Origin of the sequence: Bacillus sp. FS02 (genome assembly GCF_024398395.1) — a bacterium.
Lineage (GTDB): Bacteria > Bacillota > Bacilli > Bacillales > Bacillaceae > Bacillus > Bacillus altitudinis.
The window spans coordinates 1,782,404-1,890,000 of record NZ_CP074101.1 but is presented as its reverse complement, the minus strand read 5'-3'; the positions used below and the strand labels follow the sequence as shown (position 1 = coordinate 1,890,000).

Here is a 107,597-nt window from a genome sequence, read left to right as displayed (position 1 = left end):
TCATACTGAGGTTATACATTAACAAGTAATGGCTGATGATCTCAGGAATCCCTAAAAAGGCATCTCGTGTTGATGGAATGAACCATTGATTCATTTCTAAATCATAATGAAGGTGAGTAGCAAGAGCAGGGTTTTCTTCTGAAAATACATCAAATGTTAGTTTTTTAGCTTCTCGTTGCTTAAGCTTCCAAGTTGTATGGAACTCAAAATATTCAATAAAACGTTCGGCAGACATGTTATAGAGCAAGGGAATATGATCTTGAATCAACATGCCATTTGCTTGTTCTACTTTCACTAAAGTAGAGGGTTGTTTTTGAAACTCCAGAATGTGACCCATTTCAGGTATTTTTGAAAGGAGATTGATCATCGTAAATCGCTCATCTTCAAGACCATTTAAATGAAATAAGTGCTTTAATACATGCATACATAATCCGTTTCGCTGAATCTTTACTTCATCCTCACTAAAACGATAATGTTGCTTCTTTCTTTTTCTTGAGGTGACGCCGTGAGCTAAGACAGAGGTTTGAGATGGATAGTCGGGATCTACTGTCAGTAAACATGCCTTTAACAGCTGTGCCATTCCATAAAATAATAAAATCGGTTTTAGTTCAAGTGGAGCTGATGCGGCTTGGTCATAAAATGTATGGCCATGCTTTAAAAAGTAAATAAATCGTTCACAGTTTTTATAGGCTTGTTGATTTGCATCCTGAATGTTCCGTTTCTCGTACTGTTGAAATAGAAACTTTTGGGAAGTTTCAAGTGAGTAAAAACGTTTTAAATCCTTCCATCCTGAACTTTTCATCTTCTTCCTCAACTCTCTTTATATTTTCTAAAAATTGCAACTGTTTGTTGCTTCCTTGACATGCTGTTTCCTAGTTGATAATCTACATATAATATTTTGCCGAAAAGAGGGGGATTTACTAATGTGGGAAAGTAAATTTTCAAAAGAAGGTTTGACGTTTGACGATGTGTTGCTTGTTCCAGCAAAGTCTGAGGTGCTTCCGCGTGATGTCAATTTATCAGTTGAGTTAACAAGCACTTTAAAGCTGAACATTCCAATTATTAGTGCAGGAATGGATACTGTGACGGAATCACAAATGGCGATTGCAATGGCACGTCAAGGTGGTCTTGGAATCATCCATAAGAACATGTCTATTGAGCAGCAAGCTGAACAAGTGGACAAAGTAAAACGTTCAGAGCGTGGTGTTATTACAAATCCATTTTTCTTAACACCGGATCATCAAGTATTCGATGCAGAACATTTAATGGGTAAATATCGTATTTCTGGTGTACCGATTGTTAATAACGAACAAGATCAAAAGCTTGTTGGGATTATTACGAACCGTGACCTTCGTTTTATTTCGGATTATTCAATGAAGATTAGCGACGTGATGACAAAAGAGGAACTTGTGACAGCTTCTGTTGGAACAACATTAGAAGAAGCTGAAAAAATCCTTCAGCAATATAAAATTGAAAAATTACCTCTTTTAGATGACGAAGGAACATTAAAAGGTCTCATCACCATCAAAGATATTGAAAAAGTGATTGAATTCCCTAACTCCTCTAAAGATGCACATGGCCGTTTAATTGTTGGTGCCGCTGTAGGTGTCACTGGCGATACAATGACTCGTGTGAAAAAATTAGTAGAAGCCAATGTTGATGTGATCGTCATTGATACAGCACACGGTCATTCTCAAGGTGTTCTAGACACTGTATCGAAAATCCGTGAAACGTATCCTTCTCTTAACATCATTGCTGGTAACGTTGCAACAGCTGAAGCAACAAAAGCATTGTTTGAAGCTGGAGCAGATATTGTAAAAGTGGGTATTGGACCAGGATCGATTTGTACAACACGTGTTGTTGCAGGGGTCGGTGTACCACAAATCACAGCGATTTATGACTGTGCAACAGAAGCAAGAAAGCATGGTAAATCTATTATTGCAGATGGTGGAATTAAATATTCAGGTGATATCGTGAAAGCATTAGCTTCTGGTGGACATGCTGTTATGCTGGGAAGCCTTCTTGCTGGTACATCTGAAAGCCCAGGAGAAACAGAAATTTTCCAAGGCAGACGTTTCAAAGTATATCGTGGTATGGGTTCTGTTGCTGCAATGGAAAAAGGAAGTAAAGATCGTTACTTCCAAGAAGATAACAAAAAATTCGTTCCAGAAGGTATCGAAGGACGTACACCGTATAAAGGACCAGTTGTTGACACTGTTTACCAACTTGTTGGCGGTATTCGCTCTGGTATGGGCTATTGTGGAACACAGGACTTACGTACTCTTAGAGAAGAAGCACAATTCATTCGCATGACAGGTGCAGGTCTTCGTGAGAGCCATCCACATGATGTACAAATTACAAAAGAATCACCAAACTACACAATTTCTTGATAAATTGTGACAATCAAATTACATTTGACAGGGTCTATGACTCTGTCTATTTTTTTTGTCTTTATTGTGATAAAATTTATACTGTTGTGTCGAAATAAGCCCTTGTGGATTAAATATATATGAAAAACGTCGAAAAAAGATGAATACGGAGGTATGACGATTGAACAGCAAGATGTTGAAACAGCTTATGGTCTCTATCCTTGCATTGGCATTGATTGTTACTGCATTTACCCCAATGTCCAAAGCAAAAGCAGCTGAAGATCCATTCAATGTGAATGCGAAAGCAGCCATCCTTATTGAAGCTTCTACAGGTAAAATTCTTTATAGTAAAAACGCAGAACAAAGACTGCCTATTGCAAGTATGGCAAAGATGATGACAGAGTATCTATTACTAGAGGCAATTGCTGAAGGCAAAGTGAAATGGGATCAAACATATACGCCAGATGATTACGTGTACGAAATTTCTCAGGACCGCAGTTTATCCAATGTTCCATTGAGAAAAGATGGTTCGTATACTGTCAAAGAACTTTATCAAGCAACGGCTATTTATTCAGCAAATGCAGCAGCAATTGGTCTAGCAGAGGTAATCGCTGGATCAGAATCAAAGTTTGTTGAAAAAATGAATGCAAAAGCAAAAGAACTTGGCTTAACCAATTACAAATTCGTGAATGCAACTGGATTAGAAAATAAAGACTTACATGGCAAACAGCCAAAAGGTACGGGACCTGATGAAGAAAGCGAAGTTTCCGCAAAGGATATGGCTTTGCTTGCACAGCATCTCATCAAAGATCATCCAGAAATTCTTGAAACAGCAAGCATCGCGAAAACAAAGTTCAGAGAAGGCACAGATGACGAAATGGACATGCCAAACTGGAACTTTATGCTTAAAGGACTTGTGAAAGAATATGAAGGCGTAGACGGTCTGAAAACGGGCTCTACTGATTCAGCTGGTTCTAGCTTCACAGGTACAGCAAAACGTGGTGACATGCGTGTGATCGCAGTTGTCCTGAATGCTAAAGGGAATCTTCATACAGCTCGTTTTGATGTGGCGAAAAAATTGTTCGATTATGCCTTTAAAAACTTTACGATGAAAGAAATGTACAAAAAAGGCCAACAAATCAAGGGACATGAAAACATCGAAGTCGATAAAGGGAAAGATAAAGAAGTACCCGTCGTGACGAAAGAAGCTTTCTCTGTACCGGTTAAAAATGGTGACGAGAAGAGCTATAAAGCGAAAGTAAATATTGATAAAAAGAACCTAGAAGCTCCTATTAAAAAAGGAACAAAGGTTGGCATGTTGACGACTTCTTATTCTGGTGATGAGAAGGACTACGGCTATTTGAGTAAAGACCAATCAGGTGTTGAGCTTGTGACGAAAACAGGTGATGAAAAAGCAAACTGGTTCATCCTTGCAATGCGTGGTGTAGGTGGATTCTTCGCTGGCATTTGGGGCGGAATCGTTGACACAGTAAAAGGTTGGTTCTAATAAAAAACTGCTCTCTATATGTGAGAGCAGTTTTTTTATCGTTAAAAGAAAAGAGATTGTTTGTGGTTTTGAGGTGTAGACAAGGCCTGCTGAAAAATACCACATAACTTTTCCATACCTTCTGTCAGTGCCTTTTCGTTCACATAAGAAAAACTGAGACGTATATAATTCTGCTTCGGCTCCCCAGGATAGCAGACAGAGCCAGGCAGGAAGGTGATTTGCTGCTTCCGTGCCTCATGTAATAGGGCACGTGTATCGACCCAGGAAGGAAAGCTAAGCCACAAATTGAGCCCGCCCTGTGGGATTTGCCACGTGACGTCCTTTGGCGCATGCTTTGTCAACACATCCATCATCAAATCGCGTCTCACCTTCAAGGCAGTTCTTAATTTTTTCGTATGATCGATCATTTTCTTGGATGTGAGAAACGGTAAAATAGCCTTTTGGGTGAGAAGTGGGCTCCCTAAATCATTATTGGCCTTTGCTGCTAATAAACGGTTAAATATAGAGCCTGACGCAGTAATAATTCCAATTCTGCATCCTGGAGCCAGTGTCTTGCTTAATCCTCGTAAATAAATGACGTGTCCATCGTGATCCAGGCTTTTAATAGGTGCCGGCGGTTTCTTTTCAAAATAAAGCTCACGATAAGGATCATCTTCTACAATGAGACAATCAATGCTTTGTGCCAGTAAAAGCAGCTGTTTTCTTCGTTTCAACGACATACTGGCGCCTGTAGGACTGTGAAAAGTAGGAATGGTATAGATGAGCTTTGGTTTATATTTATCACAAATGCTTTGAAGCTGTTTCATGTTCATTCCTTCATGATCGACAGGAACCGTAATAATTCGTGCCCCTCTCCCCATAAAGACATCAATTGCGCCTGGATAGGTGGGCGCCTCCATGACAACTACATCATCCGGCCCGATAAATGTACGTGCTACTAAATCAAGCCCTTGCTGAGAACCGCTAGTGACAAGGATATTTTCAGGAGTAGAAGGGACATCTAATTTTTCTAGAAATGATTGAATGACCTGACGAAGCTGAAGGTCACCTTGTATTTCTCCGTATTTTGACATGATTTGAGGATGCCGGGCTAGGACATGCTGCATTTCTTTTTCTAAATACCGGTTAGGTAAAAGACCAGGATCAATCATAGAGGAAGAAAGATTAATGGCTTCTTCGACATAGTGATACTGAGCAAATTGAGACCTTGGTAAATAATCAGGGATCGATAACTGCCAATCGAAAGAAGTAGATGACTGAACCGGGATGTCAGTGTGCTCATGCTGCTCATTCACAAACGTACCTTTTCCTTGTACAGTCGTTAAAAATCCGTCGTCCTTAAGCCGTGTATAGGCTTTTGCTGCTGTGACAAGACTTACATTCAGCTGTTTCGCTAGATCACGTACAGTCGGCAGCTTATCGCCTTGCTGAAGCAGACCTGATTGAATGTGATCAACGATGGAAAAGTAAATCTGATTCGAAAGAGATGTATCTGAATGTCGATGGATATCAATATGCATGAAAATCCTCCAATGGGTGTGGAATTGTTATAGATGTTTTCGAATTGTTATAGATGCATTATAACATGTTAATAACACTTAAAAGAGGGAATGATGCCTTTTTAACTATGAAACCTTGATATATAAGGGTTTCTTCTTTTTTGTGAGCTGATTGAATTGTTATACTATTCTCTTTATTGTTATACTCTATCGCTTGTATGATAAAGGTGTTGAATCAATCGAATAGACAAATGGGAGGAAACAATTGTGAGCAATAAGGGAACTGAACGAGTTAAACGTGGAATGGCAGAAATGCAAAAAGGTGGCGTCATTATGGATGTCGTCAATGCTGAGCAGGCAAAAATCGCAGAAGAAGCAGGCGCAGTGGCAGTAATGGCACTAGAACGAGTTCCAGCTGATATCCGTGCAGCAGGCGGTGTTGCCCGTATGGCAGATCCAAGAATCGTAGAAGAAGTACAAAATGCAGTAACGATTCCAGTCATGGCAAAAGCACGTATCGGCCACATCGTGGAAGCTCGTGTTCTTGAAGCACTTGGTGTTGATTATATTGATGAGAGTGAAGTGCTGACGCCCGCAGATGAGGAATTCCATTTAAATAAAAATGAATACACGGTTCCTTTCGTATGTGGCTGCCGTGATCTAGGTGAAGCGACTCGTCGTATTGCAGAAGGTGCATCTATGTTGCGTACAAAAGGTGAGCCTGGTACAGGAAATATTGTAGAAGCTGTTCGTCATATGAGAAAGGTCAATGCTCAAATTCGTAAAGTGGCGGCAATGAGTGAAGATGAATTGATGACAGAAGCCAAAAATTTAGGCGCACCTTATGAATTATTGCTTCAAATTAAAAAAGAAGGCAAATTACCGGTTGTAAACTTTGCTGCTGGAGGTGTTGCGACACCAGCAGATGCAGCATTAATGATGCAGCTCGGAGCAGATGGTGTATTTGTCGGCTCTGGTATCTTCAAATCAGACAATCCAGCTAAGTTTGCAAAAGCGATTGTAGAAGCAACGACTCATTTCACAGATTACCGTCTGATTGCAGAGCTTTCTAAAGAGCTTGGAACAGCGATGAAAGGAATTGAAATTTCAAATCTATTGCCAGAAGAGCGTATGCAAGAGCGTGGCTGGTAATTAAGGGAGCGCGACGAACATGCTAACAATTGGTGTACTAGGGCTTCAAGGAGCGGTGAGAGAGCATATTCAATCGATTGAAGCTTGTGGCGCAGCGGGAAAGATCATCAAGCGGGTAGAGGAGTTAGAAACGATTGACGGTCTGATTATTCCTGGTGGTGAAAGTACGACGATGAGAAGACTCATGGATACGTACCAATTCATTGAACCGATTAAAGCGTTCGCTGCTCAAGGTAAACCGATATTTGGGACTTGTGCCGGTTTGATTATGCTGGCAAAGCATATAGAAGATCGAGAAGATGCTCATCTTGGCCTGTTAAATGTATCTGTTGCACGTAATTCGTTTGGCAGACAGGTAGACAGCTTTGAAGCAGATGTAGAAGTGAAAGGACTGGATGCGCCGTTTACAGGAGTGTTCATCCGTGCGCCTCATATCATCAGCGCAGATGAGAGCGTAGAGGTCATGGCTGAGTATGACGGCAGGATTGTGATGGCGAAAGAAAACAATATCTTAGGTTGTTCTTTTCATCCAGAGCTGACAGACGACCATAGGTTAACACAGCTGTTTGTTGAGATGGTGGAGTCCTATAAAACGAAGCTTGCTGTATAAAACGGTTGAAAAGAGATAAAACTTATAGTACATTAAAATCACAATCAAAGATCGAAAAAGCGTTGACGGGAAATAGTAAGAAGCCCCTCTTTCTCAGAGAGCCGATGGTTGGTGAGAATCGGTGAAAGATGCATTCTGAATCCATCCTTGAGCGAAATGCTGAAACACGAAGTAAGCATTTACGGTGATGCCGTTACAGAGGAAAGAGGAAAGCATGCTTTTGGCGTGTTTTCAATCAGGGTGGCAACGCGAGAGCTCTCGTCCCTTTCAGGGATGAGGGCTCTTTTTATTTTTCGATAAAAAAGGAGTGTTACACATGCTGGATATTAAACAACTGCGCACGGATTTTGATCAAATCAAAGAAAAATTAGCCCATCGAGGCGAAGATTTAGCGGATTTTGATAAGTTTGGTGAGCTGGATCAAAAAAGAAGAGAATTAATCGGCAAAACAGAAGTATTAAAGAGCCGAAGAAATGAAGTATCACAGCAAGTGGCTGTTCTAAAAAGAGAAAAGAAAGACGCCGATCACATTATTCAAGAAATGCGTGAGGTAGGCGATGAGATTAAGAAGTTGGATGATGAATTAAGAACAGTAGAGGAAAGCCTGCAAACCATCCTGTTCTCAATTCCAAACATCCCTCATGATTCTGTACCAGTCGGTGAAACAGAAGATGACAACATTGAAGTGAGAAAATGGGGCGAACAGCCAGCCTTCTCATTTGAACCAAAGCCGCATTGGGATGTAGCTGATGAGCTGAAAATTTTGGATTTTGAACGTGCAGGAAAAGTGACAGGAAGCCGTTTCGTTTTTTATAAAGGGCTAGGCGCACGGTTAGAGCGTGCACTTTATAACTTTATGCTAGATTTACACGTAGATGAATTTGGTTTTACTGAAGTACTACCACCTTATATGGTCAACAGAGCAAGCATGACAGGAACTGGACAGCTTCCAAAGTTTGAAGAGGATGCTTTTAAAATTCGAGAAGAAGATTATTTCCTCATTCCAACGGCTGAAGTGCCAATTACGAACATGCACCGTGACGAAATTCTTGAAGGAGAGCAGCTGCCAATCAATTATGCAGCATTTAGTGCTTGCTTTAGATCAGAAGCTGGTTCTGCTGGCAGAGATACGCGCGGACTCATCCGTCAGCACCAATTTAACAAAGTAGAGCTTGTGAAATTTGTCAGACCAGAAGATTCTTATGAAGAATTAGAAAAACTAACAAACCAAGCAGAAAAAGTTCTTCAATTATTGAACCTGCCATACCGTGTCATGAGCATGTGTACAGGAGATTTAGGCTTTACGGCTGCGAAGAAATACGATATCGAAGTATGGATTCCAAGCCAAAATACGTATCGTGAAATTTCTTCTTGCAGTAACTTTGAAGCGTTCCAAGCGAGACGAGCAAACATTCGTTTCCGCCCTGAGCCTAAAGCAAAGCCAGAACACGTCCACACATTAAATGGATCTGGTTTAGCAGTAGGAAGAACTGTTGCAGCCATTTTAGAAAACTATCAACAAGAAGATGGAACAGTGATCATTCCTGAGGTGTTACGTCCTTATATGGGAAATAAAGAAGTGATAAAATAAGATGCCGTCATGGCATCTTATTCTTTTTACCTAAACTTCTACAGCTTTTCTAAAATAAGCCGATAAAAGAACTAAAAGCATCTAGGAAAGAAGGAATAACCTTGAATAGGCTTGACTATTATGTTGAAATGGCTCAATTACTCAGAAAAGTTCTAGATGAAAGTGTTCTTTTCGGCATCACTGATACAGAAAAGGTACTTTGCTATTATCCATCGACCACAGTAGATTTTGGCATTAAAGTAGGGGACGCTTTAAACCCAGAGGACCAAAACGTGGCGACGACATTAAGAGGACAAGAATATGATGGGCATTTGCCAGAGTCTTTATATGGTTATGAAATTGCTGTAAAAGGTTATCCGATTTTTGATGAAGATAGAAAAGTGATTGGCTCTTTTTTAGTGGCTTTTTCACATCATCGTGAGAAGAAATTAAGCGGCTATATGGAACATATCAATAAAGTAGCGAAAGAGTTACAAGGTGGAATTGAGCAAATTGCTGCTCATTCTCAAGAACTGGCTGCGACAAGCTTAGAAATTAGTGAGCAGGCCGGAAGAGCAGAAGAGAAATCCGCAAACATTGAAGAAGTCGTCAAAACCATTGGCGGTATTGCGAGACAAACAAACCTGTTAGGACTCAATGCTGCAATTGAAGCGGCAAGAGCAGGTGAAAATGGAAAAGGCTTTGCTGTTGTTGCAGACGAGGTACGTAAGTTATCAGATGGATCAAAGGAAGCAGCTGAAACCATTAATGCATTTTTAAAAGAAATCCAAGACAGCATTGGCACTTTATCTGAAAATATCTCACAAATCAGCAGTTCAACAAACGAACAAGCTAAACAAGTGACAGACTTTACAAAGATTATTGAGTCATTAAATGATTTTAAAGAAGAGATGAATCATTTTATTGAAGACATTAGACAGGATACGTAATAGATGAAGAGCAGCCGATAATCGGCTGCTTCAGCGTGTAGACAAACCCTCGCATTCTTTGTCAGTCCTGCGTGCTGGTGCTCACGAATGCCAAATTCGCTCCGCGCCAGTACTCGTCCTTCCTAGACTGCAAAGGTTTTCTATCACGCTGAAAAGAAGACAAAAGGCTAAAATAAAGTTCATTTTAGCTTTTTATAGGCTAAACATCATACCAAAATCAAATGTTGAAATTTTTTTCGAAAAGATGTTGACTTAAAATAAGATGATATGATATATTAATTCTTGTCGATACGGAGGAATACCCAAGTCCGGCTGAAGGGATCGGTCTTGAAAACCGACAGGGGTGTCAAAGCCCGCGGGGGTTCGAATCCCTCTTCCTCCGCCATATTGATTTTACCTTAGTTGAATTGAAACGCATAAAAATTGGAAATTGTCAAACCGCTGCATTCGAGAAATGCAGCGGTTTTTTTTATTTTGTGTTAGAGCGATTTTTTTGAATAACAGAAGCAATTTCATGAAGAATAGGATCAAGTGAGCTTTCATCATGAAGTAAGTCATAATCTTCAATATTAATTTTAATCACAGGGCACAGATCAAATTGTTCAATCCATTCTGTATATCGAGTGTACATTTCTTCCCAATATGCTCGATCGGTTTGAGTTTCCATCTCTCTCCCGCGCTCTTCAATACGGTGTAATATATGATCTAAATCCCCATGCAAGTAAATGAGGACATCTGGGTGAGGGAAGTAAGGTGTCATCACCATCGCCTCAAATAGACTCGTATACGTTTCATAGTCTACCTCTGACATGGTACCTTTGTCTGCGTGCATTTTAGCGAAAATACCAGTGTCCTCATAAATGGACCGATCTTGTACATAACCTCCACCAGACTCGAAGATTCGTTTCTGCTCCTTAAAACGTTCAGCTAGGAAATAGACCTGTAAATGAAAGCTCCATCTTTGGAAATCTGAATAAAAAGGCTCTAAGTATGGATTATCATCTACTTTTTCGAGAGAAGTTTGAAATCCTAGCTTGTCCGCTATTGTTTTCGTCATGGTCGATTTTCCGACACCAACTGTCCCTGCAATTGTGATGACAGCATCCTTTGGTATTTCAATATTTTTCATAGTACTTGCTCCTTTATGTTCTGTACAATTTGCTGGTAATCTTGCTGTGAGGAAACGAAGTCTGTATGATCGCCTTCAATTGTAATGATAGGAAGCCCTGGGTCAGTTTGTTTTAAATGCTCGATGGCCAACTCATAATCTTCAATCAGGGTTTTTAAATAAGCTGGATCAATGTCTTCTTCAAAAGATCGGCCTCTCATCTTTATTCTATCAAGTAAGGTGGGAAGGCTGGCTTTTATATAGATCATGGCATTTGGTTTAGGAAGATCATCTGTCAGCAAGTGATAGATCTTTCTGTATTTATCCATGTGCTTTTTGGATAAGGTTCTTTCTGCAAATATCATATTTTTATAGACATGATAATCAGTGACAATCGGCTGCTGTTTTTTGACATAGTTCTCTTCAATAGATTCTAACTGTTTAAACCGATTGCATAGAAAGAACATCTCAAGCTGAAAGCTCCATTGTTCCATATCTTCATAAAATTTATCTAAGAATGGATTTTCTTCTACAATTTCTTTTACTAAAGGAAATTGAAATTCCTTTGAAAGCATTGTAGCCAAGGTTGTTTTTCCGGCTCCAATTGGGCCTTCCACTGCAATAAAAGGGGCAGGATACATAGGCGTTCTCCTCTATCTATAAAGTTGTCAAACCAATGTATATTGTACCATACCCCTTCTGAGAGATAGAGCGTATGAATTACGATGTCGTTCTTTTTTCAATATTAAATTGATCTGATAACAACAACCAGTTTTGTGGGAAGGATAGACCTAATTTCCAGTAAGCAATTCCATTTAGGTTTAACTCTTTAATGAGATTAAATTTGGCTTGAATGGATCTTGCATCTTCAAACCAAACCTCGTGTTCTTTGTTGTTAGCATCTGTATAACGGAAATAAGGTGCTTGTGCTGTTTTGTCATATAAAATAGATACATTATTCTCTCTAGCAATGGCAATCGCTTGTTGAGGGCTGACGGCTTTGGCGATAGGGCCTCCTTGAACATAAGGAAGCGTCCAATCATAACCATATAAATTCTGCCCCATCACAATTTTATTGGCAGGTATGACAGTCAGTGCATATTCAATGACTTGGCGGACAGGGCCGATCGGAGAGACGGCTTGTGCAGGCCCGCCGCTGTAGCCCCACTCATAAGTCATTAGCACAACATGATCAACGATCTTACCGATTGCTTCATAGTCATGCGCCTCATACCACTTTCCTTTCTGTTCACTGCTTGTTTTAGGAGCAAGTGCCACAGAAATAGTCCAACCCTGTTGATGAAAACGAGTTGTTGCTTCTCTTAAAAATTGAAGGTAGGCTTCTTTATCAACAGGGCGTAAATATTCAAAGTCAAAATGGATTTCTTTTAATTGATACTTTTGAGCAACGCGGACGATTTCATTTAATAATGTCGTTTTGACAGCTTGATTTGTTAAAAGGATTCGCCCGAGTTCATCACTAAATTTATCATTCTCTAGATTTGTGACTACCATGGATAAAACCGTTCTGCTTTGAGCGGCAATTTGAGGCAATTGATCTAATGGTGGCTCGCGAAGTGTGCCGTCTCTTTGCGCTTGAAAACTAAAAGCGCCGAGATGTGTTAAGTATGGAGATGCCTCTCTGGCTGCTTGCTTTAAATTTTCGCTGACTTGGTTTCCGCGAGGTTCTATATAAGCGTTAGAATTAATATTTCTTTTCGGCCTTTGTGGAATATAAAGCAAAAAACGAATAGGCAATATGGCTTCAGGCCGTATCCGATTCACACGTGCCAATTCTTCTACCGAAATTTGAAATCTTCTTCCAATTTGATAAAGTGTATCATTTTGTTTGACCTCATAAAATTGACCTCTAATAGGGATGACAATTGTTTGTCCAACGACTAGTTGATTTGGTGTTTCGATGTCGTTGGTCCGAATGATTTCATTTACCGTTGTTTTAAAACGCATGGCAATTTCATTTAACGTATCTCCTCTTTTGACAACATAAATTTGAATGGTCAACGCCCCCTTTGTTATTGCTAACAATTTATGAGGGTGATGGATAAATCATGTTTGATTTTCATCCGTGATCTCTTTAGTTGTTGTGATTTTGGCAAGAAGAACGTTCTCCATCATCGTTAAAGCGTACTCGTTGTCTCTATCATCATTTGAAGCAATACAATCTTTAGGTACAGTGAGGTTGTACTCTCGCATGTAAGCGTCATTTGCAGTGAACAGGACACAGATGTTTCCGGCAATTCCAGTTAAAATAAGATCTTGCACACCTAATTCATTTAGGAGTGTCTCTAGTGCTGTTCCGTAAAAGGCAGAGTGCTTAGGTTTAATTAAGAAGTAATCATCTTTAGATGGTGCCATTTGTTCTAAAATAGGGGCACTTCTTTCGTTTTTGCATGTTTCCATAACAGCTTTGATATCAGCCTTCCAGAGTCCATAGTGGTCGTTGATATAGATAATTGGCCAATTTTTCTTGAAAGCGTGTTGTTTAAGGGCTAAAATTTTATTGGTCATTTGCTCTGTTTTTTCAGCGAGCACATGTCCCATTTTGAAATCAAAATTATTGATCATGTCAATAATAAGTAGTGCCTTTTGTTGTTTTGGCAAATCAAGACCCCCTTTAAAAGATTGTGATAATATGTTAACCTCAATATCCTTTAAAAAAACATGAAAAGAGAGCCGTGCTATGACGAAAGATGAACAGTTTATGCAAGAAGCTATTTCTGAAGCTTTGAAAGCAAAACAAATAGGAGAAGTTCCAATCGGTGCCGTCATCGTTGTTGATGATCAAATTGTAAGCCGTGCTCACAATTTAAGGGAAAGTGAACAGCGATCAATTGCTCATGCGGAATTACTTGCTATTGATGAAGCGTGTAAAATGACTGGTAGCTGGCGTTTAGAAGATGCTGTACTTTATGTTACACTTGAACCGTGCCCAATGTGTGCAGGCGCTATTGTACTTTCAAGAGTGAAAAAGGTCGTTTTTGGTGCCTATGATCCTAAAGGTGGATGTGCTGGTACTTTAATGAATTTATTGGACGATGAGCGGTTCAATCATCAGTCTGAAGTTATTGGCGGTGTGCTTGAAAATGAGTGTGGTGAGCTGTTAAGTCAGTTCTTTCGAGACCTCCGTCAGCGGAAGAAGCAAGCGAAAAGTAAATGAATGGATGTCGTTTGCAATTTTATCACTTAGAAGGTATACTTATGTCTGCGTCACCAACAATTTAATATTCATTTTGCCGTGCTAAGCGGGGAGGTAGCGGTGCCCTGTACTCGCAATCCGCTCTAGCGAGGCCGAATCCCTTCTCAAGGTTCGTTTACTTCAAGGTCTGCCTTAAATAAGTGGTGTTGACGTCTGGGTCCTGCGCAATGGGAATTCATGAACCATGTCAGGTCCGGAAGGAAGCAGCATTAAGTGAAACCTCTCATGTGCCGCAGGGTTGCCTGGGCCGAGCTAACTGTTTAAGTAACGCTTGGGGTAGCGAATCGACAGAAGGTGCACGGTAAATCAATATTAAATGTAACTCATCTAGTTTATCTAGGTGAGTTTTTTGTTGCTATTGAAAGAATATATCGGTTGCTTTATTTATACAAATAGCAAAAAAGCCATTTTCGGGTGAGGTATTTTTGAAGCAATTCACAAAGGGAACGAATGTTCTTGTTTATCTGGCAGGCATTTTCAGAGAGTAGGAAAACACGTTTTTTAATCACGAAAAGTAATAAGTCTTTAAAGGAAATGCTCTTTTTCGTTTATTAGAAAATAAAGGTGTACTTTTGAATTGATCGTTGCATCATGTATAATGAACATGATGATAAATGGAGGAGGGCGTATTTGTGAGTTATCAAGCTTTATACCGAGTGTTCAGACCTCAAGTTTTTGAGGATGTTGTTGGACAAGAACACATCACAAAAACGTTGCAAAATGCCCTTTTGCAGAAAAAGTTTTCTCATGCTTACTTATTTTCAGGTCCTAGAGGAACAGGTAAAACAAGTGCTGCCAAGATTTTTGCGAAAGCAGTGAACTGTGAAAAGTCACCTGTTAGTGAACCGTGTAATGAGTGTGATGCCTGTAGAGGGATTACGACCGGTTCGATTTCAGACGTGATTGAAATAGATGCTGCCTCAAATAACGGGGTAGATGAAATTCGGGATATACGTGATAAAGTGAAATTTGCTCCTTCAGCGGTTACATATAAGGTTTATATTATAGATGAGGTACATATGCTCTCTATCGGGGCATTTAATGCACTTCTTAAAACGCTAGAGGAACCACCTGCTCATTGTATCTTTATTTTGGCTACCACAGAGCCTCATAAAATTCCTCTTACCATCATATCAAGATGTCAGAGATTTGATTTTAAACGGATCACGACAAAAGATATTGTTGGACGAATGGAGAAAATTGTAGATGCAGAAAGCCTAAATATACAAGAGGGTTCACTCGAGATTATTGCTAGTGCGGCAGATGGAGGCATGCGTGACGCACTTAGTCTCCTTGACCAAGCGATCTCATTTAGTGGTGAACAGCTCACAATTGATGATGCACTTCTCATTACAGGTGCTGTATCTCAGCATTTCATTAGTCAGCTTGCTGAAGCCATTTTTGAGCAAAATATTGCGATAGCGCTGGATACGTTAAATGAATTGCTTCAACAGGGGAAAGATGCGGCGAAATTAATAGAGGATATGATCTTCTACTTTAGAGATATGCTTCTTTATAAAACAGCACCGGATCTTGAAGGTGTCCTTGAAAAAGTCAAAGTTGACGATAAGTTTGTAGCTCTTTCAGAACGTGTGGCACCTCAGTTTCTTTATGAAACGATTGAAGTGCTGAATAAAAGCCATCAGGAAATGAAATGGACAAATCACCCTAGAATTTTCTTTGAAGTAGCTGTGGTTAAGCTCTGTCAGTCAACGGCTGGTGCTGTATCATCTCCGGCTGATTCCGACCTAACAGCGTTAACGAATAAAATAGACAGGCTGGAACAGGAGCTATCTAGGCTAAAAGCTGAGGGTGTTCCAATGACTCAGTCTCAGAGTCCTCAAGCAAAAACGGAAGCACCTCGACCTCAAACGAGTAATAAAAATGGCTATCGTGCACCTGTCGGTCGAATTCATGAGATTTTAAAAGAAGCGAAGCGACCGGAACTAGAAAAAATAAAAGGCAAATGGGGAGAGCTTCTTGCCCAATTAAAACAGCAAAATAAGGTATCTCACGCTGCGCTATTAACAGATAGTGAACCAGTTGCGGCGGCAACTCATGCCTTTGTTTTAAAATTCAAATTTGAAATACATTGTAAGATGGTGGCCGAAGATAAAAGTGGTGTTCGAACCAATCTTGAGCAACTGCTAGAATCTATGCTAGGAAAAAGAGTGGAATTAGTTGGCGTTCCAGACGCTCAATGGGGTAAAATAAGAGAAGAATTTTTAAGAGATCATCAGCCTGAAGAACAAGCAGATGGTCAGGCAGCTTCTGCTGAAGAAGATCCATTAATTGCAGAAGCAAAGAAGTTAGTAGGAACCGATTTAATTGAAATTAAAGATTAACAATTTGAAAGAGAGTGGTGTTCATATGCGCGGTGGAATGGGAAATATGCAAAAAATGATGAAACAAATGCAAAAAATGCAGAAGGATATGGCTAAGGCTCAAGAAGAGCTTGCAGAAAAAGTCCTTGAAGGTACGGCAGGTGGCGGTATGGTCACTGTAAAAGTAAATGGACAAAAAGAAGTCGTTGATGTGGCAATTAATGAAGAAGTTGTTGACCCTGAAGACATCGATATGCTTCAAGACCTTGTACTTGCAGCAACAAATGATGCATTGAAAAAAGTGGATGAATTAACGAATGAAACAATGGGTCAATTCACAAAAGGAATGAACATGCCAGGTTTATTCTAGGAGGAATAACTGAAGATGCAATATCCTGAACCAATATCAAAGCTGATTGATAGCTTTATGAAATTGCCAGGAATCGGACCTAAAACTGCGGTCCGTCTGGCTTTTTTTGTTCTTAGTATGCAAGAAGATGTCGTGCTGGATTTTGCGAAGGCACTTGTTAATGCAAAGCGTAATTTAACTTATTGTTCTGTTTGCGGACATATCACCGATCAGGATCCTTGCTATATTTGTGAAGATACAAGAAGAGATCAATCTGTGATCTGTGTCGTGCAGGATCCAAAAGATGTGATCGCAATGGAAAAAATGAAAGAATACAACGGCTTATATCATGTGCTTCATGGTGCTATTTCACCAATGGACGGAATTGGGCCAGAGGATATTAAAATTCCTGACCTATTAAAAAGATTGCAAGACGATCAAGTCACAGAGGTCATTCTTGCAACCAATCCAAACATTGAGGGAGAAGCAACGGCCATGTATATCTCTAGATTGTTGAAACCATCAGGAATTAAACTCTCTCGCATTGCTCACGGACTCCCAGTAGGTGGAGACTTAGAGTATGCGGATGAAGTCACACTTTCTAAGGCTCTAGAAGGCAGACGTGAGATGTAGGAAGGAGAAGTACGGTACATGGGTTTTCTTCGCAGAAAATCAATTCGAAAAGAATTCGATGAGATATTAATTCAACAGCTTTTTAAGCAAAAGGAAGAATGGAACAGACAAAAAAAGCTTGTCGCAAACAGCGTTGAGCCTTCACCGGACATTCTATTCGAATTAAAGCTTGCTCAAGCGAAGTACTTTTTCTATCTGAGAGAAGCGAAAAAGAGAAATTTACGTTTAAACAACTGGAGATAGCAGGTCTATTTTCCATAATGCTCTCATATGCTTGTACTATTCATATGAAGAGGAGATGAGAGGATTATGGAACCTGTTATTGTGATTGGTTCAATTTTGTTAGCTGTTTTATTGTTGTTTATGTCAGGTGTTCAAGCGAATCCATTCAAATGGTTAGGGCTTATTGGAGTTAAGTTTGTCGCAGGTGCTCTTTTTTTATTTTGTCTCAATTTATTCGGTGAGAGTTTAGGGCTTCATGTTTCCATTAACCCTGTAACGAGTGGAATTAGTGGTTTGTTGGGCATTCCAGGTGTAGCAGCTTTAGTCGTAATTGAAAAGTTTATTATTTAATGCAAAATATTGTTGACTTTGATTATATATGGTGGTAAATTAATATACGTCGCTGATGACGAAGAAACGAAAAAACATAATAACAAAAAAGTTGTTGACACTAACAACTTGGACGTGATAAGATGTTCTAGTCGCTTCTGAAGCGGTAAACAAGTTCTTTGAAAACTAAACAAGACAAAACGTACCTGTTAATTCGAGTTTTTATAAAAAAATCCTATGATACATCATAGGTAGTCAGTCAAACTGGCGAAAAGCAAAACTTCGGTTTTGTACTTTTTCGGAGAGTTTGATCCTGGCTCAGGACGAACGCTGGCGGCGTGCCTAATACATGCAAGTCGAGCGGACAGAAGGGAGCTTGCTCCCGGATGTTAGCGGCGGACGGGTGAGTAACACGTGGGTAACCTGCCTGTAAGACTGGGATAACTCCGGGAAACCGGAGCTAATACCGGATAGTTCCTTGAACCGCATGGTTCAAGGATGAAAGACGGTTTCGGCTGTCACTTACAGATGGACCCGCGGCGCATTAGCTAGTTGGTGAGGTAACGGCTCACCAAGGCGACGATGCGTAGCCGACCTGAGAGGGTGATCGGCCACACTGGGACTGAGACACGGCCCAGACTCCTACGGGAGGCAGCAGTAGGGAATCTTCCGCAATGGACGAAAGTCTGACGGAGCAACGCCGCGTGAGTGATGAAGGTTTTCGGATCGTAAAGCTCTGTTGTTAGGGAAGAACAAGTGCAAGAGTAACTGCTTGCACCTTGACGGTACCTAACCAGAAAGCCACGGCTAACTACGTGCCAGCAGCCGCGGTAATACGTAGGTGGCAAGCGTTGTCCGGAATTATTGGGCGTAAAGGGCTCGCAGGCGGTTTCTTAAGTCTGATGTGAAAGCCCCCGGCTCAACCGGGGAGGGTCATTGGAAACTGGGAAACTTGAGTGCAGAAGAGGAGAGTGGAATTCCACGTGTAGCGGTGAAATGCGTAGAGATGTGGAGGAACACCAGTGGCGAAGGCGACTCTCTGGTCTGTAACTGACGCTGAGGAGCGAAAGCGTGGGGAGCGAACAGGATTAGATACCCTGGTAGTCCACGCCGTAAACGATGAGTGCTAAGTGTTAGGGGGTTTCCGCCCCTTAGTGCTGCAGCTAACGCATTAAGCACTCCGCCTGGGGAGTACGGTCGCAAGACTGAAACTCAAAGGAATTGACGGGGGCCCGCACAAGCGGTGGAGCATGTGGTTTAATTCGAAGCAACGCGAAGAACCTTACCAGGTCTTGACATCCTCTGACAACCCTAGAGATAGGGCTTTCCCTTCGGGGACAGAGTGACAGGTGGTGCATGGTTGTCGTCAGCTCGTGTCGTGAGATGTTGGGTTAAGTCCCGCAACGAGCGCAACCCTTGATCTTAGTTGCCAGCATTCAGTTGGGCACTCTAAGGTGACTGCCGGTGACAAACCGGAGGAAGGTGGGGATGACGTCAAATCATCATGCCCCTTATGACCTGGGCTACACACGTGCTACAATGGACAGAACAAAGGGCTGCGAGACCGCAAGGTTTAGCCAATCCCACAAATCTGTTCTCAGTTCGGATCGCAGTCTGCAACTCGACTGCGTGAAGCTGGAATCGCTAGTAATCGCGGATCAGCATGCCGCGGTGAATACGTTCCCGGGCCTTGTACACACCGCCCGTCACACCACGAGAGTTTGCAACACCCGAAGTCGGTGAGGTAACCTTTATGGAGCCAGCCGCCGAAGGTGGGGCAGATGATTGGGGTGAAGTCGTAACAAGGTAGCCGTATCGGAAGGTGCGGCTGGATCACCTCCTTTCTAAGGATATATGGAGCAGCGTACGTTTTTCGTCTTGTTTAGTTTTGAAGGAACTTGCAAAAGATCCTACAACATCATATCTTCGATATGAAAGATGGGCCTGTAGCTCAGCTGGTTAGAGCGCACGCCTGATAAGCGTGAGGTCGGTGGTTCGAGTCCACTCAGGCCCACCATCTTCTATTAAATCGGGGCCTTAGCTCAGCTGGGAGAGCGCCTGCCTTGCACGCAGGAGGTCAGCGGTTCGATCCCGCTAGGCTCCACCAACGTGTTCTTTGAAAACTAGATAACAATAAGTAATACATTCACATTGAATGCAATGCAAAGTTCATCACACATAGTGATTCTTTCTAAAGTAAGAAATGGTTAAGTTAGAAAGGGCGCACGGTGGATGCCTTGGCACTAGGAGCCGATGAAGGACGGGACGAACACCGATATGCTTCGGGGAGCTGTAAGCAAGCTTTGATCCGGAGATTTCCGAATGGGGAAACCCACTGCTCGTAATGGAGTAGTATCCATACTTGAATACATAGAGTATGAGAAGGCATACCCGGGGAACTGAAACATCTAAGTACCCGGAGGAAGAGAAAGCAAATGCGATTCCCTGAGTAGCGGCGAGCGAAACGGGAACAGCCCAAACCAAGAGGCTTGCCTCTTGGGGTTGTAGGACACTCTATACGGAGTTACAAAGGAACGATATAAGCGAAGAGGTCTGGAAAGGCCCGCCAAAGAAGGTAACAGCCCTGTAACTGAAATGTTGTTCTCTCCAGAGTGGATCCTGAGTACGGCGGAACACGTGAAATTCCGTCGGAATCCGGGAGGACCATCTCCCAAGGCTAAATACTCCCTAGTGACCGATAGTGAACCAGTACCGTGAGGGAAAGGTGAAAAGCACCCCGGAAGGGGAGTGAAATAGATCCTGAAACCGTGTGCCTACAAGTAGTCAGAGCCCGTTAACGGGTGATGGCGTGCCTTTTGTAGAATGAACCGGCGAGTTACGATCCCGTGCAAGGTTAAGCAGAAGATGCGGAGCCGCAGCGAAAGCGAGTCTGAATAGGGCGCATGAGTACGTGGTCGTAGACCCGAAACCAGGTGATCTACCCATGTCCAGGGTGAAGTTCAGGTAACACTGAATGGAGGCCCGAACCCACGCACGTTGAAAAGTGCGGGGATGAGGTGTGGGTAGGGGTGAAATGCCAATCGAACCTGGAGATAGCTGGTTCTCTCCGAAATAGCTTTAGGGCTAGCCTCAAGGTAAGAGTCTCGGAGGTAGAGCACTGATTGGACTAGGGGCCCCTACCGGGTTACCGAATTCAGTCAAACTCCGAATGCCGATGACTTATCCTTGGGAGTCAGACTGCGAGTGATAAGATCCGTAGTCGAAAGGGAAACAGCCCAGACCGCCAGCTAAGGTCCCAAAGTATACGTTAAGTGGAAAAGGATGTGGAGTTGCTTAGACAACCAGGATGTTGGCTTAGAAGCAGCCACCATTTAAAGAGTGCGTAATAGCTCACTGGTCGAGTGACTCTGCGCCGAAAATGTACCGGGGCTAAACGTATCACCGAAGCTGCGGACTGTTCTTACGAACAGTGGTAGGAGAGCGTTCTAAGTGCAGTGAAGTCAGACCGGAAGGACTGGTGGAGCGCTTAGAAGTGAGAATGCCGGTATGAGTAGCGAAAGACGGGTGAGAATCCCGTCCACCGAATGCCTAAGGTTTCCTGAGGAAGGCTCGTCCGCTCAGGGTTAGTCGGGACCTAAGCCGAGGCCGAAAGGCGTAGGCGATGGACAACAGGTTGATATTCCTGTACCACCTCCTCACCATTTGAGCAATGGGGGGACGCAGGAGGATAGGGTAAGCGCGGTATTGGATATCCGCGTCCAAGCAGTTAGGCTGGGAAATAGGCAAATCCGTTTCCCGTGAAGGCTGAGCTGTGATGGCGAGCGAAATTTAGTAGCGAAGTTCCTGATTCCACACTGCCAAGAAAAGCCTCTAGCGAGGTGAGAGGTGCCCGTACCGCAAACCGACACAGGTAGGCGAGGAGAGAATCCTAAGGTGATCGAGAGAACTCTCGTTAAGGAACTCGGCAAAATGACCCCGTAACTTCGGGAGAAGGGGTGCTTCTTAGGGTGTTAAAGCCCCGAGAAGCCGCAGTGAATAGGCCCAGGCGACTGTTTAGCAAAAACACAGGTCTCTGCGAAGCCGTAAGGCGAAGTATAGGGGCTGACGCCTGCCCGGTGCTGGAAGGTTAAGAGGAGCGCTTAGCGTAAGCGAAGGTGCGAATTGAAGCCCCAGTAAACGGCGGCCGTAACTATAACGGTCCTAAGGTAGCGAAATTCCTTGTCGGGTAAGTTCCGACCCGCACGAAAGGCGCAACGATCTGGGCACTGTCTCAACGAGAGACTCGGTGAAATTATAGTACCTGTGAAGATGCAGGTTACCCGCGACAGGACGGAAAGACCCCGTGGAGCTTTACTGCAGCCTGATATTGAATGTTGGTACAGCTTGTACAGGATAGGTAGGAGCCTTGGAAACCGGAGCGCTAGCTTCGGTGGAGGCATCGGTGGGATACTACCCTGGCTGTATTGACCTTCTAACCCGCTGCCCTTATCGGGCAGGGAGACAGTGTCAGGTGGGCAGTTTGACTGGGGCGGTCGCCTCCTAAAATGTAACGGAGGCGCCCAAAGGTTCCCTCAGAATGGTTGGAAATCATTCGCAGAGTGTAAAGGCACAAGGGAGCTTGACTGCGAGACCTACAAGTCGAGCAGGGACGAAAGTCGGGCTTAGTGATCCGGTGGTTCCGCATGGAAGGGCCATCGCTCAACGGATAAAAGCTACCCCGGGGATAACAGGCTTATCTCCCCCAAGAGTCCACATCGACGGGGAGGTTTGGCACCTCGATGTCGGCTCATCGCATCCTGGGGCTGTAGTCGGTCCCAAGGGTTGGGCTGTTCGCCCATTAAAGCGGTACGCGAGCTGGGTTCAGAACGTCGTGAGACAGTTCGGTCCCTATCCGTCGCGGGCGCAGGAAATTTGAGAGGAGCTGTCCTTAGTACGAGAGGACCGGGATGGACGCACCGCTGGTGTACCAGTTGTTCTGCCAAGGGCATCGCTGGGTAGCTATGTGCGGACGGGATAAGTGCTGAAAGCATCTAAGCATGAAGCCCCCCTCAAGATGAGATTTCCCATTCCGCAAGGAAGTAAGATCCCTGAAAGATGATCAGGTTGATAGGTCTGAGGTGGAAGCGTGGTGACACGTGGAGCTGACAGATACTAATAGATCGAGGACTTAACCTATATTCTAATGTGAAAAATGAACGTTGTTATCTAGTTTTGAGAGAACATTCTCTCCATCAGGTTTGGTGGCGATAGCGAAGAGGTCACACCCGTTCCCATACCGAACACGGAAGTTAAGCTCTTCAGCGCCGATGGTAGTTGGGGGTTTCCCCCTGTGAGAGTAGGACGCCGCCAAGCTTTTCAAAGGATCAGTTCCAATCGGAACTGGTCTTTTTTGTATTTTAAAAAAGGAACAAACACTCGATCTGGCATGGATACATATACTAAACTATCATCTGAAACATTCTTAATTTTGTATACAATTGAAAGCGCTAGGGCATACTGAAGCTATAAGTGGAGGTGTCACAATGAGCAAAAAAGAGCGAGAAGCAATTTGTTTGATTTGTGAAGAGAAAAAAACAAAGGGAATTTATTTATATCATCAGTTTTTATGTCGAGATTGTGAACAGAAGTTAATTTCTACATCAACCTCGGATCCTAGTTATGCTGATTATGTAAGAAAGCTTAAAAATCTTCATACGCCGCCTTTGTATTCATAGACCATTAGATGGTCTTTTTTTATGGGCAATCGGGGATTGGACCTGTTTTTTGGAACTTAGTTTGGACATCAACCGTAATAAATAATAAGATAAACAGAGAGCCTGATTATTCATAGGAGTCGATGAACATGAAATCAATTTTTTACACATTTGTATGGGCCGTTCTTTCTACTCTTTTTTCGCTGGTGATTTTAACTGTCAGTATTGGTGTTTTCCATCATCATGTTGGATTGTCGATACTGTATGCGATGATTGGGTGGGGTGTGATGTTTGCAGGAAGCCGATGGGCTGCCTTCCAGTTGTTTTTGAAGAAACACGGACTGTCTCGCAGTGATTATGTATATATTAAACAGCACTTAAAAGAAGCCGCGCAAAAGCTGGTTCGTTTGAAGAAAGCTTTATTTGCTGTGAAGAACGTACAGACGATCAAGCATAATTATGAAATTCTCCGGCTTGCACGACGCATCTATACGATAACAAAAAAGGAACCGAACCGGTTTTATGATGCACAGCGGTTTTATTTTGAGAGTTTGGATTCTGTTGTTGAATTAACTGAGAAATATGCACTGCTGTATAATCAGCCGAATCGTAGCCATGAGCTTGAAATGACATTAAGCCAAACTCGAGTCACGCTGACTGAACTGCAAAAGCAATTAACGAATGATTTACAGCAAGTTTTAGGAAGAGATATAGAAGCACTTCATATTGAACTTGAAGTGGCCGATAAAATGATTAAAAAATAGATATGAAAGGAGTCAAACTCGATGAAACCAGAAGATCCAGTCATACCACCAGCCCCATCTACTACAGATCTTCCGTTTCGGGTGTTTGATACCTTATCTGATGAGGAAAAGCAGGAGGCGCTACAGCGAGCTGAGAAGATCCCTGACCATCCACAAAAACTGCTTTTCTATGGCACGCGTGTGCAGGAACGATTGTTAGAACAATCAAAACAAATGATGCAATATGTGGAGAAAAAAGATATTGACCAAATCGGAGACGTTCTAGAAGCTTTTTTACAGCAACTGCATTTAGTGGAGCCAGAGGATTTATTGCCAAAGAAGCGAGGCTTTTTTTTAAGGTTGTTTCAGCGAGAAAAGCGTTCAACTCAGGAGATCATATCTCGTTTTAAACAAGCAGAAGCACAGATAGAGAGATTGTCAGCAAGGCTTCGTTACGCCAGAGGCGTGCTAATTTCGGACCATAAGTTATTGGAGCGTTTATTTGAAGAAAATCAATCATACTTTCAAGAGATGACGTTACAGGTTGCAGCAGTTGAAGCAAAATTGTCGCTGTTAGAGCAACATGCCCTAACAGAATCACAGTCACATGATCGGACATTAGAGGAACAATTGATGAGTCGGGAAGTCGATGAAGAAGAATATATGGAGAGATTAAAAGAACGGAAGTATGATTTGTTGTTGAGCCGTCAAATCGCACTGCAATGTAATGCCCAAATTCGAATGATTCAGCATACAAACCATACATTAGCCAATCATATTCAATCAACTGTTTCCGCATCAATTCCTTTATGGATCAACCAAATGTCGATTGCGTTCACTCATATTCAGCAGCGAGCCAATTCAGCGCTTGAGCAGCGTATCCAGCAAACATATGAACAGGTATCGAAGCAGCAAGGACAGCTGCTTGAAGATGCATCCTTAACGCCTATAGATACGTTGAAAAAGGTTCAGCGCCAATTGGCCGAAACATTGCAGGAAACGTTGCAGGTAAAAGAACATGGGAGCCAAGAACGAGCTCAATTAAAAAGTAGCATGCATGAGGCAGAGCAGAAGCTGGTGAATCATAAACCAATAAAGGAATGAGAATCCATCTTTCAGTTCACTTGTTTGAACGTTATAATAGATATAAGATATCGTTTAAGTGAAAAGGGTCGATTTGTTTGAAAACACCTTTATATACAGCATTATCACAACATGCGGAAAAGAAGCCCTATTCTTTTCACGTTCCGGGACATCACAATGGAGATGTCTTTTTTGATGAGGCACGGTCCTATTATGCATCCATTCTTCAGCTGGATGTGACAGAACTTGAAGGTCTAGATGATCTTCACCATCCGACTGGGGTGATTCAAGAGGCAGAGGATTTATTGGCAAAGCTATATGGAGCTAAACAAAGTTTTTTCCTTGTGAATGGCACAACCGTTGGCAATTTGGCAATGGTGATGTCTGCGTGTCAGGCTGGGGAGGGCATTTTCGTTCAGCGAAATTGTCATAAGTCTGTGTTCCATGCGATTGAGCTTGCGGGAGCGACGCCTATTATGTTAGAAACTGAGAGTGATCCGTACTTGCACGTCCCAACTCATGTGACGGAGGAAACAGTCAAACAAGCTATGGCGACACATCCTAACTGCCGGGCAATCGTTTTGACATATCCGAACTACTACGGACATGCAGCGGATTTATCAGGGCTCATTCAAATGTGTCATGAAGCTGGCATCATTGTATTAGTTGATGAGGCACATGGTGCTCATTTTGTATTAGGCGGTGCCTTTCCTCCATCTGCCCTTTCCTATGGAGCAGACGTGGTGGTACAATCAGCACATAAAACCCTTCCGGCAATGACGATGGGGTCTTATCTTCATCTTCAAGGAGACCGAATTGATGTGAAGCGGATAAAGACGTTATTAACGATGCTTCAAAGCAGTTCACCTTCCTATCCAATTATGGCTTCGTTAGATGTGGCGAGAGCTTATGTGGAGGAGTTGAAGGGAAAAGGGTTAATGGACGAAATCATGAGAGACTTGGCAAATCTGAAAGCACAGTTCAATATGATCTCCAATCTCGAAGTGGTTGAGTCTGACTCTTTACCTATGGATCCATTAAAATGTGTCATTCGTTCAACAAAAGGGCTGACAGGCTATGAACTAAAAAAGGTGCTTGAGTCGGTGGAGGTTCACCCAGAACTTGCGGATGAACATCAAGTCTTACTCGTTTTTGGTCTAGGACAGACAAAGGACGTTCCTTTTACAGCTATAGAGCAAGCTCTTCAGCAAAGTGATTCATTGCTTATAAAAAAAGAGCCTCAAACGGGATCGCTCTTCTTAGAGCACGATCAGCAAAAGCGAGATGTAGAAGCTGTTCCATTCGAAAAAGCAGCTGGCCGGATTAGTGCAGAATCGGTCATTCCCTATCCGCCTGGCATTCCTTTGATGATCAAAGGAGAACCTATTGAATCAGATCAAGTTGAGACGTTAAGCCGTTTGCTTGGGCATCAAGTTCATGTGCAAGCAAGTCAGGTGATTCACCAGAGAAAATTATATGTTTATATAGAAGAGGAGACACTATGAGCGGTATGTTTATTACGTTTGAAGGGCCAGAGGGTGCTGGAAAAACGACAGTGATTCGAAAAGTGTACGAAGAAATGGAACGTCAAGGCTATGCAGTGATGGCGACACGTGAGCCCGGAGGCATTGATATTGCAGAGCAAATTCGTGAAGTCATTTTAAATGAAAAAAATACAAAAATGGACGCAAAAACAGAGGCATTGCTTTATGCAGCAGCTAGAAGGCAGCATTTGGCTGAGAAAGTAGAACCGGCATTGAAGCGGGGGGAAACTGTTTTATGTGATCGTTTTGTCGACAGCTCCCTTGCTTATCAGGGCTATGCGAGAGGGCTTGGGATTGAAGAAGTCAAATCCATTAATGATTTTGCCATTAATGGCACGATGCCGCAAATGACCATTTACTTTTCCATTACACCAGAGGAAGGTCTAAAGCGAATTGATGCCAATCAAGGAAGAGAAAAAAATCGATTAGACATGGAAACACTGAATTTTCATCAAATGGTCAGAGAAGGATATGAGCAGCTTATTGCGCAATCACCAGAACGATTCCGTGTAGTAGATGCGTCTCAGCCTGTTCAGGATGTCTTTAATGAAGTGTTTCAGCTGATTCAGGACACATTAAAGAAAAATCAAATATGACCTCATTCCCAATCGTTGTTATAATATAGAGGAAGACATCGGCATGTCACCTGTGCCTAAAATGAAGGAGGCCAATCAAATGAAATTAATTGTTGCCGTTGTACAGGATCAAGATAGCAGCAAGTTATTGAAAATATTGACCGAACATCAATTCGGCGTGACAAAATTAGCTTCGACTGGTGGATTTCTAAAGTCTGGGAATACGACTTTTATCATTGGTTGTGATGATGTCCGAGTGGATAAAGCGTTACAGCTAATCAAGGAAAATTGCCGTAAACGTGATCAAATGATCGCGCCTGTATCACCAATGGGTGGAAATGCAGATTCATATGTACCATACCCTGTTGAGGTTGAAGTTGGTGGAGCTACCGTCTTTATTCTGCCAGTTGAACAATTTCATCAATTTTAAGGATGGGTTGCTGTGAAAATTAATCAAGATATGCGGCTGCTTTTAGAAAAGCGCGAACTTCAAGCGATGAAAGGAAGCCAAACTTCAGCATCGTTTAAATCATCGATGGAGACACAAAGTGGTAAAATGCGTTTAGAGCAGCTGACAGTCATGCTGAGCGATATCGAAGTCTTCGGCAAGAAACTGACAAAGTCACGAAACCTTAAAGATTTGGCTAGGTTTAAAGGACTTGTGAAACGCTTTGTAAAAGAAACAGTCGATAATGGATTAAATATAGAGACATCAAGGAGCTTTGACATTTATGGCAACACGAGAACACTCGCTTTAGTCAAAGCATTAGATGAAAAGCTGATTGAGTTAACAGAGGATATGATGAATCAAGAGAAACCCTCGATTGATTTGCTTGAACGTATTGGAGAAATAAAAGGTTTATTGATTAACCTTTACACATAGAGAGTGATAACATGGCAATTAGCTGGGATGACATGAATGATTTACAGCCGCGCGTCATGCGGCTGATTTTTAATAGTATTGATAAAGACCGACTGGCTCATGCTTACTTATTTGAAGGAAAAAAAGGGACCGGAAAGCTAGATGCTGCGATGCTTTTAGCGAAGAGCTTTTTTTGTTTGGAAGCAGGAGTGAAACCATGTGAGTCCTGTCAAAACTGCAAAAGAATTCAGTCTGGCAACCATCCAGATTTACATCTAGTGCAGCCTGACGGTCAATCCATTAAGAAGGCGCAAGTGCAGGCTTTGCAGGAGGAATTTACAAAAGCAGGCGTAGAATCGCATCGGAAAATGTATATCATTCTCCATGCGGACAAAATGACGGTCAATGCTGCGAACAGTTTATTAAAGTTCCTAGAGGAGCCCAACCGGGAAACGATGGCAGTTTTAATCACTGAACAATCGCATAAAATGCTGGATACGATTATTTCAAGATGTCAGATGCTTAGCTTTAAGCCGCTGCAGCCGCAATCTTTGGAGCAGCAGCTTTTACAAGAAGGCGTGTCTCAGGATCTTGCAAGGCTTTTGTCGAATTTAACCAATAATTTAGCAGAAGCACTCGAATTAAGTCGAAATGATCAGTTTGCAGAGTCTAGAGCGAAAGTGATAAAATTGTATGAAGTCTTACACCAGCGAAAAGAACATGCATTTTTTTATATACAAGATCAATGGATGCCTTTTTTCAAAGAGAAAGACCTTCAAGAAACTGGTCTTGATATGCTTTTATTTATATATCGTGATGTATTGTCGATTCAAATAGGAAATGAAGATAAAGTCATTTATCAAGACTTATTCCAGACAATGAAGCAGCACGCGCTGCATTCCACACAGCAGATGGTGACGAATCAGATCCTTGCTGTATTAGAAGCGAAAAAGAGACTTCAATCCAACGTGAATGCCCAAGGGCTAATGGAGCAATTGGTGTTGATGTTGCAGGAGGGATAAGCTTGTACAACGTAATTGGTGTTCGCTTTAAAAAAGCGGGCAAAATCTATTATTTCGATCCTAATGGATTTCATATAGAAAATGATAGTTGTGTCATTGTAGAAACAGTCAGAGGTGTTGAGTACGGGCAAGTGGTCATCGCCAATAAAAAAGTAGATGAACACGATGTGGTTCTCCCTTTGCGTAAGGTGATTCGCGTCGCAGACGAACGAGACCGGCTCATCGTTGAGGAGAACAAAGAAGCAGCGATGGCAGCCTTTGACACATGTCTTCAGAAAGTAAGTGAACACGGCCTAGAAATGAAGCTGGTTGATGTCGAATTTACATTCGACCGCAACAAGGTCATCTTCTATTTTACAGCGGATGGCAGAGTAGATTTCCGTGAGCTGGTCAAGGATCTTGCATCTATTTTTAAGACGAGAATTGAACTTCGTCAAATCGGTGTAAGAGACGAGGCAAAAATGCTAGGCGGCATTGGTCCGTGTGGACGTATGCTTTGCTGTTCAACTTTCTTAGGAGATTTTGAACCTGTGTCCATTAAAATGGCAAAAGATCAAAACCTCTCGTTAAACCCTACCAAAATTTCAGGGCTTTGCGGCCGTTTAATGTGCTGCTTGAAATATGAGAATGATGAGTACGAAACAGCAAAAGAACAATTACCGGACATCGGTGAAACGATTCAGACGTCTAATGGCTCTGCAAAGGTAGTAGGGCTTAATATTTTAGAACGAATTTTGCAAGTTGAATTAACCGGGCAAGAAAAAGTGATAGAATATACTTGGGAAGAATTATTACAAGAAGGCGTTGTATCTGCACAAACAACTGAGTAACGAGGTGTGCCACCTTGGATAAAAAGGAACTATTTGATACGGTGATTAATTTAGAAGAACAAATCGGTTCTCTTTATCGCCAGCTAGGTGATTTGAAAAATCATATCGGTGAAGTGATTGAAGAAAATCATCAGCTGCAGATGGAGAATCAGCACTTGCGTGAACGTCTGGATCAATCCGATCGAGATAAATCGTCTGAGGCAGAGCATGATTCTGCCCAGAAGCCAAGTCATTCTGATATAGGAGAAGGTCATGATAACCTAGCTCGTTTATATCAGGAGGGCTTCCATATTTGTAATGTACATTATGGGAGCATTCGGAAAGAGGGAGACTGTTTGTTCTGTCTGTCATTTTTAAATAAAAAATGAGAAAAGGCTTCCGCTGAATCGGGAGCCTTTTTCACAGGAAAAGAAAGGATACATCATGGTTTCGTTAAGAGAAGATGAACGTTTAGACTACTTGCTTGCAGAAGATATGAAAATTATTCAAAGTAAAACGGTGTTCGCCTTTTCATTGGATGCAGTGTTATTAGCAAAATTTGCGTATGTGCCGATTCAAAAAGGGGAGATTATTGATCTTTGTACGGGAAATGGCATCGTTCCATTGCTGCTTTCGACGAGATCTAAAGCCTCTATTACAGGGGTTGAAATTCAAGAACGCCTATATGATATGGCAAAGAGAAGTGTGGCGCATAATCAACTGGAGCAGCAGATTGAGTTGATCCATGGTGATTTAAATGATATGCCTAAACGGTACGGAAACCACAAAGTAGACGTGATTACTTGTAATCCGCCATATTTTAAGACTCCTTCTAAGGATGAAATCAATGAAAATGAGTATTTGGCGATCGCACGTCATGAGATTCATTGTACATTAGAAGATGTCATTCGTGTTTCTTCCACTTTGCTAAAGCAAGGAGGCAAACTGGCAATGGTTCACCGTCCTGGACGGCTGCTTGAGATTGTTGAAATGATGAAGAAATACCGAATTGAGCCAAAACGAATTCAATTTGTATATCCGAAACAAGGAAAAGAAGCGAATACCATTTTAGTGGAAGGCATGAAAGATGGAAAGCCGGATTTGAAAATTCTCCCGCCGCTTTTTGTTTATGGAGAAGACCAAGAGTATACAAAAGAAATCAGGACGATACTGTATGGAGAAGCATAGTCATTATTTCTATGTATTGAAATGTGCAGATGGTAGTTTGTACGCTGGGTATACAAATGATTTACAAAAAAGGCTGACTGCCCATAATAGTGGGAAGGGTGCAAAGTATACGAGAGCCAGACGACCGGTGGAACTTTATTATCACGAATGTTTTTCAACCAAAAGAGAAGCCATGCAACAGGAATATCGTTTCAAAACGTGGACACGTCGAAAAAAGGACATGTATATAGAAGAAAAGCGAATCAAAAAGGAGGCGGCACATGAAAAAGACACAGAAAAGCTTTGATGGTCAATCAGAAATGGGTATTCTTTATCTCGTACCAACCCCGATTGGAAACTTAGAAGATATGACGTTTCGAGCGATACAAACGTTAAAGGATGTAGACTATATTGCCGCAGAAGATACGAGACAAACGAAAAAGCTTTGTCATGTCTATGAAATTGATACCCCATTAACGAGTTATCATGAACATAACAAAGATAGCAGTGGTCACAAGTTAATCGAATGGTTAAAAGAAGGAAAGAATATTGCACTCGTGAGCGATGCCGGTTTACCGACGATCTCTGATCCAGGAGCCGAAGTGGTTCGAGACTTTACGAACATCGGAGGCTATGTCATTCCGTTACCTGGTGCAAACGCAGCACTTACGGCGCTCATTGCGTCAGGAATCGCACCACAGCCATTTTTCTTTTACGGTTTTCTTGATCGTCAAAAAAAGGAAAAGAAAAAACAGCTGGAAGCATTGAAGAAACGCCAAGAAACAATTATTTTCTATGAAGCGCCCCATCGGTTAAAAGAAACGCTGACTGTGATGAAAGAAGTGTGGGGGAACCGGAATATTGCCATTACGAGAGAACTGACAAAGAAATTTGAAGAGTTTATTCGTGGAGATTTAGAATACGCGCTGACTTGGGTGACAGAACAACAAATCCGTGGTGAGTTCTGTCTCGTCGTACAAGGAAATGATCAGGATGAAGAAGAACTGAATGAAGAAGCTTGGTGGAATTCTTTATCTGAAAAAGAGCACGTGATCCATTACATAGAGGAAGGGTTAACGTCAAAAGAGGCTATTAAACGTACTGCGGTCGAACGTGGTGTGCCAAAGCGGACGATCTATGATGCGTATCATATTGAACAATAAAGAAAGGTTCTTGCAAACGGTGCAAGAACCTTTTTATATAAAACTTATTTTTGTGATTGAAGTTGGTTTTGGATTTCGTTAATGATTTGCTCTGCACCTTCACGGCTAAGAACTAATTTACCATTAGCAAGTTTAAGGTTATCGTCTGATACTTCACCTGTTACTTGGCAAGTCATGTTTGGTTTATATTTTTTTAGGATAATTTTTTCATCGTCAACATAAATTTCCAAAGCGTCTTTTTCTGCGATTCCTAACGTACGGCGAAGCTCGATTGGAATCACCACGCGTCCTAATTCGTCAACTTTACGTACAATACCTGTAGATTTCATCTTCATTCTCCTCCCAAAAAGTTCTTATTCTTAATATAATATTATCTTCGTCATTATTCGACAAATTCCTTACATTCCTAGCATAACAAGGTTTCCATAAATCGTCAATCATTTTGTTTACTATTGTTTGTAAAATATGACTCTTAAAGTCAAAGGACCTTGAAACTACCGGTGTATAAGGATTTTTCAGAATTTATCTATAAAAATATGAAAAATGACGATAACAGATTAACAAGACTTTTGCCCTAATTTAGCCAAATGTAAATCTGGAAATAGATTTCATACGACAATATTCGACAAAATGTCGAGTGGTTTGTCGTTTTTTTCGAAAAACTCATCTTTTTCGTTCATTTCAATCTGTTCTATGTATATATGCTTGATCTTAAAGGCTAAGATGGTATCATAGAGAAAGCACAAGTGCAAAACATAATGAAATGATCTGACACATTTTAATGAAGTATGATGACCGCTCTCGTCCATTGGGCGGGAGTTTTTGACATTTACACACAAGCAGGAGGTTCCGACATGCCGGAAAAGAAAAAAACGTTTTATCTGACTACACCAATTTACTATCCGAGCGGAAAATTACATATTGGACATGCTTATACGACAGTGGCAGGGGATGCCATGGCTCGTTATAAACGTCTGCAAGGCTATGATGTGATGTATTTAACGGGTACTGATGAGCACGGACAAAAAATTCAGCAAAAAGCTGAAGAACAAAATATTACACCGATTGAGTATTTAGATCCGGTCGTTGCTGACATTAAATCATTATGGAAGAAACTCGACATTTCAAACGATGATTTCATTCGTACAACGGAAAAAAGACATACGAAAATCATTGAGCAAGTCTTTCAAAAGCTGCTTGATCAAGGAGATATTTATTTAGATCAATATGAGGGCTGGTACAGTATTCCTGATGAAACATTCTATACGGAAACACAGCTTGTTGATGTTGAGCGAAATGAGAAAGGGGAAGTCATTGGAGGGAAAAGCCCAGACAGTGGACACCCTGTTGAATTGATTAAAGAGGAATCATATTTCTTCCGTATGAGTAAGTATGCTGATCGCTTACTAGACTATTACGAAAAGAACCCGTCGTTCATTCAGCCTGAATCAAGAAAGAATGAAATGATTAATAACTTCATTAAACCGGGGTTAGAGGATTTAGCTGTATCAAGAACAACCTTTGATTGGGGCATTAAAGTACCTAATAATCCGAAGCACGTCATCTATGTATGGATTGATGCGTTATTCAACTACTTAACAGCGATTGGCTACGGAACCGATCAAGATGAAAAATATAAAAAATATTGGCCTGCCAACGTACACCTAGTCGGGAAAGAAATTGTACGATTCCATACAATTTACTGGCCAATTATGCTGATGGCACTTGATCTGCCGTTGCCAAAACAAATTTTTGCACATGGCTGGCTGCTCATGAAAGATGGCAAAATGTCTAAATCAAAAGGGAACGTAGTAGATCCTGTTACGTTAATTGATCGCTATGGTCTTGATGCTCTTCGTTATTATCTGCTACGCGAAGTACCATTTGGTGCAGACGGTGTGTTTACACCAGAAGGATTCGTGGAACGTGTAAACTATGATCTTGCCAATGATTTAGGAAACTTGCTTAATCGTACAGTGGCGATGGTGCAAAAATACTTCGACGGTACATTAAGCAGCTATAAGGGACCAGTCAATGAGTTTGATGAGGAACTAAAAGCTGTAGCTGAACAAACGGTGAAAGCCTATGAAGAAGCGATGGAAAACCTCGAATTCTCAGTGGCTCTTTCAAATGTTTGGACATTAATCAGCAGAACAAATAAATATATTGATCAAACAGCTCCATGGGTGTTAGCAAAGGATGAAACAAAACGAAAAGAACTGCATTCGGTGATGTACCATTTAGCAGAATCACTCCGAATCACAGCTGTGTTGTTAACGCCATTCTTAACAAAAACACCTGAGAAAATCTTCTTCCAGCTTGGAATTGAAGAAGAGAAACTCAAAAGCTGGGAAAGCATTCTTTCTTTCGGTGCGATCCAAAAAGCGACGGTACAAAAAGGTGAGCCATTGTTCCCTCGTTTAGAGGTTGAAGAAGAAGTGGCATACATTAAAGAGAAGATGCAGGGAAGTGCGCCTAAGGTAGAAGAAGAGACAGTTGAAATAGAAGAAACTGAATTACCTGAGCTGGGTGCCGAAATCGCCTTCGATGATTTTTCGAAAGTTGATCTTCGTGTAGCACAAGTATTAGAAGCAGCACCAGTGAAAAAAGCTGATCGTCTCTTAAAGCTTCAGCTTGATTTTGGATTTGAAAAGAGACAAATTGTCTCAGGGATTGCCAAGCATTATCAACCAGAAGAATTGGTAGGGAAGAAGCTCGTCTGCGTAGCGAATCTCACACCAGTTAAACTAAGAGGAGAAATTTCCCAGGGAATGATTTTAACTGGAGAAACTAGTGGTAAATTGCAGGTTCTTGAAGTAGATCAATCTCTAGCAAATGGAACGAAAATTTTATAATTTAACAAAGGTGTTCCACGTGTAACATTTCGTCGAACACCTTTTGTTTTTCAGAAGAATTGTCGAAAGGAGCAATCAACCATGTTATTTGATACACATGCCCACTTAAATGCTGAACAATATAATGAAGACTTAGAGCAGGTGATTGAAAGAGCCAAAAGTGAAAAGGTAGAGAAGATTGTGGTGGTCGGGTTTGATCGTCCAACCATTACGAGAGCGATGGAGCTAATTGAAGCATATGATTTTATGTATGCAGCCATCGGCTGGCATCCTGTTGATGCCATTGATATGACAGATGAAGATTTGGCTTGGATCAAAGAATTATCTCAGCATGAAAAAGTTGTTGCCATTGGAGAAATGGGTCTGGATTACTATTGGGACAAGTCGCCAAAAGATGTGCAAAAAGAAGTCTTTAGACGTCAAATTGCTCTTGCAAAAGAAGTGAATCTGCCAATTATCATTCATAACCGTGACGCTACGGAAGATGTAGTGACGATCTTAAAAGAAGAAGGGGCGGCAGAAGTCGGAGGAATTATGCACTGCTTTACTGGCAGCCTCGAAATTGCAAAAGCGTGTATGGAAATGAACTTTTATATCTCATTCGGTGGACCTGTGACATTTAAAAATGCGAAAAAACCGAAAGAAGTTGTAAAGGATATTCCAAGTGATCGTCTTCTGATTGAGACAGACTGCCCGTATTTAACTCCAGCGCCATTTAGAGGGAAACGAAATGAGCCGAGCTATGTGAAATATATCGCAGAACAAATTGCTGAATTGCGAGAAATAAGCTTTGAAGAGCTTGCTGCATTGACAACAGAAAATGCGAAAAAAGTTTTCCGTATAAACTGACAGTATATGATGTCAATCCTTGTTTAAGCTTGTCCAATTGTGAAACATAACGAAAAAGTTCTACACGTTTGCGCCTCCTCATAGGATAAGTTGTCGATAAGTCTTTCTTCCCTTCCTTCCAAAAATCTCCCATAATAGGTTTACAATCGAGCATTTTTGTACAGTGGGTGGAAGGGTTGACAGGTTTTGAGATACTCTATATAATCTCTCCGAGGAGAAGGAGGCGTTTTTCATCGTACAAAAAATGAAAAATCTGTTTTCTGTCAAGCTAGGAAAAGGCAAGGTTTTATTTCTAGTCACTTGCTTGCTTTTAGCTGGAACTGGGACGGCTTACGGTGCGCATGAGCTCACTAAGCAGTCTATTACCATTTCAATCAATGGCAAAGAGAAGACAATTCGTACACATGAAGAGACAGTAGCACAGCTGCTTTCAGATCTTGGAATAAGGACCAGGGCGGAGGATCATATCTCTCCAAGTCTAAATACAAAGATTCAAGACAACATGAACATTGTGTATGATGCGGCTATACCGGTTCATCTCACCCTAGATGGGAAAGAGAAAACGATATGGACAACAGATCAGACGGTTGGAGCATTATTGAAGAATGAGAAGATAGATATTGGGAAGCACGATCAAGTAACTCCAGGAAAGAATGACAAGATTAAAAAGAATATGGATCTTGTGGTTCAGCAGGCCTTCCAGGTCAGCTTAAACGATGGAGGAAAGGATAAGAAAGTGTGGACCACTTCGACTACGGTCGCTGACTTTTTAAAGCAACAAGAGCTGAAGCTCAAGAAGCACGATAAGATCAAACCTGCGTTACATAGTCACCTTTCTAAAAAAAGCGCAGATGTGAAGATCACTCGGGTGGAAAAAGTCACCGATGTAGTGGAAGAGAAAATTGCTTTTGATACCAAACATAAAAAGGATCGATCTCTTGAAAAAGGAAAAGAGAAGGTGCTTGAAAAAGGTGAAGAAGGTAAATTAAAGAAGCACTATGCCATTGTGAAAGAAAACGGCAAAGTGGTGTCTAAAGAATTAATTAAAGAGGTTACTGCAAAAGACAGTAAGGATCGTTTAGTGGCCGTTGGTACACAAGTGTCCAAGAAGGAACCTAAAGCGTCACCTGCGGTTTCAAGAAGTAATGAATCTTCAGGAAAAGAGTTCTATGTGACGTCTACAGCCTATACAGCGAGCTGTGCTGGATGTACGGGCAGAACGTCTACAGGCTTTAATTTAAAAGCAAATCCAGGTGCAAAGGTCATAGCAGTTGACCCGAGTGTCATTCCGCTGGGCTCTAAAGTGTATGTGGAAGGCTATGGGTATGCCGTTGCATCAGACACTGGATCTGCTATAAAAGGGAATAAAATTGATGTGTTCGTCCCAAGTAAGTCGGCAGCTTATCAATGGGGAAATAAACGAGTGAAAATTAGAGTGCTCAAATAAACACATCAAATCATTTATATGAACAGAGGGCTTTGCGCACCCTCTGTTTTTTTGGTTATAATAGAAGCACTGTTTTCTAATTAATTAGACGCAAAAACAGCATGGAAGGTTTCATTTTTTGACAAAAAAATGTAGATTGTTTTTGCAAGCGGAGGAATACATGAAAATCAAAGAAATCATTGTGGTGGAGGGTCGTGACGACACTGCTAGAGTAAAGATGGCAGTTGATGCAGATACGATTGAAACGAATGGATCTGCCATTGGCGATACAGTCATTCAACAAGTGCGTCTTGCTCAGGAGACGAGGGGGGTTATCATTTTAACTGATCCTGATTTCCCTGGGGAAAAGATCCGTAAAACCATCGCAGAGGCTGTCCCTGGCTGTAAGCACGCCTTTTTACCAAAACACCTTGCGAAAGCGAAGCGGGACAAAGGAATTGGTGTTGAGCATGCTTCCTTGGATAGTATTCGAGAATGCCTTGCTCATGTCCATGAGGAAATGGAAGAATCAGAAAGCGAGATTACGTTAGACGATTTATTTGACGCAGGCCTTATCGGAGGCGAAGCATCAAAACGCCGCCGCGAACGATTAGGTGTGCTTTTAAATATAGGATATACAAATGCGAAGCAGCTGCAAAAGCGTCTTCACATGTTCCAAATAACGAAAGAGGATTTTATTGCGGCCTTAAAGACCGTCATGCAGGAGGAAGCCGATGAATAAAGATATTGCGACGCCCATCAGAACGAAGGAAATACTGAAGAAGTACGGTTTCTCTTTTAAAAAGAGCTTAGGGCAAAACTTTTTAATTGATACGAATATTTTAGATCGCATTGTCGATCATGCAGAGATTACGGATGAGACAGGTGTGATTGAAATTGGCCCTGGTATCGGTGCGTTGACTGAACAGCTCGCTAAACGGGCAAAGAAAGTCACGGCTTTTGAAATCGACCAGCGCCTATTGCCGATTTTAAACGATACGCTTTCTCCATACGATAATGTCACCATTATACATCAAGACGTATTGAAGGCAGATGTAAGAAAGGTGATTGAAGAACAGTTTGCTGACTGTAAAGAAGTAATGGTCGTAGCAAACCTTCCTTACTATGTGACGACACCAATTATTATGAAATTGCTTGAAGAAAACCTTCCATTGAAAGGAATCGTTGTCATGCTGCAAAAAGAAGTAGCAGATCGCATGGCTGCTGTTCCTTCATCAAAAGAATACAACTCTTTGTCGATTGCGGTGCAATTTTATACAGAAGCGAAGACGGTAATGGTTGTGCCGAAAACGGTTTTCGTCCCACAGCCAAATGTGGATTCAGCCGTGATCAAACTAACTGTTCGTGAAACACCTGCGGTCTCAGTAGACAATGATACGTTTTTCTTTCAACTGATTCGTGCGAGTTTTGGCCAGCGCCGGAAGACATTGATGAATAACTTGATGAACAATCTGCCAGATGGCAAGAAACATAAAGCCATCATTGAAGAAGCCCTTGTAACAGCTGAGGTTGATGGGAAACGCCGCGGTGAATCATTGTCAATCGATGAATTTGCCCGTTTGTCCAATGTTTTACACAAAGCCCTTTCATAAGGGCTTTTCAGCGTGTAGACAAACCCTCGCATTCTTTGTCAGTCCTGCGCTCTGGTGCTCACGAATGCCAAATTCGCTCCGCTCCAGTGCTCGTCCTTCCTAGACTGCAAAGGTTTTCTATCACGCTGAAAAGAAGACAAAGCCCTTTCATAAGGGCTTTTTTCTTTTGGTTTTCACCACTTCACCTGTTCAGGCATAGGCTAGAAAGAACAACACACCTGAAAGAAGAACAAGTGTAGCGTAAGACGATACCAACAGGATAAGAGCCTGATTGTGGAGTGAAAAGCATGCAATTTCAAATAGGAGATATGGTGACGAGGGCATCCTATCAGATGGATATTATGTTTCGTATCATTCGAATTGATGAGACAGACCAGCACGAAGCCACCGCCATTTTGCATGGGAATGAAGTGAGGCTGATCGCCGATGCGAAGATGTCAGATTTGGTCTTGATTCAAAAAGAGGAGCAACTGACAAGAGAGAAGGACGATGAACGGAAAATTAACGAATCGCTCGACTTACTCAGGCAAGATTATCAGCTGCTTCGTGAAAAACAAGAGTATTATACGTCTGGACAATATCAGCATCAGGAGCAGTATTTTCATATGCCCGGAAAGGTTCTGCATTTAGATGGAGATGCTTCATACTTAAAGAAATGCTTAGATGTATATGAAAGAATTGGTGTACCTGTGTATGGTGTGCATTGCCACGAGAAGAAAATGCCAAGCATGATTGATTCATTAATTGATCAATACCGGCCTGATATTTTGGTCATCACAGGACATGATGCGTATTCTAAACAAAAGGGCGGTGTACACGATATCGGTGCATATCGTCATTCTCGTCATTTCGTTGAAACGGTTCAAAAGGCAAGAAGGAAGGTTCCGCATTTAGATCAGCTCGTGATCTTTGCAGGTGCCTGCCAATCTCATTTTGAATCATTAATTCAAGCAGGTGCTAATTTTGCAAGCTCACCCTCACGTGTCAACATTCATGCACTTGACCCCGTCTATATTGTTGCCAAGATCAGCTTCACTCCATTTGTAGATCGAATCAACGTGTGGGATGTGCTCCGAAATACACTGACGAGAGAAAAAGGTCTCGGAGGGATTGAAACAAGGGGTGTTTTAAGGGTAGGTATGCCATATAAAAGAGACCATGAATCGACATAACCCGACTGATTTCAGTCTGGTTTTTTTTATGCTCAAAAAGAAATTTCATATGAATACATAATTCACCGGAATTTGAGAAAAATAGGGAGGAGAAAAGGTAGAAGTTTGTCAAAATTATTTTGTTGACAATGGCTCGTGTTGGTTGATATAATTTAATTTTTATTTGACAAAAATGGGCCGTTGTTGTATAATTATCTCAGTGAGGTGGATGCAATGGCGAAGACTTTGTCCGACATCAAAAGATCGCTTGATGGTAACTTAGGTAAACGTTTGACGTTAAAGGCTAACGGAGGCCGCCGAAAAACAATTGAGCGTTCGGGCATTTTAGCTGAAACGTACCCTTCTGTTTTTGTGATTCAATTAGATCAAGATGAGAATTCGTTTGAAAGAGTTTCTTACAGTTATGCAGATATACTGACTGAGACGGTCGAATTAACGTTCGATGATACCGCTAGCTCAGTCGCCTATTAATGGGCAGTGAACTTTTTGTTTACTGCTTTTTGTTTTGCCTTTTTTTCTGTATGGGAGGCTGTCCATTATTTGAAAGGGGTAAAAGGCAGGAATCGATGCAAAATAAGAAAGCCACAAATGAGTGGCGATGATTCGAATTCTCGACCAAAGGGGCTGTTTCGTTTGGGTAGACGCCGAGGCATTATGTCAGATGAGTTCAAATACGAGCTGGCGAAGGATCTTGGATTTTATGATACCGTCAAAAATGGAGGCTGGGGAGAGATTCGTGCGCGTGACGCAGGAAATATGGTCAAACGTGCCATTGAATTAGCTCAACAGCACATGGCTCAAGAAGAGAATCAATGATAAAGAAATGATCAGGGATACCTCGGGTGTCTCTGGTCTTTTTTGCTTGAAAAAGTGAGTGTGCTGGGGGCAAAAGCCAATATTCATCAGATCCATCAAATGTGATACAATATTGATACTTATGTTTAGATGGAGAAGTAGGTGAAATGTTTGCGTATTTTAGAAAAAGCACCGGCAAAAATTAATCTCTCACTTGATGTTCATGGAAAAAGACCGGATGGATATCACGAAGTGGAGATGGTGATGACAACAATAGATCTTGCAGATCGACTAGAGCTGACGGAGCTGGACAAAGACGAAATCCGTGTATCATCTCATAATCGTTTTGTGCCAGATGATCAACGGAATTTGGCTTATCAGGCAGCTAAATTATTAAAAACAAGATTCGGTATTCAAAAAGGCGTATCGATTGTCATCACAAAAGCAATTCCCGTCGCAGCAGGTTTAGCTGGAGGTAGCAGTGATGCCGCAGCAGCGCTTCGCGGCTTAAACCGTTTGTGGAAGTTAAATCTCACGTTAGATGAACTAGCTGAGCTTGGAGCGGAGATCGGCTCAGATGTCTCTTTTTGTGTGCACGGAGGGACAGCGCTAGCGACAGGACGTGGAGAGAAACTAAAGCATATTGCGACACCGCCGCATTGCTGGGTGATTTTAGCGAAGCCGGTGATTGGGGTATCTACAGCTGAGGTCTACAGACAATATGACGCAAGCAAAGTAGAACACCCAAATGTACAGCGTATGATTGAAGCAATTGAAGCGAAAGATTATAAAGAGATGTGCGGCTCACTCGGTAACGTGTTGGAATCTGTGACATTAAAGATGTATCCAGAAGTCGATATGATTAAGAGACAGATGAAGCGTTTCGGAGCAGATGCTGTATTAATGAGCGGCAGCGGGCCAACTGTATTTGGCTTGATTCAATATGAATCGAAGGTACAAAGAATATATAACGGACTGAGAGGATTTTGTGATCAGGTTTACGCTGTCCGCATGATCGGCGAACAAAATACCCTTGATTAAATCCGTATATTAAGTTATATTATTCATAAATTATTCGGGTTCTGGGGGTAAGTTCATGAAGTTTCGTCGAAGCGGCAGATTGGTGGACTTAACAAATTATTTGTTAACCCACCCGCACGTACTAGTACCTTTAACTTTTTTTGCAGAGCGATATCAATCTGCGAAGTCCTCTATTAGTGAAGACTTAACGATTATCAAACAGACCTTCGAACAGCAGGGAATAGGGACTTTACTTACTGTACCTGGTGCTGCTGGCGGAGTGAAATATATTCCAAAGATTCATCTAAAAGAAGCAGACGAAGTCGTCAACGATATCGGAGAAGCATTATCAACTCCTGAACGTGTGCTTCCTGGCGGTTATTTATATTTAACTGATGTTTTAGGCAATCCATCGATTCTTGCGAAAATCGGTAAGCTTTTTGCGACCATTTTTTCGGATCGACCGATTGATGTTGTCATGACTGTTGCGACGAAAGGTATTCCGATTGCCTATTCTGTTGCAGGTTATTTAAATGTGCCTGTTGTGATCGTTAGAAAAGATAATAAGGTAACTGAAGGATCAACTGTGAGTATTAATTATGCATCAGGTTCTTCTAACCGAATTCAAACCATGTCACTTGCAAAGCGGAGCTTAGATAAAGGATCCAATGTGTTGATTATTGATGACTTTATGAAAGCAGGCGGAACCATTAATGGCATGATGAATCTTCTAGAGGAATTTAATGCAAATGTTGCAGGGATCGGTGTTTTATTAGAAGATGAAGGCGTAGATGAACGCCTTGTCGATGAATATGTATCACTTTTAAAGCTTTCAACCATTGATATGAAGCAGAAAATCATTGAGATTAATGAAGGTAATTTCCACGAGTTTTTTCATTCGAAAGCTTAAGCTTTGATCAAACATGTATTTGAATGGGAGAGATTGATATGACAAAAGTTGTTCAAACCAAAAACGCGCCAGCAGCCATTGGACCTTACTCTCAAGGGATTATCGTCAATAACATGTTTTACAGCTCAGGGCAGATTCCGTTAACGCCAGCTGGAGATTTTGTGAATGGAGATATTAAAGAACAAACACATCAAGTGTTTCATAATCTTAAAGCCGTCCTTGAAGCAGCGGGTGCTTCCTTTGAAACAGTCGTGAAAGCAACGGTTTTCATTAAAGATATGGAACAATTCGCTGAAGTGAATGAAGTGTACGGTGAATACTTCCATACACATAAGCCAGCTCGTTCATGTGTAGAAGTAGCCAGACTTCCAAAAGATGCACTTGTAGAAATTGAAGTTGTGGCATTAGTGAAATAAACAGGCCATCTCTTTGGAGGCCGTTTGGTTTCATTATATGTATGAAAAGACATCATCATGATGTCTTTTTTTCACGAAGAGAATGTAAGCGCCGTCACGAAGATGACAAAAAATGTATAAATATCCCGATATTTCAAAAAAAGTTTAAAAAAAGAGCAGGAGAATCACCACAATCGTTGAATACCTAATTAATGCTTTTATATTGGGAAAAGGTGGTGAACTACTGTGGAAGTTACTGACGTAAGATTACGCCGCGTGAATACCGATGGTCGCATGAGGGCGATTGCATCCATCACGCTGGACCACGAATTTGTTGTTCATGATATTCGTGTGATTGATGGAAACAATGGCTTGTTTGTTGCAATGCCTAGCAAACGTACGCCTGATGGAGAGTTTCGCGACATTGCACATCCAATTAATTCAAGCACTCGGGGTAAAATCCAAGATGCTGTTTTAAATGAGTATCATCGCTTAGGCGAAGAGGAAGAGACAATTGAATATGAAGAAGCTGGAGCTTCTTAAAGATATGTGAACCTAAAAAGACAGCTTTAAGAGAAAATGAATGTTTTCTTTTAAATGCTGTCTTTTTTGCGTTTTTTCTCTTGTTCCTTATGTCTCCCGTTCATTAGAAAATTAATGCACTTCCTCTTGTATCCTTGAAATCAGTCCTTATTTAGGATATATTTTTCTATGGATAATAGGGATATTGGAGGCCAATCAATGGATAAGCGGTTCGCAGTGATTTTAGCAGCGGGAAAAGGAACAAGAATGAAGTCAAAGTTATACAAAGTACTTCATCCAGTTTGCGGAAAGCCAATGGTCGAGCATGTGGCAGATCAAGCGTTAAAGCTATCTTTAGCCAAGCTTGTGACGATTGTCGGTCATGGAGCAGAGGACGTCAAGAATCAGCTTGGGGACAGAAGTGAATATGCACTTCAAGAAGAACAGCTGGGAACAGCACATGCCGTCAAACAAGCTAAATCGTTCCTCGCGCAGGAAAAGGGAACAACCATTGTCATTTGTGGAGATACACCATTATTGACAGCGGAAACAATGGAAGCCATGTTAAGCGAGCATCAAAAACAAGAAGCGAAAGTGACGATTTTGACAGCACACGCGGATGATCCAACAGGTTATGGACGTATTCTTCGTGATGAAACAGGTGCTGTAGTAAAAATCGTCGAGCATAAAGATGCAAATGATGCTGAACGTCAAGTGAATGAAATTAATACTGGAACCTATTGCTTTTCAAATGAAGATCTCTTCCGTGTGATTGAGCAAGTGTCAAATGAAAATGCACAAGGTGAATACTATTTGCCGGATGTCATTGAAATTCTAAAGAATGAAGGACAGACGGTTGCAGCGTATCAAACACCACATTTTGAAGAAACACTTGGAGTCAATGATCGTATCGCTCTATCACAAGCAGAGCAATTCATGAAGCGACGTATTAATCATCAGCATATGAAGAATGGTGTAACCTTGATTGATCCTGAGAACACGTATATCTCGCCCGATGCAGTCATCGGTGAAGATACAATGATTTATCCTGGGACGGTCATCAAAGGGAATGTAAAGATTGGTGCAGATGCCACAATCGGTCCGAACACTGAAATTGTTGATAGCGTAATTGGAGATCGGACAGTCATTAAGCAGTCTGTTGTCTGCGATAGTGAAGTTGGGGTAGATGTGACAATTGGACCGTTTGCTCATATTCGCCCATTGTCGAAAATTGGCGATGAAGTGAAGATCGGAAATTTTGTCGAAATCAAGAAAACAGTTTTCGGTGACCGAAGCAAAGCGTCTCATCTCAGCTATATTGGAGATGCAGAGGTCGGAACGGATGTAAACCTTGGTTGTGGATCTATTACAGTTAATTATGATGGGAAGAAGAAATTCTTAACGAAGATTGAAGATGGCGCATTTATTGGCTGTAATTCAAATCTCGTTGCACCAGTCACTGTCGGAAAAGGGGCATATGTTGCAGCCGGTTCAACGGTTACAGAAGATGTACCGCAGGATGCATTGTCTATTGCTAGAGCAAGACAAGTCAATAAAGAAGATTATGTGAAAAATATTCATAAAAAATAATCCAAATACCCGGAGGTTTACCATGTCTAATCGTTATGCTGATGCGAATTTAAAGATATTCTCTTTGAATTCAAACCCTGAACTTGCCAAAGAAATTGCCGATCGTATCGGAGTTGATGTAGGAAAGAGCTCTGTTAAACGTTTTAGTGACGGTGAAGTCCAAATCAATATTGAAGAAAGTATCCGTGGCTGTGATTGTTATGTTATTCAATCTACTAGTGCGCCAGTAAATGAGCACATTATGGAGCTACTCATTATGGTAGATGCACTAAAACGCGCTTCTGCGAAAACGGTCAATATTGTCATCCCTTATTACGGATATGCACGTCAAGATCGTAAGGCGAAACCTCGTGAGCCAATCACGGCGAAGCTTTTTGCGAACTTACTTGAAACAGCAGGTGCTACACGTGTCATCGCACTTGACCTTCATGCGCCGCAAATCCAAGGTTTCTTTGATATTCCAATCGATAACTTAATGGCTGTGCCAATCTTAACAAACTATTTTGAACAGAAAAACTTGAATGATATCGTTGTTGTGTCTCCTGACCACGGTGGTGTTACGCGTGCGCGCAAAATGGCGGACCGCCTGAAAGCACCAATCGCAATTATCGACAAACGTCGTCCGAAGCCGAACGTGGCTGAAGTGATGAACATCATTGGGAACATTGAAGGCAAAACGGCGATTCTCATCGATGATATCATTGATACAGCTGGTACGATTACACTTGCTGCAAATGCACTTGTGGAAAATGGAGCGGCTGAAGTCTATGCTTGTTGTACTCACCCAGTATTGTCTGGACCAGCAGTAGAACGTATTACAAACTCTAAAATTAAAGAATTAGTTGTGACAAACAGTATTCACTTAACAGATGACAAGAAAGTTGGAAAATTCATTCCGCTTTCAGTTGGGCCTTTGCTTGCAGAAGCCATCATCCGTGTACATGAAGAAGAATCTGTGAGCTACCTTTTCAGCTAATTTTCTGATTGGAAAAGGCCCTAGGCATCAGCTTGGGGTCTTTTTGCTGTGATAAATGAAAGACAAACATGTTTAAAATGATTCAGTTATGGGTATTTATGAAAGTAGTGACAAAAAAGAAATAGGATGGTGCTGAATATGGCAACTTTAAAAGCAAATAAAAGAACTGATTTCAAACGTTCCACACTGCAAAAAATCCGTCATTCAGGACACGTTCCTGGTGTCATATACGGAAAAAATACAGACAATCTGGCTGTTTCATTAGACAGTATTGATTTATTAAAGACATTACGTGATGAAGGAAAAAACACAATCATCACATTAGACGTTGGCGGTGAAACAAAATCTGTGATGGTAACAGAACTGCAAACAGATCCGTTGAAAAATGAGCTTGTCCACGCTGATTTCCAAGTGGTCGACTTACAGCGAGAAATTGACGCAGATGTACCTGTACAACTCATTGGCGAATCCAAAGGTGTAAAGGATGGCGGTGTGCTTCAGCAGCCACTATTTGAGCTATCCATTACAGCGAAACCAAAGGATATCCCGCAAAATATTGAAGCTGATATTACAAACTTAGAAGTAAATGACGTACTAACAGTTGGTGATCTGTCTGTTCAGTCTACGTATCAAATTAATAATGATCCAGAAGAAGTTGTTGCTTCGATCTTACCGCCTCAGCAATCAGAGGTTCCTGAGCCAGATAGTGAAGAGGAAACGCAAGAGCCTGAGGCCATTAAAGAAAAAGATGACAGCGAAGAATAACTGGTCAATTAGAGACGTAACCCTCCCGCGGTTACGTCTTTTGTGCTAGAATGAAAAGAATTCATACGTTTTGCATGAGGCAATCACATTGGCTCATTTTTTAGGCGTGTGCATGTGCGACAAAGGAGGTTATTGGTTTCATGATTGCGTTCGTTGGATTGGGTAATCCAGGAAAAGAATATGAAAAAACAAGACATAACGTCGGGTTTATGACAATAGATGAACTATCAAAAAAATGGGACATCCCATTAAATCAATCAAAATTCCATGGACAATATGGAACTGGGTTTGTTTCGGGGCAAAAGGTTCTACTTGTGAAGCCTCTTACATATATGAACTTATCAGGGGAATGTGTGCGTCCGCTGATGGATTACTATGATATTCCCCTTGAACATTTGAAGGTCATCTATGATGATCTTGATTTGCCAACGGGCCGGATTCGTTTGCGTACTAAAGGAAGTGCAGGCGGACATAACGGAATCAAATCGTTGATTCAGCATTTAGGTTCACCAGAGTTTGACCGATTCCGTATCGGCATCGGCCGTCCACAAAACGGCATGAAGGTCGTCGATTACGTACTAGGACGCTTCTCAGAGGAAGAACAGCCTGATATCTCATTTGCTATTCAAGCATCTGTTGAAGCTTGTGAAGCCGCTTTAACAAAGCCATTTTTAGAAGTGATGAATGATTTTAACAAGAAGGTATAAGAATGATAAGCAAGGCACATACTGATCATAAAATCTCAGCATGGGAGGATCACGTATGGCTTTGCACTATTACTGCCGGCACTGTGGTGTAAAGGTTGGCAGTCTAGATGAATCCGCTGTCCAAAGTGAAGCACTTGGATTTCATCACTTAACAAATGAGGAAAGAAACGATATGATTTCTTATAGGGAAAATGGTGATTTACATGTACAAACCATTTGTGAGGATTGCCAAGAGGCGCTCGAAAGAAATCCTGATTACCATCAGTATCATACCTTTATTCAATAAAAAGCTTTGGTGTAGATAATAGACCAAAGCGTTTTTCTGTTTTAAACAAGCAGGGAGGAGGAGCCAAATGAAAAATATACAATCATTTATCAAACAAAGTGATGATTTTCAGTCCATTTTTAATGGGCTAAAGGAAGGTTTAAAAGAACAACTGCTCGCCGGACTATCAGGCTCCGTCAGATCTTTATTTACAGCCGCCATATCAGACGAATTAAAGCGGCCGATGTTTATTGTGACACACAACTTATATCAAGCACAGAAGGTCACAGATGATCTAGCAAGTGTGATGCCAGATCGCTCGGTCCTTCTTTATCCTGTCAATGAACTCATTGCATCTGAAATTGCTGTGGCAAGCCCGGAGCTTAGAGCGCAGCGTCTTGATGTATTGAATCGTCTTGCGAATGGAGAAAATCCGATTGTCGTGACCCCAGCAGCTGCAGTGCGTAGAATGCTTCCTCCTGTTGAGCTCTGGAAGGAGAGTCAGATCCATTTAAAGGTTGGTGAAGAAATTGATTTGGAGGCGTTTTCAAAACAACTCGTGCAAATCGGTTATGACCGGACGTCCATGGTCGCTGCGCCCGGAGACTTTAGTGTGCGCGGAGGCATCATTGACATTTATGCGTTAACGGAAGACCACCCGATCCGTATTGAGCTGTTTGATACAGAAGTGGATTCTATTCGGTCCTTCCACTCTGACACGCAGCGTTCATTGGAAACACTTCAAGAAATCAAGATTGGCCCGGCGAAAGAGCTGATTGTAAGAGGGCCTGAACGAGTGAGAGCGATTGAACAGCTTGACGAAGGTCTTGCCAGCAGCTTAAAGAAATTCAACTCGGATAAACAAAAAGAACTGCTCCATCAGAATATTTCTGCTGATCGTGAGAAGCTGCTAGAAGGTATTGTGACACAAGAAATGACGAAGTATCTGTCCTATTTCTATGAAAAGCCTGCTAGTTTGCTAGATTATACATCGCAGGATACGGTAATCATTCTAGATGAAATCAGCAGAATTCAGGAGATGGAAGAACAGCTTGAACAGGAAGAAGCAGATTGGACAATTAGTCTGCTGGAAGAAGGGAATATCCTGCATGATCTAGCCCTTTCCTTCCCATTTCAAGAGCTATTCAATCAGCAATCGAGATCGATTCTGTACTATTCCTTATTTTTGAGACATGTTCAGCAGACCAATCCGCAAAATATCGTCAATGTATCTAGTAAGCAAATGCAGAATTTCCATGGGCAGATGAATGTGCTTGCAAGTGAAATTGAACGCTACAAAAAGCAGAATTATACGGTTGTCTTTTTAGGTGCGGATGAAGAGCGGACAGAGAAGCTGTCATCTGTCTTGCATGATTATGACATTGAAGCAGCTCTTGCTAAACCTGATGCTGAGCTTGTCAGCGGGCAAGTATATATTTTACAAGGTGAGCTGCAAACCGGTTTTGAACTGCCTTTATCCAAAATTGCTGTCATTACAGAGGGTGAACTTTTCAAGAAACGTGTGAAGAAGCAGGCACGTAAGCAAAAGCTGACGAACGCAGAGCGAATCAAAAGCTATTCAGAGCTGCAAGTGGGCGATTACGTGGTACACATTAACCACGGGATCGGTAAGTATTTAGGAATTGAAACGCTTGAAATTGGCGGCATTCATAAAGATTATTTAAATATTCATTATCAAGGAAGCGACAAGCTTTATGTCCCTGTTGAACAAATTGATCAGGTGCAGAAGTATGTTGGGTCAGAAGGAAAAGAACCAAAGCTATACAAACTAGGCGGTAGCGACTGGAAGCGCGTGAAGAAAAAAGTAGAATCATCTGTGCAGGACATTGCAGATGATCTAATTAAGCTGTACGCAGAACGTGAAGCAAGCAAAGGGTATGCCTTCTCGCCTGACCATGAGATGCAGCGCCAGTTTGAATCTGCATTCCCTTACCAAGAAACAGACGATCAAATTCGCTCGATTCATGAAATCAAGCAAGACATGGAGCGGGAGCGCCCGATGGATCGTCTGCTTTGTGGAGATGTGGGCTATGGAAAAACAGAGGTGGCGATTCGAGCGGCCTTCAAAGCCATTGCTGACGGGAAGCAGGTGGCACTGCTTGTACCAACAACGATCTTAGCGCAGCAGCATTTTGACACGATTATGGACAGATTCCAAGACTATCCTGTTAAAATCGCTCAGCTTAGCCGCTTCCGTACACGAAAAGAAACAACAGAAACATTAAAAGGGCTGAAAAACGGAACGATTGATATGGTCATTGGGACGCATCGTCTTCTTTCAAAAGACATTGTGTACAAGGATTTAGGACTGTTAATTATTGATGAAGAGCAGCGCTTCGGTGTGACGCATAAAGAGAAAATTAAACAAATGAAAGCCAATATTGATGTGCTGACGTTAACGGCAACGCCAATTCCTCGTACGCTTCATATGTCGATGCTTGGCGTACGTGACTTATCTGTTATTGAAACACCACCTGAGAACCGTTTCCCAGTTCAAACCTATGTTGTCGAGTACAATGGTGCGTTAGTTAGAGAAGCCATTGAGCGAGAACTGGCAAGAGGCGGTCAAGTGTACTTCCTTTATAACCGAGTGGAGGATATTGAACGAAAAGCAGATGAAATCTCGATGCTTGTTCCAGACGCAAAAGTGAGCTATGCACACGGGAAAATGAGTGAGAATGAGCTGGAATCCGTGATGATTAATTTCCTAGAAGGTGAATCGGATGTACTCGTCAGTACAACCATTATCGAAACGGGCGTAGACATACCAAATGTGAACACGCTCATTGTTCACGATGCTGATAAAATGGGGCTTTCGCAACTGTACCAGTTAAGAGGACGAGTTGGGCGCTCGAATCGTGTGGCCTATGCTTATTTCACTTATCGAAAAGATAAAGTGCTTTCTGAAGTAGCAGAGAAAAGACTTCAAGCTATTAAAGAATTCACTGAGCTCGGATCAGGCTTTAAGATTGCGATGCGTGACTTAACGATTCGAGGAGCAGGAAATTTACTTGGTGCACAGCAACATGGATTTATTGATTCTGTTGGATTCGACCTTTACTCTCAAATGCTGAAAGAAGCCATTGAAGAAAGAAGAGGCGATACGACTGCTCAAGAAAAATTTGAGCCGGAAATTGATCTCCAAATTGATGCCTACATTCCAGATAGCTATATTTCTGATGGCAAACAAAAGATCGAGATGTATAAACAGTTTAGAGCGATTGGATCAATAGAAGAGCGGAAAGAGCTTCAAGATGAAATGATTGACCGATTTGGAGAATATCCGCAAGAAGTGGCTGATTTGTTCACGATTGCGACGATGAAGGTGTACGCTGTGCAGGAACGTGTCGAGTTGATCAAGATGGAGAAAGGCATTGTCAGACTCACTCTCGATGAAAAAGCAAGCAGCGACATCGATGGTCAAAAATTATTTGAGCTTGGCAGTCAATATGGACGTGATATCGGTCTTGGCATGGAAGGCAGCAAGCTGATTATTTCTGTCCAAACAAAAGGCAAGAAAACGGAGGAGTGGCTTGAAGTCGTTCTTCGTATGCTTCGAGGTCTTCAAGATGTGAAAAAAGAAACCATTCCATCTTCATAAAATTTTGTTGGTCTCTCGTGTATATTACGTTTGATGTGACGGATACTAATCTCAGGGTCAAGTGGTGAATGTTGCATAAAGTGGACGCTTTTGTTCCATTCACCCAACACATCATCAAACGAAAGAGAGGCAGCAGTGAATGAAAGCAACTGGAATTGTACGCCGCATCGATGATCTAGGTAGAGTGGTTATACCGAAGGAGATTCGCAGAACATTGCGCATCCGGGAAGGAGATCCACTTGAGATTTTTGTCGACCGCGATGGAGAAGTCATTTTGAAGAAGTATTCACCGATTAGTGAGCTAGGAGACTTTGCGAAGGAATATGCTGATGCATTATTCGACAGTTTGGGTCATTCTATCCTCATCTGTGATCGTGATACGTATATTGCTGTATCCGGTAGTTCAAAAAAAGAGTATTTAAACAAATCCATTAGTGATTTACTTGAACGAACAATGGATCAGCGTAATTCTGTATTAGAGGACAGCAAGAAAGAAATTCAGCTTGTGGATGGTATTGATGATGATGTATCAGCTTATACCATTGCACCTATTGTTGCAAACGGAGATCCAATTGGCGCCGTCGTCTTATTTTCTAAAGAGCGTTCAATGGGAGAAGTGGAGCATAAAGCGGCAGAAACGGCAGCTGGCTTCTTAGCCCGTCAAATGGAACATTAGGTCTAATAAATCTATATCATTTTGATAAAACGAAAGAATGCCGATGAAATCATCTGATTTTGTCGGCGTTTTTTATATGGGATGAAACAAAACAATGAATGTATCGTCTACTCCTTAGAAAGAAACGGCTTGCCAGTCACGTATGATATAATGAGTGCGTTTAAATGCAGGTATATTTTTTGATTGAACATAAAGGAGTCATCCATGAAAAATGCTGTAAATCAGCCGCATTGGCTTTTCCAAGGTGCGGTGATTTTAACCATCGCAGGCTTGTTATCAAAGGTACTGAGTGCCGTATATCGTGTCCCTTTTCAAAATATCGTAGGAGACACAGGTTTTTATATTTATCAGCAGGTCTATCCCTTTCTTGGCATTGCGATCATGCTCGGCACCACTGGTTTTCCTGTGATGGTGTCCAAGCTCCTGAGCGAGCATGGTGAGGAGAATCGCCGAATCATTACAAAGGTATCCTTGGTGTATATCACTTTGCTGAGCTCGGTCTTATTTCTTTGTTTATACATAGGAGCAGGCACAATTGCGAATCTCATGGCGGACAGTCAATTAATGTTGCTCATCCAGATGAGTTCGTTTGTGTTTTTGTTTCTGCCGCTTACCGTGATGCTGAGGGGTGTTTTTCAGAGTGATGGGCTGATGCTCCCCACTGCGGTCTCTCAATTGGCTGAGCAGCTCATCAGAGTAGGCGTCCTGCTTGTTTTATCTTTCTATTTTGTGAGACATGGCTATTCGCTTTATGAAACAGGAGCGGGTGCGGTGTTCTCTTCTATAGCTGGAAGTGCGGCTTCACTCATTTTGCTTCTTTTCCTTTGGCTGACCTATCGGAAGCGGTCGTCAGCGAGCAAGACATTAAAACAGGCTACACTGCGGAAAAAAGATGTGCTGAAGAGTTTGGTGCTGTATACATTGACGATTTGTGTGAGTGGATTGCTGATCCTATGGATGCAAATGATCGATGCTTTTCACTTGTATGCGCTACTGCGCAGTGAGGGACTGAGTGAAGCAGCTGCAAAGGCGGCAAAAGGCGTGTATGACCGAGGTCAGCCGTTCTTGCAGCTCGGGACGGTGTTTGCAATTAGTATCGGGACGTCTCTTGTTCCGTTTTTGTCGTCGGCCTTAAGAAAAGGGCAGCATAAAGCAATTCGTGAAAAAGTACGTACATCGTTTAAGGCAACATCGGTGCTGGGGATTGGTTCAGCTGTCGGTCTTATATGTATTTTATCGTCTGTGAACATCATGCTTTTTCGTAATGACTTAGGGACAGATGCGCTGCAAATATTTTGCATATCCATTGCCTTTACATCAATGGCGATTACGCAAACCGCTTTACTTCAGGGTCTAGGACATACCGTGTACCCAGCTGTTGTGGTCCTGATCAGTGTACTGGTGAAATGGGGGCTGACGCTGGCTCTTGTCCCGTTATTCGGCATTTATGGAGCCGCATGGTCGACTGTTTGTGGGTTTCTCGCCGCCGCTACGCTCAATGCGGTGTATTTGAAGAATAAAGGGTGGATTTCAATAAGAGAGCTATTCCCAGTGAAAATTCTTTTATCAGCAGCATTCATGGCCGTCGTTTTAATTGGATATCAGGCAGTGTTTTCTTGGGTCATTCCCTTTGAGAAACGTCCGTTTTCTGTTTTAGAGAGCCTGACTTCAGTTTTTATTGGTGGTTTCGCCTTTTTATATAGTATTCTTAAGCTAGACGTATTTACGGAAGAGGAATGGAGACTCATTCCATTAGGAGAAAAGATTTTATATTTTAAACAGATGAGAGGGAATCGAAATGGCAGGTAAGATTACAGTCGTTGGTCTTGGGGCAGGCGACATGGATCAGCTAACGCTCGGTGTATATAAGCAGCTGAAGCAGGCGAAAGAAGTATACATGAGAACGCAGGATCATCCACTCACCGCAGAATTGATGCAGGAGGTCCCGTCTCTGACCTTTTTTGATGAGATATATGAAAAGCATGATCAGTTTAATGCAGTGTATGAGGAAATCACAGACATTCTCTTCCGAGAGGCTGAGGAGAAAGATATTGTGTATGCAGTACCAGGTCACCCGTTTGTAGCGGAAAAGACAGTGCAGCTTCTTGTTTCACAACAGAAGGAGCGCGGGATTGAGGTGTACGTGGCTGGTGGACAAAGCTTTTTGGATGCGACGTTTAATTCCTTACAGATTGACCCAATCGAAGGGCTTCAATTCGTTGACGCAGGGGATATGAGAGCGGATGATCTGAAGTTGACCCAGCATGTGCTGATCTGTCAGGTATATGATCAGATGACAGCCTCGAATGTGAAGCTGACCCTCATGGAAAAGCTACCTGACGATTATGAAGTCTTTATCGTAACGGCAGCTGGAAGCAGTCAGGAACAGATTACAGGTGTTCCTTTATTTGAACTTGATCGAGATGTGTCGATAAATAACTTAACGAGTGTTTATGTGCCTCCAATTCAAGATGAAAAGCTACTCTATCAGCAATTTGACACTTTCCGTGAAGTCATTCGTACATTAAGAGGTCCTGGCGGCTGTCCTTGGGATCAAAAACAAACGAATGAGTCGCTCAAACCATATTTAATTGAAGAATGTTATGAGCTGCTGGAAGCCATAGATGAAGACGATCCAGATCATATGGTTGAAGAACTCGGAGATGTACTGCTGCAAGTTTTACTCCATGCCCAAATTGGTGAAGATGATGGTTACTTCTCAATGGATGACGTCATCCAGCATGTCACAGAAAAAATGATTCGACGACATCCACATGTGTTTGGTGATACGGATGTGTCTGAAGCATCAGATGTAGTCGCCAACTGGGAAAAAATCAAGCAGCAGGAAAAACCGGAGCGTGCAGCTTCTATTTTGCAATCCATTCCAACGACTCTTCCAGCTTTAACAAAAGCCTATAAGCTCCAAAAGAAAGCAGCAAAAGTGGGCTTCGACTGGACAGAAGTAGAGGATATTTGGAACAAATACGAAGAAGAAAAGCAGGAATTCCTTGTGGAAGTGGCAGATAAGACGGATGAAGGTGCAACAAAGCAGATGAAGGATGAATTTGGGGATCTTTTGTTTGTTCTCGTCAACATTGGCAGATTTTATCATCTAGAGCCTGAAACCGCCCTCTCTTCTGCAAACACAAAATTCATGCGGCGCTTTCAGCATATTGAACAAAAAGCAAAGGACATAGGGCGTTCACTAGAGGACTTGACCCTAGAAGAAATGGACGATCTGTGGAACGATGCCAAACGCATAGAAAGAGGTGAACTTACATGAGACTAGATAAATTCTTAAAAGTGTCTCGTTTAATCAAAAGAAGAACATTGGCAAAAGAAGTAGCCGATCAAGGGAGAATTTCCATTAATGGCACGCAGGCGAAAGCCAGCTCTGACGTGAAAGAAGGGGACGAGCTTCAAATTCGTTTTGGCCAAAAGCTTGTGACTGTTCAAGTCAACGAGTTAAAAGACACAACGAAAAAAGAAGAAGCTGCTGGCATGTATACCGTGCTAAAAGAAGAAAAAACAGCAGAATAGGGCTTGTTCTAAATGTCCCGCCTGTCACATACAATGCAGTAACAATGCAAGTATGAGATATGGGGGATGTATAAATGAATCAATATTATAATCAACTTCAAGGCACAAAGTTGTCATCAGAAGCCGAGCATCATGTCACAATGCGCAACAGAAAGCATTTAGATATTACTGGGGTCAAACAAGTCGAGAGCTTTGATAATGAAGAATTTCTGCTTGAGACTGTCATGGGAGTCCTCGCCATTCGCGGAGAAAATTTGCAAATGAAAAACTTAGATGTAGAAAAGGGCGTTGTGTCCATTAAAGGGCGTGTCTTTGACTTAATCTATGTAGATGAGCAGCACGGGGAGAAAGCTAAAGGATTTTTTAGCAAGCTGTTTAAATGACACTGACGGTCCAGTTTTATACGATGCTTTCGATGGCGGCGATGGGCATCTGGCTGGGCGCATCGCTGGATACGTACAAGCTGTTTGTGAACCGGGAAAAAACAGCAAAATGGCTGCTGGTCATTCACGACCTCCTTTTTTGGGTGGTGCAGGGTCTCTTATTCTTTTATGTCCTGCTGCTGACCAATGAGGGAGAATTCAGGTTTTATATTTTTCTAGCTGTTGCTCTAGGTTTCTCGATGTACCAGGCATTGATGAAACAGCTGTATATGAACATCCTCAAGTTTGTGATGAGGTGTATTTATCAGACTGTTCTCTTCCTGAAAAGGCTGATCATGTCGATGGTTTTCCAGCCCATTCGCTGGATCGTCGGTTTGATCATAAGTGCTCTTCTGTTCTTGTTCCACTCGCTCTTACGCCTTGTTCGTTTTGCGTTTCGACTCGTGTGGAAGGTGCTGTATATTGTTTGTTATCCGCTTATTTGGTTACTCAATGTGACCAATATTCATCGAATTCCCGAAAAATGGCGAACATCAATGAGGTTGTTTTTCTCAAAAGGAGCAGGAATTTTACAAGGGATCAAGAAATTATCTCGTACCATGAAAACGAAATGGAAACAATTCTGGACAAAGTAAGAGAGGAGGCCTTCATCCTTGAACGAGAGAAAAAGAAATATCGCACAAATTCAAAATGATTATCAAAAACAAATGGAACAGCAAGCGCAGCGCCTAAAACGCAAACGCCGGGGACTCCTTAGAAGGCTTACCGTGTTTGGAGTCATTGTGCTCATGTTTGCTGTTTTGGTAACAAGTGCCCTCTGGTCGCAATCGTCTGCATTGAAAGAAAAAGAAGAGAAGAAGGTTGCGCTTGAAAAAGAATTGAAGCAATTACAAACAAAGCAGGAAGATATTTCTGATGAAATCAAAAAGCTGAAAAGCAAAGAATACGTACTCGAACTGGCACGACGGGACTATTATATGTCTAAAAAAGGCGAAAAAATCTTTGATGTGGGCAATAAGAGCGATTAGCCTTGTTGACACTTAAAATTCAGTTTATGTATAATTGAACAAATGAGATTTTTTTATAAGTCTAAGGAGGAGCACTTTTTTTATGTCGATTGAAGTTGGCAGCAAGTTACAAGGGAAAGTTACGGGCATTACAAATTTTGGAGCTTTTGTGGAGTTGCCAGGCGGTTCAACTGGTCTCGTTCATATCAGTGAGGTAGCCGATAACTATGTAAAAGATATTAATGAGCATTTAAAAGTCGGTGAACAAGTTGAAGTGAAAGTGATTAACGTTGAAAAAGACGGTAAAATCGGCTTGTCCATTAAAAAAGCAAAAGATCGTCCTCAACAACAACAATCAAGACCGAGCAGAAATGATTTCCGTCCGAAGGAATCGTTTGAGCAAAAAATGAACAAATTCTTAAAAGATAGCGAAGATCGCTTAACATCTTTAAAACGTAACACGGAATCAAAACGTGGGGGGCGCGGAGCAAGAAGAGGTTAACTTGTTGCTGCTTTCTATATATTTTTCACAACAAAGCATCTGCTGTTTAGCGGGTGCTTTTTTTTTAATACAAATTCAACGTTTTTTGTGCATTTGCCATTTAATTTAAAACTTTCTATTGACGGACAAGCGAATCCTTTGTATTATAGTTCTTGTGCTTCTTAGCGCATTTTACATTATGGCGGTGTAGCTCAGCTGGCTAGAGCGTACGGTTCATACCCGTGAGGTCGGGGGTTCGATCCCCTCCGCCGCTATCCTTTTAAAAAGAACAATAAGCAAGGCCCGTTGGTCAAGCGGTTAAGACACCGCCCTTTCACGGCGGTAACACGGGTTCGAATCCCGTACGGGTCATCTTCAAAACAGCTTTCTATAGGAAAGCTGTTTTTTTGTGCTTTCGTAAAATTCTGATGAAAGACATCGACTTTCAAGAAAGTATGCCTCTTTGGCAAATAAAGCGTCGAACGTTTTATGGAAACGACAACTTCTTTTGACAAAATTTCTTTTTCACCTTCGCTATAATGACAAGCAACGAATATCAGGTGGGGGATGAAAAGATGGAAAAACTAGAAAGAAGAACTGATTTAACGGGAGCCGGGTTTGAAAGAATCAGTGCAGGGTTAAAAAAGATGAAAAACCTGTTTCTTCATCATACGCATTCTCTTTTTTTCTATAAAGGGTTTATTTATGTTGTTCTAGGCTTTTTATTGGGACGAGCCTTTATCTTATCTGAAATTATGCCGTTTGCATTGCCTTTCTTTGGGTCCATGCTGCTCATTAAAAGGGATAAAGCGATGCTTGCTTGTCTTGCTTTACTCGCTGGAGCGATGACGATATCACCTCAAAATGCATTATTCGTGTTTGCGTCATTGATCGTGTTCCTCCTCATGTCAAAGGTCGTTTCTTTTATCATCAAAGACCCGGTGAAAACATTACCGGTTGTGATTGTGCTCTCAATGCTGATGACCAGGGGAGCTTTTGTATACCTCGAGCAGGGTGCGGTTCAAAGTTATGACTATGTGATGGCGGGGGTTGAAGCTGGACTTGCCTTCATTCTGACACTGATATTTCTTCAAAGTTTGCCGATTTTTACAGTCAGGAAAATCAAACACTCTTTAAAGGTTGAAGAAATTATTTGCTTTATGATATTAATCGCTTCAGTTTTAACAGGTCTGGCTGGGATCACATTTCAAGGAATGCAGGCAGAGCATATTTTGTCACGATATGTAGTGCTGAGCTTTGCCTTTATTGGAGGAGCGAGTATTGGTTGTACAGTGGGTGTTGTAACTGGATTAATTCTTGGTCTCGCCAACATCGGCAACCTTTATCAGATGAGTCTGCTTGCCTTCTCGGGCTTATTAGGCGGATTACTAAAAGAGGGGAAAAAAGCAGGAGCCGCCATCGGCTTGATTGTGGGTTCTTTACTAATCTCCCTCTACGGTGAAGGGTCAGCAGGGCTAATGACCACGCTATATGAATCACTCATCGCAGTTGCACTGTTTTTGCTCACGCCACAGTCAGTAACGTCTAAGGTGGCAAAATATATTCCTGGTACGGTAGAGCATGTACAGGAACAGCAGCAATATGCCAGAAAAGTACGAGACGTGACAGCAAAAAAGGTAGATCAATTCTCTAATGTATTTCATGCGCTGTCTGAGAGTTTTGCGACATTTTACGAATCCATTCCTGAGGAAAAGAAGCAGGAAGAGGATGTAGATCTTTTTTTAAGTACGATCACAGAACGTTCCTGTCAAACGTGCTATAAGAAAAATAAATGCTGGGTGCAGAACTTTGATACAACCTATGAACTCATGAAACAAGTTATGCATGAATCTGATGAAAAAACGTACGAGCATAACCGGAAGTTGAAAAAGAAATTCAGTCAGCACTGCTCAAAATCAAAGCATGTAGAAGAATTGATTGAAGAGGAGATAGCTTACTATAAAGCAAATCAGACCTTAAAGAAAAAGGTCCAAGACAGCAGGCGCCTTGTGGCCGAACAACTTATGGGTGTCTCACAAGTCATGGAGGATTTTTCCCGGGAAATAAAACGAGAAAGAGAGCAGCATTTTATTCAGGAAGAGCAGATGATAGAAGCACTTCAGAACTTTGGAATTGAAATTCAGCAAGTTGAAATTTATAGCTTAGAACAGGGAAATGTTGATATAGAGATGAGAATTCCCTATTGCCAAGGTCATGGGGAATGCGAAAAAATCATCGCTCCAATGCTCTCGGATATTTTAGAAGAACAAGTTTTAGTCAAAGCAGAGCAGTGTGCGGAACATCCAACAGGTTATTGTCATGTTGTATTCGGTTCTGCAAAATCGTATCGAGTGTCTACAGGTGTAGCACATGCAGCGAAAGGCGGAGGATTAGTATCTGGAGACAGCTACAGCATGATGGAGCTGGGTGCAGGTAAATATGCCGCAGCTATTAGTGATGGGATGGGAAATGGAGCAAGAGCCCATTTTGAAAGCAATGAAACGATCAAGCTGTTAGAAAAAATCTTGGCGTCTGGTATTGATGAAAAAGTAGCGATTAAAACGATTAATAGCATTTTATCTTTACGGACAACAGATGAAGTCTATTCCACATTAGACTTATCCATTATTGATTTACAGGATGCGAGCTGTAAGTTCCTCAAGATTGGCTCCACCCCAAGTTTTATTAAACGTGGTGATCAAGTGATGAAGGTACAGGCCAGCAACTTGCCTATTGGCATTATTGATGAATTTGAAGTAGAAGTGGTGAGTGAACAGATGAAGGCAGGAGATCTCCTTATCATGATGAGCGACGGGATCTTTGAAGGACCAAAGCATATCGAAAATCATGATTTGTGGGTCAAACGAAAAATGAAGAGCTTTAAAACAGAAGATCCGCAAGAGATTGCTGATTTATTAATGGAGGAGGTCATTCGCACAAGAGCAGGTCAAATCGATGACGATATGACGGTTGTCGTCATTAGGCTCGACCACAATACACCAAAATGGGCATCCATTCCGACAGGTACATTCTACCTTCAGAAACAAGAGATTTCTTGAAATATCGTATAATATGAATTTCTTCTGGCGATGATGGGGATATAAGCATTCAGTTACAATCCCAGGAGGAATGAAGATGCGAAAAGGTCACGTAAACCAAATCTTACTGATTACAGATGGCTGCTCAAATCATGGGGAAGACCCACTTGCGATTGCCGCATTGGCAAAGGAGCAAGGGATCACAGTCAATGTCATTGGCATTATGGAAGAGAACAGACACGATCATGAAGCGATGAAAGAAGTAGAGGGGATTGCTCTAGCAGGCGGAGGCATTCATCAGGTTGTCTACGTTCAGCAATTGTCTCAAACCGTACAAATGGTGACAAAAAAGGCGATGACGCAAACGTTACAAGGTGTTGTGAATAAAGAATTGCAGCAAATTCTTGGCAAAGATACTGAAATTGAAGAACTTCCCCCAGATAAGCGTGGAGAAGTGATGGAGGTTGTGGACGAGCTCGGTGAGACGGTTCATCTTCAAGTGCTTGTGCTTGTGGATACGAGTGCAAGTATGAAACCGAAGCTGCCAACGGTAAAAGAAGCACTCATCGATCTCTCTATTAGTCTAAATTCGAGAATTGGTGAAAATCAGTTTGGGATGTGTGTATTTCCCGGGAAAAACTCAGATGCAGAAATTGTGTTGAACTGGACGCCTCGGTTCGATTCGTTATCATCGATTTTCCCGAAGCTGACAACAGGAGGAATTACACCGACTGGACCAGCAATTCGAGAAGCACTCCAGCATTTCAAATCAGTTCGTTCACGAAAAGGGCTGCTTGAAGCGAAGGAAGAACATGATGAATTCGGCTTCTAACATCCCATTAGGTACAATGATAAAAGGAAAGTGGCATCATCAACATTACCGCATTGTAAAAGAGCTGGGAAAAGGGGCGAACGGTGTGGTTTATCTGGCCGAATCGTCAAAGGGGCAAGTGGCCCTTAAAGTGAGTGATGACAGTATGCTCATTGCATCTGAAGTCAATGTATTAAAATCCTTTTCAAAGGCTCCTGTGAAAACCATGGGGCCTTCTTTTTATGATATGGATGATGCTCTTTATCCTGGTATGTCAGAGAAACGGTCGTTTTATGTCATGGAGTATGTCAGAGGACCATTGCTACTTGAATTTGTCAAACAAAAAGGCGATGAATGGATCGTCGTTCTCATGATTCAACTGTTGTCTAACCTTGCTCACTTACATAAGGAAGGCTGGATATTCGGTGACTTGAAGCCTGATAATCTCATCGTTTCAGGCCCCCCAGCTACGATTCGATGTATTGATGTTGGAGGAACAACGAAGGCGGGAAGGGCGATTAAGGAATACACCGAGTTTTTTGACCGCGGCTACTGGGGCTTCGGTACAAGAAAAGCAGAACCTTCTTATGATCTATTTGCCTTAAGTATGGTCATGGTGAACTGTGCCTATAAAAAAGAATTTAAAAAAGGGGCAGAACCAGAAAAGCAGCTTTATCGAGCGATTGAAGGACATCCTTTATTAAAGCGATATGAGAGGGTGTTAAAAGCGGCTCTCCAAGGCAAATATCAATCAGCGGCAGACATGAAAAGCGCGATGTTGAAAGAAGGACAATTGCTTGCTTCAAGAAAATCACGACAAAAGAAGCCATCACAGCAAAATAGGCAAAAGTCAGCTGTTCCTCAACATCAACAGACCGTACCTTCACGATCAAGAGCTGCTGCTGCGAAAAGAACATCAGTACGCAAAAAATCAGGCGGTCTTTTTGAAACCATTCTCATCTTATGCAGTGTGCTCGCTCTTTACTGTGCCTATGTGGTTTTATTCCTATTATAGAGCTGTAAAAAAGCAGGCTTCTTCTTTGCTTGGAGCTAATGAAAGTGATAGGATATGTATATCTTTAAATTACCTGCTCTTTGTGAGGAGGAAGTTGTGAATAGAATTGAATCTTTTTTGAAAAAACATGATGTTTTCCTTGAAAATACGACAGTCATTGTCGGGGTTTCTGGCGGACCAGATTCTATGCTCTTGCTGCATGAACTAAACAAACGTCGAAAATGTTCCTTTCAGCTGATTGCAGCCCATGTAGATCACATGTTCAGAGGAGAAGAATCCTTTGCTGATTTGGCATTTGTTGAAGCGTACTGTAAAGAGCATGAGATCCTTTTTGAATCGGCTCGTATACAGGTCACCCAATATGCAAAAGAAAACCGCTTAAACAAACAGGCAGCTGCAAGAGAGTGCAGATATGCTTTCTTTCGTCAATTGATGGAACAGTACAACGCTCAATTTATAGCGCTTGCACATCATGGAGACGATCAAGTAGAAACAATGGTGATGAGGCTGACAAGAGGGACTGTTGGAATAGGACTCGCAGGTATGCAAGCAAAGCGCCCTTTTCAAGAAGGGTGGCTGATTCGTCCGCTGATTGGATATTCTAAGGATGATGTACTCACTTCTTGCGAAAAAGAACAAGTTCCTTATGTCATTGATCAAAGCAATCACACCGATGACTACTTGAGAAACCGGATCAGAAGACACGTTCTTCCCGTGTTAAAAGAAGAGGCACCTCATGTGCATGAAAGCTTTCAGTTTGTAAGTGACATGCTGACTGAGGATGAGCAGTACTTGCAGGCATTAACAAAGGATCAAATGCATCAAGTCATTACGAATCAAACGCCTAAGCAAATTGAGATCAAAACGAAGCCTTTGCTTGACCTGCCTTTGCCTTTACAAAGAAGAGGCATTCAACTAATATTAAACTATCTTTATGAAAACACTCAATCAGCGTTTTCAAACCAGCATATTCTAGGGACTTTGGACTGGTTATCTCATACTGATCAACCGTCTGGATCATTAGATTTGCCAAAAGGTTTACAAGCTGTCAAATCTTATGATCACTGTATGTTTACCTTTGAACGATCGCTTGTCATAGATCAGTCATATACTCATCATTTAAAAGGTGAGCTTGGCGAGGAACTTTTTCTCCCGAATGGACAGTCTATCTTGGTATCAAATCATGTTCCGAAGGATGCACGGAACGGAAACCATTTTTTCTTGCTTCAAAAAGATCATGTTCGTCTTCCTTTGATCATTCGCTCACGAAAAAACGGTGATCGAATCAAACTTAAAGGGATGAATGGATCAAAAAAGGTGAAAGATATATTTATTGATAAAAAAGTGCCTCTTGCAGAAAGAGACAGCTGGCCGATCGTCACTGACTCGGATCATCAAATCATCTGGATCCCAGGTCTGAAAAAATCCATTTTTGAAGAAATTGATATGACAAACAGCGATCTCATTGTATTACAATATAGACAGCACGAAAATTTGTAGGGGGCAAGCAAAAGCATGAAACAAGATATTGAAAAGATTTTGATCTCAGAAGAAGAGATCCAGCTAAAAGTGAAGGAACTGGGTGCAACATTAACCAGCGATTATGATGGTAAATTTCCCCTGGCTATTGGTGTTTTGAAAGGGGCTCTTCCATTCATGGCAGACCTGATCAAACACATTGATACATATTTAGAGCTTGATTTTATGGATGTATCTAGCTACGGAAAGTCTACCGTATCTTCTGGAGAAGTGAAGATCATCAAAGATCTAGATACTTCTGTTGAAGGAAGAGATATTCTAATTATGGAAGATATTATCGACAGTGGGTTAACTTTGAGTTATCTGGTAGAGCTTTTCCGATACCGTAAAGCAAACTCCATTAAAATTGTGACATTGCTTGATAAACCAAGCGGCCGCAAAGCAGACATCAAAGCAGATTATGTTGGGTTTGAAGTACCAGATGCATTTGTTGTTGGCTATGGATTGGATTTTGCCGAACGTTACCGAAACCTCCCGTATATTGGAGTGTTAAAACCATCTGTTTACGAAGGCTAATGAGCACACGTTTACATGAGGTTATTGGTTGTGTTGGAATGATTTTCTATGATACTATTGAACATAGTTGTGCTTACTGTGGGAGGAGGTAAGGAATGAATCGGGTTTTTCGTAATACGATTTTTTATATACTTATTTTATTACTTGTGATAGGGGTTGTCAGTTGGTTAGGATCCCCTAATCAAAAGCCTGAGAACATGTCTTACAGCAAATTTTCGCAAAATTTAAGTGCGGGAAAAGTGGAGAGTATCTCCATCCAGCCTGTAAGAGGGGTTTATGAAATTCGTGGTCAATTAGATGGCGCGAAGAAAGATGAATACTTCATTACCCACGTTCCAGACGGTCAAGGAGTTGACCAAATTTACAGTGCACTGAAGAATACAGATGTAAAAGTAGAACCAGCACCTGAAACAAATGGATGGCTGCAAGTTCTGACAACCATCATTCCATTCATCATCATCTTTATCCTGTTCTTCTTCTTATTGAACCAAGCTCAAGGCGGTGGAAGCCGTGTCATGAACTTTGGTAAGAGTAAGGCGAAGCTTTACACAGAAGAGAAGAAACGTGTGAAATTTAAAGATGTTGCCGGTGCGGATGAAGAAAAACAAGAGCTCGTAGAAGTGGTTGAATTCTTAAAAGATCCACGTAAATTTGCGGAGCTTGGCGCAAGAATCCCTAAAGGGGTTTTACTAGTAGGACCTCCAGGTACAGGTAAAACATTGCTTGCGAGAGCATCTGCAGGAGAAGCAGGCGTTCCTTTCTTCAGCATCAGTGGTTCTGACTTCGTCGAGATGTTCGTCGGTGTCGGTGCATCACGTGTACGTGATTTGTTTGAAAATGCGAAAAAGAATGCACCTTGCTTAATCTTTATTGATGAGATTGATGCAGTGGGTCGTCAGCGTGGAGCAGGTCTTGGTGGTGGTCATGATGAGCGTGAACAAACGCTTAACCAGCTTCTTGTTGAAATGGATGGTTTTAGTGCCAACGAAGGGATTATTATCATTGCTGCAACTAACCGTGCAGATATCCTAGATCCTGCATTGCTGCGTCCGGGACGTTTTGACCGTCAAATTACGGTTGACCGCCCAGATGTCATTGGCCGTGAAGAAGTACTGAAGGTTCATGCGAAAAACAAACCGCTTGATGATACAGTCAACTTGAAAGCCATTGCAAGCAGAACACCAGGGTTCTCTGGGGCAGATCTTGAGAACTTACTAAACGAAGCAGCACTTGTTGCTGCCCGTCAAAACAAAAAGAAAATTGATATGCGTGATATCGACGAAGCAACTGACCGTGTCATTGCTGGACCGGCTAAGAAAAGCCGTGTCATTTCTAAGAAAGAACGCAATATCGTGGCGTACCACGAAGCAGGTCATACCGTCATTGGACTTGTCCTTGACGAAGCTGACATGGTGCATAAAGTAACGATCGTTCCTCGTGGTCAGGCAGGCGGATATGCGGTCATGCTTCCAAGAGAAGACCGTTATTTCCAAACGAAGCCAGAGCTTCTTGATAAAATCGTCGGCTTGCTCGGCGGTCGTGTTGCAGAGGAAATTACGTTTGGTGAAGTAAGTACAGGCGCTCACAACGACTTCCAGCGTGCAACAGGCATTGCAAGAAGAATGGTCACAGAGTTCGGTATGTCTGATAAACTTGGTCCTCTACAATTCGGTCAAGCACAAGGAGGTCAAGTATTCCTTGGCCGTGATTTCAACAACGAGCCGAATTATAGTGAAGCGATCGCTTATGAAATTGACCAAGAAGTTCAGCGCTTCATCAAAGAAAGCTACGAACGTGCGAAACAAATTCTCACTGAGAATAAAGATAAGCTAGAAATCATCGCACAAGCTCTTCTAGAAGTGGAAACATTAGATGCTGAACAAATTAAATCTCTTTACGATACTGGAAAGCTTCCAGAGCGTGTATACGCAGATGACGAAGAGAAAAACGATGATGTGAAAGTGAACATCAAGAAAAAAGAAGAAGACGAGGAGATTTAATCTCCTTCTATAAAAAGCTGTCGGGCTCACCGGCAGCTTTTTTTATTTCGATTCATGAATGGATCGGTTTCGAATTGTTTACAAATGGAACTCAATTCGTGTATGGTATGATAGAAAGTCGAAAAATGCTCTTTTTGAGACACTATTCAAAGTGGTGATGAAGTTGTTACTCGTGATAGATGTAGGAAACACAAATACCGTTTTAGGTGTTTATCATAATGGCGATTTGAACTACCATTGGCGGATTGAAACAAGCCGTCATAAAACAGAAGATGAATTTGGTATGGCAATCCGATCCTTATTTGACTATGTAGGGCTGATGTTTGACCAGATAGAAGGAATTATCATTTCTTCTGTTGTCCCGCCAATGATGTTTGCTCTGGAAAGAATGTGCGAAAAGTATTTTCACATTACTCCTCAAATCGTTGGGCCTGGCATGAAGACTGGATTAAACATTATGTGTGACAATCCAAAGGAAGTCGGCGCTGATCGAATTGTGAACGCAGTGGCGGCCATTCACCTGTATGGGGCCCCTCTCATTGTGGTAGACTTTGGAACAGCCACAACCTACTGCTATATCAATGAACAAAAACAATACATGGGTGGCGCAATTGCACCGGGTATTACCATCTCAACAGAGGCTTTATATACAAGAGCGGCTAAGCTGCCAAGGATTGAAATTGTTCGTCCAGATCATATCGTAGGGAAAAACACGATCAGTGCGATGCAATCAGGTATCCTGTATGGATATGTTGGTCAAGTCGAGGGAATAGTGAAACGGATGAAGCAGCAAGCCAAACAAACACCGAAAGTCATTGCAACAGGCGGTTTGTCTACATTGATTGGAAATGAATCAGACTGTATTGATATTGTCGATCCGTTCCTCACATTAAAAGGACTCCAATTAATTTATGAACGTAATCGTGTCGGTGTATTATAGGAGGGTTTAATCAAAATGGATTATTTAGTTAAAGCGTTAGCATATGACGGGAAAGTCCGTGCGTATGCTGCGAACACAACAGATACAATCAACGAAGCGCAGAGAAGACACCATACGTGGCCAACTGCTTCAGCTGCAATCGGCAGAACCATGACAGCGACTGTCATGATGGGAGCCATGCTGAAAGGCGAGAATAAATTAACTGTCAAAATTGAAGGCGGTGGGCCGATCGGAGCCATCATTGCGGATGGAAACGCAAAAGGTCAGGTGCGCGGATATGTCTCAAACCCACAAGTTCACTTTGATTTAAATGAACATGGGAAGCTGGACGTTAGACGTGCTGTTGGAACATCTGGAACGTTAAGTGTTGTCAAAGATATCGGACTGAAAGATCACTTTACAGGGCAAACGGAAATTGTCTCAGGTGAAATTGGAGATGACTTTACTTATTACCTGGTCTCCTCTGAACAAGTGCCATCCTCTGTAGGTGTGGGTGTTCTTGTCAATCCAGACAACTCGATCCTTGCAGCAGGCGGTTTCATCATTCAATTGCTGCCTGGAACAGAAGATGCAGTCATCGAAAGACTCGAAAAGAGATTATCAACCATTGAACCGATCTCTAAACTGATTGAAAAAGGGATGACTCCTGAAGAAATTTTAGAAGAAGTGCTCGGTGAAAAACCTCAAATCTTAGAAACTGTACCTGTCGAATTTTCTTGTAACTGCTCAAAAGAACGGTTTGCCAACGGTATTATCAGCCTAGGGAAAGCCGAAATTGAGGATATGATTGAACAAGACGGACAAGCAGAAGCTCAATGCCATTTTTGTAACGAAACGTATGTATTTACAAAAGAAGAGCTAGAAGAGCTACGTGAAGAAATAACCCGCTAAGCTCTAAGCAGCGGGTTTTCTTTTTAGAATGGAAAGGAGACGAAAGATGAGACTGAAAGCAAGAGTGGTATGGACATTTATCCTTGTTCTGCTCATGATTAATGCCGTGGTCATTGCATATGTATTAACAAAGTCACAAATGTCGCAGGCTTCTTCAAATGGGAAGAGCGGTGAAGAAATTGCTTCTATTGGGAAAGAGAAAGTCACACGTCAAGAATGGTTAAAGAAAATGGAAGACCGCTACGGAAAGGCAACACTTGAACAAATGATTAATCAGAAGGTAGTCAATCAGCTTGCGAAAGAAAACAAGCTGGAGGTATCTTCAAAGGAGATCAATCGTGAGCTGCTGATGCTGAAAGCGGTATCTAATAATTTCTACGAAGACGGTCATACAAGTGAAAAGGAATGGAAAGAGCAGATTCGTTATCAAATTTTATTAGAACAGCTTCTAACGAGAGATGCGGTCGTTTCTGAAAAAGAAGCCAAATCCTTTTATGAAAAAAATAAAGACTTGTATCAATATGATGACTCATACCGAATTCGCCACATTGTTGTGAAAACAAAAGACGAGGCACAAAGTGTATTAAAAGATTTAAAGGGCGGATCTAGTTTCGAAGCTGTAGCAGCTGAGCGATCCACCGATCGATATACCTCTCCTTACGGCGGAGATCTTGGATTTGTCACAGAAGAGCAAGAAAGCATTCCAGCCCTATACATACAAGAAGCCCAAAAGCTTCAGCCAGATGAATGGACGAAAGAGCCGATCGAGATCAAAAATGGTTATGCCATCATACAATTAAAAGAAAAATTAAATGGCCGCTCTTTCTCTTATGAAGAAGTCAAAGATCAGATCAAAAGGCAGATCGCCATGGAAGATCTGGGTGAAAAGGCGAATGTCAAAACCCTGTGGAAAGAAGCAAAAGTCACATGGTTTTACGATGGAGAGCAGGACTAAAAGCATTGACAAAATTTTTCGAAATTGATAATTTAATATTAATACAATAAAATTACTCGGAGATAGAGGTGTTAGTGATGGCTCGTATTGCAAATTCAGTTTTTGAACTAATAGGAAATACACCAGTCGTTAAATTAAACCGTTTAGTAGATGAAGACAGTGCGGATGTCTACTTGAAACTTGAATATATGAATCCAGGCAGCAGTGTAAAAGATCGTATTGCGTTAGCGATGATCGAAGATGCTGAAGCAAAAGGTACATTAAAAGCTGGTGACACACTCATTGAGCCAACAAGCGGAAACACAGGAATCGGTCTTGCGATGGTCGCGGCTGCAAAAGGAATCAATGCGATTTTAGTTATGCCGGATACAATGAGTCAGGAGCGCCGCAACCTTTTACGCGCTTACGGTGCAGAGCTTGTCTTAACACCGGGTGCAGAAGGAATGAAAGGTGCCATCAAAAAAGCAGAAGAATTAGCGGAAGAGCACGGATACTTCATGCCTCAGCAGTTCAGCAATGAAGCCAACGCTGAGATTCACCGCCGCACAACAGGGAAAGAGATTCTTGAACAGTTTGACGGCGAACTTGATGCATTTATTGCAGGAGTTGGTACGGGTGGTACGATTACAGGTGCTGGTGAAGTCCTGAAAGAAGCCATTCCATCTATTCAGCTTTATGCGGTAGAACCAACAGATTCTCCTGTACTATCAGGCGGGAAACCAGGTCCGCATAAAATTCAAGGCATCGGAGCAGGGTTTGTTCCATCTATCTTGAACACAGAAGTATATGACGGCATTATCCAAGTGAAAAACGAAGATGCATTTGAACTTGCAAGAAAGGCAGCGAAAGAAGAAGGAATCCTTGGTGGTATATCTTCAGGAGCAGCCATTTATGCAGCGCTTCAAACAGCGAAGAAGCTTGGTAAAGGGAAAAAAGTTCTAGCGATTATTCCAAGTAACGGTGAACGTTACCTTAGTACGCCGCTTTATCAATTTGATTAAACAATACACCCCAGCATTTGCTGGGGTTTTTTCATGAATTCTGAAGATGGAAAGCAAATACTATTTTCTAATTAAAATGGATTGCATTACAATAAGATTAATGAAAATGAAAAAGGATGATAACATGACACAACGTAGGCCGATGGGCATCAAAATTCCTTTTACGAAAGATGCATTCTTGAAACGATACGAACAATTAACGGCTCATGAATCACATCACGTCCTTCTTGAAAGTGCACGTGGCGGAGAATACAGTATTGCCGGCATTCATCCGATCGCTAAAGCGAAAGGGAAGGACGGGATGACCACCATCCATTATCAGAATGAGGTGTTGTTCAAAGAGGGAGATCCTTTTAGGGCATTTGCTGATTGGTTTCAAACCCTACAAACCGAAACGAACGACGAATACCCTGACTTCCAAGGTGGAGCGATTGGATTTTTAAGCTATGATTACGCAAGATATATCGAGCATTTTAAAATGCTGTCCATCGATGATTTGAAGACGCCTGATTTGTATTTCCTCGTATTCAATGATGTCGCTGTCTTTGATCATAATAAAGACGTCCTCTGGCTGATGACTCATACAGAAGGAGACGAACCTGTCAGTGAAGTTCATCAAAGACTCGAAGAATTAAAGCAAAGCTGGACAAGCACATCAGAAGAGTCAGCACATTCATCTGTCAACGTGTCTTCTTCGGAATGTGTACCTGCTGCACCTTTTACTGAAGAAGCTTTCGGGGAAGCTGTAGAAACGATTAAACAATATATCGCGAACGGTGATGTGTTCCAAGTGAACCTATCCATTAGACAAGATGAACAGCTTCATACCCACCCATATCATTTATACAAAACATTACGTCACGTGAATCCATCTCCATATATGTCATATCTGCACACGCCAGATTTCCAAATTGTCTGTGGATCTCCAGAGCTGCTTATTAAGAAAAAAGGCATTCAGCTCGAAACAAGACCGATCGCTGGCACAAGATCAAGAGGCAAGGATGATGTGGAAGATCAAGCGCTGGCAAAAGAACTCATTGAAGATGAAAAAGAACGCGCAGAACATGTGATGCTCGTTGATCTTGAGCGGAATGATCTTGGACGAGTGTCTACTTATGGCTCAGTCAAGGTGAACGAGTTTATGGCCATTGAGAAATATTCACACGTGATGCACATTGTATCAAATGTCCAAGGGGAGCTGCGTGATGATTGTGATGCGGTAGATGTCATGAGAGCTGTATTCCCAGGCGGCACGATTACAGGTGCGCCAAAAGTGAGAACAATGGAAATCATAGAAGAACTTGAGCCAACAAGGCGTGGGCTTTATACTGGATCTATAGGCTGGTTTGGATTCAATCAAGATATGCATTTTAATATCGTCATTCGTACGGCTTATTGTACAGGGGGCAGAGCCTTCATGCAGTCAGGTGCAGGCATTGTCATCGATTCTGTACCAAAGCACGAATACAAAGAATCGATTAAAAAAGCCTATGCAGTGAAAAAAGCATTACAGTTGAGCAAAGAAGAGACTATTTTGAGTTAGAGGTGAGCAGAGTATGATATTAATGATTGATAATTACGATTCATTTACGTACAACCTGGTCCAGTATTTAGGTGAGCTTGGGGAAGAACTGATTGTAAAACGAAACGATCAAGTCACTATTCAAGAAATCGAAGAGCTCAAGCCAGACTTTCTGATGATTTCTCCAGGACCTTGCAGTCCGGATGAAGCAGGAATTAGTATGGAAGCGATCAAACATTTTGCTGGGAAGATTCCGATCTTCGGTGTCTGTTTAGGTCATCAATCCATTGCACAAGTATTTGGTGGAGATGTCATTCGTGCGGAGCGGTTAATGCATGGGAAAACATCAGAGATTGAACATGACGGCAAAGGTGTCTTCACGGGACTCCAAAATCCGCTCGTCGCAACGAGATATCATTCATTAATTGTTAAAGACGAGACGCTGCCGGAGTGCTTTGTCAGAACAGCGAGCACAAAAGAAGGCGAACTCATGGCCATTCGCCATAAAGAACTTCCGATTGAAAGTGTTCAATTCCATCCAGAATCGATTACGACGTCCTTCGGTAAGGAAATGCTCAGAAATTTCATTGAAACCTATCGTAAAAAGGGGAATGAAGTAAACGCATGATCATTTACCTGAACGGTCAGTATATAGAGGAGAAAGACGCGACTCTTTCTCCTTTTGATCATGGTTTTCTATATGGCATCGGTGTATTCGAAACATTTACCTCTCTAGCAGGACAAGTCTTCTTGTTAGACTGGCATCTTGAAAGGCTCAATCAATCATTGCGTGACCTTTGCATCGAATCCACAATAGAGAAACCATTTGTACTCGACATCATTCATACATTATTCAATCAAAACCAAATAACGGACGGTTATGCGAGGATCCGCTTCAATGTTTCTGCGGGCAGAGGCAATGGATTTTCTGCAGACCCTTATGAGGAGCCTGTTGTTTTTGTGATGATCTCCCCATTCCGGCCAGAATCAATAGTAGATGAAAAACAGGGAATCATTCTTGATACAAGAAGAAACACACCGGAAGGTCCAAGACGGCTCAAGTCGCATCATTACATGAACAACCTGCTGGCGAAAAGAGAAGTAGGGAACGATCCGTCTGTAGAAGGGATCTTTTTAACAAAAGAAGACGATGTGGCAGAAGGAATTACGTCAAATCTATTTTGGCGAAAAAAAGATGTGATCTATACACCTTCACTTGATACCGGCATTTTAAACGGGGTTACCCGTCGATATTGTATCGAAACGCTGCAAGCTTCGGGGATCCCACTAATAGAAGGAAGATATCCACTCTCGCACTTGCTCTCAGCTGATGAGGCGTGGATGACCAATTCGGTTCAGGGAATTGTGCCTTTTAAAAATATCGGAGACACCGTCCTGCAAAACCACAACCGAACGATTTCGACCAAGTTGAGAACAGAATATACAAAAGAACGTCTAGAACATAAAGAGTAGGTGGACACAATGACACAACAATTGATAAAACAGCCTAAAATCATACAAGCCAAGCACCATACCCTTAGTTATGAAGAAAAGACATTGGTCATGGGCATTTTAAATGTCACACCGGACTCTTTTTCAGATGGAGGAAAATTCAATCAAATGGATAAAGCGCTGGCTCATGCAGCGCAGCTCATAGAAGATGGGGCGCATATTATTGATATTGGCGGTGAATCGACTCGGCCGGGGGCGGCACTTGTCTCAGAGCAAGAGGAGCTTTCAAGGGTCATTCCTGTCATTGAGAAGATCACAAAAGAATTGGACATACCTATTTCTATTGATACGTATAAAGCCCCTGTCGCAGATGAGGCAGTGAAAGCAGGAGCCTCAATCATTAATGATGTATGGGGGGCGAAAGCTGATCCTCAAATGGCGCATGTGGCAGCGAAGCACAACGTGGCAATCATCTTAATGCACAATCGACCAGAGCGGAATTACACCCATCTGATTTCAGATATGATTGCAGATCTGAAAGAAAGTGTTCAAATTGTAAAACAAGCGGGTGTCCGTGATGACATGATTATATTAGACCCTGGTGTAGGATTTGCGAAAAATAAAACTGACAACCTCATGGTCATGAATGAACTTGAACATTTTTGCCACCTTGGGTATCCGCTGCTGCTAGCAACATCCCGCAAACGATTCATCGGTGCAGTTTTAGATCTGCCGCCTGAAGAACGTACTGAAGGAACGGGTGCGACGGTCTGTCTTGGGATTCAAAAGGGCAGCGCAATGGTCCGAGTGCACGATGTAAAAGAAATCGCAAGAATGGCAAAAATGATGGATGCCATGCTGAATAAAGGAGGCGCTTATCATCGATAAAGTATATGTAAACGGAATGGAATTTTACGGCTATCACGGTGTATTTACAGAAGAGAATAAACTAGGCCAGCGCTTTCGTGTGGACCTAACAGCTTCACTTGATTTAAGTAAGGCAGGACAAACGGATGACCTAAATGAGACCATCAACTATGCTGAACTCTACAACATCTGCAAAAATATTGTAGAAGGGAACCCAGTGAACCTCGTTGAAACGCTGACAGAAAGAATTGCAAACCAAGTGTTAAAGGACTTTCCGACAGTTCAAGAATGTACAGTAAAAGTAATCAAACCAGATCCGCCAATTCCAGGACACTATCAGTCCGTTGCTATTGAAATGACGAGATCACGCGCATGAACAATACAGCATATATCGCTTTAGGTTCAAACATAGGAAAAAAGGAAACCTACTTAAAAGAAGCTGTCAAAAAACTTCACGAACATCCAGGTGTTCAAGTTGAATCCATTTCATCTATATATGAGACAACACCTGTAGGCTACGAGAATCAGGATGACTTCTTGAACATGGCTGTGAAGATTTCCACCTCGCTTCGTCCTGAAGAACTTCTATCACTGACTCAGAACATTGAGCAGGAGTTGGGCAGAACAAGAGAAGTGAGGTGGGGTCCACGGACAGCTGACCTTGACATTTTACTTTATAATCGTGAAAATATTGAAACAGAACAACTTGTAGTGCCGCATCCTAGAATGTACGAACGTTTATTCGTTCTTGTTCCGATGAGTGAGATTTGCCCAGAAATCGGCGAAGCCCAGATAAACGCCGTAACAGACCAAGAAGGTGTAAGCATATGGAAAAAGACATGTGGGGTAGAAGAATTCGTGCATACCGAAAGCTAAAAGGGTATACTCAGGAAGGGTTCGCCAAAAGACTGGGCATCTCTGTCTCTGTCTTAGGGGAAATTGAGCGAGGCAATCGATTACCAACAAACCAAATGGTTGGTCAAATAGCAGATGCTTTAAATATAACGGTGGAAGAACTTTCACCAATACTTGAAGAGGAAAGGAGGGGACTAGATGTTTAAAGTCGGAGATATCGAAATTAAAAACAAAGTAGTGCTCGCACCAATGGCTGGTGTGTGTAACTCTGCTTTCAGACTCACGGTGAAAGAGTTTGGAGCGGGCTTAGTCTGCGCTGAAATGGTCAGTGACAAAGCGATCTTGATTAATAATGCCAGAACGATGGGCATGCTGTACATTGATGAACGTGAAAAACCGTTGAGCCTTCAGATATTTGGGGGAGAAAAGGATACGCTCGTAGAAGCGGCCAAGTTTGTAGACCAGAATACAACGGCGGACATTATTGATATTAATATGGGATGTCCTGTACCAAAGATCACGAAATGTGACGCAGGAGCGAAATGGCTGCTGGATCCTAACAAGATTTACGAAATGGTATCTGCAGTCGTAGAAGCTGTAGATAAACCTGTTACTGTGAAAATGAGAATTGGCTGGGACGAAGACCATATCTTCGCTATCGACAATGCCCGTGCTGTTGAACGAGCAGGTGGACAAGCGGTTGCGCTTCACGGACGGACACGAGTGCAGATGTACGAAGGAACAGCGAATTGGGATATTATAAAAGAGGTCAAACAATCTGTTTCCATTCCAGTCATCGGCAATGGAGATGTCAAAACCCCTCAGGATGCAAAACGTATGCTTGATGAAACGGGTGCAGATGCTGTCATGATCGGAAGAGCCGCACTAGGAAACCCGTGGATGATTTACCGGACGGTTCATTATTTAGAAACGGGTGAACTAAAAGAAGAGCCTAATGTGCGTGAGAAAATGTCTGTGTGCAAACTTCACTTAGACAGACTCATAGACCTGAAAGGCGAGCATGTGGCTGTCAGAGAAATGAGAAAACATGCAGCATGGTACTTAAAAGGTGTCCGAGGCAATGCAGATGTAAGAAACCAAATCAATCAAAGTGAAACGAGAGCGGAGCTTGTAAAAGTTCTAGATGACTTTACGATCGAAGCCGAGGCAAAAGAGCTTCAAAGAATAAAAGTAGGATAAGACTATCTTTCTTTTTGTAGCTCACTGCTAGTGCACGTACTGGCAGTTTTTCTGCTTTTCTCTGCAAAATACATTATTGGAGTGATATAAATGAGTAATGAAGGGCTTAATAACGAAGAATTAAATGATCAATTCCAAGTAAGACGTGACAAAATGAATAAAATGAGAGAAGAGGGTATCGATCCATTCGGTGAACGATATGACCGTTCTCATCAATCTGCACAAATTATTGCTGAATATGACGAGTTTTCAAAAGAAGACTTAGAAGAAAAAGCAGCTCAAGTAACAATTGCTGGCCGTATGATGACAAAGCGTGGAAAAGGGAAAGCTGGCTTTGCACACATTCAAGACTTAGAAGGACAAATTCAAATCTATGTACGTAAAGATAGTGTAGGAGAAGAAGCTTACGAATTATTCAAAAGCTCAGACCTAGGCGATATTATTGGTGTGACGGGAACCGTATTTAAAACGAATGTAGGAGAACTTTCAATTAAAGCGACTAGCTTTGAGGTTCTGACAAAAGCACTTCGCCCGCTCCCTGATAAATATCACGGACTAAAAGATGTAGAACAACGCTATCGTCAGCGTTACCTTGACTTGATTGTCAATCCAGAAAGTAAGCAGACGTTCATCATGCGAAGCAAAATCATTCAATCAATGAGAAGATACTTAGATTCAAAAGGATACCTAGAAGTTGAAACACCAACAATGCATAGCATCCCTGGTGGTGCATCAGCTCGTCCTTTCATTACTCATCACAATGCACTTGATATGCCGCTTTATATGCGTATTGCGATCGAGCTGCATTTAAAACGTCTAATTGTCGGTGGTCTAGAGAAAGTATACGAGATTGGTCGCGTATTCCGTAATGAAGGAGTCTCAACTCGTCATAACCCGGAATTTACTATGATTGAGCTGTATGAAGCATATGCAGACTATAAAGACATCATGAACCTAACGGAAAACTTGATTGCTCATATTGCCCAAGAGGTACTAGGAACAACAACGATTCAATATGGAGAAGATGAAATTGATCTAAAACCTGAATGGAAGAGACTCCATATGGTTGAAGCAGTCAAAGAAGCGACAGGTGTAGACTTCTGGCAAGAGATGTCTGTTGAAGAAGCAAAACAGCATGCGGCTGATCATGGTGTTGAAATCACGAAAAATATGACAGTAGGTCATATTATCAATGAGTTCTTCGAGCAAAAAGTAGAAGAAACATTGGTTCAGCCTACATTCATTTACGGACACCCAGTGGAGATTTCTCCATTAGCTAAGAAAAATCCTGAAGACCCTCGCTTTACTGATCGCTTTGAGCTGTTTATCGTACGCCGCGAGCATGCAAATGCATTCACAGAGCTAAACGATCCGATCGATCAAAGAGAACGCTTTGAAGCTCAATTAAAAGAACGTGAAGAAGGAAACGACGAAGCACATCTAATGGATGACGATTTTGTTGAAGCGTTAGAATACGGTATGCCTCCAACAGGTGGTCTAGGAATCGGAATCGACCGATTAATCATGCTTTTAACAAATTCTCCATCAATCAGAGATGTACTGCTTTTCCCACAAATGAGAAACCGTTAATACATCAACCAAAGCGCCATTTTATTTATGGCGCTTTTTATTTTTCATAAAATGAAAATTTTTTTAAAAAAACTATTGCAAGGAAAGAATCCAGATGGTATATTATTATTCGTTGCCGCAAAACAGCAACGAGGTTGAAAAAAGAAAATGAAAAAAGTTCTTGACTTCAACTGAAGCGAAATGTTAAGATATTAAAGTCGCTTACGAGCGATAACGAAAATGATCTTTGAAAACTAAACAAGACAAAACGTACCTGTTAATTCGAGTTTTTATAAAAAAATCCTATGATACATCATAGGTAGTCAGTCAAACTGGCGAAAAGCAAAACTTCGGTTTTGTACTTTTTCGGAGAGTTTGATCCTGGCTCAGGACGAACGCTGGCGGCGTGCCTAATACATGCAAGTCGAGCGGACAGAAGGGAGCTTGCTCCCGGATGTTAGCGGCGGACGGGTGAGTAACACGTGGGTAACCTGCCTGTAAGACTGGGATAACTCCGGGAAACCGGAGCTAATACCGGATAGTTCCTTGAACCGCATGGTTCAAGGATGAAAGACGGTTTCGGCTGTCACTTACAGATGGACCCGCGGCGCATTAGCTAGTTGGTGAGGTAACGGCTCACCAAGGCGACGATGCGTAGCCGACCTGAGAGGGTGATCGGCCACACTGGGACTGAGACACGGCCCAGACTCCTACGGGAGGCAGCAGTAGGGAATCTTCCGCAATGGACGAAAGTCTGACGGAGCAACGCCGCGTGAGTGATGAAGGTTTTCGGATCGTAAAGCTCTGTTGTTAGGGAAGAACAAGTGCAAGAGTAACTGCTTGCACCTTGACGGTACCTAACCAGAAAGCCACGGCTAACTACGTGCCAGCAGCCGCGGTAATACGTAGGTGGCAAGCGTTGTCCGGAATTATTGGGCGTAAAGGGCTCGCAGGCGGTTTCTTAAGTCTGATGTGAAAGCCCCCGGCTCAACCGGGGAGGGTCATTGGAAACTGGGAAACTTGAGTGCAGAAGAGGAGAGTGGAATTCCACGTGTAGCGGTGAAATGCGTAGAGATGTGGAGGAACACCAGTGGCGAAGGCGACTCTCTGGTCTGTAACTGACGCTGAGGAGCGAAAGCGTGGGGAGCGAACAGGATTAGATACCCTGGTAGTCCACGCCGTAAACGATGAGTGCTAAGTGTTAGGGGGTTTCCGCCCCTTAGTGCTGCAGCTAACGCATTAAGCACTCCGCCTGGGGAGTACGGTCGCAAGACTGAAACTCAAAGGAATTGACGGGGGCCCGCACAAGCGGTGGAGCATGTGGTTTAATTCGAAGCAACGCGAAGAACCTTACCAGGTCTTGACATCCTCTGACAACCCTAGAGATAGGGCTTTCCCTTCGGGGACAGAGTGACAGGTGGTGCATGGTTGTCGTCAGCTCGTGTCGTGAGATGTTGGGTTAAGTCCCGCAACGAGCGCAACCCTTGATCTTAGTTGCCAGCATTCAGTTGGGCACTCTAAGGTGACTGCCGGTGACAAACCGGAGGAAGGTGGGGATGACGTCAAATCATCATGCCCCTTATGACCTGGGCTACACACGTGCTACAATGGACAGAACAAAGGGCTGCGAGACCGCAAGGTTTAGCCAATCCCACAAATCTGTTCTCAGTTCGGATCGCAGTCTGCAACTCGACTGCGTGAAGCTGGAATCGCTAGTAATCGCGGATCAGCATGCCGCGGTGAATACGTTCCCGGGCCTTGTACACACCGCCCGTCACACCACGAGAGTTTGCAACACCCGAAGTCGGTGAGGTAACCTTTATGGAGCCAGCCGCCGAAGGTGGGGCAGATGATTGGGGTGAAGTCGTAACAAGGTAGCCGTATCGGAAGGTGCGGCTGGATCACCTCCTTTCTAAGGATATATGGAGCAGCGTACGTTTTTCGTCTTGTTTAGTTTTGAAGGATCATTCCTTCAAACATGTCTCTAGCGAGACAGGATTGTTCTTTGAAAACTAGATAACAATAAGTAATACATTCACATTGAATGCAATGCAAAGTTCATCACACATAGTGATTCTTTCTAAAGTAAGAAATGGTTAAGTTAGAAAGGGCGCACGGTGGATGCCTTGGCACTAGGAGCCGATGAAGGACGGGACGAACACCGATATGCTTCGGGGAGCTGTAAGCAAGCTTTGATCCGGAGATTTCCGAATGGGGAAACCCACTGCTCGTAATGGAGTAGTATCCATACTTGAATACATAGAGTATGAGAAGGCATACCCGGGGAACTGAAACATCTAAGTACCCGGAGGAAGAGAAAGCAAATGCGATTCCCTGAGTAGCGGCGAGCGAAACGGGAACAGCCCAAACCAAGAGGCTTGCCTCTTGGGGTTGTAGGACACTCTATACGGAGTTACAAAGGAACGATATAAGCGAAGAGGTCTGGAAAGGCCCGCCAAAGAAGGTAACAGCCCTGTAACTGAAATGTTGTTCTCTCCAGAGTGGATCCTGAGTACGGCGGAACACGTGAAATTCCGTCGGAATCCGGGAGGACCATCTCCCAAGGCTAAATACTCCCTAGTGACCGATAGTGAACCAGTACCGTGAGGGAAAGGTGAAAAGCACCCCGGAAGGGGAGTGAAATAGATCCTGAAACCGTGTGCCTACAAGTAGTCAGAGCCCGTTAACGGGTGATGGCGTGCCTTTTGTAGAATGAACCGGCGAGTTACGATCCCGTGCAAGGTTAAGCAGAAGATGCGGAGCCGCAGCGAAAGCGAGTCTGAATAGGGCGCATGAGTACGTGGTCGTAGACCCGAAACCAGGTGATCTACCCATGTCCAGGGTGAAGTTCAGGTAACACTGAATGGAGGCCCGAACCCACGCACGTTGAAAAGTGCGGGGATGAGGTGTGGGTAGGGGTGAAATGCCAATCGAACCTGGAGATAGCTGGTTCTCTCCGAAATAGCTTTAGGGCTAGCCTCAAGGTAAGAGTCTCGGAGGTAGAGCACTGATTGGACTAGGGGCCCCTACCGGGTTACCGAATTCAGTCAAACTCCGAATGCCGATGACTTATCCTTGGGAGTCAGACTGCGAGTGATAAGATCCGTAGTCGAAAGGGAAACAGCCCAGACCGCCAGCTAAGGTCCCAAAGTATACGTTAAGTGGAAAAGGATGTGGAGTTGCTTAGACAACCAGGATGTTGGCTTAGAAGCAGCCACCATTTAAAGAGTGCGTAATAGCTCACTGGTCGAGTGACTCTGCGCCGAAAATGTACCGGGGCTAAACGTATCACCGAAGCTGCGGACTGTTCTTACGAACAGTGGTAGGAGAGCGTTCTAAGTGCAGTGAAGTCAGACCGGAAGGACTGGTGGAGCGCTTAGAAGTGAGAATGCCGGTATGAGTAGCGAAAGACGGGTGAGAATCCCGTCCACCGAATGCCTAAGGTTTCCTGAGGAAGGCTCGTCCGCTCAGGGTTAGTCGGGACCTAAGCCGAGGCCGAAAGGCGTAGGCGATGGACAACAGGTTGATATTCCTGTACCACCTCCTCACCATTTGAGCAATGGGGGGACGCAGGAGGATAGGGTAAGCGCGGTATTGGATATCCGCGTCCAAGCAGTTAGGCTGGGAAATAGGCAAATCCGTTTCCCGTGAAGGCTGAGCTGTGATGGCGAGCGAAATTTAGTAGCGAAGTTCCTGATTCCACACTGCCAAGAAAAGCCTCTAGCGAGGTGAGAGGTGCCCGTACCGCAAACCGACACAGGTAGGCGAGGAGAGAATCCTAAGGTGATCGAGAGAACTCTCGTTAAGGAACTCGGCAAAATGACCCCGTAACTTCGGGAGAAGGGGTGCTTCTTAGGGTGTTAAAGCCCCGAGAAGCCGCAGTGAATAGGCCCAGGCGACTGTTTAGCAAAAACACAGGTCTCTGCGAAGCCGTAAGGCGAAGTATAGGGGCTGACGCCTGCCCGGTGCTGGAAGGTTAAGAGGAGCGCTTAGCGTAAGCGAAGGTGCGAATTGAAGCCCCAGTAAACGGCGGCCGTAACTATAACGGTCCTAAGGTAGCGAAATTCCTTGTCGGGTAAGTTCCGACCCGCACGAAAGGCGCAACGATCTGGGCACTGTCTCAACGAGAGACTCGGTGAAATTATAGTACCTGTGAAGATGCAGGTTACCCGCGACAGGACGGAAAGACCCCGTGGAGCTTTACTGCAGCCTGATATTGAATGTTGGTATAGCTTGTACAGGATAGGTAGGAGCCTTGGAAACCGGAGCGCTAGCTTCGGTGGAGGCATCGGTGGGATACTACCCTGGCTGTATTGACCTTCTAACCCGCTGCCCTTATCGGGCAGGGAGACAGTGTCAGGTGGGCAGTTTGACTGGGGCGGTCGCCTCCTAAAATGTAACGGAGGCGCCCAAAGGTTCCCTCAGAATGGTTGGAAATCATTCGCAGAGTGTAAAGGCACAAGGGAGCTTGACTGCGAGACCTACAAGTCGAGCAGGGACGAAAGTCGGGCTTAGTGATCCGGTGGTTCCGCATGGAAGGGCCATCGCTCAACGGATAAAAGCTACCCCGGGGATAACAGGCTTATCTCCCCCAAGAGTCCACATCGACGGGGAGGTTTGGCACCTCGATGTCGGCTCATCGCATCCTGGGGCTGTAGTCGGTCCCAAGGGTTGGGCTGTTCGCCCATTAAAGCGGTACGCGAGCTGGGTTCAGAACGTCGTGAGACAGTTCGGTCCCTATCCGTCGCGGGCGCAGGAAATTTGAGAGGAGCTGTCCTTAGTACGAGAGGACCGGGATGGACGCACCGCTGGTGTACCAGTTGTTCTGCCAAGGGCATCGCTGGGTAGCTATGTGCGGACGGGATAAGTGCTGAAAGCATCTAAGCATGAAGCCCCCCTCAAGATGAGATTTCCCATTCCGCAAGGAAGTAAGATCCCTGAAAGATGATCAGGTTGATAGGTCTGAGGTGGAAGCGTGGTGACACGTGGAGCTGACAGATACTAATAGATCGAGGACTTAACCTATATTCTAATGTGAAAAATGAACATTGTTATCTAGTTTTGAGAGAACATTCTCTCCATCAGGTTTGGTGGCGATAGCGAAGAGGTCACACCCGTTCCCATACCGAACACGGAAGTTAAGCTCTTCAGCGCCGATGGTAGTTGGGGTTTCCCCCTGTGAGAGTAGGACGCCGCCAAGCTTTTCAAAGGATCAGTTCCAATCGGAACTGGTCTTTTTTGTGTTTTAATAAATGATATATCTATCTATATTGAAAATAGTGGTCTTTCACTACATTCTCAATAACTCATTCATTTCATCCCCTTCACTGGAATTCTAGACATTCTATAAAATTCTTATCATCCAATCTCGTCGCTCGCTCATCTTGCTAAGAGTCAACATCGAAAGAGCAAACATGTCTAAAAAGGATCTTCTCCTCTGGCAACCATATGTAGCGAACTGCGCTTGCTGCTAGATCATTGAAACCTACATAAGAGAGCAAAGGGCATCTTGGTTTGCTAATGAGAGAGGGGAGGAAGATTTGAGTTAAGCACCACAATGTTTGATGAGGTAAGGGAACACTGAGACGAATTTTTGGAAAATGACCAGGATCAATTTAATATAAAGCAAATATACAAAATGGTTTCTCGGAAAAATAAAATAATAAAAAAATTCGTTTCTATATGCACGTTATCTGAGGATTTAAGGAATAAAACAAACATTTTTCAGCTTTAAAAGAGCTGTTTTTACATTGAAAAAGCGCTATTAATGCCCTTTTTAACAAAAAAACATAAAAAAATGAAAAAAAGACTTTTAAAATGAAGAGACAAGTGGTAAACTTCTTTAGGTGCCTTAACGAAAAGATGTGAAAAAATAGCTTTAAAATAAATTCAAAAATTATTTTAAAAAAGTCTTTACAAACAATATCTTATCGTTATATAATACTATTTGTCAGATCGAGAGACATTCGAAACGACATAATATGGAGGATTAGCTCAGCTGGGAGAGCATCTGCCTTACAAGCAGAGGGTCGGCGGTTCGAGCCCGTCATCCTCCACCATATTTATTCTTACATAATGTTAGGATAGATAAAGCCGGTGTAGCTCAACTGGTAGAGCAACTGACTTGTAATCAGTAGGTTGGGGGTTCAAGTCCTCTTGCCGGCACCACTTTCATATGGTAAGATAGACAAGTCGCTTTAAAAGCGAGCCATTAGCTCAGTTGGTAGAGCATCTGACTTTTAATCAGAGGGTCGAAGGTTCGAGTCCTTCATGGCTCACCATTTTTATGCGGGTGTGGCGGAATTGGCAGACGCGCTAGACTTAGGATCTAGTGTCTTTATGACGTGGGGTTCAAGTCCCTTCACCCGCATTGCCAAACAACATAAAGAAATCCTGTAATGCGGAAGTAGTTCAGTGGTAGAACACCACCTTGCCAAGGTGGGGGTCGCGGGTTCGAATCCCGTCTTCCGCTTATACCATCCACGCCGGGGTGGTGGAATTGGCAGACACACAGGACTTAAAATCCTGCGGTAGGTGACTACCGTGCCGGTTCAAGTCCGGCCCTCGGCATTATAAAATAAGCGCCCGTAGCTCAATTGGATAGAGCGTTTGACTACGGATCAAAAGGTTAGGGGTTCGACTCCTCTCGGGCGCGCCATTAAGATCGGGAAGTAGCTCAGCTTGGTAGAGCACTTGGTTTGGGACCAAGGGGTCGCAGGTTCGAATCCTGTCTTCCCGACCATCTTTTATGGGGCCTTAGCTCAGCTGGGAGAGCGCCTGCCTTGCACGCAGGAGGTCAGCGGTTCGATCCCGCTAGGCTCCACCAATATGATCTTTGAAAACTAAACAAGACAAAACGTACCTGTTAATTCGAGTTTTTATAAAAAAATCCTATGATACATCATAGGTAGTCAGTCAAACTGGCGAAAAGCAAAACTTCGGTTTTGTACTTTTTCGGAGAGTTTGATCCTGGCTCAGGACGAACGCTGGCGGCGTGCCTAATACATGCAAGTCGAGCGGACAGAAGGGAGCTTGCTCCCGGATGTTAGCGGCGGACGGGTGAGTAACACGTGGGTAACCTGCCTGTAAGACTGGGATAACTCCGGGAAACCGGAGCTAATACCGGATAGTTCCTTGAACCGCATGGTTCAAGGATGAAAGACGGTTTCGGCTGTCACTTACAGATGGACCCGCGGCGCATTAGCTAGTTGGTGAGGTAACGGCTCACCAAGGCGACGATGCGTAGCCGACCTGAGAGGGTGATCGGCCACACTGGGACTGAGACACGGCCCAGACTCCTACGGGAGGCAGCAGTAGGGAATCTTCCGCAATGGACGAAAGTCTGACGGAGCAACGCCGCGTGAGTGATGAAGGTTTTCGGATCGTAAAGCTCTGTTGTTAGGGAAGAACAAGTGCAAGAGTAACTGCTTGCACCTTGACGGTACCTAACCAGAAAGCCACGGCTAACTACGTGCCAGCAGCCGCGGTAATACGTAGGTGGCAAGCGTTGTCCGGAATTATTGGGCGTAAAGGGCTCGCAGGCGGTTTCTTAAGTCTGATGTGAAAGCCCCGGCTCAACCGGGGAGGGTCATTGGAAACTGGGAAACTTGAGTGCAGAAGAGGAGAGTGGAATTCCACGTGTAGCGGTGAAATGCGTAGAGATGTGGAGGAACACCAGTGGCGAAGGCGACTCTCTGGTCTGTAACTGACGCTGAGGAGCGAAAGCGTGGGGAGCGAACAGGATTAGATACCCTGGTAGTCCACGCCGTAAACGATGAGTGCTAAGTGTTAGGGGGTTTCCGCCCCTTAGTGCTGCAGCTAACGCATTAAGCACTCCGCCTGGGGAGTACGGTCGCAAGACTGAAACTCAAAGGAATTGACGGGGGCCCGCACAAGCGGTGGAGCATGTGGTTTAATTCGAAGCAACGCGAAGAACCTTACCAGGTCTTGACATCCTCTGACAACCCTAGAGATAGGGCTTTCCCTTCGGGGACAGAGTGACAGGTGGTGCATGGTTGTCGTCAGCTCGTGTCGTGAGATGTTGGGTTAAGTCCCGCAACGAGCGCAACCCTTGATCTTAGTTGCCAGCATTCAGTTGGGCACTCTAAGGTGACTGCCGGTGACAAACCGGAGGAAGGTGGGGATGACGTCAAATCATCATGCCCCTTATGACCTGGGCTACACACGTGCTACAATGGACAGAACAAAGGGCTGCGAGACCGCAAGGTTTAGCCAATCCCACAAATCTGTTCTCAGTTCGGATCGCAGTCTGCAACTCGACTGCGTGAAGCTGGAATCGCTAGTAATCGCGGATCAGCATGCCGCGGTGAATACGTTCCCGGGCCTTGTACACACCGCCCGTCACACCACGAGAGTTTGCAACACCCGAAGTCGGTGAGGTAACCTTTATGGAGCCAGCCGCCGAAGGTGGGGCAGATGATTGGGGTGAAGTCGTAACAAGGTAGCCGTATCGGAAGGTGCGGCTGGATCACCTCCTTTCTAAGGATATATGGAGCAGCGTACGTTTTTCGTCTTGTTTAGTTTTGAAGGATCATTCCTTCAAACATGTCTCTAGCGAGACAGGATTGTTCTTTGAAAACTAGATAACAATAAGTAATACATTCACATTGAATGCAATGCAAAGTTCATCACACATAGTGATTCTTTCTAAAGTAAGAAATGGTTAAGTTAGAAAGGGCGCACGGTGGATGCCTTGGCACTAGGAGCCGATGAAGGACGGACGAACACCGATATGCTTCGGGGAGCTGTAAGCAAGCTTTGATCCGGAGATTTCCGAATGGGGAAACCCACTGCTCGTAATGGAGTAGTATCCATACTTGAATACATAGAGTATGAGAAGGCATACCCGGGGAACTGAAACATCTAAGTACCCGGAGGAAGAGAAAGCAAATGCGATTCCCTGAGTAGCGGCGAGCGAAACGGGAACAGCCCAAACCAAGAGGCTTGCCTCTTGGGGTTGTAGGACACTCTATACGGAGTTACAAAGGAACGATATAAGCGAAGAGGTCTGGAAAGGCCCGCCAAAGAAGGTAACAGCCCTGTAACTGAAATGTTGTTCTCTCCAGAGTGGATCCTGAGTACGGCGGAACACGTGAAATTCCGTCGGAATCCGGGAGGACCATCTCCCAAGGCTAAATACTCCCTAGTGACCGATAGTGAACCAGTACCGTGAGGGAAAGGTGAAAAGCACCCGGAAGGGGAGTGAAATAGATCCTGAAACCGTGTGCCTACAAGTAGTCAGAGCCCGTTAACGGGTGATGGCGTGCCTTTTGTAGAATGAACCGGCGAGTTACGATCCCGTGCAAGGTTAAGCAGAAGATGCGGAGCCGCAGCGAAAGCGAGTCTGAATAGGGCGCATGAGTACGTGGTCGTAGACCCGAAACCAGGTGATCTACCCATGTCCAGGGTGAAGTTCAGGTAACACTGAATGGAGGCCCGAACCCACGCACGTTGAAAAGTGCGGGGATGAGGTGTGGGTAGGGGTGAAATGCCAATCGAACCTGGAGATAGCTGGTTCTCTCCGAAATAGCTTTAGGGCTAGCCTCAAGGTAAGAGTCTCGGAGGTAGAGCACTGATTGGACTAGGGGCCCCTACCGGGTTACCGAATTCAGTCAAACTCCGAATGCCGATGACTTATCCTTGGGAGTCAGACTGCGAGTGATAAGATCCGTAGTCGAAAGGGAAACAGCCCAGACCGCCAGCTAAGGTCCCAAAGTATACGTTAAGTGGAAAAGGATGTGGAGTTGCTTAGACAACCAGGATGTTGGCTTAGAAGCAGCCACCATTTAAAGAGTGCGTAATAGCTCACTGGTCGAGTGACTCTGCGCCGAAAATGTACCGGGGCTAAACGTATCACCGAAGCTGCGGACTGTTCTTACGAACAGTGGTAGGAGAGCGTTCTAAGTGCAGTGAAGTCAGACCGGAAGGACTGGTGGAGCGCTTAGAAGTGAGAATGCCGGTATGAGTAGCGAAAGACGGGTGAGAATCCCGTCCACCGAATGCCTAAGGTTTCCTGAGGAAGGCTCGTCCGCTCAGGGTTAGTCGGGACCTAAGCCGAGGCCGAAAGGCGTAGGCGATGGACAACAGGTTGATATTCCTGTACCACCTCCTCACCATTTGAGCAATGGGGGGACGCAGGAGGATAGGGTAAGCGCGGTATTGGATATCCGCGTCCAAGCAGTTAGGCTGGGAAATAGGCAAATCCGTTTCCCGTGAAGGCTGAGCTGTGATGGCGAGCGAAATTTAGTAGCGAAGTTCCTGATTCCACACTGCCAAGAAAAGCCTCTAGCGAGGTGAGAGGTGCCCGTACCGCAAACCGACACAGGTAGGCGAGGAGAGAATCCTAAGGTGATCGAGAGAACTCTCGTTAAGGAACTCGGCAAAATGACCCCGTAACTTCGGGAGAAGGGGTGCTTCTTAGGGTGTTAAAGCCCCGAGAAGCCGCAGTGAATAGGCCCAGGCGACTGTTTAGCAAAAACACAGGTCTCTGCGAAGCCGTAAGGCGAAGTATAGGGGCTGACGCCTGCCCGGTGCTGGAAGGTTAAGAGGAGCGCTTAGCGTAAGCGAAGGTGCGAATTGAAGCCCCAGTAAACGGCGGCCGTAACTATAACGGTCCTAAGGTAGCGAAATTCCTTGTCGGGTAAGTTCCGACCCGCACGAAAGGCGCAACGATCTGGGCACTGTCTCAACGAGAGACTCGGTGAAATTATAGTACCTGTGAAGATGCAGGTTACCCGCGACAGGACGGAAAGACCCCGTGGAGCTTTACTGCAGCCTGATATTGAATGTTGGTATAGCTTGTACAGGATAGGTAGGAGCCTTGGAAACCGGAGCGCTAGCTTCGGTGGAGGCATCGGTGGGATACTACCCTGGCTGTATTGACCTTCTAACCCGCTGCCCTTATCGGGCAGGGAGACAGTGTCAGGTGGGCAGTTTGACTGGGGCGGTCGCCTCCTAAAATGTAACGGAGGCGCCCAAAGGTTCCCTCAGAATGGTTGGAAATCATTCGCAGAGTGTAAAGGCACAAGGGAGCTTGACTGCGAGACCTACAAGTCGAGCAGGGACGAAAGTCGGGCTTAGTGATCCGGTGGTTCCGCATGGAAGGGCCATCGCTCAACGGATAAAAGCTACCCCGGGGATAACAGGCTTATCTCCCCCAAGAGTCCACATCGACGGGAGGTTTGGCACCTCGATGTCGGCTCATCGCATCCTGGGGCTGTAGTCGGTCCCAAGGGTTGGGCTGTTCGCCCATTAAAGCGGTACGCGAGCTGGGTTCAGAACGTCGTGAGACAGTTCGGTCCCTATCCGTCGCGGGCGCAGGAAATTTGAGAGGAGCTGTCCTTAGTACGAGAGGACCGGGATGGACGCACCGCTGGTGTACCAGTTGTTCTGCCAAGGGCATCGCTGGGTAGCTATGTGCGGACGGGATAAGTGCTGAAAGCATCTAAGCATGAAGCCCCCTCAAGATGAGATTTCCCATTCCGCAAGGAAGTAAGATCCCTGAAAGATGATCAGGTTGATAGGTCTGAGGTGGAAGCGTGGTGACACGTGGAGCTGACAGATACTAATAGATCGAGGACTTAACCTATATTCTAATGTGAAAAATGAACATTGTTATCTAGTTTTGAGAGAACATTCTCTCCATCAGGTTTGGTGGCGATAGCGAAGAGGTCACACCCGTTCCCATACCGAACACGGAAGTTAAGCTCTTCAGCGCCGATGGTAGTTGGGGGTTTCCCCCTGTGAGAGTAGGACGCCGCCAAGCTTTTCAAAGGATCAGTTCCAATCGGAACTGGTCTTTTTTGTGTTTTTGGGACGTTTGGCACCAGATAAATGTGGAAATAATATTGTTAGTTGAGCGATTATCTTGAAAAATCGATCGAAAAAATTTATAGTAAGATTAAAGTCAAATATAGTCAAAGTCAATGGAGGAGGAGGCGGAGTGGCACAAAATATTTCTGATATCATCGAGCAGTATTTGAAGGAAGTCTTGGATCAGAATGGTCGAGAAATATTAGAAATTAAACGCAATGAAATTGCAGATAAGTTTCAATGCGTACCTTCACAAATTAACTATGTTATCAATACACGCTTTACGAGCGAAAGAGGTTATATCGTCGAAAGTAAGCGTGGCGGCGGTGGCTATATCCGTATCATTAAAGTCAAAATGAATGATGAAGTCGATTTATTGAACAACATTATTTCCCAAATATATCATCGTTTATCACAGGCTGCATCTGATCATATCATCATGCGTCTTGTTGAGAACAACATTTTATCCGAAAGAGAAGCAAAGATGATGATTAGTGTCATGGACCGTTCTGTTTTACACATTGATTTACCTGAACGAGATGAACTGAGAGCTCGGATGATGAAAGCGATGTTAAATGCTTTGAAATTAAAGTAAAGCGGGTGAAAAGATTGATTTGTCAAGAATGCAATGAGAGACCAGCCACTTTTCACTTTACGAAAGTAATAAATGGAGAAAAACAAGAAATGCACATATGTGAACAATGTGCAAAAGAAAACAGTGATTCATATGCTATGAGTGGAAACCAAGGTTTCTCGATTCACAACTTATTATCAGGCTTATTGAATATTGATCCTAGCTTTACCACAAGTGCGAATAAAGGATCATCTATTTTTCAAGAGGCAAGAGAAGTGGATCAATGTCCTAAGTGTGGCTTAACTTTTCAGCAATTCAGGAAAACAGGCCGTTTTGGTTGTGCAGAATGTTATCGAACCTTTGATCAGTATTTAAATCCTGTTTTAAGGAAAGTCCATAGTGGAAATACAGTCCATAATGGAAAAGTCCCTAAACGGATTGCCGGTAGTCTGCATGTTCGCCGGAAACTTGAGTTAATGCAGCAAGAACTGAAGCAGCTGATTGAACAGGAAGAGTTTGAAAAAGCAGCGGAAGTTCGAGATCAAATTCGTGCGTTAGAGCATGAGCAATCTCAGCAGAGGGAGGGAGATTAACGACATGTCGCTCCAGCATTTTATTCAAGACGCATTAAGTCAATGGATGAAACAGAAAGGACCAGAAAGTGACATTGTTCTAAGCAGTCGTATTCGGCTGGCACGCAATCTAGAGCATGTTCGTTTCCCAACTCAGTTTTCTCAAGAGGAGGCTGAAGCTGTTCTTCAGCAATTCGAGCAAAAGTTTGCGAGCCAGGAAGTGAAGGACATTGGAAACTTTGTTCTGATTCGAATGAATGACACGCAGCCTTTGGCTAAAAGGGTACTTGTTGAAAAGCATTTGATTAGCCCCAATTTAGCAGAATCAAGATTTGGAGGCTGTTTGCTTTCAGAAAATGAAGAAATCAGTGTCATGCTGAATGAGGAAGACCATATTCGTATTCAATGCTTGTTCCCAGGATTTCAGCTGGCTAATGCACTAAAAGCAGCTAACCAAATAGATGACTGGATTGAAGAGCAAGTGGATTATGCGTTTTCTGAAAAGCGAGGATACTTAACGAGCTGTCCGACCAATGTAGGTACAGGTATTAGGGCTTCAGTCATGATGCACTTACCAGCATTAGCCCTGACAAGACAAATGAATCGCATTATTCCTGCAATTAATCAATTAGGTCTTGTGGTCAGAGGAATTTATGGTGAGGGTAGCGAAGCAATAGGAAACATCTTTCAAATTTCAAATCAAATGACACTGGGTCAATCAGAAGAAGATATTGTAGATGACTTGAATAGTGTGACGGCGCAGCTCATTGAACAAGAGCGATCTGCACGTAAGGCATTATATCAGACGTCTAAAATTGAACTTGAAGACAGAGTGTACCGTTCCTTGGGGATTTTGGCTAATTGTCGCATGATTGAATCTAAGGAAACGGCTAAGTGTTTGTCAGATGTGCGACTTGGAATTGATTTAGGTATCATTAAGGGGCTTTCAAGTAATATACTGAATGAACTCATGATTTTGACACAGCCTGGCTTCCTTCAGCAATATTCAGGAGGAGCCTTGGAACCAAATGAAAGAGATATAAAACGAGCAGCAATTATTAGAGAAAGGCTGCGCTTAGAAATGCATAGGAATGGACAGGAGGATGAAACGATATGATGTTTGGAAGATTCACTGAAAGAGCTCAAAAGGTATTAGCACTTGCACAAGAAGAAGCCATTCGCCTAGGCCATAAGAACATCGGAACAGAGCATATTTTACTTGGTCTTGTACGTGAAGGTGAGGGCATCGCCGCAAAAGCATTAGAAGCACTGGGCCTTGTTTCAGATAAAATCCAAAAAGAAGTCGAGAGCTTGATTGGAAGAGGGCAAGAGGTGTCTCAAGCTATTCCTCATTACACACCTAGAGCGAAGAAGGTTACGGAGCTTTCTATGGATGAAGCGAGAAAGCTTGGTCATTCCTATGTAGGGACAGAACATATTCTTTTAGGTCTTATTCGTGAGGGAGAGGGGGTAGCTGCCCGTGTCTTAAATAACCTCGGAGTAAGCTTAAATAAAGCACGCCAGCAAGTATTGCAGCTTCTAGGCAGCAATGAAACGGGTGCATCTGCGGCAGGATCTAATAGCAATGCCAATACACCAACTTTAGATAGCTTGGCAAGAGACTTAACGGCTATTGCGAAAGAGGACAGCTTGGACCCTGTGATTGGCCGTAGCAAAGAAATTCAGCGTGTCATTGAGGTCCTAAGTAGAAGAACAAAGAATAACCCTGTCTTGATTGGAGAGCCTGGTGTTGGTAAAACAGCGATCGCAGAAGGCCTCGCACAGCAAATTATTCACAACGAAGTGCCTGAAATTTTGCGTGATAAACGAGTCATGACACTTGATATGGGAACCGTTGTAGCGGGAACGAAATATCGTGGTGAATTCGAGGATCGTTTGAAAAAAGTCATGGACGAAATCCGTCAGGCTGGAAATATCATTCTCTTCATTGATGAGCTTCATACACTGATTGGTGCAGGAGGAGCAGAGGGTGCGATTGATGCCTCTAATATTCTAAAACCATCTTTAGCACGTGGTGAGCTTCAATGTATCGGGGCAACAACGTTAGATGAGTACCGTAAATATATTGAAAAAGATGCTGCACTTGAACGTCGATTCCAGCCAATTCAAGTGGACCAGCCATCTGTTGATGAAAGTATTCAAATTTTAAGAGGGCTTAGAGACCGTTATGAAGCACATCACCGTGTGTCTATTACAGATGAAGCCATTGAGGCGGCGGTAAAGCTTTCTGATCGTTATATCTCTGATCGTTTCCTTCCAGATAAGGCGATTGACTTAATTGATGAGGCGGGTTCAAAAGTTCGCTTACGTTCTTTCACAACACCGCCTAATCTAAAGGAACTTGAGCAAAAGCTGGATGAAGTACGCAAGGAAAAGGATGCAGCTGTTCAAAGTCAAGAATTCGAAAAAGCCGCTTCTCTTCGTGATACGGAGCAACGTTTGCGTGAAAAGGTAGAAGTGACGAAGAAATCTTGGAAAGAAAAGCAGGGACAAGAGAATTCAGAGGTTTCTGTGGATGATATCGCAATGGTTGTTTCTAGCTGGACGGGTGTACCTGTTTCGAAAATTGCTCAAACAGAAACAGATAAGCTCCTGAACATGGAACAATTGCTCCACTCTCGCGTCATTGGACAGGATGAAGCAGTTGTTGCTGTTGCAAAAGCTGTAAGACGTGCCCGTGCTGGACTAAAAGATCCAAAACGTCCGATTGGCTCCTTTATTTTCTTAGGGCCAACAGGTGTTGGTAAGACTGAGCTTGCAAGAGCACTCGCTGAGTCTATCTTCGGTGATGAAGAAGCGATGATTCGTATTGATATGTCTGAGTACATGGAAAAACACTCGACTTCAAGACTTGTTGGATCACCTCCAGGCTATGTGGGCTATGATGAGGGCGGTCAGCTGACTGAAAAAGTGAGAAGAAAGCCGTATTCTGTCGTGCTTCTAGATGAGATTGAAAAGGCGCACCCTGATGTGTTTAACATCTTACTTCAAGTGTTAGAAGATGGTCGTCTCACTGATTCTAAAGGTCGTACTGTTGACTTTAGAAATACGATTTTGATTATGACTTCAAACGTTGGAGCTAGTGAGCTGAAGCGCAATAAATATGTTGGCTTTAACGTGCAGGATGAAAGTCAAAATTACAAAGATATGAAAGGCAAAGTAATGGGTGAGTTGAAACGTGCGTTTAGACCGGAGTTCATCAACCGTATTGATGAAATCATTGTCTTCCACTCACTCGAAAAGAAACATCTAAAAGAGATTGTGTCTCTCATGTCTGATCAATTGACAAAACGACTAAAAGAGCAGGACCTTTCAATTGAATTGACGGAAGCAGCAAAAGCCAAGATTGCCGACGAAGGCGTAGATCTTGAGTATGGTGCTCGTCCGTTAAGAAGAGCGATTCAAAAGCACGTCGAGGATCGACTTTCTGAGGAATTGCTGAAAGGCAATATTGAAAAGGGCCAACATATCGTATTAGATGTAGAAGATGGAGAAATTGTCGTAAAAGCAACGGCTGCTACGAACTAATATAGTAAGAAAAAAGTGTGAGGCATACCAGTAAGTTGGATGCCTCCCTTTACTTATTTTCTGACCAGTATAAGGAGTTGTATTCTTCAATCTATGGCTAAGTCAAAATCAAAATTTATATGCCAATCGTGCGGTTATGAGTCAGCCAAATGGATGGGGAAATGTCCCGGCTGCGGCACTTGGAACAGTATGACAGAAGAGGTCGTTCGTAAAGAGCCGGCAAATCGTCGAAGTGCGTTTAATCATTCTGTTCAAACCATTCAAAAACCTTCACCTATATCTGCAATTGAAACATCCGAAGAACCCCGAATTAAAACGAATTTAGAAGAATTTAACCGAGTATTAGGAAGTGGAATTGTCAAAGGTTCACTCGTTCTTATTGGCGGTGATCCTGGGATTGGGAAGTCCACACTATTATTACAAGTTTCAGCACAGCTATCAGATCAAAATCAGAATGTGTTATACATATCTGGTGAGGAATCAATCAAACAAACGAAGCTTAGGGCGGACCGTCTCGGTATTGAAAGTGCCTCTTTACATGTTTTGGCTGAAACCGATATGGAGTATATAACGTCTGCTATACAAGAGATGAAACCCGCTTTTGTTGTGGTCGATTCAATTCAAACCGTTTATCAAAGCGATATCACGTCAGCTCCTGGATCTGTTTCTCAGGTGAGGGAATGCACTGCCCAGCTGATGAAAATTGCCAAGACGAATGGTATTCCTATTTTTATCGTTGGTCACGTGACGAAGGAAGGCTCGATTGCTGGGCCGCGCCTTTTAGAGCATATGGTGGATACAGTTCTTTATTTTGAAGGGGAGCGCCATCATACGTTTCGTATTTTACGGGCAGTGAAAAACCGTTTTGGTTCAACGAATGAATTAGGGATTTTTGAAATGAGAGAGGAAGGGCTCACAGAGGTATTAAACCCATCAGAAATCTTCTTAGAAGAGCGGTCAGCAGGTGTATCTGGATCGTGTGTTGTTGCCTCAATGGAAGGAACAAGACCTGTTCTAGTGGAGATACAAGCACTTATTTCACCGACGAGCTTTGGGAATCCACGGAGAATGGCTACTGGCCTTGATCATAACCGAGTGTCATTGCTTATGGCCGTTTTAGAAAAAAGGGTAGGGCTGCTGCTGCAAAACCAAGATGCCTATTTAAAGGTCGCAGGTGGTGTGAAACTTGACGAACCAGCGATTGATTTGGCTATTGCCGTCAGCATTGCATCAAGCTTTAAAGATGCAGCGCCGCATCAAGCAGATTGCTTTATAGGAGAAGTGGGTCTGACGGGAGAAGTCAGAAGAGTATCAAGAATTGAACAGCGTGTGCAGGAAGCTGCTAAACTAGGATTTAAACGAATGTTTATTCCTCAGGCGAATATAGATGGATGGAAAAAACCGAGAGGGATTGAATTAGTCGGTGTAGAAAATGTAGCAGAGGCACTTCGTATTTCACTAGGGGGATCATAGAAATGGAAAAAGAGAAAAAAGGAGCGAGAGAAGTCGATCTCTTAGATATTGTCCAGTTTGTGGCACCGGGGACACCCCTGCGGGCAGGGATTGAAAACGTCCTAAGAGCCAATACTGGAGGGCTCATTGTTGTTGGTTATAACGATAAAGTGAAAAGTGTGGTAGATGGAGGATTTCATATTAATTCTGCATTCTCCCCAGCACATTTATATGAATTGGCGAAGATGGATGGGGCGATTATTTTAAGTGACTCTGGTCAAAAAATCTTGTATGCGAATACACAGCTCATGCCGGATGCAACCATTCATTCATCAGAAACAGGCATGAGACACCGAACGGCTGAACGTGTAGCAAAGCAGACAGGCTGCTTAATCATTGCCATTTCTGAACGTCGGAACGTCATTACCTTATACCAAGGGAATCGACGATATACGCTGAAAGATATTGGTTTTATTTTGACGAAGGCCAACCAAGCGATACAAACACTTGAGAAATATAAAACCATTTTAGATCATGCCATTTCTGCGTTAAGCGCCTTAGAATTTGAAGAGCTTGTGACCTTTGGTGATGTATTATCCGTGCTGCATCGTTATGAAATGGTACTTAGAATCAAAAATGAAATCAATATGTATATCAAAGAGCTTGGGACAGAAGGACACTTGATCCGTCTGCAAGTCAATGAGCTGATTACAGATATGGAGCAGGAAGCGGCTTTATTTATTAAAGATTACGTGAAAGAAAAGATCAAAGATCCATATGTGCTGCTGAAACAGCTCCAAGATATGTCGAGCTTTGAACTTTTAGATGACTCTATTTTGTACAAGTTACTCGGCTATCCAGCATCTACAAATATTGACGAATATGTGTACACAAGAGGATACAGATTACTTCATAAAATCCCTAGATTGCCTATGCCGATCGTTGAAAACGTGGTCGAAGCATTTGGTGTGCTAGATCGAATTATGGAAGCAGATGTACAAGATTTGGATGAAGTAGAAGGAATTGGAGAAGTAAGAGCGAAAAAGATAAAAAAAGGATTAAAAAGACTGCAAGAAAAACATTATATCGACCGTCAGCTATAAAAAGAGAAATTTTTCTTAAATACGGTTAAAAATGGATGAATATGGGTATATTAATGATGGTTTTGTTTTCTGTTCATGATGATAGGAAACTTAAGCATATATCAATGTCAGATGAAGGTGGATTGACAGATGAAAAATAAAGGAGGTGAAGGTATGTTAAAAAGAATCGTTCAGGCGTTTTTTATCATTTTCGGTGCAGTTGTAGGGATTTTTATCATTCCAGAGTTATTTCTGCTGTTAAATGTGAAGGACATACCTTTCATAACAAATGCTTACTCTTCAGCACTAATAGGAGCCGCTGTGTTCTTTATCATTGGTAAATGGTGCACAGGCTATGTGGTTAATTGGGTGAAATGGATCGAGGATTCTCTATTGAAGGCGCCTCTTCCTGATCTTATATCTGGAAGTTTCGGTTTAGTATTTGGACTTATTCTAGCATATCTTATTGTAAACGTGATCCCGCTAAACAATATCCCATATCATATTTTTGGTACCATTATTCCGATTTTCCTGGCTTTCTTTTTAGGATACCTTGGATTTCAGGTAGGGTTTAAGAAGAAGGATGAAATGATGGGGCTGTTCTCTCGATCTGCAAAGGTCACAAAGAAAAAAGGAGCAGCTGATGATGAACCTGAAATAGAAGATAAAAAGCTGAAAATTTTAGACACAAGTGTTATCATTGATGGAAGAATCGCAGATATTTGTCAAACTGGATTCCTAGAAGGTGTGATGGTCATTCCTCAATTTGTACTCGAGGAATTACAGCATATTGCAGACTCTTCTGATGTATTAAAGAGAAATAGAGGCCGAAGAGGTCTTGATATTTTAAATCGTATCCAAAAAGAACTGGATATTAAAGTTGAAATTTACGAAGGTGACTTTGAAGATATTCAAGAGGTTGACAGCAAGCTTGTGAAACTCGCTAAGTTAACTTCAGGTGTTGTTGTGACAAATGATTTTAATTTAAATAAAGTATGCGAACTTCAAAAAGTAGCAGTGTTAAACATCAATGATCTAGCCAATGCAGTCAAACCGGTTGTACTGCCTGGGGAAGAAATGAAGGTACAGGTCATCAAAGACGGGAAAGAGCATAACCAAGGTGTTGCTTACTTAGATGACGGTACGATGATTGTGGTCGAAGAAGGACGCAATTATATTGGAAAAGACATTGATGTGCTCGTCACGAGTGTGCTGCAAACTGCTGCTGGAAGAATGATTTTTGCGAAGCCAAAACTTCTGGAGAAGGCGCTCTAAAGGGAGAACGAACATGTATTATGAAGTAGTTATTCCGGCTGCGGGGCAGGGGAAGCGAATGAAGGCCGGCCGCAATAAACTTTTTATTGAATTGAAAAGAATGCCGGTCATCATCCACACACTGAAGGTGTTTGACGCTCATTCACAATGCAGACGCATGATCTTAGCGATCAATGAAGAAGAGCGTCGTGACTTTGAAAGGCTACTGAAGGTACACGCTTTTCAAACGCCTGTTTCACTTGTCACTGGCGGTGAAGAACGGCAGCAAAGTGTATACGAAGGATTGAAGGCTGTGCAAGATGCGGACATCGTGCTTGTTCATGATGGCGCAAGGCCTTTTATTAAGCATACACAGATTGACTTGCTCGTTAAAGCAGCGATTGAAAAAGGCTCCGCAGTCGTAGCGGTACCAGTGAAAGACACAATCAAACGCGTTCAAGAAGGCAAAGTGGAACAAACCATTGAACGTCAGAGCTTGTGGGCAGTCCAGACCCCACAAGCTTTTCGTCATTCTATTTTAAAAGAAGCGCATGAACATGCGGAGCGGACAGGCTTTCTTGGAACAGATGACGCCAGTCTTGTGGAACAATTACACGGTGAGAGTGTGTATATTGTCCAAGGAGACTATACCAATATTAAACTGACAACACCGGATGATTTATTGGTTGCCAAGGCAATTATGGATGCGGAAAGAGGGTACTAGAACATGTTTAGAATAGGACAAGGTTTTGATGTACATCAATTAACAGAGGGAAGACCTCTTATTATTGGCGGTGTGACGATCCCTTATGAAAAGGGTCTACTTGGGCATTCAGATGCGGATGTACTGCTTCATACTGTGGCGGATGCCTGCCTAGGTGCGATTGCAGAAGGAGATATCGGCAGACATTTCCCAGACACGGATCCGGAGTTTAAAGATGCAGACTCTTTTAAATTACTTCAGCACGTGTGGGCGCTTGTAAAAGAAAAAGGCTATACACTGGTGAATATCGATTGCACGATCATGGCGCAAAAACCAAAGATGGCACCTTACATTCAGCCAATGTGTGAGAAAATCGCAGAAGCCCTTGAGGCAGATGTCACACAGGTGAATGTCAAAGCAACAACGACAGAGAAACTTGGATTTACAGGAAGAGGCGAAGGAATTGCCTCTCAAGCAACCGTACTTCTTCAGAAAAAGTAAAATCCATTTTGATGAGAATGGGTTTTGATGATAAAATACGTTTATAAAAAATTGGTGTCAGACAACATGATGCAGATGAAAGGAAGTTAAACTCATGGGAAATGAAGTGCGTGTTCGTTATGCACCGAGTCCAACTGGTCATTTACATATTGGGAATGCTAGAACGGCTCTTTTCAACTATTTGTTCGCACGCAGCCAAGGCGGCAAATTTATTATTCGAATCGAGGATACGGATCAAAAGCGTAATGTAGAAGGCGGAGAAGAAAGCCAGCTTCGCCATTTGCAGTGGCTCGGGATTGATTGGGACGAGAGCATTGATAAAGATGGGGGCTACGGTCCTTACAGACAATCAGAGCGTAATGATATTTACAAAAAATATTATGACGAGCTGCTAGAGAAAGACTTGGCGTATAAGTGCTATTGTACGGCTGAAGAACTAGAAGAAGAGCGTGAAGCACAAATTGCCCGCAGTGAAATGCCTCGATACTCTGGTAAATGCAGTCATTTATCAAAAGAAGAAGAGGACAAGCTGATTGCTGAAGGAAGAGAGCCAAGCATCCGCTTCCGAGTGCCTAAAGGAGAAATCATCAAATTTGACGATATGGTCAAAGGCGAGATTTCATTTGAAACAGACGGCATCGGTGACTTTGTTATTGTGAAGAAAGATGGTACACCAACGTATAACTTCGCTGTAGCGGTGGATGATCATTTGATGAAAATGACTCACATTCTTCGTGGTGAGGATCACATCTCGAATACACCTAAACAAATTATGGTCTTCAATGCATTTGGCTGGGATGTTCCGCTGTTCGGACATATGACGCTGATTGTAAACGAGAACCGCAAGAAATTAAGCAAACGTGATGAATCAATTATCCAGTTCATCGAACAGTATAAGAACTTGGGCTATTTACCAGAAGCTTTGTTTAACTTCATTGCACTACTTGGGTGGTCTCCAGTTGGCGAAGAGGAACTATTTACAAAAGAGCAGTTCATCGATATTTTCGATGTCAATCGACTTTCTAAGTCACCAGCTCTATTTGATATGCATAAACTAAAATGGGTCAATAACCAATACGTGAAAGCACTTGATCTTGATCAAGTTGTGGCACTTACACTTCCACATCTTCAAAAGGCAGGCAAGGTAAGCGAGCAGCTGACAGACGAAGAAAACACGTGGGTGCGCAAACTCATTTCTCTATACCACGAGCAATTGAGCTACGGAGCAGAAATTGTTGAGTTAACAGAGTTGTTCTTTAAGGAACAAATTGAGTATAATCAAGAGGCAAAGGAAGTTCTTGCAGAAGAGCAAGTACCAGAAGTGATGGCTTCGTTTGCAGGTCAGCTTGAACGTCTTGAGTCTTTCACACCTGATGAAATCAAGGCTGCCATTAAAGCTGTGCAAAAAGAAACAGGGCATAAAGGTAAGAAACTATTCATGCCAATTCGTGTGGCTGTCACTGGACAAACGCATGGCCCAGAGCTTCCGCAAAGTATTGAACTACTAGGTAAAGAGACGGTATTAAACCGCATTAAACAAATATAAGGAAAATCGTTGCGAGGGAGAAGTACAATGTTTTCGCCTATCACAGAAAGAGTCTTCACCGGCTGAAAGAGACTTATGGGCAGACGTTGGAAATGCACCCTCAAGACCCTTGAGGAACACGTATGTTAGTATGCAAGGGCGGTACCCTCCGTTATGGGATGAAGTTGAGAAGGCTGCGAAATGAGGGCTTTCTAAACAGAGTGGAACCGCGTTTTCAAAACGTCTCTGTCATATGGCAGAGGCGTTTTTTATTTGTCCAAAAAAGAGAGCAAGTCCTAAGAGAGATTGATGGGGAAGAACGGGGGGAGCATGTGTTTTTCAAAATGCTGAAAGAAGATATTGATACTGTGTTTGATCAAGATCCTGCTGCTAGAAGCTATCTTGAAGTAGTGCTAACCTATTCAGGGCTTCATGCGATTTGGGCTCATCGTGTTGCGCATGCATTTTACAAGCGTAAACTGTATTTTCTTGCGCGGATCATTTCTCAGGTCAGCCGGTTTTTCACAGGGGTTGAGATTCATCCAGCAGCAACCATCGGCCGGCGGTTCTTTATTGATCACGGCATGGGCGTCGTGATTGGGGAAACATGTGAAATTGGCGATAACGTCACTGTTTTCCAAGGCGTGACATTAGGGGGAACAGGGAAAGAAAAGGGAAAGCGGCATCCAACTATTTTGGACGATGCGCTGATTGCGACTGGTGCTAAGGTGCTCGGTTCCATTACCGTAGGAAAAGGGTCCAAAATTGGTGCGGGGTCTGTTGTGTTAAAAGACGTACCAGACCATTCTACTGTTGTAGGTATACCTGGGCGAGTGGTCGTTCAAAATGGAAAGAAAATCAATCGTGATCTCAATCATCAAGATTTGCCAGATCCCGTTTCTGATCGTTTCAAAGAATTGGAGCGAGAAATGGAAAAGCTAAAACGTGAACTGGCTTCATTGAGCAGAAAGGAAGAACAATCATGACAATCAATATTTATAATACATTGACACGTAAGAAAGAAGAGTTTGTCCCACTTGAACCAGGAAAGGTCAAAATGTATGTATGCGGACCAACCGTGTATAACTACATTCACATCGGGAATGCAAGACCTGCCATTGTATATGACACGGTACGTAAGTATTTAGAATATAGCGGCTATGATGTGAATTTCGTATCCAACTTTACTGATGTGGATGATAAACTCATCAAAGCAGCAAATGAATTAGGCGAGGATGTCCCAACGATTGCTGATCGATTTATCCAAGCATACTTTGAGGACGTCAGTGCATTAGGCTGCAAAAAAGCAGACCTTCACCCGCGAGTGACAGAAAATATGGATGATATCATTGCGTTTATCGCCACATTGATTGAAAAAGGCTACGCCTATGAAGCAGATGGTGACGTGTATTACAGCACACGCTCATTTGAAGGCTACGGAAAACTGTCTCACCAATCGATTGATGAATTAAAGACAGGTGCCCGTATTCGTGTAGGTGAAAAGAAAAGGGATGCACTCGACTTTGCATTATGGAAGGCCGCAAAGGATCAGGAGATTTCTTGGGATAGCCCGTGGGGAGAAGGGCGGCCAGGCTGGCACATCGAGTGCTCTGCGATGGTCAAAAAGTATTTAGGCGATACGATTGACATTCATGCTGGCGGACAGGATTTAACGTTCCCTCATCACGAGAATGAGATTGCTCAATCTGAGGCTTTGACAGGAAAACCTTTTGCGAAGTATTGGATGCATAACGGGTATATTAATATTGAGAATGAAAAAATGTCAAAATCACTTGGGAACTTTGTGCTCGTACATGACATTATTAAAGAACAAGATCCAGATGTGCTTCGTTTCTTTATGCTGTCGGTTCACTATCGTCATCCAATCAATTACTCCATTGACTTATTGGAAAGTACAAAGAGTGCATTTAACAGACTCAAAACATCTTATTCAAATCTACATCATCGCCTTGAGAGCAGTACCAATTTAACAGAGGATAACACGGAATGGCTGACAAAGATTGAAGAGCAGCGTGCGACATTTATTTCTGAAATGAATGATGACTTCAATACGGCAAATGCCATCTCTGTTTTATTTGAACTAGCGAAACAAGCGAATTACTATATGGAAAATGATCATACTTCTGAGGAAGTGATCAAGGCATTTATTGGCTTGTTCCAAGAAATCACATCCGTCCTCGGCTTCTCACTAGAAGAAAAGCACACGCTTGACGAAGAGGTAGAAGCATTAATTGAGAAGCGGAATGAAGCTAGAAGGAATCGTGACTTCGCATTGTCTGATCAAATTCGTGACCAGTTAAAGAGCATGAATATTGTATTGGAGGACACTCCTCAAGGTACGCGCTGGAAAAGAGGAGAATAGGTCATGTTGAATTTTGAAAAGCTGAAAGACGGAAAACAGTTGAACGGACTTGCACTTGCTTATATGGGTGATGCCATTTTTGAAGTATACGTGAGGCATCACCTCCTCCAAACGGGGGCGACCAAACCAAATGAGCTTCATAAACGTGCAAGTAAGATCGTTTCAGCTAAATCTCAGGCCGCTATTTTATTTGAGCTTCAGCAGAAGGGCTTTTTCACAGAAGCGGAAGAAGCGGTGCTGAAAAGAGGAAGAAATGCAAAATCAGGCACAGTGCCTAAAAACACAGACGTTCAAACGTATCGTTATAGTACAGCGTTTGAAGCGCTCATGGGTTATTTATTTATTGAGAAGCAGGACGAACGCTTAGAAGAGTTGATTAGTCAGGCGATTGAAATCGGAACGTCAGGGAGGAAGACAAATGAGTCAGCAACATGATTATGTGATTGGGAAAAATGCAGTGATTGAAACACTGAAGTCAGATCGGGAGTTATACAAGCTCTGGATGGCAGAAAACACTGTAAAAGGACAAGCCCAGCAGGTCATTGAACTCGCGAAAAAGCAAAATATCACCATTCAGTATGTTCCGAGGAAAAAGCTTGATCAGATGGTAACAGGTCAGCACCAGGGAATCGTTGCACAAGTAGCAGCATATGAATATGCAGAATTGGACGATCTGTATCAAATTGCTGAAAAGCGGAATGAACAACCATTTTTCATCATCTTAGATGAAATTGAAGATCCGCACAATTTAGGGTCGATCATGCGTACGGCCGATGCTGTTGGTGCACATGGAATCGTCATTCCAAAACGACGAGCGGTAGGCTTGACGACAACTGTTGCGAAAGCATCTACTGGAGCCATTGAACATATCCCGGTCGCAAAAGTAACCAATCTTTCCAGAGCTCTTGATGAAATGAAAGAAAGAGGAATCTGGGTCGCAGGAACAGATGCATCTGCGAAGCAGGACTACAGACAATTTGACGGCACGATGCCTCTCGCTCTTGTCATCGGCAGTGAAGGAAAAGGAATTGGCCGATTGATTAAGGAAAAATGTGATTTCTTGATTAAATTGCCAATGGCCGGGCAGGTCACTTCATTAAATGCATCAGTTGCCGCTAGTCTATTGATGTATGAAGTGTATCGAAAACGTTATCCGTTAGGAGAATAGAGATGGACATCCTCTTAGTCGATGGATACAACATGATAGGTGCATGGCCTCGTTTGCAGCACTTAAAAGAAAACAGCTTTGAAGAAGCCAGAGACGTGCTGATTCAACATTTAGCAGAATATCAAGCATATACAGGGTATCGAGTCATTGTCGTATTCGATGCCCATATGGTCAAAGGAATCGAAAAGAAGCGGACAAACCACCGAGTAGAGGTCATCTTTACAAGAGAAAATGAAACGGCTGATGAGCGGATTGAAAAACTGGCACAAGACTTGAATAACATTCGGACGCAAATTCATGTGGCGACCTCTGATTATACAGAACAATGGGCAATTTTTGGACAGGGTGCACTTCGTAAGTCAGCACGAGAGCTCTTAAGAGAGATAGAAGTGATTGAACGAAAGATTGAAACACGTGTCAAAAAGATTACTTCTGATAAACCAGCATCCAAAATTGAATTGTCAGAAGATGTATTGAAAACGTTTGAAAAATGGCGGCGGGGAAACTTGGAATAGCTTGACGATATTTCAACCATTATTGTATAATATTTCTATCTAGGTGCGGTCGGGGGATCGAAGTGAATCTAAACAACAGCAAGGGTAAGTCCATCAGAGAGCAATTTTGCCAGTTGGAAGATGAACAAGTCATTGAAAGGGTTCATGTCGGAGATAGTGATGCGCTAGATTATTTAATAACGAAATACCGCAATTTTGTACGTGCGAAAGCAAGATCTTATTTCTTGATTGGAGCGGATCGAGAGGACATTGTCCAAGAGGGGATGATCGGACTTTATAAGTCTATCCGCGATTTCAGAGAGGACAAGCTTACTTCATTTAAGGCTTTTGCAGAATTATGTATTACCCGCCAAATTATCACCGCAATTAAAACAGCTACTCGCCAAAAACATATCCCGTTAAATTCCTATGTATCATTAGACAAGCCGATATACGATGAAGAATCGGACAGAACATTATTGGACGTCATTTCCGGTGCTAAAGCGCTTAACCCAGAAGATTTAATCATTAGCAAAGAAGAATTTGATGATATTGAAATGAAAATGGGTGAATTACTAAGCGAGCTGGAAAGAAAGGTACTTGTGCTTTATCTTGATGGTAGGTCCTATCAGGAGATTTCTGAAGATTTAAACCGTCATGTGAAATCAATTGATAACGCACTCCAAAGAGTAAAGAGAAAATTAGAGAAATATTTAGAGCTGCGCGAGATCAGTCTCTAATCAAACCTATATTGACAGCTTTTTCGACACTGTGATAAGGTACTAAGGAAATGATGTCGAGAAAATAGGTGTAAATATGAGGAAAAAGATTACTCTAGCCTGTAAAGACTGCGGAAGCCGCAATTATACGACAATGAAAAGTGTTGCTTCAGCAGCTGAAAGATTAGAAGTTAAGAAATATTGCAAGACTTGTAATTCACATAAAACACATTTAGAAACGAAGTAGGATTTGCGTTCTTTAATCTGTGGAGGTCTTTTACATGCGTATTATCAGTTTCTTAAAAAGTGTCGGGAAAGAAATGAAAAAGGTCAGCTGGCCAAAGAAAAACGAAATGGTCCGCTACACGATCACTGTTATTTTAACAGTCGTATTTTTTGCCATCTTTTTCTCTTTTCTTGATATAGGAATCTCACAATTAATCGAATTAATTCATTAATACTTGAATAATGGTCTGCTGAACGTGCTATAATAGATCATAATATGACTTGCCAAAAAACCCGTTTTACGGGTTTTTTCAATTGCTTGAAAATATTTACCGGTACTCGAGATTCGTCAAATAGACATTACGAAATGTGGGGAGGGAAGGACTAAATAGTCCTGAACGAAAATGGAAAAGAATTGGTATGTTGTGCATACGTACTCTGGCTATGAGAACAAAGTGAAAGCGAACTTGGAAAAGCGTGTTGAATCAATGGGCATGCAGGATAAAATTTTCCGCGTTGTTGTACCAGAAGAAGAAGAAACGGACATTAAAAACGGTAAGAAAAAAGTAGTGAAAAAGAAAGTATTCCCTGGATATGTGTTAGTAGAAATCGTCATGACTGACGATTCTTGGTATGTCGTTCGTAATACACCAGGTGTGACAGGATTCGTTGGATCAGCTGGATCAGGCTCTAAGCCGACAGCGTTATTACCTGGCGAAGCAGAAACCATTCTGAAGAGAATGGGGCTTGAAGAGCGCAAGACAGAAATCGACTTTGAACTTAAAGAAACAGTCAAGGTCATCGATGGACCATTTGCTAACTTCACAGGCTCTATCGAAGAGATTGATTATGATAAAAGCAAAGTCAAAGTATTCGTTAATATGTTTGGTAGAGAAACTCCTGTGGAACTTGAGTTCACACAGATCGATAAATTGTAATTTAAAAGAGCTTGAAATGAGTGTATAGAAGTGGTAATATAGCAAAGGTACGTCTTGAGTTCGCTCAAGATCGCTAGCTAGTTATTTCGTCATTCATATAAAGAATGAAGTTGTTGAGTGGGAGGGGGATTCCCCTATTACCACATCACGGACTTTAAGGAGGTGTGTCTCGTGGCTAAAAAAGTAGTTAAAGTTGTTAAATTGCAAATTCCTGCTGGAAAAGCTAACCCAGCTCCACCAGTTGGACCTGCACTAGGTCAAGCCGGTGTTAATATCATGGGATTCTGTAAGGAGTTTAACGCTCGTACAGCTGACCAAGCTGGTCTTATCATTCCTGTTGAAATTTCGGTTTTTGAAGACCGTTCATTTACATTTATTACTAAAACTCCACCTGCTGCAGTTTTACTTAAAAAAGCAGCTGGTA

95 protein-coding genes, 14 tRNA genes, 9 rRNA genes, 1 other RNA gene, 2 pseudogenes and 2 other annotated features (2 of these 123 running past the window's edge) are annotated in these 107,597 nt (G+C 42.8%); of the genes and pseudogenes, 114 read left to right on the top strand and 7 right to left on the bottom strand.

From position 1 onward, the window contains the following. Window positions 1–802, bottom strand: partial view of a YaaC family protein gene (locus tag KFQ09_RS09625; protein WP_046342789.1) — the 5' portion only. 167 nt of this gene lie to the left of the window's left edge; the window shows 802 of its 969 coding nt (coding positions 1–802); it begins with the start codon at window positions 800–802; the stop codon falls past the left edge of the window. Window positions 803–923: 121 nt separating this feature from the next. Between KFQ09_RS09625 and guaB the strand changes: the two genes are divergently transcribed. Together guaB and KFQ09_RS09615 are read left to right on the top strand one after the other, a co-directional pair. After that, a complete protein-coding gene (guaB, locus tag KFQ09_RS09620; protein WP_008342039.1) occupies window positions 924–2,390 on the top strand; it encodes an IMP dehydrogenase in 1,467 nt (488 codons plus the stop codon). Between the two features lie 160 nt (window positions 2,391–2,550). Then, window positions 2,551–3,876, top strand: a complete 1,326-nt coding sequence (locus KFQ09_RS09615) for a D-alanyl-D-alanine carboxypeptidase family protein (RefSeq protein ID WP_008342036.1) — start codon at window positions 2,551–2,553, stop codon at window positions 3,874–3,876. Window positions 3,877–3,917: 41 nt separating this feature from the next. Here the strand turns inward: KFQ09_RS09615 and KFQ09_RS09610 are convergent, their stop codons facing one another. Further along, complete coding sequence (locus tag KFQ09_RS09610) at window positions 3,918–5,396, bottom strand: MocR-like pyridoxine biosynthesis transcription factor PdxR (protein ID WP_079919086.1); 1,479 nt, start codon at window positions 5,394–5,396, stop codon at window positions 3,918–3,920. 246 nt (window positions 5,397–5,642) lie between these two features. Here KFQ09_RS09610 and pdxS point away from each other — a divergent pair, with 246 nt between their 5' ends. The 5 genes and pseudogenes from pdxS (at window position 5,643) to KFQ09_RS09585 (ending at window position 10,042) form a co-directional block, all read left to right on the top strand. Continuing rightward, a complete protein-coding gene (pdxS, locus tag KFQ09_RS09605) occupies window positions 5,643–6,527 on the top strand; it encodes a pyridoxal 5'-phosphate synthase lyase subunit PdxS (RefSeq protein ID WP_008342033.1) in 885 nt (294 codons plus the stop codon). A gap of 19 nt (window positions 6,528–6,546) precedes the next feature. Next, window positions 6,547–7,137 carry a pyridoxal 5'-phosphate synthase glutaminase subunit PdxT gene (gene pdxT / locus KFQ09_RS09600; protein WP_017359015.1) on the top strand — a complete coding sequence of 197 codons (591 nt, stop codon included), beginning with the start codon at window positions 6,547–6,549 and terminating at the stop codon, window positions 7,135–7,137. A gap of 53 nt (window positions 7,138–7,190) precedes the next feature. Beyond that, window positions 7,191–7,406 (top strand) — a binding site (T-box leader). Window positions 7,407–7,453: 47 nt separating this feature from the next. After that, window positions 7,454–8,728: a serine--tRNA ligase gene (gene serS / locus KFQ09_RS09595; RefSeq protein WP_008342028.1), complete on the top strand. Its 1,275-nt coding sequence runs from the start codon at window positions 7,454–7,456 to the stop codon at window positions 8,726–8,728. Window positions 8,729–9,324: 596 nt separating this feature from the next. Beyond that, a pseudogene (locus tag KFQ09_RS19535) lies at window positions 9,325–9,657 on the top strand (methyl-accepting chemotaxis protein); the annotation flags it as partial. 292 nt (window positions 9,658–9,949) lie between these two features. Next, window positions 9,950–10,042, top strand: a tRNA-Ser gene (locus KFQ09_RS09585). An 84-nt stretch (window positions 10,043–10,126) separates the two neighbouring features. On the opposite strand, the gene KFQ09_RS09580 is transcribed toward KFQ09_RS09585, so the two are convergent. The 4 genes from KFQ09_RS09580 to KFQ09_RS09565 form a co-directional block, all read right to left on the bottom strand. After that, window positions 10,127–10,786, bottom strand: coding sequence for a deoxynucleoside kinase (locus KFQ09_RS09580; protein WP_024719578.1), 660 nt, complete (start codon window positions 10,784–10,786; stop codon window positions 10,127–10,129). Beyond that, window positions 10,783–11,406 (bottom strand): deoxynucleoside kinase, encoded by a 624-nt coding sequence (locus tag KFQ09_RS09575; protein ID WP_017366700.1) that lies wholly within the window; start codon window positions 11,404–11,406, stop codon window positions 10,783–10,785. The genes KFQ09_RS09580 and KFQ09_RS09575 overlap by 4 nt, the downstream gene beginning before the upstream one ends. A 79-nt stretch (window positions 11,407–11,485) precedes the next feature. After that, a complete protein-coding gene (locus tag KFQ09_RS09570; RefSeq protein ID WP_234915730.1) occupies window positions 11,486–12,733 on the bottom strand; it encodes a glycoside hydrolase family 18 protein in 1,248 nt (415 codons plus the stop codon). A 99-nt stretch (window positions 12,734–12,832) separates the two neighbouring features. Continuing rightward, window positions 12,833–13,387, bottom strand: a complete 555-nt coding sequence (locus KFQ09_RS09565; protein WP_074041758.1) for a cysteine hydrolase family protein — start codon at window positions 13,385–13,387, stop codon at window positions 12,833–12,835. A 79-nt stretch (window positions 13,388–13,466) separates the two neighbouring features. Here KFQ09_RS09565 and tadA point away from each other — a divergent pair, with 79 nt between their 5' ends. The 25 genes from tadA (at window position 13,467) to rsmI (ending at window position 32,462) form a co-directional block, all read left to right on the top strand. After that, window positions 13,467–13,943 carry a tRNA adenosine(34) deaminase TadA gene (gene tadA / locus KFQ09_RS09560; protein ID WP_008342015.1) on the top strand — a complete coding sequence of 159 codons (477 nt, stop codon included), beginning with the start codon at window positions 13,467–13,469 and terminating at the stop codon, window positions 13,941–13,943. Between the two features lie 76 nt (window positions 13,944–14,019). Continuing rightward, window positions 14,020–14,284, top strand: an RNA gene (gene ffs / locus KFQ09_RS09555) — signal recognition particle sRNA large type. A 330-nt stretch (window positions 14,285–14,614) separates the two neighbouring features. Further along, the gene (gene dnaX / locus KFQ09_RS09550) at window positions 14,615–16,327 is read left to right on the top strand and encodes a DNA polymerase III subunit gamma/tau (RefSeq protein ID WP_008342013.1); all 1,713 of its coding nucleotides are present in this window, start codon (window positions 14,615–14,617) and stop codon (window positions 16,325–16,327) included. 25 nt (window positions 16,328–16,352) lie between these two features. After that, window positions 16,353–16,676, top strand: coding sequence for a YbaB/EbfC family nucleoid-associated protein (locus KFQ09_RS09545; RefSeq protein WP_008342011.1), 324 nt, complete (start codon window positions 16,353–16,355; stop codon window positions 16,674–16,676). A gap of 15 nt (window positions 16,677–16,691) precedes the next feature. After that, window positions 16,692–17,288 (top strand): recombination protein RecR, encoded by a 597-nt coding sequence (recR, locus tag KFQ09_RS09540; RefSeq protein WP_003218094.1) that lies wholly within the window; start codon window positions 16,692–16,694, stop codon window positions 17,286–17,288. Between the two features lie 18 nt (window positions 17,289–17,306). Further along, window positions 17,307–17,531: a YaaL family protein gene (locus KFQ09_RS09535; RefSeq protein ID WP_008342008.1), complete on the top strand. Its 225-nt coding sequence runs from the start codon at window positions 17,307–17,309 to the stop codon at window positions 17,529–17,531. 66 nt (window positions 17,532–17,597) lie between these two features. Next, window positions 17,598–17,861 carry a pro-sigmaK processing inhibitor BofA family protein gene (locus KFQ09_RS09530; RefSeq protein ID WP_008342006.1) on the top strand — a complete coding sequence of 88 codons (264 nt, stop codon included), beginning with the start codon at window positions 17,598–17,600 and terminating at the stop codon, window positions 17,859–17,861. A gap of 274 nt (window positions 17,862–18,135) precedes the next feature. Further along, window positions 18,136–19,684: ribosomal RNA gene (locus tag KFQ09_RS09525) — 16S ribosomal RNA — on the top strand. A gap of 96 nt (window positions 19,685–19,780) precedes the next feature. Continuing rightward, window positions 19,781–19,857: transfer RNA gene (locus KFQ09_RS09520), tRNA-Ile, on the top strand. A 14-nt stretch (window positions 19,858–19,871) separates the two neighbouring features. Then, window positions 19,872–19,947, top strand: a tRNA-Ala gene (locus KFQ09_RS09515). A gap of 98 nt (window positions 19,948–20,045) precedes the next feature. Further along, window positions 20,046–22,976: ribosomal RNA gene (locus KFQ09_RS09510) — 23S ribosomal RNA — on the top strand. A 61-nt stretch (window positions 22,977–23,037) separates the two neighbouring features. Further along, window positions 23,038–23,153 (top strand): 5S ribosomal RNA (gene rrf / locus KFQ09_RS09505). The 16S, 23S and 5S rRNA genes sit together here with 2 tRNA genes alongside, the layout of an rRNA operon. A 170-nt stretch (window positions 23,154–23,323) precedes the next feature. Further along, complete coding sequence (locus tag KFQ09_RS09500; RefSeq protein WP_060831988.1) at window positions 23,324–23,515, top strand: sigma factor G inhibitor Gin; 192 nt, start codon at window positions 23,324–23,326, stop codon at window positions 23,513–23,515. 128 nt (window positions 23,516–23,643) lie between these two features. Next, window positions 23,644–24,258, top strand: a complete 615-nt coding sequence (locus KFQ09_RS09495; protein WP_039170309.1) for a 5-bromo-4-chloroindolyl phosphate hydrolysis family protein — start codon at window positions 23,644–23,646, stop codon at window positions 24,256–24,258. Between the two features lie 21 nt (window positions 24,259–24,279). Next, complete coding sequence (locus tag KFQ09_RS09490) at window positions 24,280–25,341, top strand: toxic anion resistance protein (RefSeq protein ID WP_060831989.1); 1,062 nt, start codon at window positions 24,280–24,282, stop codon at window positions 25,339–25,341. 77 nt (window positions 25,342–25,418) lie between these two features. After that, window positions 25,419–26,825, top strand: a complete 1,407-nt coding sequence (locus KFQ09_RS09485) for an aminotransferase class I/II-fold pyridoxal phosphate-dependent enzyme (protein ID WP_035704076.1) — start codon at window positions 25,419–25,421, stop codon at window positions 26,823–26,825. Beyond that, window positions 26,822–27,460, top strand: coding sequence for a dTMP kinase (tmk, locus tag KFQ09_RS09480; protein WP_041091583.1), 639 nt, complete (start codon window positions 26,822–26,824; stop codon window positions 27,458–27,460). Before KFQ09_RS09485 ends, tmk begins: the two co-directional genes overlap by 4 nt. A gap of 79 nt (window positions 27,461–27,539) precedes the next feature. Further along, complete coding sequence (locus KFQ09_RS09475; RefSeq protein WP_012008640.1) at window positions 27,540–27,869, top strand: cyclic-di-AMP receptor; 330 nt, start codon at window positions 27,540–27,542, stop codon at window positions 27,867–27,869. A 12-nt stretch (window positions 27,870–27,881) separates the two neighbouring features. Next, on the top strand, window positions 27,882–28,322 hold the full coding sequence (locus tag KFQ09_RS09470; protein WP_008341898.1) for a YaaR family protein: 441 nt from the start codon (window positions 27,882–27,884) through the stop codon (window positions 28,320–28,322). Between the two features lie 11 nt (window positions 28,323–28,333). Next, window positions 28,334–29,323 (top strand): DNA polymerase III subunit delta', encoded by a 990-nt coding sequence (gene holB, locus KFQ09_RS09465; protein ID WP_017359329.1) that lies wholly within the window; start codon window positions 28,334–28,336, stop codon window positions 29,321–29,323. A 2-nt stretch (window positions 29,324–29,325) separates the two neighbouring features. Next, window positions 29,326–30,153 carry a competence/sporulation regulator complex protein RicT gene (locus tag KFQ09_RS09460; protein ID WP_007496230.1) on the top strand — a complete coding sequence of 276 codons (828 nt, stop codon included), beginning with the start codon at window positions 29,326–29,328 and terminating at the stop codon, window positions 30,151–30,153. A gap of 14 nt (window positions 30,154–30,167) precedes the next feature. After that, on the top strand, window positions 30,168–30,521 hold the full coding sequence (yabA, locus tag KFQ09_RS09455) for a DNA replication initiation control protein YabA (RefSeq protein ID WP_007496228.1): 354 nt from the start codon (window positions 30,168–30,170) through the stop codon (window positions 30,519–30,521). A gap of 55 nt (window positions 30,522–30,576) precedes the next feature. Beyond that, on the top strand, window positions 30,577–31,320 hold the full coding sequence (locus tag KFQ09_RS09450; RefSeq protein ID WP_046527641.1) for a tRNA1(Val) (adenine(37)-N6)-methyltransferase: 744 nt from the start codon (window positions 30,577–30,579) through the stop codon (window positions 31,318–31,320). Next, window positions 31,307–31,606, top strand: a complete 300-nt coding sequence (locus tag KFQ09_RS09445) for a GIY-YIG nuclease family protein (protein ID WP_017359327.1) — start codon at window positions 31,307–31,309, stop codon at window positions 31,604–31,606. Before KFQ09_RS09450 ends, KFQ09_RS09445 begins: the two co-directional genes overlap by 14 nt. Next, complete coding sequence (gene rsmI, locus KFQ09_RS09440) at window positions 31,581–32,462, top strand: 16S rRNA (cytidine(1402)-2'-O)-methyltransferase (RefSeq protein ID WP_008341890.1); 882 nt, start codon at window positions 31,581–31,583, stop codon at window positions 32,460–32,462. Before KFQ09_RS09445 ends, rsmI begins: the two co-directional genes overlap by 26 nt. A gap of 44 nt (window positions 32,463–32,506) precedes the next feature. On the opposite strand, the gene KFQ09_RS09435 is transcribed toward rsmI, so the two are convergent. Continuing rightward, window positions 32,507–32,797, bottom strand: a complete 291-nt coding sequence (locus KFQ09_RS09435; protein WP_087975202.1) for a transition state genes transcriptional regulator AbrB — start codon at window positions 32,795–32,797, stop codon at window positions 32,507–32,509. Between the two features lie 519 nt (window positions 32,798–33,316). Here KFQ09_RS09435 and metG point away from each other — a divergent pair. The 82 genes and pseudogenes from metG to rplK form a co-directional block, all read left to right on the top strand. Then, complete coding sequence (gene metG / locus KFQ09_RS09430) at window positions 33,317–35,317, top strand: methionine--tRNA ligase (RefSeq protein WP_035704074.1); 2,001 nt, start codon at window positions 33,317–33,319, stop codon at window positions 35,315–35,317. An 81-nt stretch (window positions 35,318–35,398) separates the two neighbouring features. Then, window positions 35,399–36,166 (top strand): TatD family hydrolase, encoded by a 768-nt coding sequence (locus KFQ09_RS09425; RefSeq protein WP_017359325.1) that lies wholly within the window; start codon window positions 35,399–35,401, stop codon window positions 36,164–36,166. A 244-nt stretch (window positions 36,167–36,410) separates the two neighbouring features. Then, window positions 36,411–37,613 (top strand): G5 and 3D domain-containing protein, encoded by a 1,203-nt coding sequence (locus tag KFQ09_RS09420; protein WP_060831990.1) that lies wholly within the window; start codon window positions 36,411–36,413, stop codon window positions 37,611–37,613. Window positions 37,614–37,773: 160 nt separating this feature from the next. Then, window positions 37,774–38,334, top strand: coding sequence for a ribonuclease M5 (gene rnmV, locus KFQ09_RS09415; RefSeq protein WP_008341876.1), 561 nt, complete (start codon window positions 37,774–37,776; stop codon window positions 38,332–38,334). Beyond that, entirely contained in the window at window positions 38,327–39,205 is an 879-nt protein-coding gene (gene rsmA, locus KFQ09_RS09410) for a 16S rRNA (adenine(1518)-N(6)/adenine(1519)-N(6))-dimethyltransferase RsmA (protein WP_008341873.1), read from the top strand. The genes rnmV and rsmA overlap by 8 nt, the downstream gene beginning before the upstream one ends. A 287-nt stretch (window positions 39,206–39,492) precedes the next feature. Further along, window positions 39,493–40,377: a sporulation peptidase YabG gene (yabG, locus tag KFQ09_RS09405; protein WP_007496216.1), complete on the top strand. Its 885-nt coding sequence runs from the start codon at window positions 39,493–39,495 to the stop codon at window positions 40,375–40,377. A gap of 213 nt (window positions 40,378–40,590) precedes the next feature. Continuing rightward, on the top strand, window positions 40,591–40,848 hold the full coding sequence (gene veg / locus KFQ09_RS09400) for a biofilm formation stimulator Veg (protein ID WP_003217979.1): 258 nt from the start codon (window positions 40,591–40,593) through the stop codon (window positions 40,846–40,848). Between the two features lie 162 nt (window positions 40,849–41,010). Next, window positions 41,011–41,193 (top strand): small, acid-soluble spore protein, alpha/beta type, encoded by a 183-nt coding sequence (locus tag KFQ09_RS09395; RefSeq protein ID WP_103132751.1) that lies wholly within the window; start codon window positions 41,011–41,013, stop codon window positions 41,191–41,193. Between the two features lie 150 nt (window positions 41,194–41,343). Continuing rightward, complete coding sequence (gene ispE / locus KFQ09_RS09390) at window positions 41,344–42,213, top strand: 4-(cytidine 5'-diphospho)-2-C-methyl-D-erythritol kinase (RefSeq protein ID WP_017359321.1); 870 nt, start codon at window positions 41,344–41,346, stop codon at window positions 42,211–42,213. Between the two features lie 55 nt (window positions 42,214–42,268). Beyond that, entirely contained in the window at window positions 42,269–43,102 is an 834-nt protein-coding gene (purR, locus tag KFQ09_RS09385) for a pur operon repressor (protein WP_007496210.1), read from the top strand. 38 nt (window positions 43,103–43,140) lie between these two features. Then, entirely contained in the window at window positions 43,141–43,518 is a 378-nt protein-coding gene (ridA, locus tag KFQ09_RS09380) for a 2-iminobutanoate/2-iminopropanoate deaminase (RefSeq protein ID WP_008341860.1), read from the top strand. Window positions 43,519–43,743: 225 nt separating this feature from the next. Then, window positions 43,744–44,040, top strand: a complete 297-nt coding sequence (gene spoVG / locus KFQ09_RS09375; RefSeq protein WP_008357439.1) for a septation regulator SpoVG — start codon at window positions 43,744–43,746, stop codon at window positions 44,038–44,040. Between the two features lie 198 nt (window positions 44,041–44,238). Continuing rightward, window positions 44,239–45,609 carry a bifunctional UDP-N-acetylglucosamine diphosphorylase/glucosamine-1-phosphate N-acetyltransferase GlmU gene (glmU, locus tag KFQ09_RS09370; RefSeq protein WP_255836232.1) on the top strand — a complete coding sequence of 457 codons (1,371 nt, stop codon included), beginning with the start codon at window positions 44,239–44,241 and terminating at the stop codon, window positions 45,607–45,609. Between the two features lie 22 nt (window positions 45,610–45,631). Beyond that, entirely contained in the window at window positions 45,632–46,585 is a 954-nt protein-coding gene (locus tag KFQ09_RS09365) for a ribose-phosphate diphosphokinase (protein ID WP_003217907.1), read from the top strand. Window positions 46,586–46,723: 138 nt separating this feature from the next. After that, window positions 46,724–47,350 carry a 50S ribosomal protein L25/general stress protein Ctc gene (locus KFQ09_RS09360; RefSeq protein WP_008341853.1) on the top strand — a complete coding sequence of 209 codons (627 nt, stop codon included), beginning with the start codon at window positions 46,724–46,726 and terminating at the stop codon, window positions 47,348–47,350. Between the two features lie 140 nt (window positions 47,351–47,490). Beyond that, window positions 47,491–48,057, top strand: a complete 567-nt coding sequence (pth, locus tag KFQ09_RS09355) for an aminoacyl-tRNA hydrolase (RefSeq protein WP_144668535.1) — start codon at window positions 47,491–47,493, stop codon at window positions 48,055–48,057. Window positions 48,058–48,112: 55 nt separating this feature from the next. After that, on the top strand, window positions 48,113–48,343 hold the full coding sequence (locus tag KFQ09_RS09350) for an anti-sigma-F factor Fin (protein WP_003217967.1): 231 nt from the start codon (window positions 48,113–48,115) through the stop codon (window positions 48,341–48,343). Between the two features lie 67 nt (window positions 48,344–48,410). Then, window positions 48,411–51,944 (top strand): transcription-repair coupling factor, encoded by a 3,534-nt coding sequence (gene mfd, locus KFQ09_RS09345; protein WP_072368352.1) that lies wholly within the window; start codon window positions 48,411–48,413, stop codon window positions 51,942–51,944. A gap of 139 nt (window positions 51,945–52,083) precedes the next feature. Beyond that, on the top strand, window positions 52,084–52,620 hold the full coding sequence (spoVT, locus tag KFQ09_RS09340; RefSeq protein WP_007496196.1) for a stage V sporulation protein T: 537 nt from the start codon (window positions 52,084–52,086) through the stop codon (window positions 52,618–52,620). A gap of 204 nt (window positions 52,621–52,824) precedes the next feature. Then, window positions 52,825–54,429, top strand: a complete 1,605-nt coding sequence (locus tag KFQ09_RS09335; protein WP_212357651.1) for a putative polysaccharide biosynthesis protein — start codon at window positions 52,825–52,827, stop codon at window positions 54,427–54,429. Next, the gene (mazG, locus tag KFQ09_RS09330; RefSeq protein ID WP_255836231.1) at window positions 54,419–55,903 is read left to right on the top strand and encodes a bifunctional methyltransferase/pyrophosphohydrolase YabN; all 1,485 of its coding nucleotides are present in this window, start codon (window positions 54,419–54,421) and stop codon (window positions 55,901–55,903) included. The genes KFQ09_RS09335 and mazG overlap by 11 nt, the downstream gene beginning before the upstream one ends. Then, window positions 55,900–56,160, top strand: coding sequence for an RNA-binding S4 domain-containing protein (locus KFQ09_RS09325; RefSeq protein ID WP_008341839.1), 261 nt, complete (start codon window positions 55,900–55,902; stop codon window positions 56,158–56,160). Before mazG ends, KFQ09_RS09325 begins: the two co-directional genes overlap by 4 nt. A gap of 74 nt (window positions 56,161–56,234) precedes the next feature. Further along, a complete protein-coding gene (yabP, locus tag KFQ09_RS09320; protein WP_255836230.1) occupies window positions 56,235–56,543 on the top strand; it encodes a sporulation protein YabP in 309 nt (102 codons plus the stop codon). After that, on the top strand, window positions 56,540–57,178 hold the full coding sequence (gene yabQ / locus KFQ09_RS09315; RefSeq protein ID WP_255836229.1) for a spore cortex biosynthesis protein YabQ: 639 nt from the start codon (window positions 56,540–56,542) through the stop codon (window positions 57,176–57,178). Before yabP ends, yabQ begins: the two co-directional genes overlap by 4 nt. An 18-nt stretch (window positions 57,179–57,196) precedes the next feature. Beyond that, window positions 57,197–57,571: an FtsB family cell division protein gene (locus KFQ09_RS09310; protein ID WP_007496186.1), complete on the top strand. Its 375-nt coding sequence runs from the start codon at window positions 57,197–57,199 to the stop codon at window positions 57,569–57,571. 82 nt (window positions 57,572–57,653) lie between these two features. Further along, a complete protein-coding gene (locus tag KFQ09_RS09305; protein ID WP_003217901.1) occupies window positions 57,654–58,052 on the top strand; it encodes a S1 domain-containing RNA-binding protein in 399 nt (132 codons plus the stop codon). A 180-nt stretch (window positions 58,053–58,232) separates the two neighbouring features. Continuing rightward, window positions 58,233–58,306: transfer RNA gene (locus tag KFQ09_RS09300), tRNA-Met, on the top strand. A gap of 25 nt (window positions 58,307–58,331) precedes the next feature. Further along, window positions 58,332–58,403, top strand: a tRNA-Glu gene (locus KFQ09_RS09295). 203 nt (window positions 58,404–58,606) lie between these two features. Further along, complete coding sequence (spoIIE, locus tag KFQ09_RS09290) at window positions 58,607–61,090, top strand: stage II sporulation protein E (protein ID WP_024719363.1); 2,484 nt, start codon at window positions 58,607–58,609, stop codon at window positions 61,088–61,090. 76 nt (window positions 61,091–61,166) lie between these two features. Beyond that, window positions 61,167–61,901 (top strand): vWA domain-containing protein, encoded by a 735-nt coding sequence (locus KFQ09_RS09285; RefSeq protein WP_008341829.1) that lies wholly within the window; start codon window positions 61,167–61,169, stop codon window positions 61,899–61,901. Further along, window positions 61,885–62,895, top strand: coding sequence for a protein kinase domain-containing protein (locus KFQ09_RS09280; RefSeq protein WP_017359313.1), 1,011 nt, complete (start codon window positions 61,885–61,887; stop codon window positions 62,893–62,895). The genes KFQ09_RS09285 and KFQ09_RS09280 overlap by 17 nt, the downstream gene beginning before the upstream one ends. Before the next feature lie 96 nt (window positions 62,896–62,991). Beyond that, a pseudogene (gene tilS / locus KFQ09_RS09275) lies at window positions 62,992–64,414 on the top strand (tRNA lysidine(34) synthetase TilS). After that, window positions 64,411–64,950, top strand: coding sequence for a hypoxanthine phosphoribosyltransferase (gene hpt / locus KFQ09_RS09270; protein WP_007496175.1), 540 nt, complete (start codon window positions 64,411–64,413; stop codon window positions 64,948–64,950). Before tilS ends, hpt begins: the two are co-directional and overlap by 4 nt. A gap of 95 nt (window positions 64,951–65,045) precedes the next feature. After that, window positions 65,046–66,950, top strand: a complete 1,905-nt coding sequence (ftsH, locus tag KFQ09_RS09265) for an ATP-dependent zinc metalloprotease FtsH (protein WP_007496173.1) — start codon at window positions 65,046–65,048, stop codon at window positions 66,948–66,950. 163 nt (window positions 66,951–67,113) lie between these two features. Then, entirely contained in the window at window positions 67,114–67,890 is a 777-nt protein-coding gene (locus KFQ09_RS09260; protein WP_008341820.1) for a type III pantothenate kinase, read from the top strand. A 15-nt stretch (window positions 67,891–67,905) separates the two neighbouring features. Further along, window positions 67,906–68,781, top strand: a complete 876-nt coding sequence (hslO, locus tag KFQ09_RS09255) for an Hsp33 family molecular chaperone HslO (protein WP_007496169.1) — start codon at window positions 67,906–67,908, stop codon at window positions 68,779–68,781. A 52-nt stretch (window positions 68,782–68,833) separates the two neighbouring features. Beyond that, the gene (locus KFQ09_RS09250) at window positions 68,834–69,736 is read left to right on the top strand and encodes a peptidyl-prolyl cis-trans isomerase (RefSeq protein WP_025206605.1); all 903 of its coding nucleotides are present in this window, start codon (window positions 68,834–68,836) and stop codon (window positions 69,734–69,736) included. Between the two features lie 77 nt (window positions 69,737–69,813). Beyond that, a complete protein-coding gene (gene cysK / locus KFQ09_RS09245; RefSeq protein WP_017359310.1) occupies window positions 69,814–70,737 on the top strand; it encodes a cysteine synthase A in 924 nt (307 codons plus the stop codon). 124 nt (window positions 70,738–70,861) lie between these two features. Continuing rightward, window positions 70,862–72,280, top strand: a complete 1,419-nt coding sequence (locus KFQ09_RS09240; protein WP_025206606.1) for an anthranilate synthase component I family protein — start codon at window positions 70,862–70,864, stop codon at window positions 72,278–72,280. A 13-nt stretch (window positions 72,281–72,293) separates the two neighbouring features. Continuing rightward, window positions 72,294–72,887: an aminodeoxychorismate/anthranilate synthase component II gene (gene pabA, locus KFQ09_RS09235; RefSeq protein WP_255836227.1), complete on the top strand. Its 594-nt coding sequence runs from the start codon at window positions 72,294–72,296 to the stop codon at window positions 72,885–72,887. Continuing rightward, the gene (pabC, locus tag KFQ09_RS09230; RefSeq protein ID WP_024719370.1) at window positions 72,884–73,732 is read left to right on the top strand and encodes an aminodeoxychorismate lyase; all 849 of its coding nucleotides are present in this window, start codon (window positions 72,884–72,886) and stop codon (window positions 73,730–73,732) included. The genes pabA and pabC overlap by 4 nt, the downstream gene beginning before the upstream one ends. Window positions 73,733–73,741: 9 nt before the next feature. After that, a complete protein-coding gene (folP, locus tag KFQ09_RS09225) occupies window positions 73,742–74,599 on the top strand; it encodes a dihydropteroate synthase (protein ID WP_255836226.1) in 858 nt (285 codons plus the stop codon). Further along, window positions 74,592–74,954, top strand: a complete 363-nt coding sequence (gene folB, locus KFQ09_RS09220; protein WP_255836241.1) for a dihydroneopterin aldolase — start codon at window positions 74,592–74,594, stop codon at window positions 74,952–74,954. The genes folP and folB overlap by 8 nt, the downstream gene beginning before the upstream one ends. After that, the gene (gene folK / locus KFQ09_RS09215; protein ID WP_007496156.1) at window positions 74,951–75,454 is read left to right on the top strand and encodes a 2-amino-4-hydroxy-6-hydroxymethyldihydropteridine diphosphokinase; all 504 of its coding nucleotides are present in this window, start codon (window positions 74,951–74,953) and stop codon (window positions 75,452–75,454) included. The genes folB and folK overlap by 4 nt, the downstream gene beginning before the upstream one ends. Further along, window positions 75,406–75,639: a helix-turn-helix domain-containing protein gene (locus KFQ09_RS09210; RefSeq protein WP_017366448.1), complete on the top strand. Its 234-nt coding sequence runs from the start codon at window positions 75,406–75,408 to the stop codon at window positions 75,637–75,639. Before folK ends, KFQ09_RS09210 begins: the two co-directional genes overlap by 49 nt. Then, on the top strand, window positions 75,632–76,633 hold the full coding sequence (gene dusB, locus KFQ09_RS09205) for a tRNA dihydrouridine synthase DusB (protein ID WP_129548029.1): 1,002 nt from the start codon (window positions 75,632–75,634) through the stop codon (window positions 76,631–76,633). The genes KFQ09_RS09210 and dusB overlap by 8 nt, the downstream gene beginning before the upstream one ends. 90 nt (window positions 76,634–76,723) lie before the next feature. Then, complete coding sequence (gene lysS / locus KFQ09_RS09200) at window positions 76,724–78,223, top strand: lysine--tRNA ligase (protein ID WP_025206611.1); 1,500 nt, start codon at window positions 76,724–76,726, stop codon at window positions 78,221–78,223. 342 nt (window positions 78,224–78,565) lie between these two features. After that, window positions 78,566–80,114 (top strand): 16S ribosomal RNA (locus KFQ09_RS09195). A gap of 182 nt (window positions 80,115–80,296) precedes the next feature. Next, window positions 80,297–83,227 (top strand): 23S ribosomal RNA (locus tag KFQ09_RS09190). Window positions 83,228–83,288: 61 nt separating this feature from the next. After that, window positions 83,289–83,403: ribosomal RNA gene (gene rrf, locus KFQ09_RS09185) — 5S ribosomal RNA — on the top strand. Window positions 83,404–84,185: 782 nt separating this feature from the next. Beyond that, window positions 84,186–84,261 (top strand) — tRNA-Val (locus KFQ09_RS09180). Window positions 84,262–84,294: 33 nt separating this feature from the next. Next, window positions 84,295–84,370, top strand: a tRNA-Thr gene (locus KFQ09_RS09175). Window positions 84,371–84,407: 37 nt separating this feature from the next. After that, window positions 84,408–84,483: transfer RNA gene (locus KFQ09_RS09170), tRNA-Lys, on the top strand. 7 nt (window positions 84,484–84,490) lie between these two features. Then, window positions 84,491–84,572 (top strand) — tRNA-Leu (locus tag KFQ09_RS09165). A 30-nt stretch (window positions 84,573–84,602) separates the two neighbouring features. Beyond that, window positions 84,603–84,674: transfer RNA gene (locus tag KFQ09_RS09160), tRNA-Gly, on the top strand. Window positions 84,675–84,686: 12 nt separating this feature from the next. Then, window positions 84,687–84,772 (top strand) — tRNA-Leu (locus tag KFQ09_RS09155). Between the two features lie 11 nt (window positions 84,773–84,783). Further along, window positions 84,784–84,860, top strand: a tRNA-Arg gene (locus KFQ09_RS09150). 7 nt (window positions 84,861–84,867) lie between these two features. Further along, window positions 84,868–84,944 (top strand) — tRNA-Pro (locus KFQ09_RS09145). Between the two features lie 8 nt (window positions 84,945–84,952). Further along, window positions 84,953–85,028: transfer RNA gene (locus tag KFQ09_RS09140), tRNA-Ala, on the top strand. Window positions 85,029–85,153: 125 nt separating this feature from the next. Further along, a 16S ribosomal RNA gene (locus KFQ09_RS09135) occupies window positions 85,154–86,701 on the top strand. Window positions 86,702–86,883: 182 nt separating this feature from the next. Further along, window positions 86,884–89,810: ribosomal RNA gene (locus KFQ09_RS09130) — 23S ribosomal RNA — on the top strand. A gap of 61 nt (window positions 89,811–89,871) precedes the next feature. After that, window positions 89,872–89,987: ribosomal RNA gene (gene rrf, locus KFQ09_RS09125) — 5S ribosomal RNA — on the top strand. A gap of 177 nt (window positions 89,988–90,164) precedes the next feature. After that, a complete protein-coding gene (locus KFQ09_RS09120) occupies window positions 90,165–90,629 on the top strand; it encodes a CtsR family transcriptional regulator (RefSeq protein WP_003217184.1) in 465 nt (154 codons plus the stop codon). Window positions 90,630–90,643: 14 nt separating this feature from the next. Next, window positions 90,644–91,201 (top strand): protein-arginine kinase activator protein McsA, encoded by a 558-nt coding sequence (locus KFQ09_RS09115; RefSeq protein WP_007496258.1) that lies wholly within the window; start codon window positions 90,644–90,646, stop codon window positions 91,199–91,201. Window positions 91,202–91,205: 4 nt separating this feature from the next. Further along, the gene (locus KFQ09_RS09110) at window positions 91,206–92,297 is read left to right on the top strand and encodes a protein-arginine kinase McsB (protein WP_008345444.1); all 1,092 of its coding nucleotides are present in this window, start codon (window positions 91,206–91,208) and stop codon (window positions 92,295–92,297) included. Beyond that, the gene (gene clpC / locus KFQ09_RS09105) at window positions 92,294–94,729 is read left to right on the top strand and encodes an ATP-dependent protease ATP-binding subunit ClpC (RefSeq protein WP_007496263.1); all 2,436 of its coding nucleotides are present in this window, start codon (window positions 92,294–92,296) and stop codon (window positions 94,727–94,729) included. Before KFQ09_RS09110 ends, clpC begins: the two co-directional genes overlap by 4 nt. 93 nt (window positions 94,730–94,822) lie before the next feature. After that, complete coding sequence (gene radA / locus KFQ09_RS09100) at window positions 94,823–96,202, top strand: DNA repair protein RadA (protein WP_017359160.1); 1,380 nt, start codon at window positions 94,823–94,825, stop codon at window positions 96,200–96,202. Window positions 96,203–96,204: 2 nt separating this feature from the next. Beyond that, window positions 96,205–97,284, top strand: a complete 1,080-nt coding sequence (gene disA / locus KFQ09_RS09095) for a DNA integrity scanning diadenylate cyclase DisA (RefSeq protein WP_007496267.1) — start codon at window positions 96,205–96,207, stop codon at window positions 97,282–97,284. 153 nt (window positions 97,285–97,437) lie between these two features. Further along, complete coding sequence (locus KFQ09_RS09090; protein ID WP_003217214.1) at window positions 97,438–98,538, top strand: PIN/TRAM domain-containing protein; 1,101 nt, start codon at window positions 97,438–97,440, stop codon at window positions 98,536–98,538. Window positions 98,539–98,551: 13 nt separating this feature from the next. Further along, complete coding sequence (ispD, locus tag KFQ09_RS09085; protein ID WP_008345432.1) at window positions 98,552–99,241, top strand: 2-C-methyl-D-erythritol 4-phosphate cytidylyltransferase; 690 nt, start codon at window positions 98,552–98,554, stop codon at window positions 99,239–99,241. A 3-nt stretch (window positions 99,242–99,244) separates the two neighbouring features. Then, window positions 99,245–99,721, top strand: a complete 477-nt coding sequence (gene ispF, locus KFQ09_RS09080) for a 2-C-methyl-D-erythritol 2,4-cyclodiphosphate synthase (protein WP_007496273.1) — start codon at window positions 99,245–99,247, stop codon at window positions 99,719–99,721. 94 nt (window positions 99,722–99,815) lie between these two features. Beyond that, on the top strand, window positions 99,816–101,267 hold the full coding sequence (gene gltX / locus KFQ09_RS09075) for a glutamate--tRNA ligase (protein ID WP_008345431.1): 1,452 nt from the start codon (window positions 99,816–99,818) through the stop codon (window positions 101,265–101,267). Continuing rightward, window positions 101,268–101,497, top strand: a binding site (T-box leader). 81 nt (window positions 101,498–101,578) lie between these two features. Beyond that, window positions 101,579–102,232, top strand: coding sequence for a serine O-acetyltransferase (cysE, locus tag KFQ09_RS09070; protein WP_017366453.1), 654 nt, complete (start codon window positions 101,579–101,581; stop codon window positions 102,230–102,232). Then, window positions 102,229–103,629, top strand: a complete 1,401-nt coding sequence (gene cysS, locus KFQ09_RS09065) for a cysteine--tRNA ligase (protein ID WP_008345429.1) — start codon at window positions 102,229–102,231, stop codon at window positions 103,627–103,629. The genes cysE and cysS overlap by 4 nt, the downstream gene beginning before the upstream one ends. Before the next feature lie 3 nt (window positions 103,630–103,632). After that, entirely contained in the window at window positions 103,633–104,064 is a 432-nt protein-coding gene (locus KFQ09_RS09060; protein WP_008345428.1) for a Mini-ribonuclease 3, read from the top strand. After that, window positions 104,048–104,797, top strand: coding sequence for a 23S rRNA (guanosine(2251)-2'-O)-methyltransferase RlmB (rlmB, locus tag KFQ09_RS09055; RefSeq protein ID WP_008345427.1), 750 nt, complete (start codon window positions 104,048–104,050; stop codon window positions 104,795–104,797). The genes KFQ09_RS09060 and rlmB overlap by 17 nt, the downstream gene beginning before the upstream one ends. A 2-nt stretch (window positions 104,798–104,799) precedes the next feature. After that, window positions 104,800–105,312 carry a ribosome-dependent mRNA decay endonuclease Rae1/YacP gene (rae1, locus tag KFQ09_RS09050; protein ID WP_007496285.1) on the top strand — a complete coding sequence of 171 codons (513 nt, stop codon included), beginning with the start codon at window positions 104,800–104,802 and terminating at the stop codon, window positions 105,310–105,312. 62 nt (window positions 105,313–105,374) lie between these two features. Continuing rightward, window positions 105,375–106,031: an RNA polymerase sporulation sigma factor SigH gene (gene sigH / locus KFQ09_RS09045; protein ID WP_008345424.1), complete on the top strand. Its 657-nt coding sequence runs from the start codon at window positions 105,375–105,377 to the stop codon at window positions 106,029–106,031. A gap of 76 nt (window positions 106,032–106,107) precedes the next feature. Continuing rightward, complete coding sequence (rpmG, locus tag KFQ09_RS09040) at window positions 106,108–106,257, top strand: 50S ribosomal protein L33 (RefSeq protein WP_008356502.1); 150 nt, start codon at window positions 106,108–106,110, stop codon at window positions 106,255–106,257. A gap of 34 nt (window positions 106,258–106,291) precedes the next feature. Then, window positions 106,292–106,468, top strand: coding sequence for a preprotein translocase subunit SecE (secE, locus tag KFQ09_RS09035; protein WP_008345422.1), 177 nt, complete (start codon window positions 106,292–106,294; stop codon window positions 106,466–106,468). 171 nt (window positions 106,469–106,639) lie between these two features. Beyond that, window positions 106,640–107,173: a transcription termination/antitermination protein NusG gene (gene nusG, locus KFQ09_RS09030; protein WP_003217197.1), complete on the top strand. Its 534-nt coding sequence runs from the start codon at window positions 106,640–106,642 to the stop codon at window positions 107,171–107,173. Window positions 107,174–107,344: 171 nt separating this feature from the next. Beyond that, on the top strand, window positions 107,345–107,597 hold the 5' portion of the coding sequence (gene rplK / locus KFQ09_RS09025) for a 50S ribosomal protein L11 (protein ID WP_003216956.1). It continues 173 nt past the right edge of the window; only the first 253 of its 426 coding nucleotides appear in the window; the start codon lies at window positions 107,345–107,347; the stop codon falls past the right edge of the window.

Excerpts from the sequence above, each read along its gene's own strand:
- KFQ09_RS09570 (WP_234915730.1), bottom strand. The coding sequence starts at position 12,733 with ATGCGTTTTAAAACAACGGTAAATGAAATCATTCGGACCAACGACATC.
- metG (WP_035704074.1), top strand. The coding sequence starts at position 33,317 with ATGCCGGAAAAGAAAAAAACGTTTTATCTGACTACACCAATTTACTAT.
- ridA (WP_008341860.1), top strand. The coding sequence starts at position 43,141 with ATGACAAAAGTTGTTCAAACCAAAAACGCGCCAGCAGCCATTGGACCT.
- ispD (WP_008345432.1), top strand. The coding sequence starts at position 98,552 with ATGTATTATGAAGTAGTTATTCCGGCTGCGGGGCAGGGGAAGCGAATG.
- KFQ09_RS09090 (WP_003217214.1), top strand. The coding sequence starts at position 97,438 with ATGTTAAAAAGAATCGTTCAGGCGTTTTTTATCATTTTCGGTGCAGTT.
- KFQ09_RS09285 (WP_008341829.1), top strand. The coding sequence starts at position 61,167 with ATGCGAAAAGGTCACGTAAACCAAATCTTACTGATTACAGATGGCTGC.
- radA (WP_017359160.1), top strand. The coding sequence starts at position 94,823 with ATGGCTAAGTCAAAATCAAAATTTATATGCCAATCGTGCGGTTATGAG.
- rsmA (WP_008341873.1), top strand. The coding sequence starts at position 38,327 with ATGAATAAAGATATTGCGACGCCCATCAGAACGAAGGAAATACTGAAG.
- KFQ09_RS09435 (WP_087975202.1), bottom strand. The coding sequence starts at position 32,797 with ATGAAGATGAAATCTACAGGTATTGTACGTAAAGTTGACGAATTAGGA.
- KFQ09_RS09305 (WP_003217901.1), top strand. The coding sequence starts at position 57,654 with ATGTCGATTGAAGTTGGCAGCAAGTTACAAGGGAAAGTTACGGGCATT.
- purR (WP_007496210.1), top strand. The coding sequence starts at position 42,269 with ATGAAGTTTCGTCGAAGCGGCAGATTGGTGGACTTAACAAATTATTTG.
- yabP (WP_255836230.1), top strand. The coding sequence starts at position 56,235 with ATGAATCAATATTATAATCAACTTCAAGGCACAAAGTTGTCATCAGAA.
- KFQ09_RS09420 (WP_060831990.1), top strand. The coding sequence starts at position 36,411 with ATGAAAAATCTGTTTTCTGTCAAGCTAGGAAAAGGCAAGGTTTTATTT.
- KFQ09_RS09210 (WP_017366448.1), top strand. The coding sequence starts at position 75,406 with ATGGAAAAAGACATGTGGGGTAGAAGAATTCGTGCATACCGAAAGCTA.
- recR (WP_003218094.1), top strand. The coding sequence starts at position 16,692 with ATGCAATATCCTGAACCAATATCAAAGCTGATTGATAGCTTTATGAAA.
- KFQ09_RS09060 (WP_008345428.1), top strand. The coding sequence starts at position 103,633 with ATGTTGAATTTTGAAAAGCTGAAAGACGGAAAACAGTTGAACGGACTT.
- KFQ09_RS09110 (WP_008345444.1), top strand. The coding sequence starts at position 91,206 with ATGTCGCTCCAGCATTTTATTCAAGACGCATTAAGTCAATGGATGAAA.
- KFQ09_RS09535 (WP_008342008.1), top strand. The coding sequence starts at position 17,307 with ATGGGTTTTCTTCGCAGAAAATCAATTCGAAAAGAATTCGATGAGATA.
- KFQ09_RS09280 (WP_017359313.1), top strand. The coding sequence starts at position 61,885 with ATGAATTCGGCTTCTAACATCCCATTAGGTACAATGATAAAAGGAAAG.
- hslO (WP_007496169.1), top strand. The coding sequence starts at position 67,906 with ATGGATTATTTAGTTAAAGCGTTAGCATATGACGGGAAAGTCCGTGCG.
- rnmV (WP_008341876.1), top strand. The coding sequence starts at position 37,774 with ATGAAAATCAAAGAAATCATTGTGGTGGAGGGTCGTGACGACACTGCT.
- KFQ09_RS09530 (WP_008342006.1), top strand. The coding sequence starts at position 17,598 with ATGGAACCTGTTATTGTGATTGGTTCAATTTTGTTAGCTGTTTTATTG.
- KFQ09_RS09240 (WP_025206606.1), top strand. The coding sequence starts at position 70,862 with ATGACACAACGTAGGCCGATGGGCATCAAAATTCCTTTTACGAAAGAT.
- pdxT (WP_017359015.1), top strand. The coding sequence starts at position 6,547 with ATGCTAACAATTGGTGTACTAGGGCTTCAAGGAGCGGTGAGAGAGCAT.
- veg (WP_003217979.1), top strand. The coding sequence starts at position 40,591 with ATGGCGAAGACTTTGTCCGACATCAAAAGATCGCTTGATGGTAACTTA.
- cysK (WP_017359310.1), top strand. The coding sequence starts at position 69,814 with ATGGCTCGTATTGCAAATTCAGTTTTTGAACTAATAGGAAATACACCA.
- yabQ (WP_255836229.1), top strand. The coding sequence starts at position 56,540 with ATGACACTGACGGTCCAGTTTTATACGATGCTTTCGATGGCGGCGATG.
- yabG (WP_007496216.1), top strand. The coding sequence starts at position 39,493 with ATGCAATTTCAAATAGGAGATATGGTGACGAGGGCATCCTATCAGATG.
- KFQ09_RS09475 (WP_012008640.1), top strand. The coding sequence starts at position 27,540 with ATGAAATTAATTGTTGCCGTTGTACAGGATCAAGATAGCAGCAAGTTA.
- KFQ09_RS09580 (WP_024719578.1), bottom strand. The coding sequence starts at position 10,786 with ATGAAAAATATTGAAATACCAAAGGATGCTGTCATCACAATTGCAGGG.
- holB (WP_017359329.1), top strand. The coding sequence starts at position 28,334 with ATGGCAATTAGCTGGGATGACATGAATGATTTACAGCCGCGCGTCATG.
- ispF (WP_007496273.1), top strand. The coding sequence starts at position 99,245 with ATGTTTAGAATAGGACAAGGTTTTGATGTACATCAATTAACAGAGGGA.
- KFQ09_RS09445 (WP_017359327.1), top strand. The coding sequence starts at position 31,307 with ATGGAGAAGCATAGTCATTATTTCTATGTATTGAAATGTGCAGATGGT.
- hpt (WP_007496175.1), top strand. The coding sequence starts at position 64,411 with ATGAAACAAGATATTGAAAAGATTTTGATCTCAGAAGAAGAGATCCAG.
- rae1 (WP_007496285.1), top strand. The coding sequence starts at position 104,800 with ATGGACATCCTCTTAGTCGATGGATACAACATGATAGGTGCATGGCCT.
- pth (WP_144668535.1), top strand. The coding sequence starts at position 47,491 with ATGATTGCGTTCGTTGGATTGGGTAATCCAGGAAAAGAATATGAAAAA.
- mazG (WP_255836231.1), top strand. The coding sequence starts at position 54,419 with ATGGCAGGTAAGATTACAGTCGTTGGTCTTGGGGCAGGCGACATGGAT.
- clpC (WP_007496263.1), top strand. The coding sequence starts at position 92,294 with ATGATGTTTGGAAGATTCACTGAAAGAGCTCAAAAGGTATTAGCACTT.
- tmk (WP_041091583.1), top strand. The coding sequence starts at position 26,822 with ATGAGCGGTATGTTTATTACGTTTGAAGGGCCAGAGGGTGCTGGAAAA.
- dusB (WP_129548029.1), top strand. The coding sequence starts at position 75,632 with ATGTTTAAAGTCGGAGATATCGAAATTAAAAACAAAGTAGTGCTCGCA.
- spoVT (WP_007496196.1), top strand. The coding sequence starts at position 52,084 with ATGAAAGCAACTGGAATTGTACGCCGCATCGATGATCTAGGTAGAGTG.
- KFQ09_RS09350 (WP_003217967.1), top strand. The coding sequence starts at position 48,113 with ATGGCTTTGCACTATTACTGCCGGCACTGTGGTGTAAAGGTTGGCAGT.
- lysS (WP_025206611.1), top strand. The coding sequence starts at position 76,724 with ATGAGTAATGAAGGGCTTAATAACGAAGAATTAAATGATCAATTCCAA.
- nusG (WP_003217197.1), top strand. The coding sequence starts at position 106,640 with ATGGAAAAGAATTGGTATGTTGTGCATACGTACTCTGGCTATGAGAAC.
- ftsH (WP_007496173.1), top strand. The coding sequence starts at position 65,046 with ATGAATCGGGTTTTTCGTAATACGATTTTTTATATACTTATTTTATTA.
- KFQ09_RS09500 (WP_060831988.1), top strand. The coding sequence starts at position 23,324 with ATGAGCAAAAAAGAGCGAGAAGCAATTTGTTTGATTTGTGAAGAGAAA.
- KFQ09_RS09450 (WP_046527641.1), top strand. The coding sequence starts at position 30,577 with ATGGTTTCGTTAAGAGAAGATGAACGTTTAGACTACTTGCTTGCAGAA.
- folP (WP_255836226.1), top strand. The coding sequence starts at position 73,742 with ATGACACAACAATTGATAAAACAGCCTAAAATCATACAAGCCAAGCAC.
- glmU (WP_255836232.1), top strand. The coding sequence starts at position 44,239 with ATGGATAAGCGGTTCGCAGTGATTTTAGCAGCGGGAAAAGGAACAAGA.
- cysS (WP_008345429.1), top strand. The coding sequence starts at position 102,229 with ATGACAATCAATATTTATAATACATTGACACGTAAGAAAGAAGAGTTT.
- rpmG (WP_008356502.1), top strand. The coding sequence starts at position 106,108 with ATGAGGAAAAAGATTACTCTAGCCTGTAAAGACTGCGGAAGCCGCAAT.
- gltX (WP_008345431.1), top strand. The coding sequence starts at position 99,816 with ATGGGAAATGAAGTGCGTGTTCGTTATGCACCGAGTCCAACTGGTCAT.
- guaB (WP_008342039.1), top strand. The coding sequence starts at position 924 with ATGTGGGAAAGTAAATTTTCAAAAGAAGGTTTGACGTTTGACGATGTG.
- mfd (WP_072368352.1), top strand. The coding sequence starts at position 48,411 with ATGAAAAATATACAATCATTTATCAAACAAAGTGATGATTTTCAGTCC.
- serS (WP_008342028.1), top strand. The coding sequence starts at position 7,454 with ATGCTGGATATTAAACAACTGCGCACGGATTTTGATCAAATCAAAGAA.
- folK (WP_007496156.1), top strand. The coding sequence starts at position 74,951 with ATGAACAATACAGCATATATCGCTTTAGGTTCAAACATAGGAAAAAAG.
- rlmB (WP_008345427.1), top strand. The coding sequence starts at position 104,048 with ATGAGTCAGCAACATGATTATGTGATTGGGAAAAATGCAGTGATTGAA.
- KFQ09_RS09325 (WP_008341839.1), top strand. The coding sequence starts at position 55,900 with ATGAGACTAGATAAATTCTTAAAAGTGTCTCGTTTAATCAAAAGAAGA.
- KFQ09_RS09365 (WP_003217907.1), top strand. The coding sequence starts at position 45,632 with ATGTCTAATCGTTATGCTGATGCGAATTTAAAGATATTCTCTTTGAAT.
- KFQ09_RS09575 (WP_017366700.1), bottom strand. The coding sequence starts at position 11,406 with ATGTATCCTGCCCCTTTTATTGCAGTGGAAGGCCCAATTGGAGCCGGA.
- KFQ09_RS09490 (WP_060831989.1), top strand. The coding sequence starts at position 24,280 with ATGAAACCAGAAGATCCAGTCATACCACCAGCCCCATCTACTACAGAT.
- KFQ09_RS09610 (WP_079919086.1), bottom strand. The coding sequence starts at position 5,396 with ATGCATATTGATATCCATCGACATTCAGATACATCTCTTTCGAATCAG.
- pabA (WP_255836227.1), top strand. The coding sequence starts at position 72,294 with ATGATATTAATGATTGATAATTACGATTCATTTACGTACAACCTGGTC.
- secE (WP_008345422.1), top strand. The coding sequence starts at position 106,292 with ATGCGTATTATCAGTTTCTTAAAAAGTGTCGGGAAAGAAATGAAAAAG.
- KFQ09_RS09360 (WP_008341853.1), top strand. The coding sequence starts at position 46,724 with ATGGCAACTTTAAAAGCAAATAAAAGAACTGATTTCAAACGTTCCACA.
- spoIIE (WP_024719363.1), top strand. The coding sequence starts at position 58,607 with ATGGAAAAACTAGAAAGAAGAACTGATTTAACGGGAGCCGGGTTTGAA.
- disA (WP_007496267.1), top strand. The coding sequence starts at position 96,205 with ATGGAAAAAGAGAAAAAAGGAGCGAGAGAAGTCGATCTCTTAGATATT.
- KFQ09_RS09425 (WP_017359325.1), top strand. The coding sequence starts at position 35,399 with ATGTTATTTGATACACATGCCCACTTAAATGCTGAACAATATAATGAA.
- KFQ09_RS09545 (WP_008342011.1), top strand. The coding sequence starts at position 16,353 with ATGCGCGGTGGAATGGGAAATATGCAAAAAATGATGAAACAAATGCAA.
- tadA (WP_008342015.1), top strand. The coding sequence starts at position 13,467 with ATGACGAAAGATGAACAGTTTATGCAAGAAGCTATTTCTGAAGCTTTG.
- KFQ09_RS09335 (WP_212357651.1), top strand. The coding sequence starts at position 52,825 with ATGAAAAATGCTGTAAATCAGCCGCATTGGCTTTTCCAAGGTGCGGTG.
- rsmI (WP_008341890.1), top strand. The coding sequence starts at position 31,581 with ATGAAAAAGACACAGAAAAGCTTTGATGGTCAATCAGAAATGGGTATT.
- pabC (WP_024719370.1), top strand. The coding sequence starts at position 72,884 with ATGATCATTTACCTGAACGGTCAGTATATAGAGGAGAAAGACGCGACT.
- KFQ09_RS09495 (WP_039170309.1), top strand. The coding sequence starts at position 23,644 with ATGAAATCAATTTTTTACACATTTGTATGGGCCGTTCTTTCTACTCTT.